The organism is Haladaptatus sp. HS23 (assembly GCF_056892285.1).
The window spans coordinates 1-112,599 of sequence record NZ_JBXGLH010000001.1 but is presented as its reverse complement, the minus strand read 5'-3'; the positions used below and the strand labels follow the sequence as shown (position 1 = coordinate 112,599).

General features: G+C 60.8%; 109 protein-coding genes, 3 tRNA genes and 2 pseudogenes (1 of these 114 only partly in view). 54 read left to right on the top strand and 60 right to left on the bottom strand.

Features of this window, described 5'->3' with window-relative positions:
* The 8 genes from AC1XDK_RS00570 to AC1XDK_RS00535 all read right to left on the bottom strand — a co-directional run.
* On the bottom strand, window positions 1-46 hold the start of the coding sequence (locus AC1XDK_RS00570; RefSeq protein ID WP_483347835.1) for a sugar phosphate isomerase/epimerase family protein. 926 nt of this gene lie to the left of the window's left edge; the window shows 46 of its 972 coding nt (coding positions 1-46); its start codon is at window positions 44-46; its stop codon lies beyond the left edge, outside the window.
* A 111-nt stretch (window positions 47-157) separates the two neighbouring features.
* Window positions 158-1,231: a Gfo/Idh/MocA family protein gene (locus AC1XDK_RS00565; protein WP_483347834.1), complete on the bottom strand. Its 1,074-nt coding sequence runs from the start codon at window positions 1,229-1,231 to the stop codon at window positions 158-160.
* Between the two features lie 128 nt (window positions 1,232-1,359).
* On the bottom strand, window positions 1,360-1,563 hold the full coding sequence (locus AC1XDK_RS00560) for a DUF8005 family protein (protein WP_483347833.1): 204 nt from the start codon (window positions 1,561-1,563) through the stop codon (window positions 1,360-1,362).
* A gap of 1 nt (window position 1,564) precedes the next feature.
* Window positions 1,565-2,752: an ABC transporter ATP-binding protein gene (locus AC1XDK_RS00555; protein ID WP_483347832.1), complete on the bottom strand. Its 1,188-nt coding sequence runs from the start codon at window positions 2,750-2,752 to the stop codon at window positions 1,565-1,567.
* 6 nt (window positions 2,753-2,758) lie between these two features.
* Entirely contained in the window at window positions 2,759-3,700 is a 942-nt protein-coding gene (locus tag AC1XDK_RS00550) for a carbohydrate ABC transporter permease (protein WP_483347831.1), read from the bottom strand.
* Window positions 3,701-4,693, bottom strand: a complete 993-nt coding sequence (locus AC1XDK_RS00545) for a carbohydrate ABC transporter permease (protein ID WP_483347830.1) — start codon at window positions 4,691-4,693, stop codon at window positions 3,701-3,703.
* A 2-nt stretch (window positions 4,694-4,695) separates the two neighbouring features.
* Window positions 4,696-6,153, bottom strand: coding sequence for a substrate-binding domain-containing protein (locus AC1XDK_RS00540; RefSeq protein ID WP_483347829.1), 1,458 nt, complete (start codon window positions 6,151-6,153; stop codon window positions 4,696-4,698).
* A gap of 330 nt (window positions 6,154-6,483) precedes the next feature.
* Window positions 6,484-7,470 carry an aldo/keto reductase gene (locus AC1XDK_RS00535; RefSeq protein WP_483348898.1) on the bottom strand — a complete coding sequence of 329 codons (987 nt, stop codon included), beginning with the start codon at window positions 7,468-7,470 and terminating at the stop codon, window positions 6,484-6,486.
* 130 nt (window positions 7,471-7,600) lie between these two features.
* Here AC1XDK_RS00535 and AC1XDK_RS00530 point away from each other — a divergent pair, with 130 nt between their 5' ends.
* Complete coding sequence (locus tag AC1XDK_RS00530; protein WP_483347828.1) at window positions 7,601-8,392, top strand: DUF8054 domain-containing protein; 792 nt, start codon at window positions 7,601-7,603, stop codon at window positions 8,390-8,392.
* 15 nt (window positions 8,393-8,407) lie between these two features.
* On the opposite strand, the gene trmB is transcribed toward AC1XDK_RS00530, so the two are convergent.
* Together trmB and AC1XDK_RS00520 are read right to left on the bottom strand one after the other, a co-directional pair.
* On the bottom strand, window positions 8,408-9,469 hold the full coding sequence (trmB, locus tag AC1XDK_RS00525; protein WP_483347827.1) for an HTH-type sugar sensing transcriptional regulator TrmB: 1,062 nt from the start codon (window positions 9,467-9,469) through the stop codon (window positions 8,408-8,410).
* 713 nt (window positions 9,470-10,182) lie between these two features.
* Window positions 10,183-10,929: a proteasome assembly chaperone family protein gene (locus AC1XDK_RS00520; RefSeq protein WP_483347826.1), complete on the bottom strand. Its 747-nt coding sequence runs from the start codon at window positions 10,927-10,929 to the stop codon at window positions 10,183-10,185.
* A 111-nt stretch (window positions 10,930-11,040) separates the two neighbouring features.
* On the opposite strand from AC1XDK_RS00520, the gene AC1XDK_RS00515 reads away from it, so the two are divergent.
* Window positions 11,041-12,042 (top strand): mechanosensitive ion channel family protein, encoded by a 1,002-nt coding sequence (locus tag AC1XDK_RS00515; RefSeq protein WP_483347825.1) that lies wholly within the window; start codon window positions 11,041-11,043, stop codon window positions 12,040-12,042.
* A gap of 1 nt (window position 12,043) precedes the next feature.
* Here AC1XDK_RS00515 and AC1XDK_RS00510 read toward each other — a convergent pair whose 3' ends face one another.
* Together AC1XDK_RS00510 and AC1XDK_RS00505 are read right to left on the bottom strand one after the other, a co-directional pair.
* Entirely contained in the window at window positions 12,044-12,442 is a 399-nt protein-coding gene (locus AC1XDK_RS00510; protein ID WP_483347824.1) for a universal stress protein, read from the bottom strand.
* Between the two features lie 39 nt (window positions 12,443-12,481).
* Complete coding sequence (locus AC1XDK_RS00505) at window positions 12,482-13,849, bottom strand: bifunctional metallophosphatase/5'-nucleotidase (RefSeq protein WP_483347823.1); 1,368 nt, start codon at window positions 13,847-13,849, stop codon at window positions 12,482-12,484.
* An 82-nt stretch (window positions 13,850-13,931) separates the two neighbouring features.
* Here AC1XDK_RS00505 and AC1XDK_RS00500 point away from each other — a divergent pair, with 82 nt between their 5' ends.
* From AC1XDK_RS00500 to AC1XDK_RS00485, 4 genes are all read left to right on the top strand, one after another.
* A complete protein-coding gene (locus tag AC1XDK_RS00500) occupies window positions 13,932-14,171 on the top strand; it encodes a DUF5816 domain-containing protein (RefSeq protein WP_483347822.1) in 240 nt (79 codons plus the stop codon).
* A 42-nt stretch (window positions 14,172-14,213) separates the two neighbouring features.
* Window positions 14,214-14,750 (top strand): hypothetical protein, encoded by a 537-nt coding sequence (locus AC1XDK_RS00495; protein WP_483347821.1) that lies wholly within the window; start codon window positions 14,214-14,216, stop codon window positions 14,748-14,750.
* A gap of 91 nt (window positions 14,751-14,841) precedes the next feature.
* Window positions 14,842-15,165 carry a DUF7116 family protein gene (locus AC1XDK_RS00490; protein WP_483347820.1) on the top strand — a complete coding sequence of 108 codons (324 nt, stop codon included), beginning with the start codon at window positions 14,842-14,844 and terminating at the stop codon, window positions 15,163-15,165.
* A gap of 106 nt (window positions 15,166-15,271) precedes the next feature.
* Window positions 15,272-15,760, top strand: coding sequence for a DUF309 domain-containing protein (locus tag AC1XDK_RS00485; protein WP_483347819.1), 489 nt, complete (start codon window positions 15,272-15,274; stop codon window positions 15,758-15,760).
* A 27-nt stretch (window positions 15,761-15,787) separates the two neighbouring features.
* Here the strand turns inward: AC1XDK_RS00485 and AC1XDK_RS00480 are convergent, their stop codons facing one another.
* Both AC1XDK_RS00480 and AC1XDK_RS00475 read right to left on the bottom strand, forming a co-directional pair.
* Window positions 15,788-16,120: a HalOD1 output domain-containing protein gene (locus AC1XDK_RS00480; protein WP_483347818.1), complete on the bottom strand. Its 333-nt coding sequence runs from the start codon at window positions 16,118-16,120 to the stop codon at window positions 15,788-15,790.
* Window positions 16,107-16,553 carry a DUF7344 domain-containing protein gene (locus AC1XDK_RS00475; RefSeq protein WP_483347817.1) on the bottom strand — a complete coding sequence of 149 codons (447 nt, stop codon included), beginning with the start codon at window positions 16,551-16,553 and terminating at the stop codon, window positions 16,107-16,109. The genes AC1XDK_RS00480 and AC1XDK_RS00475 overlap by 14 nt, the downstream gene beginning before the upstream one ends.
* A gap of 347 nt (window positions 16,554-16,900) precedes the next feature.
* Between AC1XDK_RS00475 and AC1XDK_RS00470 the strand changes: the two genes are divergently transcribed.
* On the top strand, window positions 16,901-17,707 hold the full coding sequence (locus tag AC1XDK_RS00470) for a M99 family carboxypeptidase catalytic domain-containing protein (protein ID WP_483347816.1): 807 nt from the start codon (window positions 16,901-16,903) through the stop codon (window positions 17,705-17,707).
* Here the strand turns inward: AC1XDK_RS00470 and AC1XDK_RS00465 are convergent, their stop codons facing one another.
* Together AC1XDK_RS00465 and AC1XDK_RS00460 are read right to left on the bottom strand one after the other, a co-directional pair.
* Complete coding sequence (locus AC1XDK_RS00465; RefSeq protein WP_483347815.1) at window positions 17,708-18,157, bottom strand: UPF0179 family protein; 450 nt, start codon at window positions 18,155-18,157, stop codon at window positions 17,708-17,710.
* 51 nt (window positions 18,158-18,208) lie between these two features.
* Window positions 18,209-18,595, bottom strand: a complete 387-nt coding sequence (locus tag AC1XDK_RS00460; RefSeq protein WP_483347814.1) for a DUF5820 family protein — start codon at window positions 18,593-18,595, stop codon at window positions 18,209-18,211.
* A gap of 529 nt (window positions 18,596-19,124) precedes the next feature.
* Between AC1XDK_RS00460 and AC1XDK_RS00455 the strand changes: the two genes are divergently transcribed.
* The 4 genes from AC1XDK_RS00455 to AC1XDK_RS00440 are packed head-to-tail and all read left to right on the top strand — an operon-like array spanning window position 19,125 to window position 26,763.
* A complete protein-coding gene (locus AC1XDK_RS00455) occupies window positions 19,125-21,197 on the top strand; it encodes a PrkA family serine protein kinase (protein WP_483347813.1) in 2,073 nt (690 codons plus the stop codon).
* 3 nt (window positions 21,198-21,200) lie between these two features.
* Complete coding sequence (locus AC1XDK_RS00450; RefSeq protein WP_483347812.1) at window positions 21,201-23,486, top strand: PrkA family serine protein kinase; 2,286 nt, start codon at window positions 21,201-21,203, stop codon at window positions 23,484-23,486.
* Complete coding sequence (locus AC1XDK_RS00445; RefSeq protein WP_483347811.1) at window positions 23,477-24,784, top strand: YeaH/YhbH family protein; 1,308 nt, start codon at window positions 23,477-23,479, stop codon at window positions 24,782-24,784. Before AC1XDK_RS00450 ends, AC1XDK_RS00445 begins: the two co-directional genes overlap by 10 nt.
* Complete coding sequence (locus AC1XDK_RS00440; RefSeq protein WP_483347810.1) at window positions 24,781-26,763, top strand: SpoVR family protein; 1,983 nt, start codon at window positions 24,781-24,783, stop codon at window positions 26,761-26,763. The genes AC1XDK_RS00445 and AC1XDK_RS00440 overlap by 4 nt, the downstream gene beginning before the upstream one ends.
* On the opposite strand, the gene AC1XDK_RS00435 is transcribed toward AC1XDK_RS00440, so the two are convergent.
* The 3 genes from AC1XDK_RS00435 to AC1XDK_RS00425 all read right to left on the bottom strand — a co-directional run bounded on the left by AC1XDK_RS00435 (window position 26,755) and on the right by AC1XDK_RS00425 (window position 30,587).
* The gene (locus AC1XDK_RS00435) at window positions 26,755-27,963 is read right to left on the bottom strand and encodes a DUF7504 family protein (protein ID WP_483347809.1); all 1,209 of its coding nucleotides are present in this window, start codon (window positions 27,961-27,963) and stop codon (window positions 26,755-26,757) included. The genes AC1XDK_RS00440 and AC1XDK_RS00435 overlap by 9 nt on opposite strands.
* Window positions 27,964-28,423: 460 nt before the next feature.
* Window positions 28,424-28,498, bottom strand: a tRNA-Glu gene (locus AC1XDK_RS00430).
* A gap of 121 nt (window positions 28,499-28,619) precedes the next feature.
* Window positions 28,620-30,587: a 3-hydroxyacyl-CoA dehydrogenase/enoyl-CoA hydratase family protein gene (locus AC1XDK_RS00425; protein WP_483347808.1), complete on the bottom strand. Its 1,968-nt coding sequence runs from the start codon at window positions 30,585-30,587 to the stop codon at window positions 28,620-28,622.
* A gap of 115 nt (window positions 30,588-30,702) precedes the next feature.
* On the opposite strand from AC1XDK_RS00425, the gene AC1XDK_RS00420 reads away from it, so the two are divergent.
* From AC1XDK_RS00420 to AC1XDK_RS00405, 4 genes are all read left to right on the top strand, one after another.
* Window positions 30,703-31,857, top strand: coding sequence for an acyl-CoA dehydrogenase family protein (locus AC1XDK_RS00420; protein ID WP_483347807.1), 1,155 nt, complete (start codon window positions 30,703-30,705; stop codon window positions 31,855-31,857).
* Window positions 31,858-31,940: 83 nt separating this feature from the next.
* Window positions 31,941-32,312: a DUF7344 domain-containing protein gene (locus AC1XDK_RS00415; RefSeq protein WP_483347806.1), complete on the top strand. Its 372-nt coding sequence runs from the start codon at window positions 31,941-31,943 to the stop codon at window positions 32,310-32,312.
* Window positions 32,313-32,723: 411 nt separating this feature from the next.
* Complete coding sequence (locus AC1XDK_RS00410; protein ID WP_483347805.1) at window positions 32,724-33,095, top strand: S8 family serine peptidase; 372 nt, start codon at window positions 32,724-32,726, stop codon at window positions 33,093-33,095.
* 108 nt (window positions 33,096-33,203) lie between these two features.
* On the top strand, window positions 33,204-34,646 hold the full coding sequence (locus AC1XDK_RS00405) for a S8 family peptidase (RefSeq protein WP_483347804.1): 1,443 nt from the start codon (window positions 33,204-33,206) through the stop codon (window positions 34,644-34,646).
* Between the two features lie 98 nt (window positions 34,647-34,744).
* Here the strand turns inward: AC1XDK_RS00405 and AC1XDK_RS00400 are convergent, their stop codons facing one another.
* Together AC1XDK_RS00400 and AC1XDK_RS00395 are read right to left on the bottom strand one after the other, a co-directional pair.
* Complete coding sequence (locus AC1XDK_RS00400) at window positions 34,745-35,362, bottom strand: DNA-3-methyladenine glycosylase family protein (RefSeq protein WP_483347803.1); 618 nt, start codon at window positions 35,360-35,362, stop codon at window positions 34,745-34,747.
* A 93-nt stretch (window positions 35,363-35,455) separates the two neighbouring features.
* Window positions 35,456-36,814: an ATP-grasp domain-containing protein gene (locus AC1XDK_RS00395; protein ID WP_483347802.1), complete on the bottom strand. Its 1,359-nt coding sequence runs from the start codon at window positions 36,812-36,814 to the stop codon at window positions 35,456-35,458.
* Window positions 36,815-36,948: 134 nt separating this feature from the next.
* Here AC1XDK_RS00395 and AC1XDK_RS00390 point away from each other — a divergent pair, with 134 nt between their 5' ends.
* The 5 genes from AC1XDK_RS00390 (at window position 36,949) to AC1XDK_RS00370 (ending at window position 41,743) form a co-directional block, all read left to right on the top strand.
* The gene (locus AC1XDK_RS00390) at window positions 36,949-38,025 is read left to right on the top strand and encodes a succinylglutamate desuccinylase/aspartoacylase family protein (RefSeq protein WP_483347801.1); all 1,077 of its coding nucleotides are present in this window, start codon (window positions 36,949-36,951) and stop codon (window positions 38,023-38,025) included.
* Between the two features lie 246 nt (window positions 38,026-38,271).
* Window positions 38,272-38,664 carry a succinate dehydrogenase, cytochrome b556 subunit gene (gene sdhC, locus AC1XDK_RS00385; protein ID WP_483347800.1) on the top strand — a complete coding sequence of 131 codons (393 nt, stop codon included), beginning with the start codon at window positions 38,272-38,274 and terminating at the stop codon, window positions 38,662-38,664.
* Entirely contained in the window at window positions 38,665-39,030 is a 366-nt protein-coding gene (locus AC1XDK_RS00380; RefSeq protein ID WP_483347799.1) for a succinate dehydrogenase hydrophobic membrane anchor subunit, read from the top strand.
* Window positions 39,031-39,891, top strand: coding sequence for a succinate dehydrogenase/fumarate reductase iron-sulfur subunit (locus tag AC1XDK_RS00375; protein ID WP_483347798.1), 861 nt, complete (start codon window positions 39,031-39,033; stop codon window positions 39,889-39,891). It abuts the gene before it with no gap.
* Between the two features lie 16 nt (window positions 39,892-39,907).
* Entirely contained in the window at window positions 39,908-41,743 is a 1,836-nt protein-coding gene (locus AC1XDK_RS00370; protein ID WP_483347797.1) for an FAD-binding protein, read from the top strand.
* A 555-nt stretch (window positions 41,744-42,298) separates the two neighbouring features.
* On the opposite strand, the gene AC1XDK_RS00365 is transcribed toward AC1XDK_RS00370, so the two are convergent.
* Entirely contained in the window at window positions 42,299-42,502 is a 204-nt protein-coding gene (locus AC1XDK_RS00365) for a XapX domain-containing protein (protein ID WP_483347796.1), read from the bottom strand.
* Window positions 42,503-42,544: 42 nt separating this feature from the next.
* Window positions 42,545-42,697, bottom strand: a complete 153-nt coding sequence (locus AC1XDK_RS00360; protein WP_483347795.1) for a DUF7556 family protein — start codon at window positions 42,695-42,697, stop codon at window positions 42,545-42,547.
* Window positions 42,698-43,020: 323 nt separating this feature from the next.
* Here AC1XDK_RS00360 and AC1XDK_RS00355 point away from each other — a divergent pair, with 323 nt between their 5' ends.
* Window positions 43,021-44,043: a DUF1616 domain-containing protein gene (locus AC1XDK_RS00355; RefSeq protein WP_483347794.1), complete on the top strand. Its 1,023-nt coding sequence runs from the start codon at window positions 43,021-43,023 to the stop codon at window positions 44,041-44,043.
* Window positions 44,043-44,624 carry a metal-dependent hydrolase gene (locus AC1XDK_RS00350; RefSeq protein ID WP_483347793.1) on the top strand — a complete coding sequence of 194 codons (582 nt, stop codon included), beginning with the start codon at window positions 44,043-44,045 and terminating at the stop codon, window positions 44,622-44,624. Before AC1XDK_RS00355 ends, AC1XDK_RS00350 begins: the two co-directional genes overlap by 1 nt.
* A 20-nt stretch (window positions 44,625-44,644) precedes the next feature.
* Here the strand turns inward: AC1XDK_RS00350 and AC1XDK_RS00345 are convergent, their stop codons facing one another.
* From AC1XDK_RS00345 to AC1XDK_RS00335, 3 genes are read right to left on the bottom strand one after another with little or no spacing between them, the layout of a single operon-like run.
* A complete protein-coding gene (locus AC1XDK_RS00345) occupies window positions 44,645-44,884 on the bottom strand; it encodes a zinc ribbon domain-containing protein (RefSeq protein WP_483347792.1) in 240 nt (79 codons plus the stop codon).
* A 47-nt stretch (window positions 44,885-44,931) separates the two neighbouring features.
* Window positions 44,932-45,948, bottom strand: coding sequence for a lipid II:glycine glycyltransferase FemX (locus tag AC1XDK_RS00340; RefSeq protein ID WP_483347791.1), 1,017 nt, complete (start codon window positions 45,946-45,948; stop codon window positions 44,932-44,934).
* Window positions 45,945-47,558, bottom strand: coding sequence for an alkaline phosphatase family protein (locus tag AC1XDK_RS00335; RefSeq protein WP_483347790.1), 1,614 nt, complete (start codon window positions 47,556-47,558; stop codon window positions 45,945-45,947). The genes AC1XDK_RS00340 and AC1XDK_RS00335 overlap by 4 nt, the downstream gene beginning before the upstream one ends.
* A gap of 312 nt (window positions 47,559-47,870) precedes the next feature.
* Between AC1XDK_RS00335 and AC1XDK_RS00330 the strand changes: the two genes are divergently transcribed.
* From AC1XDK_RS00330 to AC1XDK_RS00320, 3 genes are all read left to right on the top strand, one after another.
* Window positions 47,871-48,815 (top strand): hypothetical protein, encoded by a 945-nt coding sequence (locus tag AC1XDK_RS00330; protein WP_483347789.1) that lies wholly within the window; start codon window positions 47,871-47,873, stop codon window positions 48,813-48,815.
* A gap of 190 nt (window positions 48,816-49,005) precedes the next feature.
* Complete coding sequence (locus AC1XDK_RS00325; RefSeq protein ID WP_483347788.1) at window positions 49,006-50,433, top strand: hypothetical protein; 1,428 nt, start codon at window positions 49,006-49,008, stop codon at window positions 50,431-50,433.
* Window positions 50,434-50,436: 3 nt separating this feature from the next.
* The gene (locus AC1XDK_RS00320; protein WP_483347787.1) at window positions 50,437-50,646 is read left to right on the top strand and encodes a hypothetical protein; all 210 of its coding nucleotides are present in this window, start codon (window positions 50,437-50,439) and stop codon (window positions 50,644-50,646) included.
* 10 nt (window positions 50,647-50,656) lie between these two features.
* Here the strand turns inward: AC1XDK_RS00320 and AC1XDK_RS00315 are convergent, their stop codons facing one another.
* Complete coding sequence (locus tag AC1XDK_RS00315; protein WP_483347786.1) at window positions 50,657-51,208, bottom strand: DUF7344 domain-containing protein; 552 nt, start codon at window positions 51,206-51,208, stop codon at window positions 50,657-50,659.
* Window positions 51,209-51,621: 413 nt separating this feature from the next.
* On the opposite strand from AC1XDK_RS00315, the gene AC1XDK_RS00310 reads away from it, so the two are divergent.
* The 13 genes from AC1XDK_RS00310 (at window position 51,622) to AC1XDK_RS00250 (ending at window position 66,220) form a co-directional block, all read left to right on the top strand.
* Window positions 51,622-52,200: an acyltransferase gene (locus AC1XDK_RS00310; RefSeq protein ID WP_483347785.1), complete on the top strand. Its 579-nt coding sequence runs from the start codon at window positions 51,622-51,624 to the stop codon at window positions 52,198-52,200.
* Window positions 52,197-53,273 (top strand): DegT/DnrJ/EryC1/StrS family aminotransferase, encoded by a 1,077-nt coding sequence (locus AC1XDK_RS00305; protein ID WP_483347784.1) that lies wholly within the window; start codon window positions 52,197-52,199, stop codon window positions 53,271-53,273. Before AC1XDK_RS00310 ends, AC1XDK_RS00305 begins: the two co-directional genes overlap by 4 nt.
* Window positions 53,266-54,243, top strand: a complete 978-nt coding sequence (locus AC1XDK_RS00300; RefSeq protein ID WP_483347783.1) for a Gfo/Idh/MocA family oxidoreductase — start codon at window positions 53,266-53,268, stop codon at window positions 54,241-54,243. Before AC1XDK_RS00305 ends, AC1XDK_RS00300 begins: the two co-directional genes overlap by 8 nt.
* Window positions 54,240-55,595 (top strand): nucleotide sugar dehydrogenase, encoded by a 1,356-nt coding sequence (locus AC1XDK_RS00295; protein ID WP_483347782.1) that lies wholly within the window; start codon window positions 54,240-54,242, stop codon window positions 55,593-55,595. The genes AC1XDK_RS00300 and AC1XDK_RS00295 overlap by 4 nt, the downstream gene beginning before the upstream one ends.
* Window positions 55,596-56,570 carry a glycosyltransferase family 2 protein gene (locus tag AC1XDK_RS00290; RefSeq protein ID WP_483347781.1) on the top strand — a complete coding sequence of 325 codons (975 nt, stop codon included), beginning with the start codon at window positions 55,596-55,598 and terminating at the stop codon, window positions 56,568-56,570.
* On the top strand, window positions 56,567-57,628 hold the full coding sequence (gene wecB, locus AC1XDK_RS00285; protein WP_483347780.1) for a non-hydrolyzing UDP-N-acetylglucosamine 2-epimerase: 1,062 nt from the start codon (window positions 56,567-56,569) through the stop codon (window positions 57,626-57,628). The genes AC1XDK_RS00290 and wecB overlap by 4 nt, the downstream gene beginning before the upstream one ends.
* Entirely contained in the window at window positions 57,612-58,505 is an 894-nt protein-coding gene (locus AC1XDK_RS00280; protein WP_483347779.1) for a polysaccharide deacetylase family protein, read from the top strand. The genes wecB and AC1XDK_RS00280 overlap by 17 nt, the downstream gene beginning before the upstream one ends.
* A gap of 136 nt (window positions 58,506-58,641) precedes the next feature.
* Complete coding sequence (locus tag AC1XDK_RS00275) at window positions 58,642-59,715, top strand: GNAT family N-acetyltransferase (protein ID WP_483347778.1); 1,074 nt, start codon at window positions 58,642-58,644, stop codon at window positions 59,713-59,715.
* Window positions 59,712-60,785 carry a hypothetical protein gene (locus tag AC1XDK_RS00270; RefSeq protein WP_483347777.1) on the top strand — a complete coding sequence of 358 codons (1,074 nt, stop codon included), beginning with the start codon at window positions 59,712-59,714 and terminating at the stop codon, window positions 60,783-60,785. Before AC1XDK_RS00275 ends, AC1XDK_RS00270 begins: the two co-directional genes overlap by 4 nt.
* A 139-nt stretch (window positions 60,786-60,924) precedes the next feature.
* Window positions 60,925-61,845, top strand: a complete 921-nt coding sequence (locus AC1XDK_RS00265) for a glycosyltransferase (protein WP_483348897.1) — start codon at window positions 60,925-60,927, stop codon at window positions 61,843-61,845.
* Window positions 61,845-62,897, top strand: coding sequence for a DUF354 domain-containing protein (locus AC1XDK_RS00260; RefSeq protein ID WP_483347776.1), 1,053 nt, complete (start codon window positions 61,845-61,847; stop codon window positions 62,895-62,897). The genes AC1XDK_RS00265 and AC1XDK_RS00260 overlap by 1 nt, the downstream gene beginning before the upstream one ends.
* Before the next feature lie 25 nt (window positions 62,898-62,922).
* The gene (locus AC1XDK_RS00255; RefSeq protein ID WP_483347775.1) at window positions 62,923-64,722 is read left to right on the top strand and encodes a hypothetical protein; all 1,800 of its coding nucleotides are present in this window, start codon (window positions 62,923-62,925) and stop codon (window positions 64,720-64,722) included.
* Window positions 64,723-64,750: 28 nt separating this feature from the next.
* Window positions 64,751-66,220, top strand: a complete 1,470-nt coding sequence (locus AC1XDK_RS00250) for an oligosaccharide flippase family protein (protein WP_483347774.1) — start codon at window positions 64,751-64,753, stop codon at window positions 66,218-66,220.
* 806 nt (window positions 66,221-67,026) lie between these two features.
* Here the strand turns inward: AC1XDK_RS00250 and AC1XDK_RS00245 are convergent.
* The 6 genes from AC1XDK_RS00245 to AC1XDK_RS00220 all read right to left on the bottom strand — a co-directional run bounded on the left by AC1XDK_RS00245 (window position 67,027) and on the right by AC1XDK_RS00220 (window position 73,745).
* A tRNA-OTHER gene (locus AC1XDK_RS00245) sits at window positions 67,027-67,111 on the bottom strand.
* A gap of 61 nt (window positions 67,112-67,172) precedes the next feature.
* The gene (locus AC1XDK_RS00240) at window positions 67,173-68,120 is read right to left on the bottom strand and encodes an NAD-dependent epimerase/dehydratase family protein (protein WP_483347773.1); all 948 of its coding nucleotides are present in this window, start codon (window positions 68,118-68,120) and stop codon (window positions 67,173-67,175) included.
* A complete protein-coding gene (locus tag AC1XDK_RS00235) occupies window positions 68,117-69,703 on the bottom strand; it encodes an alkaline phosphatase family protein (RefSeq protein WP_483347772.1) in 1,587 nt (528 codons plus the stop codon). Before AC1XDK_RS00235 ends, AC1XDK_RS00240 begins: the two co-directional genes overlap by 4 nt.
* A gap of 252 nt (window positions 69,704-69,955) precedes the next feature.
* Window positions 69,956-70,915, bottom strand: a complete 960-nt coding sequence (locus AC1XDK_RS00230; RefSeq protein ID WP_483347771.1) for a polysaccharide deacetylase family protein — start codon at window positions 70,913-70,915, stop codon at window positions 69,956-69,958.
* Window positions 70,916-71,003: 88 nt separating this feature from the next.
* Window positions 71,004-72,824, bottom strand: coding sequence for a glutamine--fructose-6-phosphate transaminase (isomerizing) (gene glmS, locus AC1XDK_RS00225; RefSeq protein ID WP_483347770.1), 1,821 nt, complete (start codon window positions 72,822-72,824; stop codon window positions 71,004-71,006).
* 510 nt (window positions 72,825-73,334) lie between these two features.
* A complete protein-coding gene (locus tag AC1XDK_RS00220; protein WP_483347769.1) occupies window positions 73,335-73,745 on the bottom strand; it encodes a chemotaxis protein CheW in 411 nt (136 codons plus the stop codon).
* A 168-nt stretch (window positions 73,746-73,913) separates the two neighbouring features.
* Here AC1XDK_RS00220 and AC1XDK_RS00215 point away from each other — a divergent pair, with 168 nt between their 5' ends.
* From AC1XDK_RS00215 to AC1XDK_RS00185, 7 genes are all read left to right on the top strand, one after another.
* A complete protein-coding gene (locus tag AC1XDK_RS00215) occupies window positions 73,914-74,252 on the top strand; it encodes an ArsR/SmtB family transcription factor (RefSeq protein ID WP_483347768.1) in 339 nt (112 codons plus the stop codon).
* 1 nt (window position 74,253) lies between these two features.
* Entirely contained in the window at window positions 74,254-74,532 is a 279-nt protein-coding gene (locus AC1XDK_RS00210) for a DUF7521 family protein (protein WP_483347767.1), read from the top strand.
* A 182-nt stretch (window positions 74,533-74,714) separates the two neighbouring features.
* Entirely contained in the window at window positions 74,715-75,338 is a 624-nt protein-coding gene (locus tag AC1XDK_RS00205) for an archaellin/type IV pilin N-terminal domain-containing protein (RefSeq protein WP_483347766.1), read from the top strand.
* Window positions 75,339-75,347: 9 nt separating this feature from the next.
* The gene (locus tag AC1XDK_RS00200) at window positions 75,348-75,974 is read left to right on the top strand and encodes an archaellin/type IV pilin N-terminal domain-containing protein (RefSeq protein WP_483347765.1); all 627 of its coding nucleotides are present in this window, start codon (window positions 75,348-75,350) and stop codon (window positions 75,972-75,974) included.
* Window positions 75,975-76,073: 99 nt separating this feature from the next.
* Window positions 76,074-77,294 carry a HEAT repeat domain-containing protein gene (locus tag AC1XDK_RS00195; protein ID WP_483347764.1) on the top strand — a complete coding sequence of 407 codons (1,221 nt, stop codon included), beginning with the start codon at window positions 76,074-76,076 and terminating at the stop codon, window positions 77,292-77,294.
* A gap of 252 nt (window positions 77,295-77,546) precedes the next feature.
* Window positions 77,547-79,340, top strand: coding sequence for a methyl-accepting chemotaxis protein (locus AC1XDK_RS00190; RefSeq protein WP_483347763.1), 1,794 nt, complete (start codon window positions 77,547-77,549; stop codon window positions 79,338-79,340).
* 27 nt (window positions 79,341-79,367) lie between these two features.
* The gene (locus AC1XDK_RS00185; RefSeq protein WP_483347762.1) at window positions 79,368-80,234 is read left to right on the top strand and encodes a CheF family chemotaxis protein; all 867 of its coding nucleotides are present in this window, start codon (window positions 79,368-79,370) and stop codon (window positions 80,232-80,234) included.
* Between the two features lie 150 nt (window positions 80,235-80,384).
* Here the strand turns inward: AC1XDK_RS00185 and AC1XDK_RS00180 are convergent, their stop codons facing one another.
* The 16 genes and pseudogenes from AC1XDK_RS00180 to AC1XDK_RS00105 all read right to left on the bottom strand — a co-directional run bounded on the left by AC1XDK_RS00180 (window position 80,385) and on the right by AC1XDK_RS00105 (window position 95,775).
* A complete protein-coding gene (locus AC1XDK_RS00180) occupies window positions 80,385-81,254 on the bottom strand; it encodes a CheF family chemotaxis protein (RefSeq protein WP_483347761.1) in 870 nt (289 codons plus the stop codon).
* A gap of 60 nt (window positions 81,255-81,314) precedes the next feature.
* Window positions 81,315-83,045 carry an archaellar assembly protein FlaJ gene (gene flaJ, locus AC1XDK_RS00175; RefSeq protein WP_483347760.1) on the bottom strand — a complete coding sequence of 577 codons (1,731 nt, stop codon included), beginning with the start codon at window positions 83,043-83,045 and terminating at the stop codon, window positions 81,315-81,317.
* Between the two features lies 1 nt (window position 83,046).
* The gene (locus AC1XDK_RS00170; RefSeq protein ID WP_483347759.1) at window positions 83,047-84,861 is read right to left on the bottom strand and encodes a type II/IV secretion system ATPase subunit; all 1,815 of its coding nucleotides are present in this window, start codon (window positions 84,859-84,861) and stop codon (window positions 83,047-83,049) included.
* 2 nt (window positions 84,862-84,863) lie between these two features.
* Entirely contained in the window at window positions 84,864-85,634 is a 771-nt protein-coding gene (arlH, locus tag AC1XDK_RS00165; RefSeq protein WP_483347758.1) for an archaellum protein ArlH, read from the bottom strand.
* Window positions 85,631-86,089 carry an archaellum stator protein ArlG gene (gene arlG, locus AC1XDK_RS00160; RefSeq protein ID WP_483347757.1) on the bottom strand — a complete coding sequence of 153 codons (459 nt, stop codon included), beginning with the start codon at window positions 86,087-86,089 and terminating at the stop codon, window positions 85,631-85,633. The genes arlH and arlG overlap by 4 nt, the downstream gene beginning before the upstream one ends.
* Window positions 86,090-86,521 (bottom strand): archaellum stator protein ArlF, encoded by a 432-nt coding sequence (gene arlF / locus AC1XDK_RS00155; protein WP_483347755.1) that lies wholly within the window; start codon window positions 86,519-86,521, stop codon window positions 86,090-86,092.
* Window positions 86,505-87,821 (bottom strand): FlaD/FlaE family flagellar protein, encoded by a 1,317-nt coding sequence (locus AC1XDK_RS00150; protein ID WP_483347754.1) that lies wholly within the window; start codon window positions 87,819-87,821, stop codon window positions 86,505-86,507. The genes arlF and AC1XDK_RS00150 overlap by 17 nt, the downstream gene beginning before the upstream one ends.
* Before the next feature lie 165 nt (window positions 87,822-87,986).
* A pseudogene (locus AC1XDK_RS00145) lies at window positions 87,987-88,778 on the bottom strand (CheR family methyltransferase); the annotation flags it as partial.
* Entirely contained in the window at window positions 88,775-89,287 is a 513-nt protein-coding gene (locus AC1XDK_RS00140) for a chemotaxis protein CheD (protein WP_483347753.1), read from the bottom strand. The pseudogene AC1XDK_RS00145 and the gene AC1XDK_RS00140, both read right to left, overlap by 4 nt.
* A complete protein-coding gene (locus AC1XDK_RS00135) occupies window positions 89,284-90,453 on the bottom strand; it encodes a chemotaxis protein CheC (RefSeq protein WP_483347752.1) in 1,170 nt (389 codons plus the stop codon). The genes AC1XDK_RS00140 and AC1XDK_RS00135 overlap by 4 nt, the downstream gene beginning before the upstream one ends.
* A 1-nt stretch (window position 90,454) precedes the next feature.
* Window positions 90,455-91,051 (bottom strand): chemotaxis protein CheC, encoded by a 597-nt coding sequence (locus tag AC1XDK_RS00130; protein WP_483347751.1) that lies wholly within the window; start codon window positions 91,049-91,051, stop codon window positions 90,455-90,457.
* Window positions 91,051-93,062: pseudogene (cheA, locus tag AC1XDK_RS00125) on the bottom strand (chemotaxis protein CheA). The gene AC1XDK_RS00130 and the pseudogene cheA overlap by 1 nt, the downstream one beginning before the upstream one ends.
* 6 nt (window positions 93,063-93,068) lie before the next feature.
* Window positions 93,069-94,106, bottom strand: coding sequence for a chemotaxis-specific protein-glutamate methyltransferase CheB (gene cheB / locus AC1XDK_RS00120; RefSeq protein ID WP_483347750.1), 1,038 nt, complete (start codon window positions 94,104-94,106; stop codon window positions 93,069-93,071).
* Window positions 94,103-94,465 carry a chemotaxis protein CheY gene (gene cheY / locus AC1XDK_RS00115; RefSeq protein WP_483347749.1) on the bottom strand — a complete coding sequence of 121 codons (363 nt, stop codon included), beginning with the start codon at window positions 94,463-94,465 and terminating at the stop codon, window positions 94,103-94,105. Before cheY ends, cheB begins: the two co-directional genes overlap by 4 nt.
* 85 nt (window positions 94,466-94,550) lie before the next feature.
* Complete coding sequence (locus AC1XDK_RS00110; protein ID WP_483347748.1) at window positions 94,551-95,030, bottom strand: chemotaxis protein CheW; 480 nt, start codon at window positions 95,028-95,030, stop codon at window positions 94,551-94,553.
* A gap of 67 nt (window positions 95,031-95,097) precedes the next feature.
* A complete protein-coding gene (locus tag AC1XDK_RS00105; protein ID WP_483347746.1) occupies window positions 95,098-95,775 on the bottom strand; it encodes a DUF7500 family protein in 678 nt (225 codons plus the stop codon).
* 159 nt (window positions 95,776-95,934) lie between these two features.
* Here AC1XDK_RS00105 and AC1XDK_RS00100 point away from each other — a divergent pair, with 159 nt between their 5' ends.
* The 3 genes from AC1XDK_RS00100 to bcp all read left to right on the top strand — a co-directional run bounded on the left by AC1XDK_RS00100 (window position 95,935) and on the right by bcp (window position 96,903).
* Window positions 95,935-96,156, top strand: coding sequence for a helix-turn-helix domain-containing protein (locus tag AC1XDK_RS00100; RefSeq protein WP_483347744.1), 222 nt, complete (start codon window positions 95,935-95,937; stop codon window positions 96,154-96,156).
* 85 nt (window positions 96,157-96,241) lie between these two features.
* Window positions 96,242-96,418 (top strand): hypothetical protein, encoded by a 177-nt coding sequence (locus AC1XDK_RS00095; RefSeq protein WP_483347743.1) that lies wholly within the window; start codon window positions 96,242-96,244, stop codon window positions 96,416-96,418.
* 32 nt (window positions 96,419-96,450) lie between these two features.
* Entirely contained in the window at window positions 96,451-96,903 is a 453-nt protein-coding gene (bcp, locus tag AC1XDK_RS00090; protein ID WP_483348896.1) for a thioredoxin-dependent thiol peroxidase, read from the top strand.
* A 165-nt stretch (window positions 96,904-97,068) separates the two neighbouring features.
* On the opposite strand, the gene AC1XDK_RS00085 is transcribed toward bcp, so the two are convergent.
* The 5 genes from AC1XDK_RS00085 to AC1XDK_RS00065 all read right to left on the bottom strand — a co-directional run bounded on the left by AC1XDK_RS00085 (window position 97,069) and on the right by AC1XDK_RS00065 (window position 101,702).
* Window positions 97,069-97,743 (bottom strand): winged helix-turn-helix domain-containing protein, encoded by a 675-nt coding sequence (locus AC1XDK_RS00085; protein ID WP_483347741.1) that lies wholly within the window; start codon window positions 97,741-97,743, stop codon window positions 97,069-97,071.
* Between the two features lie 65 nt (window positions 97,744-97,808).
* Window positions 97,809-99,959, bottom strand: a complete 2,151-nt coding sequence (locus tag AC1XDK_RS00080) for a bacterio-opsin activator domain-containing protein (protein ID WP_483347740.1) — start codon at window positions 99,957-99,959, stop codon at window positions 97,809-97,811.
* A 417-nt stretch (window positions 99,960-100,376) separates the two neighbouring features.
* The gene (locus AC1XDK_RS00075) at window positions 100,377-100,727 is read right to left on the bottom strand and encodes a YbjQ family protein (RefSeq protein WP_483347738.1); all 351 of its coding nucleotides are present in this window, start codon (window positions 100,725-100,727) and stop codon (window positions 100,377-100,379) included.
* A gap of 39 nt (window positions 100,728-100,766) precedes the next feature.
* The gene (locus AC1XDK_RS00070) at window positions 100,767-101,276 is read right to left on the bottom strand and encodes a macro domain-containing protein (RefSeq protein WP_483347737.1); all 510 of its coding nucleotides are present in this window, start codon (window positions 101,274-101,276) and stop codon (window positions 100,767-100,769) included.
* A 45-nt stretch (window positions 101,277-101,321) separates the two neighbouring features.
* Window positions 101,322-101,702, bottom strand: a complete 381-nt coding sequence (locus AC1XDK_RS00065) for a hypothetical protein (protein WP_483347735.1) — start codon at window positions 101,700-101,702, stop codon at window positions 101,322-101,324.
* 109 nt (window positions 101,703-101,811) lie between these two features.
* Between AC1XDK_RS00065 and AC1XDK_RS00060 the strand changes: the two genes are divergently transcribed.
* The gene (locus AC1XDK_RS00060) at window positions 101,812-102,015 is read left to right on the top strand and encodes a hypothetical protein (protein ID WP_483347733.1); all 204 of its coding nucleotides are present in this window, start codon (window positions 101,812-101,814) and stop codon (window positions 102,013-102,015) included.
* A gap of 81 nt (window positions 102,016-102,096) precedes the next feature.
* On the opposite strand, the gene AC1XDK_RS00055 is transcribed toward AC1XDK_RS00060, so the two are convergent.
* The 3 genes from AC1XDK_RS00055 to AC1XDK_RS00045 form a co-directional block, all read right to left on the bottom strand.
* A tRNA-Thr gene (locus tag AC1XDK_RS00055) sits at window positions 102,097-102,170 on the bottom strand.
* 17 nt (window positions 102,171-102,187) lie between these two features.
* Complete coding sequence (locus AC1XDK_RS00050) at window positions 102,188-102,718, bottom strand: GNAT family N-acetyltransferase (protein WP_483347732.1); 531 nt, start codon at window positions 102,716-102,718, stop codon at window positions 102,188-102,190.
* Window positions 102,661-103,860, bottom strand: a complete 1,200-nt coding sequence (locus AC1XDK_RS00045) for a phosphoglycerate kinase (RefSeq protein ID WP_483347731.1) — start codon at window positions 103,858-103,860, stop codon at window positions 102,661-102,663. The genes AC1XDK_RS00050 and AC1XDK_RS00045 overlap by 58 nt, the downstream gene beginning before the upstream one ends.
* Before the next feature lie 210 nt (window positions 103,861-104,070).
* Between AC1XDK_RS00045 and AC1XDK_RS00040 the strand changes: the two genes are divergently transcribed.
* The 5 genes from AC1XDK_RS00040 to AC1XDK_RS00020 all read left to right on the top strand — a co-directional run bounded on the left by AC1XDK_RS00040 (window position 104,071) and on the right by AC1XDK_RS00020 (window position 109,000).
* Window positions 104,071-105,186: a branched-chain amino acid ABC transporter permease gene (locus AC1XDK_RS00040; RefSeq protein WP_483347730.1), complete on the top strand. Its 1,116-nt coding sequence runs from the start codon at window positions 104,071-104,073 to the stop codon at window positions 105,184-105,186.
* On the top strand, window positions 105,183-106,535 hold the full coding sequence (locus AC1XDK_RS00035) for a branched-chain amino acid ABC transporter permease (protein ID WP_483347729.1): 1,353 nt from the start codon (window positions 105,183-105,185) through the stop codon (window positions 106,533-106,535). The genes AC1XDK_RS00040 and AC1XDK_RS00035 overlap by 4 nt, the downstream gene beginning before the upstream one ends.
* Entirely contained in the window at window positions 106,532-107,365 is an 834-nt protein-coding gene (locus tag AC1XDK_RS00030) for an ABC transporter ATP-binding protein (RefSeq protein ID WP_483347728.1), read from the top strand. The genes AC1XDK_RS00035 and AC1XDK_RS00030 overlap by 4 nt, the downstream gene beginning before the upstream one ends.
* Window positions 107,365-108,072, top strand: a complete 708-nt coding sequence (locus AC1XDK_RS00025; protein ID WP_483347727.1) for an ABC transporter ATP-binding protein — start codon at window positions 107,365-107,367, stop codon at window positions 108,070-108,072. The genes AC1XDK_RS00030 and AC1XDK_RS00025 overlap by 1 nt, the downstream gene beginning before the upstream one ends.
* Before the next feature lie 61 nt (window positions 108,073-108,133).
* Window positions 108,134-109,000: a NosD domain-containing protein gene (locus AC1XDK_RS00020; protein ID WP_483347726.1), complete on the top strand. Its 867-nt coding sequence runs from the start codon at window positions 108,134-108,136 to the stop codon at window positions 108,998-109,000.
* On the opposite strand, the gene AC1XDK_RS00015 is transcribed toward AC1XDK_RS00020, so the two are convergent.
* The 3 genes from AC1XDK_RS00015 to AC1XDK_RS00005 all read right to left on the bottom strand — a co-directional run bounded on the left by AC1XDK_RS00015 (window position 108,990) and on the right by AC1XDK_RS00005 (window position 112,451).
* Complete coding sequence (locus AC1XDK_RS00015; protein WP_483347725.1) at window positions 108,990-110,264, bottom strand: ABC transporter substrate-binding protein; 1,275 nt, start codon at window positions 110,262-110,264, stop codon at window positions 108,990-108,992. The genes AC1XDK_RS00020 and AC1XDK_RS00015 overlap by 11 nt on opposite strands.
* Before the next feature lie 150 nt (window positions 110,265-110,414).
* On the bottom strand, window positions 110,415-111,782 hold the full coding sequence (locus AC1XDK_RS00010; protein WP_483347724.1) for an ABC transporter substrate-binding protein: 1,368 nt from the start codon (window positions 111,780-111,782) through the stop codon (window positions 110,415-110,417).
* A gap of 102 nt (window positions 111,783-111,884) precedes the next feature.
* Window positions 111,885-112,451: a CBS domain-containing protein gene (locus AC1XDK_RS00005; protein WP_483347723.1), complete on the bottom strand. Its 567-nt coding sequence runs from the start codon at window positions 112,449-112,451 to the stop codon at window positions 111,885-111,887.
* Window positions 112,452-112,599: the final 148 nt, after the last annotated feature.

Genomic DNA, 112,599 nt, shown 5'->3' with positions numbered 1-112,599 from the left:
CGAGCGATTCGCCGTACAGTGGTGGTGTGTGAACGCCGATGTCCATGCTTCGAACGAGTACTCCGTTCGGGAATAAAATTTTGGTGCGATGGGTTACAGCATCCGCCGACCGACAAATGTCACCCACGAACTACCGAAAACAGCCGAAATAGAACCGTTATTCTTGGGAGAGTTGAATCGCCCGCTCGTCCTTCGAGGAGCGATACACGGCGTCGATGACGCGCTGGACCGTCAACGCCTGTTCGATGGTGTTCATCTTCGGCGCGACGCCGTCGCGTACCGCCTCGAAGAAGACGCGCTGTTCCGCCTTGTGGGCGTCTTCCTGTCGCGTCTTGACGCTGGAGTCCGAGAAGTGGTCAGCACCGACCATGCTCGTCTCGTAGATGGTGAGCGAATCGTCGTGCTTGTCGAAACTCGCGCCGGCGTCCGTCCCGCGAACGAAGTACTCTTCGCTCGACGAGCGGTTCGCGGCCCACGCGACTTCCAGCGAGATGGTCCTGCCACCCTCACAGCGGATGAACGCGGTCACGGAGTCGTCGACCGTGAACGCTCCCGAGTCGGTGTCGTCGCCCCACATTTCGAGGTAGGTGTAGTCGTCCCGGTCGCCGAACTGCGAGCGGACCTCGCCGCTGACTTCCTTCACTTCGGGGAAGTCGTGGAGGTGCAACGCGAGGTCGATGGCGTGGACGCCGATGTCGATGAGAGCACCGCCGCCCGCGACGTCCTGGTTCGTGAACCACGACCCGCGGCCGGGGATGCCGCGGCGTCGGATGTAGTTCGCTTCGACGTGGCGCGTCCTTCCGAAGCGGCCTTCGTCCTGATAGCCTTTGATGACTTCGACGGGGTTGCGAAAGCGGTTGTGGAAGCCGACCATACAGAAGCCCTCGGCGTTCCGGGCCGCCTCCGCGATGCGCTCTGCGCTTTCGAGCGTGTGTGCGAGCGGCTTTTCGAGAAGCACGTCGAGACCCGCGTCGAGCGCGGAAATGGCGTACTCCTCGTGGAACTTGTTCGGCGTCGTAACGATTACGGCGTCGATGTCCGACTCGTACAGTTCCTCGTAGCTCTCGAACGAACGGGTGTCGTACTTCTCGGCGAATCGGGCGCGCGCGTCGGGGTTGATATCGACACCGCCGACGATTTCGTGTCGCAGGTCAGTGATTCTGTCGGCGTGATAATGTCCAATATTTCCGAGACCGACGAACCCGACTCGAACCGGCTCACTGGCACTCATAGTTACCGCTCACCGGTGAGACGGTGTTATTCTTTTCCTTTCGTCGTCCGATATCCCCCGTACTCACACGATTGTTACCACTAGTCACCCCCCGTCGAACCGAACTCGGGTGGGGGAAGTGTAGCACGTCAGTACAACTGCTGTTTCTTTTCTTCGCGCTCGCGCTCACGCTCTTCCTCCGCTTTCCGGGCCTTCCGGTCCGCGAGTTGCCCTCGAATGCCGGGGATTATCTTGTTCTTCACGTCTAAGCCGAACGAGACGACCCCGTACGCCCAGAAGAAGAACAGGAGAGTTCCCGCTCCCAGATAGTACCAACCGAGTTCGGTGACCATCTCAGTCGTCCCCCTCCGCTTCGGTTCCCGTCGGTCCGGTTCCGACCGAGGCGAACTCTAACCCGTGAGCGATGGCGTCGCCGGTTTCCGTATCGAACAGGTGGAGGTGTTCCCTGTCGAGGACGACTTCTACGTCCTGGTCGGAGTCGATGTCCTTGTCGGGGTCGACGCTCATCATCAGTTGATGGGAGTCGCCCGCTTCCGCGTCCATTCCCTCCGAAGTCGCGCCGCCAGTGAGGATGTAGACGAAGATTTGGTCCCCCATCGGTTCGAGCACGTCCGTCTTCGCTGGGATCGAATCGGTCGGGGCCACTACGTCGTCGGCGTCCTCGGTGAGGTACACGTCCTCAGGTCGCACACCGAGCGTCACCCTGTCGTCCGTCGCGATTCCATCCAGTTGGCCGGTGTCGAACTGAACGTGGAAATCCTCCGTCTGCAAACCGTCCGAATCGACCGTTCCCTCCACGAAGTTCATGCTCGGCGACCCGATGAATCCCGCCACGAACAGGTTCGTCGGTTCGTTGTAGCAGGTGAGCGGCGGCGCGAACTGCTGGAGTTCGCCCCCATTGATGACCGCGACTCGGTCCGACATCGTCATCGCCTCCGCCTGGTCGTGCGTGACGTAGACGATGGTCGCGTCGAGTTCCTTGTGGAGTCGCTGGAGTTCGGTGCGCATGTGGACGCGCAGTTTCGCGTCGAGGTTCGCCAGCGGTTCGTCCATCAGGAACACTTCGGGTTCCCGGACGATAGCTCGGGCGATGGCAACGCGCTGGCGCTGGCCACCGGACATCTCGTCGGGCATCCGTTCCATCATGCCTTCGAGTTGGACGATCTCCGCCGCTCGGTCGACGCGGCGGTCGACTTCCTCCTTCTCGAAGCTTCTGAGCCGAAGGCCGAAGCTGATGTTGTCGTACACGTCCATGTGCGGGAACAACGCGATGTTCTGGAACACCATCGCGATGCCGCGGTCCTTCGGTGGAAGGGTCGTCACGTCCCGCCCGGCGATGGAAATCGTCCCATCCGTCGGAATCGTGAGGCCCGCGATGGTTTCGAGTGTCGTGGACTTCCCACAACCCGAGGGACCGACGAGCGTGACGAACTCGCCGTCCTCGATGTTCAGATTCATGTCGTCGACTGCCGTTACATCGTCGTACCGTTTCGAAACGTGTTCGAGATTAACTTCACCCATTGTGTATCACTCCTTCAGTGCGCCAGAGGTGAGCCCGCTGACGATTTTCTCCTGCGCGATGACGACGAGGATGGCGATGGGCAGGATGCCCACGATGCTCGCCGCCGCCATGAGGTTGTAGAACGATGCGTACTGGCCTTGATAGCCAAGGATGCCCCACAGGATGGGAGCCCAGTGTTGTGCCTCCCCGTCCGTCATCAGGTACGAGAAGAAGAACTCGTTGTACACGTTGATAAATGTTAGCACGCCAGCGGTGGCGACGCCGGGTGCCGACAGCGGGATGATGACGCGGAACAGCGCGCCCAGTCGCGTGGTGCCCTCGATTCGCGCGGCGTCCTCCAGTCCGTCCGGAATCTGGCTGTAGAACGTCGTCAGGATGAATATCGAGAGCGGCATGAACAGGGCGCTGAACGGGAGCAACAGCGCTCCCGGCGTGTTGTACAGCATCGGCGAGCTCAGTCCGAGTATCTCGATGTTCCCGGTGAACAGCCGGAACAGCGGAATGAGGAACGCCGCCGGTGGGAAGTACGAGATGGCGAGGATGAGCAACATCAGCGGTCCACGGCCCGGGAAGTCAAGTCGTCCGAACACGTAGCCCGCGAGGCTCGCGAGTACCAGCACGATGGCGGTGGTCAGCAGCGCGAGCACGAAGCTGTTGAACATGTACACGTGGAACGGTAACCGCTGGAATATCTCCACGAACGCGCCGGGATTGAACCCTTTCGGGAGGAGTCCCATATTGGAGATCCTGTTGCTCGGCGTGAGCGCGAGGACGAGCAACCAGTACAGCGGGAACAGCGTGGTGAACAGGAAGAACACCATGACGAGGTAGAACAACCCTCTGTAGGTGCTCTCGGGGTCCTGCATCGACCCTTTCGCCCAGCGTCGGAACGGACCGAGGTTTTCCTCGGAGTCCGACACGGTTTGGTCGGCTTCAGCTTGCGCCATTTAGATCCCCTCCGCGCTCTCGCGGAACTTCACGATGTACACAGTCACCACGATACCGATGATGGCCGCCGTCACGAACGCGATGGCGGACGCCGTCCCGTATCGCCGAACGCTGAACGTCGTGACGACGAGACAGGACAGCGACGGAACGGTCGAACAGCCGGACATGGTTTGGATGAGGCCGTAAATCCGCATCGCCGCGATGGTGCGGAACAACATCGCGACCATGACCGTCGGGAAGACGAGCGGCAGCGTTATCATCTTGAACTGCTGCCACTTCGATGCGCCGGCGACCTTCGCCACGTCGTAGAGGCTCCGGTCGACGCTCTGCAATCCGGCGAGGATGAGCAGAGCCATGAACGCCGTCGTCTTCCACACGTCGGCCACGATGATGATGGACAACGCTTCCGGGCTGTTGACCAACGGCGTCGTCGAAAACCCGATCACGTTGTGAAGGATGTCGGCTCCGAAGCCGATACCCGGTTGGAAGAGCAGGTAGAAGATCATCCCCTGAATGACGATGGGAACCGCCCACGGGAGGATGATTGCGACCCGCACCCAGCGCCGACCGCGGAAGTCCTGGTCCAACACGAGCGCCTGTCCGAAGCCGATGAGGGTTTCGAACAGGACGCTGACGATGGTAAACATGAACGTGACGAAGAGGGCGCTTTTGAACGGAGAACTGAAGTCGATGAACGGTTGCGGTAAGGCGACCGTATCGAGTTTCCCCGTCAGCAGGTTCACGTAGTTTTCGAACCCGACGAACCCGCCGATCTGAGCGGGCCCTGTGATGCTGTCTGCGTGCAATGACATCTCGAACGTCCGCAAGAGCGGCCAGAAGGCGATGATGCCGAGGAGCAGTAGGGCGGGAATCAAGAGGAGATACGCGAACTGCGTCTCGCTCAGGCTCTCGATCCAGCGAACTGCGCCGGCGTAGGCACCCGACTTCGGTTGCTCTCGCAAGCCGTGTTCCGTTGGTTCTTCAGCTGCCATGATTATTTGTTATAATTTTCTATTTCGGTCAACTGGCTTTTCAAGGTGGACATCGCCGACTCCGGCGATGCCTCGTTGGCGTACGCCGCGTGAACTTGCTGGGCGATTTTACCCGACTCCTGTGGCCAGACTGCAGTGACCGGACGCGGTACCGCGTTCTGTCCGGCCACTCGGAGTTCGTCCACGTATCGTCCGATGATCGGAACCTCCTTCGCTTGCTTCGATTTGAGTAGCTTCGGTTCCGGTGGAAGCCAGCCGATGACTTCGAACAGTTTCAGCTTGAACGACGATTTCATCATCGCCCGGATCACCTCGAAGGCGGTTTCCTGTTTCGGCGAGTTCGGGTTGACGGTCAGGTGCCACCCACCGAGGGCCGCCGCGGGCCCGCCCGTTCCCTTGTACTTCGCTTGACTGGGCTTGACGCCGTACGGAATCGGCATGACGCCGAGGTCCTTTCCGAACACGTCGTCGGCACCGTTGATGACGATGGAGTACGGCCAGTTTCGGTGCATGGCCGCGTTCCCGTTGGTGAACGGTGCACGTGAGGTCTCCTCGGACCACGAGAGGACAGCGGTCGGCGAGATGCCGCCTTCGTACCCCTGTAACGCTCCGGGGGCGGACGACCCGTGAATGAACGTCCGAATCATCTTGATGGACTTGATAACGGGGTCCTCGGCGACGGTCACTGGACGCTTCCCGATGGGCCCGAACAGGTTGTCGTGGGAGCCGAAATACGCGCCGCCCCACGAGGTCATGAACTCGTTGAAATCACAGCACGAGAGTCCTTCGTAGATGTCCGCTTGGAACGTAAACCCGTAGTCCAAATCGTTCTGTTTTTGGACCTCCTTGGTCACCTTGGAGAACTTCTTCCACGAGATGGAGTTCATTCCCCACTTTTCCTTGTCCGGCTTGAACCCGGCCTTCTTCACGAGGTCCTTCCGATACTGCATCGTCGGGAAATCGGGGAAGAGGGGGACCCCATACAGGTCCCCGTTCGTGGATTTCGCGGTCTGGACGCTGGCTTCGAAGTAGTCGTTGTTTATCTGTTTCAGCAAGTCCTCCGGGAGGTTATTGCTCAGGTTCAACACCTGCTCACGGGCGATGAACGGTAACGCCCATCCGCTGTCCATGAGCAGCATATCCGGCTCCTCCAAGTTCGCCGAGAGCCAGCGTTGGTATTGGGACTGTCGTACGTCAGTATTGCTCGACCCGGCGAGGATTTCGACGTGGATGTCCTTCGACAGCCCGGCGTTGTGAAGTGCCTTGTTTATCTCTCCTTGTGCGTCCGCCGCGTCCGAATCGGCGGCCCACTTGATGGTATTCGGGTTCGCGGGTTTTCCTTGACTCGTACAGCCGGCGAGACCGGCGGCGGTTCCGGATACTCCGACGGCCTTCACGAAGGTCCGCCGGGAGACGCCGTCTCGCCGACGGCCCCTATCACGTTCGCTAACACCCACCATGGTTTTGTAAGACGGAACTGCCGCATTTATACCTTTGGTGCGATTGACTACTGCCGTTGTTACCATTTCTACCCACGATTTATCACGTTCGTCTAACGGGTATCTGTGATAGGTAAAACTATTTGTGGCCGACAATCATCATCTTTCGGTCGCATCGCGTGAAAAGTGACCGGCTTGACCGGGTTTCGACGTGTTGTGATGGGTCAACAGGGACGACCGTATTCCACACTTTTTAACCGCTAAACCGCCGCATCTCCTCCGTTTGAGGCAATATTCGCCACGACAGACGTTCATCCGAACGGGACGTTACTCCTCCATGACGTACCCGCCTCAGATGTTGGCGATGTTACGCGACCAGACCGGTGTCTTCGGCGATTCGAGGCGTTCCAGTTCCTCGTCCGATAGCGAAACGTCGATGGATGCGACGTTCTCGACCAAGTGGTCTTCCGTCCGCGGACCGATGATGGGCGAATCGACGACCGGTTTGTGGAGCAACCACGCGAGGCTGACCTGTGCAGGGGAAACTCCCTTCTCCTCGGCGATGGCTCGCACCTCACCCAACACCGCCCAGTTTTCGTCGGTAAACCGCTCCTCCGTGTACTCGTCGCTGGTCGCCCGTCCGCTCGATACCTCTTCGTCCCGCTGGTATTTTCCGGTCAGGAACCCGCCGCCGAGCGGCGACCACGGAATGACGCCGACGCCTTCGGCGTCACAGACCGGCAGGAGGTTCTCCTCCTCGTGGCGGTCCACGAGGTTGTATTCCGGTTGCATGCAGGCAAAGCGTTCGTAGTCCTCGACGTCGCTTTCGTACAGCGCCTTCGTGAACTGCCACGCCGCCATCGTGCTCGCGCCGATGTAGCGAACCCGTCCCGTCTCGACGAGGTGATCGAGCGCGGAGAGCGTCTCCGTTATCGGCGTCGTTTCGTCCCAGCGGTGAATCTGATACAGGTCGATGTAGTCCGTCCCGAGCCGGTCCAAACTGGCTTCGGCTTGGTCCAAGATGTGTTTTCGGGACAACCCCTGTCCGTTCGGGTGGTCGCCCATTCCCCCGAACACTTTCGTCGCTATCACGAGTTCGTCGCGGTTGCGTCCCTCGATGGCCTTTCCGACTATCTCCTCGCTCTCGCCGTGTGAGTAGACGTTCGCCGTGTCGAGGAAGTTGATTCCCATGTCCATCGCTCGGTCGAGGAGGTCGAGGCTGGCCGCCTCGTCGTTCATCATCCACGGCTGTTCGCTCCCGAAGTTCATACAGCCGAGACAGAGGCGAGACACTTCCAGACCGGTACTCCCGAGTTTCGTGTACTCCATTTCGGTCATGCTCGTTGGACCGTTCTTCGAGGGGAGGTAAAGGACTGTGGGCGAACTATCGAGGGAAATCACTGGTTCGCCGGTCATGCTCGACGGCACTTCCGAACCTTCAAACTCTTCCCGTTCGAACACCCTGACAATGATTGACGGACTTCGAAAGACGGAGTACACGGGCGACAATCGCTGTTGGCCGTGTACCGTGTTGAACACTAGCGTTCTCTTCCTCGCGTGCGCGTGCGTTGCCCGACTGTTCCCCGGAACTCGTTCGCGTCGTCTCGGCGTGGCCTCGACGGTCGGCGTCGTCGGCGGGGCGGCAATCGCGCTTCGTGGCTATCTCGTCCCCGGTACCCCGGAGTTCGCGCCGAAACTCGTCGCGGCGCTCTCCGACTCCCCGAATCCCCCGACCGAAACCGGGTCGCTGGCCGTCGACTCCGAGGCGGAAACCGGCGAACGCGCGCTGTCGGAACTCCTCGATGCGAGCGTCGTCCGTGCCGACGGTGAGGGCCTCCTTCTCGACGACGGGTTTCGGGCCGACTGGCGCGAGGAGATGGTAACCGTCCGGAACGAGGACCTCACGGCGGCCGTTTGTGATGCGGCGTCGTCCCCCGTCTCCGCGAAGACGGTCGAAAAGGGGCAGTTCGTGGTCGTTTCCGCCGGCGGGGTGGAAACCGAACGCTGGCTTTCGCGCCCGGTCGCCGTCGCGGAGGTCGCGGCGGTGCGGACGCTGGCCGAGTTCGACGTCGACCCCGACGTTCGCGTGCAGTCGGCGTCGGCGCTCCGCTCGTTCCTCTACGACTGTCCCGTCTGTGACACGCCGCTCGAAGAAACCAGCGCGGACCGATGTTGCGGAAGCGGGAATTCGAACCCCCTCGAAGCACCCGACGACGTGCTGGCCTGTCCGGAATGCGGCCAGCGCGTTTTCACGTTTTAGTTCTACTCTACCTGCTCACCGCTCGTACGCCGGCGGCTCGTCCGTCCCGATTCGGATTTCGTGTGCTTCGATGTCTTCGAGCGCGGCGACCTGCCCGCCCACCGTGACCGTTCCGTCTTCCGTCTCGACCGACATCCCGGCGACGCGTTCGCCGCCTTCGAACGAGAAGCCGACGACCTTTCCGCGAACGATTCGGTCGCTCCCCGATTCGATGTCGCGGCCCTTGATGGTCGCGTAAAACTCGCCCTCCATGCCCTGAATCTCCTTGACACAGCGGCGGATGGAAGCGTATCGGCGCGGGAACGTTCGCGTTTCCGCGTCCGCCGAGAGGGTCCGTTCGGCCGTCGTCCAGAGGACCGTGCCGAAGAACCCGGAGACGAGGAATCCTAACGCGGAGCGATTGAAGATGACGCCGTAGCGGTCCCGGTCGTCGCGGAGGGCGTCCTGTGTGGCGTACATCGAATACTCGCCGTCTGCCACCGCGATGACGGGCGTCGTGATGCCGCGGCGTGCGCGGGCCGTCGTCGACACCGCCTCGTAGTCGAATTCCGCCGGGTCGGGGGCTTCCGAGGCGGGTGTGACGAGGAGTTCCGTACTCACGCCGGAGTCGATGGCCGCCACGAGGTCGTCCTCGAAGCGTTCGAGGAGGTCGGGCGTCAGCGACAGCGCGAGTTCGTACTCCGCGGCCTCGATGACGTCTTCGAGGTAGCGAAGGATGGTCGAGCGCGATTTGACCAGCGAGACGGCTTCGGTGTCCCGCGCCGGGGCGGTGTAGCGCTCTTCGAGTTCGGTTATCATGTCGCCGAGCGACGATTGCACGTCGGAGAAGGCTTCTTCGGGGTCGATAGCGATGACCTTCATCGGTCGGGATTCGCGGAGTTCGACCAGTCCGCGGTCGCTCAAACTTCGGACGGTGTCGTACACCCGCGGTTGCGGGATGTCCGTGTGCTCCGCGATTTCGCTCGCGGTCAGTCGTCCGTGTTCGAGTACCGTGAGATAGGCGTCGATTTCGTATTCCCCTAAGCTGAACCGTTCTCCGACTCGTTCGAGTGTCAGATAGAGGTCGTCGGAGCTCATTATGGAACGAAAATCCACGGAGGATTATAGAACCCCAGCTTTCGCTTCCACCTTTTACGACGGTCACAGGCCAGAGCGATGGCACTCGCCATCGCTCTGGTCGGTTCCCTGTAAAAGGTGGAAGCGAAAGCAGCGGAAGACGTTCCTGCTCGCGTACGCTGCGCGGGCATGCGACTTCCTGACCTTCCTTCACTGCGTTCAAGAAGACACTCCTCCCTCATTCTGACGAACGACTCGCAGCGCGAGTCGTTCGTCTCCATTCCGTCGTCGGCTCGAAAGACCGCAGGTCTTTCGGAGAGACGCTAGCGACTAGCGGTTGTGTCACCGGTGGAAGTTCGGTGGTCGCCTCAATTGGCGATTTTCGATGGTTGGTCGGTTGCTGACACTCTGGCGGCTGCGTCACTGGCCGATTTTCGTAGTTGTAGCGGCTTCCAATTTCTGGCGGTTGTGTACCCGTCCTACCGCTCCCTTTTGTCGCTCGCTGAAATCCGGCAACCAGTGAAGCGATAGGCTACCCCGTCCGTTCCGGGCGCTAACGCCCTCTCCGCGAACGGCGAAGCCGTGAGCGGGCCGAGGAACCCCGACGGAGCGACTGAAAGGAGCGACAGAAGTTGGGTGACGTGGTGCTTTTGGTCCACCTTTTGCCAGGGAGGAAGGCCGAATCCGGCGCGAATCGCGCCGGATTCGGCTCCCGACCGCAGCAAAAGGTGGGTCTACATGTACATCCTATCGTCCGGCCGCTCACCGTCCCCGGCCGATTCGACGCGCTGGGCGAGTTCGGCGTAGTATTCGCCGACTTCCTCGGCGAAGTCCTGAAGCGGTTCGGTGTCGATTTCGAGGCCGTACACCTCACAAGCGGCGTCGATGAGGCGGATGGCGGCCTCCACGTCCGGCGTCTGGGCGTGGACGGGAGTGACGAACACGCCGGTCGCCAGCGTGGAGTCGAGGCCACGGGCCACGAGCGTCGCGTTCACGCCGTCGAGGAATCCGCGACCCATGCCGGGAATGTCGGCGTCATCGAGGCGCGTTTCGTGGAAGTCCTCCGTGGCGATGGAGAAGACGCGGTGTTCGTCGGGACCGTGCGGGATCGGAATCCCGGAGAGGACCGAGATTTCCTCGACGCCGTGTTCTTCCGTCCAGTCGAGAATGGCGGAGGCGAACGGGTCGGCGGCCCACGTGGGGACGAACAGTTCGCCCACGAGGACCGTCAAATCGTGGTCGGGATGGGAAAACAGTCGCGTGTGGTGGCGCGGCACCCCGTTCTCGAACGGCGTAATCGCGGGCAACTGTTCGGCGGTCACGTGTCCCGTCTCCTCCAAGTCGAGTCGCTCGACGAGGTAGTTCACGGCGGTCAGTCCGGCGAGGCCGAACTCCGAGAATCCAGCGAGGAGGGTGCCGCTGGGCTCCTCGGAGTGGCTGATCTCGAACGAGGCACGCGGGCGATGTGATTCGGAGGCCATACGTCAGAATCGTCGGCACGTGACTTAGTTTTCGCCACCACGTCTCTCTCCATCGACACGTCAGACACGAAAATGTGGGGGTTTTACTTGGTCGGGTGAGACGGGAGACTCATGCCGACGACCGGTACAGTGATAGATGGTATTCTCGGTTGGTTTGATACCATCGGAGCGTTCAAAGTTGCCACGAACGTTACCGTCACGGACGTCGTCCTCGCTATCGTATTCGTTCTCCTCGGCTGGTACGTCTCGCAGTTGGTCGTCAGCCTCGTCGGGCGGCAAGTCGCCCGCCGGTTCCGCAGGCCGAGCATCACGAAGACCGTTCTTCGCGGGATTCGCGGCGTCATCCTGTTCATCGCGGTCGCCACCGCCGCCGCACAGGTCGGCCTAGGAGCGTCGAACCTCCTCCTGTCGGTGACGGTGTTCTCCGCCACGGTGGGTCTCGTCCTCGCGCCCATCATCGGGAGCGTCATCAACGGGTTGTTCCTGCTGGCCGACCAACCATACGAAATCGGCGACCTCATCGAGTTGGTGGACAGTAGTTCGCCGAACGGTGGGACCCGCGGCTACGTCGAGGACATCACGCTCCGGTACACGAAGATTTTCACGCTCCAGAACACCTTCCTCGTCATCCCGAACGCGACGATGCGCGAACGGGACGTGGTGAACTACTCCGCCGAGGACACGCGGTCGCGGCTTTCGCTCCAGATGCAAGTCACCTACGAGGGGGACCTCGACGAGGCGCGGGCCATCATGGAACGCGCGGCCCGCGACACGCCGGAAGTCGTCGCGTCCGGCCCCGACATCCGCATCGGGAGTGCCCGGTACCCGAGCGACCCCGTCGCGCAGATACGGGATTACGCGGACCACGGCGTCCTGCTCGAACTCCGCTACTGGGTCAAAGACCCCTACTACATGCGCCGGGTCCACTCGCGCATCATGGAACGGATTTGGGACGGAATCGAGGACGCCGACGTGGAAATCGCCTACCCCCACTCGCACCTCGTCTTCGACGACACGAGCGGCGTCGCGCGGGTCGCGGTCGAATCCGGACCGGACCAAACCCCGCCCCCTCGAAACCCACCCTCCCGTCCGGTCGAGTTCGACGAGCGCTGACTCAACCGACCGTAATCAGTTCGCAGTCCACCTTCTCGCGAAGGAAGTTCTCGATGTTCGGGTCGTCCACTAAGCGGCGAATCGCCCGCCGCCAGCGGCCCATCTGCTTGCGACCGATGACGACCACGTCCGCGCGCGTCGCCGCCACCTCCTCGAGAATCGTCTCCTCGACCAAAAACCCGTCCCGGATGACGTATCTGGCGTTCGTGATACGTCCGAACGCCTTCTCCACGGTTCGTTTCAGGTCGGTGCGTCGCACGTCGTCTCCCCGGTGATAGAGATTGACGTGTAACACGGTGAGGTCCGCGTCTCGCTCCTCGGCGACACGGAGTGCCTCGGAGAGCGTCCGACGCGAGTGTTCCGAGAGTGGATAGCGAACCGGAACGAGAACACGAGTCATATCGAGTCGGAAGTGACCCACTTGGGAGAACCTTACTATCTACCGCCGCGCGATGCGCCCTTCCACCTGTGGGTCGATGCCGAACCGGCGGGCGTAGTCGGCCAACACCTCGTACTGCAGGTCGCCGGTTTCGACGCGGTGTGACGCGTCGAGCGTGGGAAACTCCCGGTCGCTGTGCAGGAGGTACTCGGTGGTCGCGAGGCTGTAGGTCTCGCCGTTCCGAATCTCGGTCCCGTCGATGGTCGCCGATTCGAGCGTGCTCTCGGCCCGGTTCCAGACGAGTTCGACCCCGCTCATGTGGCCGTGCCACCAGTCGTGTTCGGCGAACCCGATGGTCGGGTCGTGTGCCTGTCGAAACACGTCGAGGAGTTCTCCGCCCGTGAGTTCCGCGACGACGACGCGCTCTTGGAAGGGCAGGACGCTCACGAGGTCGCCGACGGTCACGTCACCTGAAAGGGGGTCGCCCTCGCGAATGCCGCCGCTGTTTTGCAGGCCGACGGTCGCACCGGTCGCCCAGCGATAGGCGTCGGCGACGAAGTTTCCGATTCGGCTCTCGCCGCGGAAGGTCGTGGACTGGGTTCGTTCGATGGGGTCGGCGACGGTTGCGACGACCGAATCGAGTCCCGCCATCGCCTTTCGTTCCTGCATCAGTTCGGCAACCTCCTCGTCCCGAGGGGCGTCCGCGACACGGTGTCGAGCCACGTCCGGTTCCGGACCGCCGTCGAACGTGACTTCGAGGAGTACGTGGCCGTTGACGCCGGGACGGGTGACGAGCGTTCCGTTCCGCTGTTCGATCCGTTCGGAGTGGACGTGCCCGCCGAGAATGACGTCCACGTCCACCGCGTTGGCGAGCGCTTCGTCGCCACGGCCGAGATGGGACAGTGCGACGATGATGTCCACGCCCTCCTCGCGGAGTCGGGACACGGTTCGTTCGGCCGCGGTTATCGGGTCGGTGAACGTCAGGTCGCTCGCGTTCGGGTTTATCGACGCCGTTTCGGGCGTGGTGACGCCGAACATCCCGACGCGGGTGCCGCCGACGTCTCGAATCACGGACGAAACCGTTCCGGCATCGGCCGCGAACCGCTCGTTCCCCGCTTTCTCACGGACGTTGGCGGTGAGCCACGTCTGGGGGGAACGGCGGACGAGTTCGCGGGTTCGGTCGGTTCCGTAGTCGAAATCGTGGTTGCCGAAGGTGCCGAAATCGGGCGAGATGACGTCGAAGAAGTCGAGTGCCTGCTGTCCTTCGGTGACGAGCGAGAGGACGCCGGGCGCGGTGTTGTCACCGGTTCCGACGACGAGCGTTCGCCGGTCCCGCCGGGCCTCGATGCACCCCGCTAGTCGGCTGATTCGGTCGGGGTCATCGTAGGCGTTCTCGATGTCCGAGTAGTGGAGGAGCCGGAGCGTCATTGACGTGCGTGTCTCAGGCGCGAGACAAGAGACCTTCGATACGTGCAACATCCCTAAATCGATGGACCGACAAGAGTGGATAATGACAACAGCGACGACCACGGACGACGAAACGGTGTACATCGACGAGTCGGAGGGAACTCGAGGCTCGAAGGGTCCGTTTTTCGTCGTCTATCGTTCGCCCGACTACGAGCGGCGCTATGGCTTCTTCTGTGCGAACTGTGAGACGGTGGACAACGCGATGGACTCGATGGGACGAATCGAGTGTAACCGATGTGGCAACCTCCGAAAAGCGACCGAGTGGGACGCGGCCCACGAATAAGTTGGCCGATTTCTTTACCCGTGCGGCGACGCGATTTCGAGTATGGTCTCCACCGACGAAGCGGTCGTTTCGGAGTTGGAAAGCCAACGACAAACCCTCATGCTGGACGAGGCGGTCCGGTTGGTCGAACAGGAACATCCGGCCGTCGGTGCCGGCGTCGAACGAGAGCGATTCGAGGCGTACCTCGACGCGATGACGTACGGACGGGACGCCTTTCCCTCCTCGTTCGAGGAGATACTCGTGGACGCCGAGTCGTGGCAGGGCGGGGGACACGTCTATCGACTCGCGGACGACAGGGTGAGTTACTATCCGCCGCGGTGGCACGCGGAACTTCGGGAGACGCCGGACCTGCGTGAGTACCTCCGGGTGATGGGAACGGACGCGATGGAAACCGAAGGCGGTGACCGTGAAGCGGTCACTGACGACGGCGTCCTGAAGGAGATGCTGTTGGACGCGGCGGTCGCTATCGGCGGGATGACACGCGAGGACGCCCGCGACCAACTCAAGGAACTCAAAGCGGAAGACGAGGTGCGGGAGTATCCCGCCCAACACGCGAACCCGTGGGTTCAACTTCGCTGATCGTCATTCGTTTCGATATTTTGAACCGAGGAGGACGATTGTTCGAATCTGCAAGAACATTTATTATGGATTGTGTATTACGTTCATATGGATGGCCCCTGTTAGCACACCACCGACCAAGGAGGCCAGGTCGATTTTCAACCGCCTCGGATACGAGGTATTGGACGACGGAGACGAATTTCGCGCCAGACGAAAGTGGCGGGAAGTACGTGTCTCCGCCATCGCAGACAGCGGAGACGCCCCGAAATATGGGACGCTTCGATGCTTCGTCACCTGGACGGAGAACGCGACGCGACTAAGCCAACAGATACGGGACTCCAACCCCGATTATGAGTGGGCAGTCATCGCGGTAGACGACGAGGGTGACTACGAAGTCGCACGAGCGCCGCCGAGCAAGTCGGTGGTTGCACAGTAGGGACCGAACGAAACGAGCGAAAACGAGTATCGATTTTTCTCGCCGCGTCGAGGACGACCAGTACCAACACACAAACCCGTGGGGTGCGAACGATACCGCGACTGCAATGGACGACCATACACGCGACCCGACCGCCGACCCGCCAGCGGCCGGGCAGCGGCCGTCGGGATGGCTTCCGAAACGGGACTGCTGGGAACACGGAACCCTTCGAACGGCGGTGGTTCACGGCGTCCGTCTGTTCAACGCCGGGGAGTTCCACGAGAGCCACGATTGCTTCGAAGACGAGTGGTACAACTACGGCAACGGGTCGGTGGAGAGCGCGTTCCTCCACGGAATGGTGCAGGTGGCGGCGGGGGCGTACAAACACTTCGACTTCGAGGACGACGGCGGCATGCGCTCGCTGTTCGAAACCGCACTGCAGTACCTCCACGGCGTCCCCAGCGATTTTTACGGCGTGAACGTCACGGACGTGCGCACGAAGATGACGAACGCGCTGGACGACCCGACGGTACTCCACGGATGGAACATAGAACTGGATGGAGGTCGACCCATCGCGACTGATACCGATTACGATTACGTGGAAGACCTCGAATGACCGTGCTGGCGTCGGTGGCGAGCGGGATTACTTGCACACCGATATCCAGCCGTTGCTGTTGACCGTGATTCGGTAGTCCCCGAATTGGAACTCCACGGTGCCGATGCCGTCCCGATTCTGCCCCGAAACGTCGGACCCGAAGAACGCGTCTTCCAACGAGGCGACGTCCACACAATCGTACAGAACGGGGTCTTTCACTTCGACCGGAGAGACGCCCTCGGCGTCGGCGATTGCCGCGATTATCGTCGTCGTGAGGTCGTGTATTCCGTCTTCCTCGTACTTCGTTTGGCGGACGAGTGTCCACCGTTCGTCGTCATGGCCCTCGTCACCTCCATTCGCGTCATCACTAGCTTGAGTCATTCACGTCCTCCCGTGCGTGGTCCTCCTGTCGGGAATCGAGACTCGCGCCTGCTCCGGCCAGTGCGGTCAATACCTGCGGTGCGTTGGGTCCCGGCCGAATCGTTTCGTCTTTGCTGTCGAACGTGAGGACTCCCTCATCGACCAATTTCGGCACGTGTGTGTGATAGAGCGAGGCGTAGATCAGTTCGATTTCTTCGTCCGGGATTTCGTGTTCCGGGATGTTCATCTCCCACGACGCGACCTTTGCTGCGATTTCGGGCAGTTCCCATTCGGTTTTCGACTTCAGCGTGTACACGAGATATCGTCGTCGTGATTCCGCGAGCGCTTGGAAGACGTGGTCCAACTCCAGTACATCTTCGGAGAGGTCCGGCATTGGAAGGCCGTTCACGAGGTTTTCCGATGCCGAACCGGAATCGTGTGGATAGTTGTCCATGCTCGGTATCGCCTGTGTACACCCTTGATTGTTCGCACTATGATTCGATGATTCCGAGCAAGATATATCCAAATCGCACGCAACCCTTTATTATAACTGTGTTGATGATTGGGTTCGAAGCGTATACTCCTCCTCGACCCGTCGATATGTGGTGAAACGAGCTGTGAATCGTCCGAACGATTCGTTCCGTTCGTGGAGGCGACCGTTCGAACGGGACGAAACGTGAACGCAGTACGGACGACGACGGGGCCTGATTTGCGACGGTTGCTGTCATCGATATTTCAACTTGTTTGCCGGAAAAACGCGATTGTAAAGCGCTTTCAGGCTTCGACACTTGCCTTCGTTAAATGCGAATCGAGCAGTTAGGTGACGGTACGCCGGAAGTTGCAGTCGTGGCCGGAATTCACGGCGACGAACCGTGCGGTCCGAGAGCGGTCGAGCGACTCCTTTTGGAGGAACCGGAGGTGGAACGAGCGGTGAAAGTCGTCGTCGTCAACGAGCGCGCGCTCGAACGCGGTGTCCGCTACATCAACGAGGATTTGAACCGCGTGTTCCCAGGGGACCCGGACGCGGAGACGTACGAGCGGCGGTTGGCACACGAGTTGGTGACGGAACTTCGGGACTGTACCGTCCTCTCGCTCCACTCGACGCAGTCGTACGCCAAACCGTTCGCGCTCGTGGACCGCGTGAACGCGGTTGCGCGGTCCATCTGTCCGTACCTGCCGGTGTCACGATTAGTCGAGACGGACAAGTTCACGAAGGGGAAACTCATCTCACACCCCCACACGCTGGAGGTAGAGTGTGGACTTCAAGGGTCTCCCGAAGCGGTCGACCACGCTTACGACCTCGTTCGCGGGTTCCTCGCCGGGACGGGTGCCCTGCCGTTGCCCGACGCGGAGAGTCCCATCGACGCGGGAAGTCGGGACGAAGTGGAGGTCTTCCGGATGGACCAACCGGTTCGGAAGAACGGCGGGTCCGAGTTCGAGGTGTTGGTGGAGAACTTCCAGCGGGTCGGACGGGGAGAACCGTTCGCAACCGCGGACGGGGAGGAGTTGGTCGCGGAGAACCCGTTCGTGCCGGTGTTGATGTCCGCGTACGGCTACGAGGACATCTTCGGGTACACGGCGGAGTACATCGGCGTCCTCGGGAACTGACTACTCGTCTTTTTCGGCGAACTCGACCAACGTCAGGTCGCGGTCCAACTGGCAGTAGTCGTGGGGGGGGTCCCCGACGATGTTCGAAATTTGGTACTCCTCGTCGAAGTCGGCACCAGCGGGTTCACAGAACTCGTGGCTCGGACACTCGACGTGCGGGCACGGGCCTTCGAGCGTCGCCTTGCTCCCGGCGTAGGCGTTCCGCGCGGAGACGTTGGCGCGGACGGTGGTCGGTTCGACTTCGACGGCGCTCACTCCGTCGTCGTGGACGCCGCAGGGAAGCGTCTGCGCATCGTTTCTAACGTCCGTGACGCGGTATTTCACCCCCTCCGTGAGATTGAGACACTGGTTTCTGTAGGGACACCCCTCACAGGCGCTGGCCTCACCCTGATAGACGAACTCCTGACCGACGTCCGCGAGGCGGGTTCCGACGAGCGTGATGGTGGACATAGGCGGGCGTAAGCGTGGGCCTCGGTTAAGCCTCTCGCCACGGGGAGACACCTACTCGGTCCGCCCGGTCAACTCGTCCAACTTGTCGAGGTACTCCTCGCGCGGGACTTGGTAGCACGAGCGATACTCCACCTCGCCGCGGTCGAACTCGTCCGCGAGTTCCACGGCGGCGGCAAGTGCTTCATCGCGCGTGGGGAACCGCGGCGTCCGCGGCAGGGTGACCTCCGGTTCGAGGAAGAACTCGAAGTACCACGAGTCCGTCGCCCGTCGCTCCTGTGCCGGGCGGTTGGGGGTTCCTTGGGTGAGATACAGCGTCGGCATACACTCCGGCGGGAACTGCCGCGTGTCGAACACGTCCGGGCGGTAGGCGAGGATACACCGTCCGTTCGGTTCCTCGTTCCAGACGACCCACGACTCTGGAAGGTTCTCGATGGACACGTACGGCGGTTTGCGACGGAGCGGGGTAAGGCTTGTCAGTCCCCTCCCCGACCTTGCATATAAAGGGTGTATAAGTTGTGATTTTTCATAACGAGGTATTTGGGCAGTACAGGCCTATTAGTTTGTAATTTCGGGGGTTTTGGGTGCTTAATCTATATCAAAAGAATCTTGTGCATGGACAACAGTTATATATGGCCTCGTCCTATCCATTAAACAGTATCGGGTGGTAGCAGTCCGCACGGTACACGGTCTCGAACCATACGCTTCCGGGTGGATGGGATTCGCTGGAATACGCCGACTGGTTTCCGAAGCGGTGGATGGCACGCACAATGATCCCGCGATTGACGCAGGAGTTACTGCGGGCGCGCACGCCGTCGCCCGACACGCCCCGCCGGAGAGCAATCGCGGTGTTCCGACCGACACAACTTTGTGAATGCGTGCCGATTACGTATGCCCCGCCGGTATCGGACCGCCCGGTCGGTCTCTCTCTCCCTTGGTCCATCCGAAGTTCCAAACAATGCGTGATACAATGAAAGGTGACATCGAAACGCTGGACGACCTCAGCCGCAGTTACCAGGAATCGATGCCGGAAGACCTCCGTGAAACGAAGTCCTTCAACTGGTACCTACGGGAGGTATACGAAGACCCGAAGGTAGCCCGAAACGCCCACCAGCGAGTCGCGGACATGTTCGACTACTACGGTACGGAGTACGACGAAGACTCCGGCGTCGTCGAGTACACACTCGCGTCCGAAGACCCCATATTCGACGGGGAGAACACGTTCTACGGCCGTGAAATCCACCGTGCGATTCACGAGTTCGTGAACAAGGTAAAGAGCGGTGCGCGCGGGCTCGGCCCCGAAAAACGCATCAAGCTACTCCTCGGACCGGTCGGGTCGGGTAAATCCGACTTCGACCGACAGGTCCGGAAGTATTTCGAGGACTACACACTCCACGACGAGGGGCGACTGTACACCTTCCGGTGGACGAACCTCTGTGACGTCATTCCGGACCAGGACCCGTCCGACGACGTGATCCGGTCCCCGATGAATCAGGACCCGCTCGTCCTCCTCCCGCTCGAACAGCGCCAGCGCGTCATCGACGACATCAACGAGGAGCTAGACGCTCCCTACACCATCAAGAACGAGCAGGCGTTGGACCCGGCGAGCGAGTTCTACATGGACGCGCTGTTGGCGTACTACGACGACGACATCAAGCAGGTGCTCGAAAACCACATCGAGATATTCCGCCTCGTCGCCGACGAGAACAAGCGTCAGTCCGTCGAGACGTTCGAGCCGAAGGACAAGAAGAATCAGGACGAGACGGAGTTGACGGGCGACGTCAACTACTCGAAAATCGCCATCTACGGCGAGTCCGACCCGCGCGCGTTCGATTACTCCGGCGCGTTCTGTAACGCGAACCGGGGTATCTTCAGCGGCGAGGAGTTGCTCAAACTCCAGCGGGAGTTCCTGTACGACTTCCTGCACGCGACGCAGGAACAGACCATCAAGCCGAAGAACAACCCGCGTATCGACATCGACCAGGTCATCGTCGGCCGGACGAACATGCCCGAATACCGGGACAAGAAGGGCGACGAGAAGATGGAAGCGTTCAACGACCGGACGAAGCGCATCGACTTCCCGTACGTCCTCGAATACGAATCCGAGGCCGACATCTACCGGAAGATGCTCCGCAACGCGGACGTTCCGGACGTCCACATCGAGCCACACACCTTGGAGATGGCCGGCCTGTTCGGCGTCCTGACCCGCATCGAGGAACCGGACACCGAGATGGTGGACCTCCTCCAGAAGGCCAAATCCTACAACGGCGAAATCGAGGACACGGACGACGTGGACGTGAAGAAACTCCGCGAGGAAGCCGAGGGCAAAGCCGACATCGGAGAGGGAATGGAAGGCGTCTCCGCGCGGTTCATCGGCGACGAAATCGCGGAGGCCATCATGAACTCCACGCACCGAAGCCGTGGCTTCCTGAGTCCGCTGTCGGTGTTCAACCATTTCGAGGTGAACTTGGAGAACCACGGCTCCATTCCGGAGGAGAACTTCGAGACCTACTACCGCTACTTGGAAACCGTTCGCGGCGAGTACCGCGAACGCGCCATCGAGGACGTGCGCCACGCGCTGGCCTACGACATCGACGAAATCCAGCGGCAGGGCGAGAAGTACATGGACCACGTGATGGCCTACATCGACAACGCCACCGTCGAGGACGAACTCACGGGGCGCGAGCAGGAACCGGACGAGAGCTTCCTGCGCGCCGTCGAGGAGAAGTTGGAGGTCCCCCGCGACCGCAAGGACGACTTCCGGCAGGAAGTGTCGAACTGGGTGTCGCGGCGCGCCCGCGAGGGGCAGGCGTTCGACCCGCAGGACAACGACCGCCTGCGCCGCGCCTTGGAGCGCAAACTCTGGGAGGACAAGAAACACAACATCAACTTCTCGGCGTTGGTGTCGGCGAACGAGATGGACAACGACGAACAGAACGCGTGGGTGGACGCGCTCATGGAGCAGGGCTACTCACGGGAGGGCGCGAAGGAGGTGCTCGAATTCGCCGGGGCGGAAGTCGCCCGCGCCGAAATGGAGGAGTGACCAGTGACCGAAGGGAGCGACTACATCGACGACGCGAACCGTGAACTCCGCGAGACGTACGAGGAGCCGATGAGCCTCGCGGAGTACGTAGACGCGGCGTTCGAAAACCCGACTACCGCCTCGCACGCGAGCAAGTACCTCCTCGAAGCCATCGAGTCGATGGGTACCCGGAGCGTCGTGGAGGAGGGCGAGGAGAAGGAGCGTTACAACTTCTTCGACGACCCGCACAACGACGGCGAACACGCCATCCTCGGCAACACCGAGGTGCTGAACGCGTTCGTGGACGACTTGCGGTCCATCGCGGCACGTCGCGGCAAGGAGGAGAAGATAATCTGGTTCGCCGGGCCGACGGCGACCGGAAAGTCCGAACTCAAACGCTGTCTCGTTAACGGCCTTCGGGAGTACTCGAAGACGCCCGAAGGGCGGCGCTACACCGTCGAGTGGAACATCGCCACGGCGTCGGAAGCCCCGGGACTGACCTACGGCGACGACGCGGTGGCGACGAGCGAGGAGAACTGGTTCGCCAGTCCCGTCCAGTCCCACCCGCTCCTCGTCTTCCCACAGCAGGTGCGAGAGCAACTGCTCGAAAGGTTGAACGACGGCATCGACGACCACCTCGACATCCTCGTCGAGGGGAAACTCGACCCGTTCAGCCGGGAGGCGTACGACTATCTCGAAGAGCAGTACCGCCGTGAGGGCGAGGAGGAACTGTTCACTGCCATCACCGACCCGGCACATCTCCGGGTGAAGAACTACGTCGTGGATATCGGCGACGGCATCGGCGTCCTGCACTCGGAGGACAGCGGCCGTCCGAAACAGCGACTGGTCGGCAGTTGGATGCAGGGGATGTTGCAGGAACTCGACTCGCGCGGACGCAAGAACCCACAGGCGTTCAGCTACGACGGCGTCCTCTCGCAGGGCAACGGCCTGCTGACCATCGTGGAGGACGCGGCCCAACACGCGGACCTGCTCCAGAAGCTGCTCAACGTTCCCGACGAGAAGGCGGTGAAACTGGACAAGGGCATCCAGATGGACATCGACACGCAGCTCGTCATCATCTCGAATCCCGACCTCGAAGCGCAGTTGAACCAGCACTCCGACGCTGGGGGCGCGGACCCGCTCCGCGCGCTGAAACGTCGACTCGACCGTCGGGAGTTCCGCTACCTGACGAATCTCAGTTTAGAGGCCGAACTCATCAGACGCGAACTCACGAACGAGACGACGGTGTGGCAAGCGGATATGTACGACGAACTCGACGCCCGGATTCGGGAACCGGTCGGCGTTCAGGTTCGGGACGGCGACGACATCAACGAGCGCGAAATCGCGCCACACGCCATCGAATCTGCCGCGCTGTACAGCGTGGTGTCCAGACTCGACGCGAGCGATGTGCCCGCCGGACTCGACCTCGTCGACAAGGCCATCCTCTTCGACCGCGGCTACCTGCTGGATGGCGACGAGCGCATCGAGAAGGACGATTTCGACTTCGACGACGACGCGGCGGACGGGTCGGGCGGTATTCCGGTCACGTACACCCGTGACATCATTGCCGGACTGCTAAACGAAATCCGTGACCGGCACCACTCCGACTACGACGTCGAGCAGGTCATCATGCCTCGCGACGTTCTCAACGCGATGGCCGAGAGCATCGGCGACGCCCCCGTGTTCTCCGCGGCGGAGCGCACCGAGTACGAAAACCGCCTCGTCCCCGTGAAGAACTACATCTTCCAACAGCAGGAAAGCGACGTGCTGGACGCCATCATGCGCGACCGGCGGGTGGACGAGGAGACTGTCGGCGAATACATCGAACACGTCTACGCGTGGGCGACCAGCGAGGACGTCGAAAACGAACGCGGCGAGCGTATCGAACCGGACGCGTTGAAGATGAAGGTGTTCGAGACGGAACACCTCGGTCGGTTCACCACCGACGCCTACGAGGTGAATCACGAACCGAGTCCGGCGGTGGCCGAGTTCCGTCGGAACAAGGTCATCACCGCGTTGAACCGCCACGCGTGGGAGAACCGGAACGAGGAGTTCGAAGTCGGCGACATCGACCCGAAGGAGGTTCCGATCATCAAAACAGTACTAGCAAACAACGACTGGGACGACGTGCATCGCGTCTACGAGGACTTCGACCCGAACCAGTGGGAGAGTCCGCCGAAGAACACCGAGACGGCCGAGGTGAAAGAACAGACCATCCAGAACCTACAGGACCTGTTCGGCTACTCGCCCGCCTCGGCCGAACTGACCAGCCAGCACGTCATGAATCAGGTGAGCTACAAATGGGATTGAGAGACGACCTCGAACGGTACCGTGAAGTCGGCGAGGACCGCCGCGAGGACCTCGCGGAGTTCATCCAGTACGGCGACCTCGGTCAGAGTCTCCCGGACGAGATTCACATCCCCATCAAAATCGTGGACCTCCCGGAGTTCCAGTACGACCGCCGCGACAAGGGCGGCGTCGGCCAAGGGAAACCGGACGTGGGCGACCCGGTCGGTCAGCCACAGCCACAACCCGGCGACGACGGGGACGAAGGCGACCCCGGCGACGAGTCGGACGAACACGGTTACTACGAGATGGACCCCGAGGAGTTCGCCGAGGAGTTGGACGACGAACTCGGCCTCGACCTCCAACCGAAAGGAAAGGAGGTCATCGAGGAGATAGAGGGCGACTTCACCGACATGACGAAAACCGGTCCCGACAGTACGCTCGACTTCGAGCGGATGTTCAAAGAGGGGCTGAAACGCAAGTTAGCGATGGACTTCGACCCCGACTACATCCGCGAAGCGATGGGGGTCGAAGGCTGGGGACCGGACGAAGTGTTCCGTTGGGCGAGGGAGAACAACCTCACCGTCTCGAAGCGGTGGGTCGAGGAGAACTACGACGACCTGCCCGCGGACGAGCGTTCGAAGTGGAAGAGCATCGAGGAGATGGAGTCGAAGGTCGAACCGACGACTACCGCACAGAAGATCCGGGAACACGGCGTCAAAAACATCCCGTTCCGACGGGAGGACGAGCGCTACCGCTACCCCGAAATCATCGAGGAGCGCGAGAAGAACGTCGTCGTCGTCAACATCCGCGACGTGTCCGGGTCGATGCGCGAGAAGAAGCGCGAACTGGTCGAACGGACGTTCACCCCGCTGGACTGGTACCTGACCGGGAAGTACGACACGGCGGAGTTCGTCTACATCGCCCACGACGCGGAGGCGTGGCGGGTCGAACGCGACGAGTTCTTCGGCATCCGGTCGGGCGGCGGGACGAAAATCTCGTCCGCCTACGAACTCGCGGGTCGCATCCTCGAAGAGGAGTACCCGTGGGCCGACTGGAACCGCTACGTGTTCGCGGCGGGTGACAGCGAAAACAGCCGGAACGACACCGAGGAGAACGTCATTCCCCGGATGGAGGAGATTCCGGCGAACCTCCACGCCTACGTCGAAACGCAACCGGAGGGCAAAGCCATCAACGCGACTCACGCGGAGGAGGTCGAACGGCACTTCGCCGAATCGGACACCGTCGCCGTCAGCTACGTCAACGGTCCGGGGGACGTGACGGACGCGATTTACGAAATCCTGAGCACGGAGGCATCATGAACGAGCGAATCGAAACGCAGCGCGAGGCGGAACAGGTGCGCGAACCGGTCGTGGAAGCGCGGAAACTCGCGCGGAAACTCGGACTCGACCCCTATCCCGTCAAGTACTGGATCGTCGATTACGACGAGATGAACGAACTCATCGCCTACGACGGGTTTCAGGAACGATATCCGCACTGGCGCTGGGGGATGAAGTACGACCGCCAGCAGAAGCAGGGCCAGTTCGGCGGGGGAAAGGCGTTCGAAATCGTCATCAACGACGACCCCGCTCACGCCTTCCTCCAGCAGTCGAACAGTCTCGCGGACCAGAAGGCGGTCATCACCCACGTCGAGGCCCACTCCGACTTCTTCGCCAACAACCGCTGGTATCGGATGTTCGCGGACGAACTGGACGCGGCGGCACTGCTCTCGCGTCACGCGGACCGCGTGCGTCGTATCATGAGCGACCCCGAAGTCGACCGCGAGGAGGTCGAAAAGTGGATCGATAGCGTCCTCTGTTTACAGGACAACATCGACCAGCATCAGGCGTTCAAACACCAGCACCGGGTCGAAGACGAGGAACACGAGACGGACGAACTGGCGGACCAACTCTCGGAGATGAACCTCAGCGACGAGGTCCGCGACGAGGTGTTCGACGAGGAATGGCTGGAAGCACAGGAGGAAAAGCAGGCCGGAACGTTAGAGGAGCCCGAAAAGGACCTCCTCGCGTACCTCCGCGACCACGGGCACGCCTACGACCCCGAGGAGGGCAAGGCCGCCGAGATGGAGGAGTGGCAGACGGAGATTTTGGAGATGCTCCGCACCGAGTCTTACTACTTCGCGGCCCAGAAGACGACGAAGGTGATGAACGAGGGGTGGGCCGCCTACTGGGAGTCGATGATGATGGGCGAGGAGTGCTTTGCGGGCACGGACGAGTTCATCGAATACGCCGACCACCAAGCCCGCGTTCTCGGGTCTCCGGGGCTGAATCCCTACAAACTCGGCAAACAGCTCTGGGAGTACATCGAGAACACGGAAAACCGGCGCGAAGTCGTCCGTCAACTCCTCCGAGTGCGTGGAATCACGTGGCGTAACTTCCACGACGTCGTCGACTTCGAGCAGGTTGCGGACCTCCTCGAATCTGACCCGGCGCTGGAAACGATAACAACGGAGACGCTTTCGGACCTCGAATCGCTTTCCGCGGAGAAAATCGACGCCGAGGCGATGGAGCGTGCGAAGGAAGGCGACATCGACGTCGACAGTCATCCGTGGAAAGTGCTCACCTACGAGGGACTGGCGGAGCGTCACTTCTCGCTCTGTAAACTCCAGAACCGAGGGTTCCTCGAAGCCATCCCGCAGGCGGATTTGGAGCAGTACGCCCGTTACATGATGGACGACGAGCGGTATGGAAGCATCGAGGAAGCGATGGCCGACGTCGAGTACACCGCCGGATGGGACCGGATGTACGAGGTTCGGTCCAGCCACAACGACGTGACGTTCCTCGACGGTTTCCTGACCAAGGAGTTCGTGGTCGACAACGAGTACTTCACCTACGAGTTCAGCCGGACGACCGGCGACTACCGGGTGTCGAGTACGGAGTACGAGGACGTGAAGAAGAAGCTGATGCTCCAGTTCACCAACTTCGGAAAGCCGACCATGGCCGTCTACGACGGCAACTACGACAACAAGGGCGAGTTGCTCCTCGGTCACCACTACAACGGCGTCATGCTGGACTTGGAGCAGGCCACACGGACGCTCGAACGCATCTACGAACTGTGGGGCCACCCGGTGAACCTGAAGACCATCGTGAAGGAAATCGACGAACGCGACGCCGAAATCGCCCGGCGGCGTGACCGCGAACCGGAACCCGAAGAGCAAGGAAAACTCCTCCGCTACGACGGAACCGAGTTCGAGATGCGCGACCTACCGTGGAACGAAGTCGAGGACATCGCCGCGACGGACGTGGACTACAACACGAAACCGGACGAGTGGCTAGCGTGATTCGTAGAGTTTGATCTCGCCGCTATCGACCACCACTTCGTATCCCTCGTACTCGAACGCCGCGTAGACGGAGATATCGCCGTGGTCCGACAGTCGCTGAAGCGCGTCGATGTCGATGGCCTCGGCGAGGACGGGTCGCAGTTCGGTCGCGTGCGTGTTTTGAACGTCAGCCAACGCCCGTGCGAGCGTCACGGCTATCGAATCCGGTGCCGTTCCGTACACCGTCCAGTACGTCTCGTCCGACTCGTCCACCGAAGAGTTACCCTGTCGAATGGATTCCCGATTCGGGAGCGCGGGCGTCACCTCCGGAGAGGAGTCGTTCTCAGTCAATCGAACGTACCGGTCCAAGGTTTCGCTTTCGACGGTCGAGGAAACCATCTCGCCGTCCCGTTCGAGAACGCCTGCGTCGGCCAACTCCGGCAGATGGACGTGATGGAGGGTGATGTGAACCCTCTCTTGCTCGTTCTCGCTCACCGTTCCCGACCCTTCCCACTCGGTGATTCGCTTTGCGATTGCCGAGACGGGTGCGCGGTCGGCGACTTCGCCGAGATAACGACAGACGAGCCGTCGCCGCGGTGCCCCGAGGAGTGCCAAGAAGACGTCGGCGGAAACATCCTCCGCGTCCCCGGAACGCCCGTGAACCACATCGAACAACGAACACATCATCGCTATCGTCGCGTCGTCGTGGAGGTCCGGGTCGATATGAAAGTGTGCGATGACGTTTCGCTGGCGGAGATACTCGGTCAACGAGTGTAGAAATCGAAACGCTATCGTCCGGTCCACGTGGCGAAGCAACGACGAGATCGAGTCGAAACAGAGTACCGTCTCCTCGTCGTTCGAGGACCATTGGTCGAGATACAGGTGAATCGTGGTTTCGAGTCGGCCGAGACTGGCGGGGCTAGCGAGCGAGATGGCGTTGCTATCGCCACGGGGTTCCAAGCGATGAGTTCCGGTCCGTGCGCCGCCGCCGCCGCCGACGGCGATGATTCCGAGTTCCGCCGGCTCCTCGCCGATGCGCGATTCCCAGTGACCGTAGACGACCTCCGGTGCCCGGTTGTAGGTCACGAGGAGAACGTTTCTACTCGCTCCCTCTTTGCACGATAACCAGCGTACGCAATCGCCGTCGCCCTCGCGACCCAACCCGGCAGTGCAGAGGAGGATGGGACCGGTGCTGAATGCGGAATCGCTTGCTATGGTCATGTCGTTTATAACTCAGGACTTATTTGCTTCTCACTGTTGGAGAACGTATCGTCTGACGTTTCATCTAGAGAGAGCCGAGAATAATAAAGATATACGCTAGTTCTTTGAATTGTCGAACGTTCACACCTTGTTTTCGAAGTTTACAAGCCCACTTTATACCACTATTGATGTATTATAATCGTGATGGAATTATTGTATCCTTCGTTAAAATTCGATACTGGCTCCGTACGAACACTCCGACCGGAATCACCAACACCGTCACTGCTCTCGTTTTCCATCCCGATTGTGTGCCGCGACAGCACTGACCCGTTTTACGCATCGCTTCCCGTCACTTCGTTCCTCGAAAAGTGCTCGGTCAGGGATTTGAACTACCTGAAGACGCTTCCTCGCCTCCGGCGAGACTGCCTCTTCCGTACTTAAAACCCCTGCGCCTCCGCTTTTCCTCATTCCATTCGGAAAATGCTCGGTCAGGGATTTGAACCCTGGTCCTCGGCTCGAAAGGCCAAGATGATTGGCCGGACTACACCAACCGAGCGTATCGCGCTTGGTGCGCACTCATTGCTTTCTGGTGAACTAGTTTAAACCTTCCGTTATCGACCGACAGCGGGCGGATTCCGCGTCAATCGGTGCCACCCCTTTTGGGAAGGGGTGTCAGTCTACTTTCCTTCGAATTCGGGGTCCTGTTTGCCCATGAAGGCGGTGATACCTTCCATCAGGTCGTCGGTGGCCATCAGGTGGCCGAAGGCTTGGGCCTCGATTTCGAGGCCCGCTTCCGTGCTCTCCCAGCCCTTGAGCATCGCGCGCTTCGTGAACTTCTGTGCGATTGGCGGGCCGCCCGCGAGTTTCGCCGCGAGTTCGAACGCGCTGTCCTCGAACTCCTCGGTCGATACGACCTCGTTCACGAAGCCGTAATCGGCCATCGTCTCGGGGTCGAAGCGGTCCGCGGTGAAGATTATCTCCTTCGCTCGTCCCTCGCCGACGATGTGCTGGAGGCGTTGGGTGCCGCCCCATCCCGGCAGGAGACCGAGGTCGTGTTCCGGTTGCCCGAGTTCGGAGCGCTCGCTGGCGATTCGGAGGTCAGCACACATGGACAACTCCATACCGCCGCCGAGACAGTAGCCGTCGATTCCGGCGACGACGGGCATCGGGGATGATTCGAGTTTCCCGAACGTCTCCTGGCCCTTGCGCGAGAGGTCGATGGCACCGATGGGGTCGGCACCGCCCGCTGCCATGCTCTGAACGTCGGCACCGGCGGAAAACGCCTTGTCGCCCTCGCCCGTGATGAGGATTGCGCGAACATCGTCGTCCTCCTCCAACTGGTCGATGGCCTCGGCGAGTTCGTCGAGGAGTTGCCCGCTGATGGTGTTCATGCGGTGCGGACGGTCGAGGACGATTTGGCCGACCATCTCGCCCGGTTTTTCGATGCGGATGGCCTCGAACTCGATACCTTCGTCTTCCGTCTGGTCCGCGAAGCCGCCGACTTCGGCGCGCTCTTCGAGGTAGTCCGCGGGTTCGTAGCGCGCCGCGCCCGTCTCCTCGTGGAGGGATTCGAGCGTTTCGAGCAGGGTGTCCAGTCCGGCGTCGTCGGCCATCCGGGCCGGCCCTTCGGGGAAGCCAGCACCGAGCATGACCGCCTCGTCGATTTCGCTCGCGGGCGCGACGTCGTTGCCGACGAGATTCGCGACTTCGTTCGCCATTACGGCCTGCAGGCGGAGGACGATGTCCTCGCTTCCGGCGTCGGTCGGGATATCCACGCCGCCGTTCTCGTAGTCGTAGAATCCCTTTCCGGTCTTCTTACCGAGGTTCCCCTCCTCCACCTTCTCGGCGAGGAGCGGGCACGGTTCGTACGCGTCACCGAGCACTTCGTGCATGTATTCGAGGACGTGGTAGCCGACGTCGACGCCGACCTGATCTGCGAGTTCGAAACTGCCCATCGGTAGACCCATGTCGAACTTCGTCGCGCTGTCCACTTCCTCGACGGTGGCGTCGTCGGACTCGACTATCCACGCGGCCTCGTTCATCAGGGGAACGAGCACGCGGTTGACGATGAAACCGGGGCTGTCCTTGCGCACGCGAACGGGAGTTTTGCCCATCTCCTCGGCCAACTCCTCGGTCACGTCGAGAACGTCTTCGTTCGTGTGTGCGCCCGTGATGACCTCGACGAGTTGCATCCGGACCGGTGGGTTGAAAAAGTGCATTCCACAGAACCGTTCGGGACGGTTCGTCACCTCGGAGAGTTCCGTAATCGAGAGGCTGGACGTGTTGGTGGCGAAGATGGCGTGGTCGGGGGCGTACTCCTCTAATTCGCCGTACACGTCCTTCTTGATGGCCATCTTCTCGGGAACCGCTTCGATAACGAAGTCCGCGTCGGCCACGGCTTCCTCGAAGTCCACGAGGGGTGTCACGCGGTCCAGCGCGGCGTCCGCTTCCGCCTCGCTGATCTGTTCTTTCTCCGCGAGTTTACTCAGACTCCACTCGATTCCCTCGTAGCCGTTCTGGACGAACTCCTCTTCGATGTCGCGCAGGTTCACGTCGAATCCCGCGAGTGCGGCGACTTCCGCGATTCCGTGACCCATGTTGCCGGCACCGAGAACCGCTATGGTGTTGATATCTTCGAGCGCCATGGGAGAACCCTCGTTGCGGGGGTGTTTCAACGTTTCTCTCTACTAGCTAATAAACTATCTTCGAGTTTATATCCGGTTACAAAACGATTTATTCGTTGCCCCGTAAGTCGTTGGCATGGACTTCGAACTGACCGACGAGCAGCAAGCGATCCGTGACGAAGTGCGACGATTCGCCGAGAACGAGGTCGAACCCATCGCGAAGGAGTACGACCAGAAGGAGGAGTACCCGTGGGAAATCATCGACAAAGCGGCCGAAATGGGCCTGACCGGCGCGAACATTCCCATCGAATACGGCGGCGCGGGCTACTCGCCTCTCGAAGTCGCCATTATCGTCGAGGAACTGTTCGCCGTGGATCCCGGCATCGGCCTCTGTATCACGAGTACGGCGTTCGGCGGCGACGCCATCCGCGAGTTCGGTACCGAAGAGCAGAAAGAGGAGTACCTCGCTCCCGTCGCCGCCGGCGACGCCGTCATGGGAACCGCCATCAGCGAACCGGACACTGGCTCCGACGTTTCGTCGGTTTCTACCACGGCCGAGAAGGACGGCGACGAGTGGGTCATCGACGGCAACAAGATGTGGATTACGAACGGTTCCATCGGCGACTTCTTCGTCGTGATGTGCAAGACGGACCCGGAAGCCGAGGACCGCTACGCTGGCTTCTCGCAGATAATAGTCGAATCCGACCGCGACGGGTTCGAGGCCGACAAGATAACCGGCAAACTCGGCATCCGCGCCTCCGACACCGCCGAACTCATTTTCGACGACGTGCGCGTCCCCGAAGAGAACCTCGTCGGCACGCGCGGAATGGGCTTTCTCCAACTCATGCAGTTCTTCGACGAAACTCGGACGGCCGTCGCCGCACAGGGCGTCGGTATCGCCAAGGGTGCCTGTGAACGCGCGCTCGATTACGCCCAAGAGCGTGAACAGTTCGGGCGTTCCATCAGCGAATTCCAGGCAATCCAGCACAAACTCGCCGAGATGCACACGAAGACGGAAGCCGCGCGGAACCTCACCTACAAATCCGCGTGGAGCGTCGCCAACGGTGACGGACAACTGACCCAACTCGCGTCTATGGCGAAGGAGTTCTCCTCGCGCATCGCGGTCGAATGTGCGGACGAAGCGGTCCAGATTCACGGCGGGTCCGGGTACGTCAACGACTTCGACGTGGAGCGACTCTATCGCGACGCGAAGATCACCCAAATCTACGAGGGAACGACGGAAATCCAGAAGAACATCATCGCCCGTGAACTGCTCGGGAAGGGGTTCTAAGGTCGTTCTCTGGGGCCGTTCTACCCGTGCCTACGTGTGTAGGCACAGTTCTTTTACGGAATCATATCACTGTATTAATCACGATGAGTTCTGACTTTACTGGCGCCCCGGAGACGAATTCAGAGAACGACGATGTCCACTCGGACGACCTCAATGCAGTGATGGCAGTGTTAGCGGACTATCGCCGTCGCTACGTCCTCTATCATCTTCGAAACTGCGACATCCCCGTCGAACGCGAGGAACTCGCCGAACGGATCATCGACTGGGACGACCGGACTACTGAACACGACAAGCCGAACGTTCTCACCGAACTCCGTCACAAACACCTCCCGAAGATGGAAGAGGCAGGCATCATCGAACAGGAAGGGGAACGCGTTCTGCTCGACGAGTCGGACGTGCCGATAACGTCGTATCTCGACCTCGCCAGCGAGTTGGAATCCTCCACGAGTTTCTAGCCGATATCAGCGGCACGGTATGTATCGTCGTTCTTCGAATCCGAATCGGGAAACGCCTGCCATTTTCATCCGTCGTCTTCGTGACACCGTCACCGCGTCATCACCTCACCGTCTCCGTTTCTTCATCACCTGAATTCACCACCGGGATATTCGGTACCAATTTCCTTAATCTATAACATTAAAAATTATAAAATTTGATATCTACGAGAATGTCTCAGAAATCAACTCGACGTTCCTTCCTAAAAGGCGACGGGGTGGCTCTTGCTGGATTGACGATGATGCCGACGGTGTCCGCGAGTTCGTCGGACGAACGGTACATTCTCGACCTTCAGTCCACGAGCGAAAGCGAACTGGACGGACTCGACATCGTGCACCGACTCGAAGTGGTACTACGACCTCGTTTTGAACACGGTGTTCACCGATGTGGACGCCGAGCGGGTTCCCGACTACGGGTGGAAGGCTGGGACGAGCATGGCGTCGCCACAGGTGGCGGCCGTCGCCGCGCTGGTAAAGAGCGTCAACCCGGACGCGACGCCCGGCGAGGTACGCCAACACTTGGAAGGGCCGGCGCGTGACCTCGACGACCCGACGCACCACGGGGAAGGCCAACTCGACACCGCCCGAGCGGTGTGGGACGAAATCGACGATGACCGCCACGGCCGCGGTCACGACCATGGCGGGAGACACGACGACCGTGATGGCCACCACGGACACTACGGCGGCCGTGACCACGACGACCGGGAGGGACGACGCGGCCATCACGGCCGCCGCTCTGACGACTGAAGTCTGTTCAATCTGACTTTCTTCTGGTAAAATAATTCTTCATTTGCAGATTTTACAATACGTTACGAGTATTAAGATTAATATGTGTCTGATGTCATGTGTAAACGAATGCCACGAAAATCGACGCGCCGTTCTTTCCTGAAGGGAGTAGGGGCCGCACTGGGTGGAGTAGCACTGACGACGCCGACCGTTTCGGCACAGTCGCGGGAAGACCGATACATCGTCGACCTGCGGGACGCCCCGTCCGACGTTCTCGACGGACTCGAAGTCGTCCATCTGTTGGACCAAATCGACATCGCCGTGGTCATGGGCGAACGGAGCGACGTCAGCGGAACGCGCTACTCGAAGGACGTCGAGATGGAACTCAACCGAGCCGAAACAGAACATCACGAGCATCCCGACCATCACCCACACGACACGCGCTACGACCTGCAATGGGACAAACAGTCACAGGACGTGTTGAAGGTCCACCGCAAGACGCGCGGCGAGGGGACGCGCGTTTCGGTCATCGACTCGGGCGCGCTCGAAACGCACCCGGACCTCCAGGGTACGCTCAACACGGACCTCTCGATGAACTTCACCGGCGACGGCGGGGACTTCAACCCGATATTGAGCGACCACGGCACGCACTGTGCGGGTATCATCGCCGCGGACGGTTCGAACGAGGACGGCGTCATCGGCACCGCACCCGGCACCGACCTCGTCGCCCTTCGCGTGTTCACCGGGCCGTTCGCCATCTTCGGCGACATCATCGCCGCGATGAAACACAGCGCGGACATCGAATCCGACGTGGCGAACATGAGCCTCGGCGCGTATCCGCTCCCGAAGGATGCCGACACGGAACTGTTACAGGAATCCATCGAACGCGCGTCGGACTACGCGAACGAACAGGGAACGCTCCTCGTGGCGGCGGCGGGGAACGACGCCGTGAATCTCGACGGGGATGGCGACGTCATCAGCCTCCCGAACGAGGCGGACAACGTGATGAGCATCAGCGCGACCGGTCCCATCGGATTCCTTTGGGACGACGAAAAGCGAAAGAAGAAACACGAGGAGAAACGCGGCCACGGCGGGTGGCATCACGACCGTCGTCACTACCGACGGGCGCTTCACCACCTCCGCGAACCGACGACCGAACCGGCGTACTACACCAACTACGGCGCGGAGGCCATCGATATCAGTGCCCCCGGCGGAAACTTCGACCGAGAAGCTCCCGAGGACGCGAACGCACAGTACGACATGGTACTCAGCACGGTCTTCGAGTGGGGCGACGAGGACGACGACGCGGACATGGTTCCCGCGTACGGCTGGAAGGCAGGGACGAGCATGGCAGCACCACAGGTGACCGCCGTCGCCGCGCTAGTAAAGAGCGTCAACCCGGACGCGACGCCCGCTGAAGTGCGAGCACATCTCGAAGCCACCGCCCGCGACCTGCACGACCCGACGTACCACGGCGAGGGCCACCTCGACACGAAACACGCCGTGTGGCGGAAAATTCGGGACCATCGTCAGGGACACGACGACGATGACGGTCACGGACACGACGACTGACGATTCCGTCCCGCGGTAACGCGAATCCCCCGACGGCCCTCCTCGTACTTTCCCGATTGGATTCGACACGTACCGCCGCGACGGTGGCCGTATTCGAATCAGTCCGACTCGTACTCGGCCCAGATGTACCGGGTCGCGACAGAACGATACGGCCGCCACCGTTCGCCGATTTCACGCATCTCCTCTCGTGTCAACTCCTCGCCGTCGCCGTACAACTGCTGGATACCGCGCCGAACGGCAAGGTCGCCCAGCGGAAGGATGTCCTCGCGCTCCAACACGAACAGCAGGTACATTCTGGCGGTCCAATCCCCGACACCTTTGATTTCCGTCAGCGCGCTCACCACCTCCTCGTTCGAGTGGTCGGCCAACCCCTCCACGGTGAAATCGTTGCGCTGGAATGCACGCGCCGCGTTCTTCAGATATTCGACCTTCGTGCGCGAAAGCCCGGCGTCCCGAAGGGCCTCCTTCTCGGCGGTGAGTACCGCTTCCGGCGTCACGTCGCCGAGCAGGGCGAAGACGCGCTCTTTCACCGCCGCCGCGCTCGCCGTCGACAGCTGCTGGTTGATGATGGAGATACAGAGCCGCTCGTACTCCGTCCAGTTCGCTTCCGTGTACGGGTCGTGCTTGTCGAGCAGTTCGGCCATCACGGGGTCCGTTCGGAGGACGGACTCCACGCCATCGAAATCCGTCCCAGTCCCATCGCGGGAAGTCTCCATTCTGTCCTTCGGTAGGTAGTCGAACGTAAAAAACGGCGTGTTTGTGGTTGCTTCAGGGAGTCCCGTGTTCACGTCACCTTCGAACGCGGTCGATCACCCTTCCTGTTCTTCCTCTTCTTCCATCTCGGCTTCCTCCTCGCCGTCGACGCGGCGACGCACGTCCACCTGATAGTGTTCGAGGATGTCTCGGCCGAGGAGGACCGGGTAGTCCATGTGGCCTCGGTCCTCGATGCTCGCGGTGACGGTGTGGCGGTTGCCGCCGACGCCGATGACCACGTCCACGACGGGACGCGACTTGCTCGACTTTCGGCTACCGGACTTGACGCGCGTCATGCTTTTGATGGGTCCGGCACCGATCTGCGCCGCGAGTTTGGTGTCGATGCTGGACCGAGTGGCACCGGTGTCCGATTTAGCGACGACGGTCTCGGAACCGCTCGTCCCGCTCACCAAGACCTCCTCGGTATAGCCGATGACGACCGGTTCCGTCGGTTCCGACGTGGCGCTGACGGGTTTACACGACGGGACGGAGTCGTCCAGCGTGGCGGTGAGTTCCTCGACGCGGGTGTCGTCCACTTCGCCGCCGCCCGCTTCGATCGCGGCCTTCGCGATGTACGGGGCCGCGCTCCGTCCGGTCGCCTTGTACAGTCCCTTGAACCCGGCCGTCGGGTTCACTTCGAGGACGTACCAGCCGTCGTGGCCCTCGATGAGGTCCACACCGGCGTAGTCGAGGCCGATGACGTCGGCCGCCCGACGGGCGATGTCCACCACGTCGTCGGGAAGCGCGTCGGTCATGTCCTCCACGTCGCCGCCGAGGGCGACGTTCGTCCGCCAGTCGTTTTCCGGCGCGTAGCGGTTCATCGCGCCGACGATCCGGTCGCCGACGACGTAGACGCGGAGGTCCCGGTGTCGCCCCTCGTCGCGCTCGATGAGTTCCTGCAGGAACGCCTGTCGCTCGCCGACGCGCGGGTTGACCAACTCGTCCGCGCCGACTTTCCACGTCCCGCCGCCGTGGGTTCCGATGGCGGTCTTGTAGACGGCCTCCTCGCCGTAGTTCGTCCGTCCGTCGTTCAGGCGGTCGGTGTTGAGCGCGAGGAGCGCGTCCGGGACTTGGACGCCCGCATTCGTGAGACTCGCCGCGGTGGAGAACTTGTGAATCGCGGTCATGACGGCCTTGGGACGGTTGAGGGTCGGTACGAGCGAGTCGTAGATGTTTGCGAGACCGAGGGCCTCCGAGGGCTGTTCGGTATTGGACAGCAACAGTCGGTTCGCAACGACGTCGATGTCGGGTTCGAGCGTGATCGACCCGTCTTCGATTTCGACCGCCGTGTTCTCGTGGCGAAGCCACTCCGGTTGGTGGCCGAGGTCTTCGATGGCGTTGCAGATGGCTTTCGTTTCCTTGCTGTTGTGCAGGCTGAGTACCCCTACGCGAACGGGTGAACCGTCAGAATCCATGTAGGGTACATTTCGTCCGTTCGGCCTTAAATCGTTCTCACTTGATTTGAAGCGTCAACGGCTCTCATGGAATGGTTTCGGAATCGGACAGGTGTAGTAGTATGTTTTTATGCGGTCGCCCCTGAGTGCTGTACATGACCGGGGACGATGCGGAGCCGTTTACCTACAATGGCGGTATCGTGAAGCCGGGCGAGACGCAGAACATCCGGTACGGAATCAGTGAGACGTATCTCGGTGACCCCGTACGGATTCCCGTCACTATCATCAACGGGGAGCATCCGGGGCCGACCGTCTTTCTCTCTGCGGCAGCACACGGGGACGAACTCAACGGTATCGAGGTCGTCCGCGAGGTCGCCTACGACTGGAATCACGAGGAGTTACACGGCACCATCGTCTGTATGCCCGTGCTCAACGTCCCCGGCTTCCTCGCCCAACAGCGATACCTCCCCATCTACGACCGCGACTTGAACCGCTCGTTCCCCGGCCGGGAGGACTCGACGAGCGCGAAACGGATGGCCGACCAGATATATCGGAACTTCCTCGAACCGTGTGACCTCGGCATCGACTTCCACACGTCCACGCGCGGTCGAACCAACATGCTTCACGTCAGGGCCGACATGCAGGACCCCGACGTCGCCCGGTTGGCGCGCGCGTTCGGTTCGAACGTCATCATCTCCTCGTCCGGCCCGTCCGGGACGCTCCGACGGGAGGTAACCGACGGCGGCGCGCCGACGATAACCATCGAGATGGGCGAGGCCCACCGGTTCCAGCGACACTTCATCGACCGTGCGCTCGAAGGCGTGATGAGCGTCTTCGCGGAGTACAACCTCCATCCGGACGACCCGGTGAAGTGGCCCGGTTGGCGGACCGTCATCGACGACGAGAAGGAAAAGACGTGGCTTCGCGCGGACGCCGGTGGCCTCGTGGAGATGCACTACGACCGCGGGTCGTTGGTCTACGAGGGGACGCCCATCTGTTCCATCACGAACCCGTTCAAGACGGAACGCGAAACCGTCGAAGCGCCCTTCACCGGCCTCCTCGTCGGGGTTCTCGAAAATCCCGTCGTGTATCCGGGCAACCCGCTCTGTCACATCGTCGAACTGAACGCGGACACCCGCCGGGCGCTGAAACGCGACCGGGCACACGCCGAAACCGAGGGTGACGTGCAACCGCCGGGATACGTCGGCACGCCCGAGATTGGGGACCAGTGAGTCGGGTCGTCCCGACTAAAGAACCGGCAATCCGCGAGTCACCGAATCGTTGACAGCTGTTTTTGCCGCGAAACGGCAGCCGAACGGACCGATGGTTCGAATATCGCGTTTTTTAGCCACTCGTGTGGGGAAATTCGACGCCACCCGCTCACTTTAGAAAAGCTATCGACAGGGACGCAACTTCCCGGAAAGAACGCGGACAGGTAGTAACTTCTATTTGCTCCCAGTACCGACCATCCGATTGGAATGAGTCAATCGTACAACCGGGGCCTCATCGAGGACTTCGGCCGTTGGCGCGAGTTTTCGGCCGGGATGTGGGCCTGGATTTTCCACAAATTTACTGGGTGGGTACTCATCGGCTACCTGTTCACGCACATCGCCGTGCTGAGTACCGCCACGGCAAATCCAGACACCTACAGAGCCACCATCCAAGGACTCGAAGGGCTGACCATCGTCCGAATCGGTGAAGTCGGTCTGCTCGCCGTGGCCGTTTTCCACATTCTCAACGGCGTCAGGCTACTCTTCGTCGACTTGGGTGTCGGACTCGAATCGCAGGACAAGAGCTTTTACGCCTCGCTCATCGTGACGGCCGTCATCGTCTTGGCGAGCGTTCCGACGTTCTTGGAGGGGGCGTTCTGAATGGCGGAGCGCTATTCTTCCTTCCAGAGCGGAAGCATGACGTGGTTCCTCCAGCGCGTCACGGCGGCGTTCCTCGTCGTCGTGCTGGCGTTCCACTTCTTCATGCTCCACTTCGTCCACCACGCGCCCGAGATAACGTTCGCGGGGACCCACGCTCGGATGAGCCAGTGGGGCTACTTCCTCACAATGACGCTGTTCCTCATCACGGCGGCGTTCCACGGCGTCAACGGCGTTTACGCCGCCCTGCTCAATCAGGGCCTCACGGGCGGTCGAAAGACCGCGGTCAAATGGGTTCTCATCGTGGCCGGCGTTCTGCTTTCGGCACAGGGAATCTACGTCGCACTCACCATGAACGGGTTGATGTAAATGAGCACGCAACTTTCCGAAGAGACGGAAGCCGAAACCGAACGCACCGAAACCCCCGGCGACCGCCGCCGGGCGGAGAAGAAAACCCGCCAAGGGCAGTCGACCGAGGCGCAGGAGTCGCCCGAGACGGACGAGGAGACGGTTCACCTCAAGGTGTTCCGCTACGACCCCGAAGTCGAGGGGAAGATGAAACCCCGCTTCGACGACTTCCACGTTCCCTTCGAGAAGGGGATGACCGTCCTCGACGCGCTGATGTATGCACGTGACCGCTTCGACACGACGCTCACGTTCCGCCACTCCTGCCGACAGGCCATCTGTGGCAGCGACGCGCTGTTCATCAACGGGTCACAGCGACTCGGGTGCAAGACGCAGATATCGGAGTTGGACGGACCGGTTCGCGTCGAACCGCTCCCGCACGCCGAGGTCGTCAAGGACCTCGTGGTCGATATGGAGCACTTCTACGACCAGATGCACTCGGTCGAACCCTACTTCCAGACGGACGACAAGCCGAGCGACGAACTGGAAGAACAGCGCCAGACCCGCGAAAACCGCGAGAAGATCAAGATGTCCACGCGCTGTATCTGGTGCGGTGCGTGTATGTCCTCGTGTAACATCGCGGCGCAGGACAACCAGTACCTCGGCCCGGCGGCGCTGAACAAGGCGTTCCGGTTCGCCATGGACGAACGCGAAGGCGAGGACATGCGGGAACACCGCTTCGAAATCCTCGACCAGGAACACGGCGTCTGGCGCTGTCAGACCCAGTTCTCCTGTACGAACGTCTGTCCGAAAGACATCCCGCTGACCCAGCACATTCAGGAACTCAAACGGGAAGCGGTGAAGAACAACCTCAAGTTCTGGTAAGGCTAATTCAGACACAATGTACGAACACGACGTAATCGTCGTCGGTGCTGGCGGTGCGGGGCTTCGTGCGGCCATCGCGGCCCACGAGGAGGGTGCGGACGTCGCCCTCGTCACGAAGCTTCATCCCGTGCGAAGCCACACCGGCGCGGCGGAAGGCGGTATCAACGCGGCACTGAGAGAGGGCGACGACTGGGAACTCCACGCCTACGACACGATGAAGGGGTCGGACTATCTCGGCGACGCCCCGGCAATCGAGACGCTCTGTCAGGACAGCCCGAAAGAGACGATTCAGCTCGAACACTGGGGGATGGCGTTCTCCCGCGAGGAGAACGGTACGGTCTCCCAGCGCCCGTTCGGCGGACTCTCGTTCGCCCGAACGACCTACGCGGGTGCGGAGACGGGCCACCACCTGCTCCACACGATGTACGAGCAGGTCGTCAAACGAGGCATTCAGGTGTACGACGAGTGGTACGTCACCAACCTCGCCGTCACGAATCAGGACGACCCCGCGGAGCGCGACTGTCACGGCGTCGTCGGCTACGACATCAAATCGGGCAACGTCGAGGGCTTCGTCGCCCGGAACGGCGTCATCCTGACGACGGGCGGCCTCGGACAGGTTTTCGACCACACGACGAACGCGGTGGCCAACACCGGCGACGGTGCCGCGATGGCGTACCGCGCGGGCGTCCCGTTGGAGGACATGGAGTTCATCCAGTTCCACCCGACGACGCTTCCCTCGACCGGGGTTCTCATCTCCGAAGGTGTGCGCGGCGAGGGTGGTATCCTCTACAACAAGGACGGCGAGCGGTTCATGTTCGAACACGGCTACGCGAACAACGAGGGCGAACTCGCGTCCCGTGACGTGGTCGCCCGTGCCGAACTGACCGAAGTGAACAACGGACGGGGAATCAACGACGAGTACGTCCACCTCGACATGCGCCACCTCGGCGAGGAGCGCATCATGGACCGCCTCGAAAACATCCTCCACCTCGCGGAGGACTTCGAGGGCGTCAACGCGCTCGAAGAACCGATGCCCGTCAAACCCGGCCAACACTACGCGATGGGCGGCATCGAAACCGACGAGAACGGTCACACCTGCATCGACGGTCTGTACGCGGCCGGCGAATGTGCCTGCGTGTCCGTTCACGGATCGAACCGCCTCGGCGGCAACGCGCTGCCCGAACTCATCGTCTTCGGTGCCCGCGCGGGCCGCCACGCCGCCGGGAAGGACCTCGGCGAACCCGAAATTACGACCGGCAAGACCGACGACACCGAGATGGGAGAAGTCGATACGCCCGTCGAACCCGGTGCGGTCGCATCGGACGACGACAGCGCGGTGGCGGACGGCGGCGCGACGCTCGCCGACCCGACCCAGACGGTCGAAGCCGCGTTGGAGGCCGAGCGCAATCGCGTCGAAACCCTCCTCGAGAAGGACGACGGCATCCAACAGGCCGAACTCCGCGCCAAACTCCAGAAGGCGATGACGGCGAACGTCAACGTCTTCCGGAACGAGGACGGCCTCAAGCAGGCGCTTCGCGACATCCGCGAGGTCCGTGAGGAGTATCAGGACGTGTACGTCAACGACCCGTCCCGCACGTTCAACACAGACCTCATCCACACCATCGAGATGCGGAACCTCATCGACCTCGCCGAGGCCATCACGCTCGGCGCGTTGGCCCGCGACGAGTTCCGCGGCGCTCACTGGCGGCAGGAGAATCAGAACCGCCGTGACGACGTGTGGCTGAAACACACGCTCCTCTCGTGGGAGGACGGCACGCCGCAACTCTGGTACAAGCCGACCATCCTCGAAGGCGAGAACAAGACGTACGAGCCGAAAGAACGCAGTTACTAGAACTCACCTTTTACGACGGTCGAAAGCCAGCGGTCGGGTCGAAACGACCCGACCGCTGGCAGTCTTCTTCACGGCAAAGCCGTGAAGGAACGAGGGAGCTTCGCTCCCTCGCATTCCCTGTAAAATGTTCATCAAAAGCAGCGGAAGACGTTCCTGCTCGCTTACGCTGCGCGGGCATGCGACTTCTTGGCCTTTCTTCACTGCGTTCAGGAAGACACTCCTCGCACCCTTCGACTCGCGGCTCACTGACGTTCGCCGCTCGTTTTCCGAGGCGCTTCACGCCTCTCCGGTCGCTCGTCGGCCCGGAAAATCTCCGATTTTCCGGTGTCTCACAATCACGGCGCGACTGTGACTGCTCGAAAGACCGCCGGTCTTTCGGTGAGTGACAGGACTTCGCAGTTGTGTCCTCTGCTGGTTTTAGTTGGTGTGTCTCCTGCTGACTTCGGATGGTTGTGTCACCTGCTGATTCCTGTGGTCGCGTCGCTCTTCGTTTTCAGTAGTCCCGCAGAGGGTGTCAGCGCGGTATGCTCCGTCCCGTCCGTTAGTTCGTCCGTGTCATCCGGCGAAGCCGAGCGTCGTGAGAAGCGCGTTGACGCTCCATCCAGTGGCATCGACGATTTTGAAGCCGAGATAGATTCCGACGATTCCCATGATACCGGGCAGTTCGGGCGGCGCGGGAATCGGTGCGCCGACGAACTTGAACAGTGCCCCGGTCAGCAGTCCGGTCAGTAGCGCGAGCGTGGTGAGTGTGTAATCCATCGGATATGCACTCCGAAGACTGCGGTGAAAAGTGGTTCGGAGTCAACGGCACTGCGAGAGCGTTTGTGATGCCGCCAACGGCATCGATATCCACGCCTCGTCTCGTGTAATGTCGGCGATGATGGCCAACTCGTCGCCGTCCTCGTCCTCGTCGACGGCGAACATCACGTCGCCGTCGGGAGTCTGTTCGTCCAAGTCATCGGTTGCGCGTGTCCAATTCAGATTCGATCACCGTCATTCACTCGCCGTTGCTTGGCAAGCACGGAGGTGTATCTCGCCTTCTTCCCCTTTGTTATGGACTTCCTTCCGCGTCACAATAACCCCTTACCGGGCCGAAAATCGCGGTTTCGAGGGGCGGACGGGACGGTAGGGTTGCCGAACAGTATCGGGACGAAAGTACGCGCTGGATAACAAAGTACCAGCCGAGAATACGACCCTCACGGACTGATTTCGATGCCTTCCCGAGAACAACGGACGGACCAGCACCGCACGAAGACAGAACGTAGAATATCACCGACATGAGCCACGAAACGAACGACTCCTGGTGGACCAAAATCACACGGCCGGTGTTGGAGTTCCCCGTCGATTTGGCCCTCCTCGGTATTGCCGTCATACTCCTTTCACTTACGCTCGTGCAACCGGCGGTGTACGGAACACCGCTCGCCGTCGCACTGGGGCTTCCCCTCGTGTTCTTCGCGCCGGGGTACGCCCTCGTCGCGTTCCTGTTCCCGCAGGAGGGGTCGTCGCAGTCACGGAAATGGGCGAGTCCGGCACAGGTCCGACAGCACGGCGTCACGGGTGGTGAACGCTGTGCCCTCTCCTTCGGTATCAGCGTCGCCCTTTTAACCCCGCTCGGGGTGCTATTTTCGCTCGCCCGTCTGCCGTTCGTCCCGGTTTACGTCATCGCCGCCGTCGCCGCTTTCACGTTACTCGTCTCCATTTTCGCGGTTGTTCGCCGGTTTAACGTCCCGAAAAAGAGCCGACTATCGGTGTCGGTACGTGGCGGCGTAACCCATCTGTATCGCGCCATCTTTCACGAGGAGTCGGCGGCAGACGTGGTACTCAATTTGGCGCTCGTCCTCTCGGTCGTCGTCGCGCTGACGACCGTGGGGTTCGCCGTCGCCGCCCCGCAGGACGGCGAACACTTCTCGAACCTGTCGCTGCTCACGCGGGACGATAACGGGAACTACGTCTCGGAGGGCTATCCCACGAACATCACGGAAGGCGATTCGAAACCCGTGTTCATCTCCGTGCAGAACCACGAGGACAAGGCGACGGAGTACACCGTCGTCGCCCAAATTCAACGCGTGAAACAGCGTCCGAACGGCGGTGCGCGCGTCACGGAACGCGAGGAGATCGGTCGGTTCGACCATCGGGTTTCGGCGGGCGAAAGGTGGCGAACGCGCCACGACATCGACCCGACCATGACCGGAGAGGACCTTCGCATCGTCTATCTCCTCTACAAGGGCGACCCGCCGAGCGACCCGACCACGAGTAACGCCGCCCAACACACTCAAATTTGGGTCAACGTGACAGCATAATGTGGCCGTGGGAACATCTCGCGTTCGGGTATCTCACTTACTCCGTCTTCAGACGCCTTTGGACGGGCCGCGCGCCACGAAGCGATGCGGTCGTCGTCCTCTGCGTTGCGACACAGCTCCCGGACCTCGTGGACAAACCGCTCGCGTGGTCCCTGTCGGTGCTTCCGAGCGGACACTCGCTGGCCCACTCGCTCGTCACCGCGGTGCCGCTGTCGGTGGTCGCGCTCGTCTTGGCCCATCGAGCGAAGCGAACCGATATCGGCGTCGCGTTCACTGTGGGCTACCTCTCGCACCTCGCGGGGGACATCATCTACCCCATCGCCGTCGGGAAGACGCCCTCGTTCGACTTCCTGTTGTGGCCCCTCGTTCCCGTCCCGACCGACCAGTCGAGTCTCGGATTTCTGTCACGGTTCCACGAGTACTTCGGCGAGTACGTCACACACCTCGGCGACCCGGCAATCAGGGGTTACATCGCGCTCGAACTCGGCCTGCTGCTTGGAGTGTTTTGCCTCTGGCTGTTCGACGGGATGCCGGGCGTGCCGCGACGAATCGTCCGTTACGCGCCGGTAATCGGGCGATAACACCGTCTCCCTGACGTCTCTTATTCCTCGGAGAGTACCGTTCCACAGTGATGACAGGTGGCGCTATCGGGGTCGTTTCTCGCGCCACACGACGGACAGTTCGCTTTGTCCGCCGGGTCCGTGGGATCTCCTCCCGATTGCGACGACGAGCCGATAGCGATCAGCACGAGCCCCGCGATGACGATGCCGATTTGGCCGAAAAAGGAGCCGATGCCGAAGAAGACGAGCGCGATTCCGGCCGCGACGAGCGGATTTTCCATACTTCCGCCAGCGACGGTCGGATAATAAGTCTTGTTTGGCGTGTGTCCTATCTGAACCGCTTGTACATGTCCGTCAGCAGGTTCATCATCCGCGTGCCGCGCTCTAAACTGTGATACCGGACGAGTTCCGGGTTGAACTTCGCCTTGTAACCGCAGAGTCGGCGCTCGTTCGCGCCGACGAGGTCGTAGCGCGGGATTCCTTCCTCCATCGCGTCGCGCATGATGGCCCAGTCCACGAGGTCGTTGATGGGCACGTCGAGGTCGTGTTTCGCGCCCCCCTGCCAGCGGTAGACGCGTTCGTCGTCCGCCAGCGCGACCATCCCGCCCGCGAACTCGCCGTCCACGTCACAGACGTAGGGTCGGACCGCGCCGTCGGGCAGAAATCGGTAGAGGTCCACGACGAACTGCGGCGAGAGGCGGTACGGTTCGTCCTGTTCGTCGTGGCGGGCTTTCACCTGCCCGATGATTTTACGAATCGCTTCGGGCCCGCCGACGTGGATTTCGTACCGGCCGTCGTCGGTCCTGATGTTGCTCCGGGCGTCGCCGCTGAAACTGGACAGCACGTCGTCCTCGCCGGGGGTGAGGTCCACCTCGTACGTGTGTCGCGGCTGAATTTCGAACTCGTTCCACTCGAACGGGCGAACGTCGTCGTAGTTTCCGCCCGTCCGAACGTGGACGTACTTCGGCGCGAACTCGCGGTCGAGCCAGTCGAGACAGCCGTCGATAAATCGTCGGTGTCGTCGCTCCGCTTTTCGTCGCTTCAGCTTGCCCATGTTCAACAGGACGGGGCCGAGGTGGGGGAGCCAGAGGTTCGGCGGCGGCGAAAACGCCGTCGTCATCCCGCCCTTCGAGATGGTGAAGACGGGAAACAGGCCGACCGGTTCCTGTCCCTTGTACCCCACGAGCGGATGGAACGTCGCGCCCGTGTGGTCCGCCTGCACTTCGAGAGCCTCCAATCGGTGGAACACGGCTCCCTGTGGTGACCGCTCTACGAGACCGTTCCAGCGGTCCACGTCGTTCGTCCGTTCTACCCTGATGCCGTTCTTTTCGATGGTAACACTCATTCGAGGTATCCGAGGTCTGCAAGTCGCGTTTCGACGCGCTCGTCGTCCGTCTCGACCGTCTCACCCGCGTCGAACGCGGGGTAACTCTGCTCGCCTGCCGACTCGACGACGGGCAGGACGCGCCCGTCCATCCGGTCGCTCGTCGGGAGTCCGAAGGTGGACAGAATCGTCGGTGCCACGTCGAAGAGGTGGGCACCGGCGAGGTCCGCGTCGGGGTCGATTCCCCCGCCCGACGCGGCGAAAATCCCGTTCCGCTTGTGGTTCCACGGTTCGCGCGGTTTCCCGAACTGCTGGCCGCGCAGTTGGGCCGAGAGGAACTGGTTGTACTCGGCGGGAACGCACGCGATGTCCACGGCGTCCTCGCTGTACGGACCGGTGAAGAACTCCTCGCGCGGGGCGACCGTCTCGAACACGAGGTCGCCGTCGGGCGTCCTGACGCCGCGGAGCTTCTCGATTATCTCCGCGCGAACCGACTCGTACTCGTCGGGCGAAACGACGCCGTTCGGGTCGCGTCCCTCGACGTTGAGTCGGACACCGCACTCGATTCGGTCGCGCATGTACGCGACGGAGTTGGGGAAATCGACCTGCTCGGTCGCCGCGCGGATGAAGTCCTCCGGGACGCGTTCGGCGACGAACGTATCCAGTCCCGCGCGTTCGAGGACGGCACCGATTCGCTGACTCGTGATGCCGACTTTTGCGGCGAGGGCGAGTCCTCGCTCGGCCGTCCCCTGTTCGCGCGGTGAACTCTCCTCCCCTTGCTGGAGTTGGTTGCCCGCGATGGTGGACCACGACGGCATTCCTTCGCCGCCGCGGGCGGTTTCGACGTAGCCCTCCTCGTGCAGGAAGTCGTTGACCCGGAACTCGTATCCGGTGTACTCGCCGATGCCGTGGTCGCTGGCGACGACGACCGTTTCGGGGTCACAGGCGTCGAGGATTTTCCCGACCTGCTGGTCGACCGCCTCGTAGACGGCGCGGACGACGTCCTCGTCGCCGGGGTGTTCGTGAAACAGCGTGTCGGTGCTTTGGAACTGGACGAAACCGAAGTCGGGGTCGAACCGATCCGCGAGGTATCGGAATGCGTCACCGCGCATGCGCGTGAGACGGCGATACCATTCGACCGATTTCTCCTCGGGGAGGTTTCGCGGCGGATACACGCGGTAGCCGCCGATTTCGTTCCGAACGTCGTCCAGAAGCCCGTCGGGATGACACGTCGGGTTCTCCGGCGCGGTGTATCCCGGCAGTACCGCGCCGTCGATTTCGCGCGGCGGGTGCGTGACGGGCGCGTTGACGACGACGCTCGAAAGCCCGTGTTGGTCGAGTAGTTCCCACAGCGTGTACTCACGGATGCGGCTCGCGTTGACGACGTCCCAGTCGTAGCCGTCGAAGTGAAGAAAGCCGAACACGCCGTGTTTTCCGGGATTGACTCCGGTGTACAGCGACGGCCACGCGCTCGGCGTCCACGGCGGGAGCTGTGATTCCAGTGGCCCGGATGACCCCTTGTCGAATATCGATGCGAGGTGTGGCAGCGCGTCCTCCTCGAACAGTGGCTCGAGGACGGACCGGCACCCCGCGTCGATGCCGATGAGAAGGGTCTGCATCTGACTGTCCATGCTGTCTCGTGAAACCCCACCTTCGTCCTTTGTTATGCGTGGGTTTCCGGCCGTATAGTCGGGTCGTACTCCCTGAATTCTGTATCGAACGGGCTCGTAGGGAAAGTATGCGTCTCAATAGTACGTTTCCCCGGTTTCGACGGGATTACCCCGATGCCGGTATATAACGTGGGTTCACCGACGGCGGAGATGTCGTCCCTCGGCGGTCCGCTCGCCCTAACGCGCGAACTGGCCACTACATTTAAATTCGCAATACGGCATTGAGGGTGAATCGGAACGTACTTAAATCAGTAAGATAGCATTGAACCTGCAATGGCACGCGACGAAACGACACACGAGCGGATCGAAACCAACGAGAAATTCGAACGTAACCGGCGGTCTTTCCTGAAAGCGGCAGGTGCGACGGTAACGACCGCAGTCGGTCTCGGCGTGGCAGGCGACAGCGCCAGTGCGAGCGAGTATGAGACGATTACTGTCCCCGCTGGCGGCACGAAGGACATCACGGTTGGCGACGGCAAGAACTTGGAAAACACCCTAATCGACCAGAGCGCTCCGGGCGCGGCGGCGACGATTCGCGCGACCGGGAGCGACTGGAAGATTCGTAACGTCGGGTTCAAAGGCGGTTGTGGCGCGACCAACTTCGGCTTCTTCAGTATCATGCCGAGCGTCACCTCGGGCGGCAAGGGTATCATCGAGAACGTCTACATGGGCGATGGCGCGGAGACGAACGGCGCCAACGAGGCCCAACCCGGTGGTCTCTGGGTTGACGCGAACGCGCCCCACGAGGGCGAGTTGACCCTCCGCAACGTCAACATCCAGAAGTACGCGAACAACGGTCTGTACGGGAGCGGTCCCGGTGCGGCGAACGGGGCCGGGTCAGGCGGTCCCGTCAAAGTCGAGGAGTGTTACTGTGCGAACAACGACATCGCCAACGTCCGCCTCGGAACGCCGGGGTCGTACGTGAAAGACAGCGTCATCGAGGACACCGGCGTCCCGGTCCACCATCCGAACGGGCCGAACAAGCGCGGGATTTGGGGCTGGTATGTTCCCATTACCGTAAAGAACTGTGACGTTAGCGTCACGGAATACGACGCGGTGAACGGTGGATTCCACGGCGGCGAAGTCATGGTGAAGAACTCGCAGGTGAAGGGACCGACGAGCGGTTCGGTCGAGACGAAGAACGTCGGCAGCGATCCGAAGACGAAGGTTCCGAAGAAGGTCCCGCAGAGTGCGGAACAGGCGGCAAAGGGTAACTGAACGGCCGAATATTCGCGGTTCAGTCACCGCTTTTTCCGTCGATATCGCGTTTTTCCCCGGTAAGCTAGCGTTTCCGCGCGGAAACGTCAGCTTTTTATCAAAGGAACCTGATGCTAATAACTTTTAAATTTCTATAAATTCTTCGGTCTGAATCGCAATCTACTTAAATTGGCAATGTGGCATTGAATCCATGGCACGCGACGATGCGGTACGCGACGTACCGAACAACGGTCTGTTGAATCGACGGTCGTATTTGAAATTCGCCGGAGCGACAGCGGCGGCGTTCGCAGCCGCCGGCTCGGCGACCGGAAAGAAGTATCGAACCATTACCGTCCCTGCTGGGACCAAAAAGACCATCGAGGTCACCGACGGTGAGACGTTCGAAAACGTTCTCATCGACATGACGGCGAACGGTGCGTCCGCACAGATCCTCACCACGGGGTCTGGATGGACGGTTCGAAACGTCGGGTTCAAAGGCACGCACCCGGGCGGACACTACCTCATGACCCCCGGCGTCTCGGACGCGAACGGTACCGGACTGATCGAGAACGTTTACATGGGCGACGGACAGGTCGCTCGAACCAAGAGCGGTGGAATCTGGCTCAACTCGAACCTCCCTCACCGCGGTACCATCACCTTCCGCAACATCCACATCGCGGAGATGATAGACAACGGCCTGTACGGCTCGGGTCCCGGAGCACGAGGCTACGGCGGAAACCTCCACGTCGAGTCCTCGTATTTCAAGGGTAACACCATCGCCAACGTTCGACTCAACGCGAAGGCGCGGCCCTGCAACGTGACGAACACGGTGGTCGACGTTCGCGGGAACCAGGCCTGTGGCGTCGGTTGCTCCGCCCCCGGTTCGAAGAACACGCGCGCAGTCTGGTCGTGGTACGGCGAAACCCACCTTCGGAACTGTGACATCGTCGGTTCCATCTCGACCGCCCACGGCGGGACGATCACGAAGACGAACACGCGGACCGACAGCGACGCGGACCTGACGCCGCCGAAAGGCGTTCCGATGACCGCGGAGCAGGCCGCGAGCGGCGCGGGCGGTAGTTCCGGTAACCGCAAGCAGTCCACCGCGAAAAAACAGGCCAAAGCACAGGGCCTCCCGAACGTCATCAGCATCTCCAGTTCGAACTCCGGAGCGCCCGCCTCCTACGAGTTCGAGGTCGCCGGGAAAGTGCGAAAATCCACCGACCGCGGTGCGTCGAAGGACGGCGACGACAGCCTCGAGCACGGCATGGCGAAGGGTTCGGTCGCGGGTGGTACCGACAGTTATCGGTTCTCCGGAACGCTCGCGAGCTTCAGTCTCGACGGCAACGCGACCGTCTTCTTCAACGGTACGAAGGTAACGCCGGGTAAACTCGGCCTGCCGAAGACCATCGTCATCGACGGAACCGTGAACGAAGGCTCCAACGCCTACTCGTTCGACGTGGGCGGTTCCGTCGCGAAATCCCGGGCCCTCGGGTCGGTCAACAAGCACGACTCCGTCCACGGCACTCGCGTCGAAGGCAAAGTCTTCGGCGGCAAGGACGGCTACCGCTTCTCCGGCGACCTGAAACGCCTTCAAATCGACGGCAACGCGCGCATCTCACTCGGAACGGAGGAGTGACCGATGGGCCAACCTCGTTGGGAGCGGCTCCCCGCGGACCCCGACCTCGAAGGGGACCTCGGCTACGAAATCGACGAATGGGACGTCATCCGCGCCCGTCGGGACGGCCGTGGGCGTCTCATGTTCCTCCCCAAGGACAGCGAGATGCTCCGCGACGATGCGTTCATCCTCGCCGAGCCGAACGCCGTTTGCAACGTCGAAAACAGACAGTAAGCGGCGCTCTTCATTGCCCTTCTGCACGCCGCAGTTCCGGCGGTAAGCCCTGTACGGTTCGGCGTCGGTAGTAGAGATACTGACCGATGGCCGAAACGCCGTACACGATGAGGATGATTATGGCAGTGGCGATGCCGGAAATCAGCGCGAACGGATACACGTTGAACCAAACGCCGAGGACGAGGAGAATGCTCCCGACCGAGAGCGCGAGGTAGTACCTATCCCACGGAATCGCGGGTCTGGAGACGTCCCCGAGGTACGTATCGAGTTCGCGGGCACGTCGCGAGAGCGAAATCGTCCCCTCGTCGCGGTCGTACTCGACGATACCCGCGTCGTCGAGTTTCGGGAGATGGGTCTGATAGAGCGAGATGTAGACGCGTTTTCGCTGCTCGCTCGTCAACCCCGTCAGCGTGGTCTCGTTTTCCCACACTGCCACTTGGTCCGTCAGGTCGGAGAGTTCGACGATACCTCCTTCCCGTCGAAGGAAGTACAGCGCGTAGCGCCGTCGCGGACTCTTGAGAACCTCGAACACTTGGTCCTGTGAGAGTCCGGAACTAGCCATTGTGTGAAGACAGCAGTCGCTCGCTCATCGAAACCAATACACCTCCATTCGATTTCGTGACCACCCTGTAGTCACGGATGCCACCACCGCATACACCGGCAATCACCGCTTCCCCACTTTGTTACCACGGTGCTGTTTCGGGGTAGTGTCGCCATACAGTCCGTCTATTCGTTGATACCGGCCGTTCCCGGCAGGATAACGTCGATTTCGGCACTGTAAGGGCTCGTGGAAGGGCTAGTCCCGAACTACCCACCGCCAAGGAGCGTATAACAAAGAGGACAGGTAGAGCATGCAGGATAACGCCCGTCCGTCGCCTGCGCGGCGGAATCGGGTGAATTCACGAACTAACCTATGAACTCACTACCATCCACTGACACGCCCTGTGATTCGTGTCTCCGCTGGGGTGGTCGCCCGTGACCGAGCAACGGAGTCACGACCGAACTGGCCACTCCGAAACGACGGTTGGCTACGCCTATTCGGACGATTCCGCACCTCCGGTCATCGGCGACGACGCGACCATCCGGTCGGGAACGGTCATCTACGACGACGTGACCATCGGCGACGACTTCACGACCGGTCACGGTGCGCTCGTCCGCGAGGAAACGACCATCGGCGACGGCGTTATCGTCGGCACGAACACGGTTATCGACGGCCAAACGACCATCGGTTCGCACGTAAGCATGCAGACGAACGTGTACGTGCCGACGAACACTACAATCGGCGACCGAGTGTTCGTCGGCCCGGCAGCAACGTTCACGAACGACCCGTATCCGATTCGGCAGTCGAGCGACCTCGAGGGCCCGACCCTCGAAGACGACGTCTCCATCGGAGCGAACGCGACCCTCCTCCCCGGAATCACGGTCGGTGCCGGGGCGTTCGTCGCCGCCGGCGCGGTCGTGACCGACGACGTGCCGCCGGAGACGCTCGCGGTCGGCGCACCCGCGGAGATCCGACCGCTCCCCGAGTCGCTCACCGGGGGGAACGAACTGTGATACCCATCGCCGACCCGGAACTGGCTGAAGAAGAAATCGAAGCGACCGTCGCGTGCATCGAGGAAGGGCAGCTCGCGGACGGCCCCGAAGTCCGGCAGTTCGAAGACGAGTTCGCGGCCTTCTGTGGCACCGAGTTCGGCGTCGCCACGAGCAACGGGACGACGGCCCTCCACGCCGCCTTCGAGGCGCTCGACATCGGTCAGGGCGACCGGGTGGTAACGTCGCCCTTCTCGTTCGTCGCCAGCGCCAACGCGATTCGGTTGGCCGGTGCGGAACCGGTGTTCGCCGACATCGACCCGGAGACGTACACGCTCGACCCCTACGCGACCGAGCAAGCGGTCCGCGAACACGAGGCCGACGCGATTCTCGCGGTCCATCTGTACGGATTGCCCTCGGAGATGAACCACTTGCAGGACATCGCCGAGACGCACGACGTCGCGCTCGTCGAGGACGCCGCGCAAGCGCACGGTGCCGAATACGACGGCCGGACCGTCGGGTCGTTCGGCGACGCGGCGTGTTTCTCCTTCTATCCGACGAAGAACATGACGACGGGTGAGGGGGGAATGGTGACGACCGACCGCCGGGACGTCGCCGAACGCGCGGCGAGTTTCGTCAACCACGGCCGCACGGCGAGCGGCGGGTACGACCACGTTCGCCTCGGCCACAACTTCCGGATGACGAGCATGGCCGCGGCCATCGGTCGCGTGCAACTGTCGCGCCTGCCGAAGTACAACGAGGCGCGCCGCGCCAACGCGGCGTATCTCACCGACCGACTCCGGGACGCGGCGGTCAAGCCGCCCATCGAACCGGACGCTTGTCGGCACGTCTACCACCAGTACACGATTCGCGCGGACGACCGGGACGGCCTCCGGGAGCACCTCGAATCGGAGGGCGTCGGGACGGGCGTCTACTACCCGACCCCGATTCACGAACAACCAGCATACGACCACGTCGACCACGACGCTCCGGTTTCGGAGCAGGTAGCGGGGGATGTCCTCTCGCTTCCCGTCCATCCCGGACTGTCGGGAGACGACGTGCGAACCATCGCGAAAGCCATCACAAGTTATGAGTGAACCAACGAACGCAGTCGTCATCGGCGTCGGAAGCATGGGCCGCCACCACGCCCGCGTCTACAGCGAACTCCCCGAGGTGAACCTCGTCGGGATTCACGACGTGGACGAGGAGAACGCGGCTGACGTCGCGCGAAACCACGGAACGCAAGCGATAGACATGGAGACGGCCATCGAAAACGCGGACGTCGCCTCCATCGCCGTTCCGACACCGTACCACCACGAGACCGCGAAACAGTGCATCGAGGGCGGCGTTCACGTCCTCGTCGAGAAACCGTTCGTCGCCGACCCCGACGAGGGGTTGGACCTGATTTCGCGTGCGAAGAAGGCGGGCGTGACGATTCAAGTCGGGCACATAGAACGGTTCAACCCGGCGATTCGAACGCTCTCGGAGATAGTCTCCGAACTCGATATCATCGCCATCGACGCACAGCGACTCGGTCCGCCGCCGGAGGGACGCGCGGTGGACGTGAGCGCCGTGATGGACCTGATGATTCACGACATCGACGTCCTCCTGTCGCTCGTGGACGACGACATCACCTCGGTCGCCGCGGTCGGCACGCGGGACAACCGCTACGCCAGCGCGAGCATCGAGTTCGACGGCGGCGTCGTCGCCGGACTCACGGCGAGCCGGGTGACACAGGAGAAGGTCAGAAAGCTCTCGATTACGGCGGCGGAGTGCCGGGTGAACGTCGATTACACCAACCAGTCCGTCGAGATTCACCGCCACTCCATGCCGGAGTACATCGAGGACAACGGTGACCTTCGCTACCGCCACGAGAGCATCATCGAACGTCCGACCGTCGAGAACGGCGAACCGCTCAAGAACGAACTCAGGTCGTTCGTTCGGAGCGCGAAAAACGGCTCGAAGCCCGTCGTCACGGGTGAGGACGGCCTTCGCGTCCTCGAAGTCGCGCGGAAGATAGACGGGTTGGCGTCCGGGCCGAAAGAGCGGGAGGTGCATCTCGGGTGAGCCTGCGAGAGCAGACCACTCTCTACGCGAACGACGCGACGAACGCGGAACAGCGCGAGGCGTTCCTATCCGGCGACGTTCCGGTCGCGGTGTACGGCCTCGGAAAGATGGGCCTGCCGCTGGCGGCGGTGTACGCCGACACCTGTGGCAACGTCGTCGGCGCGGACGTCGACCCGGACGTGGTCGCGGGAATCAACCGCGGCGACTGTCACGTGCAGCGCGAACCGGGGCTGGACGAACTCGTCGCCGAAACGGCCGACGAGGGCGCACTTCGCGCGGTCGAATCGCCGACCGAGGCGGCGCGGGACGCGGCGATTCACGTCGCCATCGTTCCGACGCCGATAACGGACAGCGACGAACCCGACCTCGCCATCCTCCAATCCGTGATGGAGAGCATCGCGGCGGAACTCTCGCCCGGCGACCTCGTGGTCGTCGAGTGTACGGTTCCCCCGCGGACGACTCGGGACGTACTGCTCCCGATGTTGGAACGCGAAAGCGACCTCTCGCGCGAGGAGTTCGGCGTCGCGGTCTGTCCGGAACGCACGTCCAGCGGGCGCGCGTTGCAGGACATCCGCGGGGCCTACCCGAAGGTTGTCGGCGGTGTGGACGACGAGAGTACGCGCGTCGCGGAACTCGTCTACGGCGAACTCACCGACAACGACGTCATCGCAGTGCGGGACGCGACCACCGCGGAGACCGTGAAGGTGTTCGAGGGCGTCTACCGCGACGTCAACATCGCGCTTGCGAACGAACTCGCCAAAATCGCCGACGCGGCCGAAATCAGCGTCAACGAGGCCATCGAGACGGCGAACACCCAACCGTTCTGTGACATCCACAGGCCGGGACCGGGCGTCGGCGGTCACTGTATTCCGTACTATCCGTACTTCCTCATCCGCCAGTTCGACGAGGAGTTCCCGCTGTTGACCAACGCACGCGAGGTGAACGATTCGATGCCGGCGTTCACGGTGGAGAAGGTCGAATCCATGCTTTCCGAGGAGGGAAAATCGCTCGCCGATTCACGGATGCTCGTCCTCGGGTTGACGTACCGTCCCGGCGTCGAGGAGACGCGGGCGGCCCCGGCCCGACCCATCTGTGCCGACCTGACCGAGCGCGGCGCGAACGTGTTCGCGGTGGACCCGATGCTCCCCGACGCCGACGGTTTCGAGGCGACGAAACTGTCGCTCGAATCGGTCCCCGACTACGACTTCGACGCGGCGGTGCTGGTGACGAACCACGACGAGTTCGAGGGCATCGACTGGGCCGGGTTCGACCCGATGGTCGTCGTGGACGGCCGGAACTGCCTCGACCTCTCGTGGTCCGCCCACCGAGTCTACACCATCGGAGGTGACTGAATGTACGAGGGAAACACCGTCGCTGTGGTCGTTCCGGCGTACAACGAGGAGGGGCTGGTCGGACGGGTCATCGACACCGTTCCCGACTTCGTCGATAGGGTGTACGCCGTCGACGACTGCTCGACGGATGGAACGTGGGAGGAGATTCGCTCCCACGCCCAGCACGCCGACCCGGTCGCGGACGGCGGGGCGATGGGCGACGGACGGCTGTCGTTCGACCGCCGCGTCGTGCCGATTCGCCACACGAAAAACCGCGGCGTCGGCGCGGCCATCAAGACCGGTTACTGCCGCGCCCACGAGGAGAACATCGACGTGACGGCGGTGATGGCCGGAGACGGCCAGATGCGCCCGGAGATGTTGGAACGGATAATCCAACCCATCGTCGATGGTCGGGCCGACTACACGAAGGGGAACCGCCTCTCGACGCCGGGATTCCGCGAAGGGATGTCGGCGTGGCGGAGCTTCGGCAACTGGCTGCTGACCTTCCTCACCAAGGTCGCGAGCGGCTACTGGGGAATGGTGGACCCGCAGAACGGCTACACGGCGATTTCGGGGCGGGCGCTTTCGAACCTCGACATCGAGGACGTGTACGACGATTACGGTTTCGCCAACGCCCTGTTGGTTCGCCTGAACGTCCACGACATGCGGGTGGCCGACGTGACGATGCCCGCCGTCTACGGCGACGAACAGAGCACGATTCGCTACTCGACGTTCATCCCGAAGCTCTCCGCGCTGTTGCTGTGGAGCTTCCTGTGGCGGTTGAAGGCGAAGTATTTAGTCCGCGACTTCCACCCGCTCGCGTTCCTCTACGGTCTCGGTGCGCTCGGAACCGCCGCGGGGGTGCTCTCGCTCGCCCGCCGCAAGCGGGAGTCGAGTGACGGCCTCACCGCGATGCTGCTCGGCGGCATCTGTTTCGTGCTGGCGATGGCCTTCGACAGGGAGGAGAACGCGGACCTGGAGGTGGACTGCGAATGAAAGTGCTGACCGTCGTCGGCGCGCGTCCGCAGTTCGTCAAGGCCGCCGCCGTCTCCCGCGTCCTCCGCGAGGACCACGAGGAGGTCCTCGTCCACACCGGCCAACACTACGACGAGGACATGTCGGACGTGTTCTTCGAGGAACTGTCCATCCCGTTCCCGGACACCAACCTCGGCGTCGGGTCCGACACGCACGGCAGACAGACCGGCGCGATGCTCTCCGGGTTGGAGGCCGAAATCGAGGCCGAAGAACCGGACGCGGTGCTCGTCTACGGCGACACCAACTCCACGCTCGCGGCGGCCATCGCCACCTCGAAGATGGACCCGCCGCTGGCCCACGTCGAGGCCGGCATGCGAAGCGGGAGCGAGATTCCCGAGGAGACGAACCGCGTCCTCACCGACCACGCCGCGGACCTGCTGTTCGTCCCCTCCACCGACGCCGCCGCCAACCTCGCACGCGAGGGAATCACCGAGGGCGTCCACAACAGCGGCGACGTGGGATACGACGCGCTCCTTTGGGCCCGCGAACGGGCCGACAGGAGCATTCTTTCCGAGTTCGACGTGGACGGCACGGAGTTCGTCCTCGCAACCGTTCACCGGGACACGAACGCGGACGACCCCGACAAATTAGAGGCCATCGTGGACGCGTTAGTTTCCGACCCTCGTCCCGTCGTCCTCCCCGCCCATCCCCGAACGGTCGCCCGACTGGAGGAGTTCGGCCTCTACGGCCGGGCGGAGCGCGAACTGACGCTGACGGAACCCGTCGGCTACCGGCAGTTCGTCGCCCTCTTGGACGCCGCGACGGCCGTCGCCACCGATTCGGGCGGCGTCCAGAAGGAGGCGTTCTTCCTCGACACGCCGTGTGTCACGCTCCGTGACGAAACCGAGTGGGTCGAGACGGTGGAGAGCGGATGGAACACGCTCGTCGGCGCGGACGAGGGGGCAATTCGAACCGCCCTCTCGGACGCGACGACGCCGACGGAGAAGCCAACGCCGTACGGCGATGGAACCGCGGCAGAACGAATCGTGGAGGTGCTTTCCGATGTTACCCGGCTATGAATTCGAACTGTGTTTGACCCACGACGTGGATAGACCGTACAAGCGACTGCAGGCCCCGTACTACGCCATCAAGGACCGAAACCTGGGGCATCTTTCGGCACTCGTGCCGGGCGCCAATCCGTGGTGGCAGTTCGAGGAGATAATGGAATTGGAGGAGTCGTTAGGCGTTCGGTCGGCGTTCTACTTCCTGCAGGAAGAGTCCATCTTCCAGAAGTCCCTGAACGAGTTGCTCACGCCGCGCTACTGGATAGAGCATCTCGGCCGGTACGACCTGTTCGACACGAACATCCTCGACGTGCTTCACGAACTGGACGACGGCGGGTGGGAAGTCGGACTTCACGGCTCGTACGATTCCTACGACGACCCCGACGCCCTTCGGGACCAGAAGACGGCGTTGGAGGCCGCCCTCGGCCATCGCGTTCGCGGGGGTCGGCAACACCACCTGAATCGCGGCGATTCGACGTGGAAACACCACCGCGACATCGGATTGGAGTACGACGCGAGCCTCGGGTCGAGTTCCGAGTACGGGTTCGACAACGGGTACGGCGTGCAGCGCCCGTTCGACGACGAGTTCCTCGTCTTCCCGCTCACGATGATGGACATCGCGGTGCCGGACCCCGGCGACGACTTCGAGACGGCGTGGGACGCCTGCGAGGACGTGCTGGACGAGGCGGCCGCAAACGACGCCGTGATGACCATCCTCTGGCATCCGCGGATGTTCGCCGACGAGTTCCCCGGCCACCGTCGACTCTACCGTCGTGTCATCGAGTCCGCACTCGAACGCGGCGCGTGGGTCGGCCCGCCGGGCGAACTCGCGTCCCGTATCGGCACCGCTCCCCGAAACCGAACCGGAACGGCGAGCGTCCACCGTCGGTAGGCCGTTCGATTGTGCGAACGGTTGGTACCTTTTCTCACCCGTAGCGACGCCCTACCTGTTCGTTTCCCGTACCTTCTCGGCGACAGGTGGGGGATAACAAAGTGAAAACCACCGCTATCGACTGGCGAGACGACGAATGAGAGTCGAACGTCTAGATATTACAGAATGGGACGATGCACTCCCCAGCGACGGGTTCGAGGTGTTTCACAGACCGGCCGCGCTGGCCGCGATCGACCGTCACGCGCCGGGTGAACTCCACCTGTACGGGGGATTCAAGGGACAGCAGGCTATCGCCTTGCTCCCGGTCGTCGTTCGGAACGGGCCGCTCGGAACCATCGCGATGTCGCCGCCGCCGGGGATGGCGATTCCGCGACTGGGACCGATAGTGATGCCCACGAGTCCGAAACGACGGAAACAGGAGAAGGTCAATCGGGAGTTCACCGAGACGGTGCTCGACCGGATTCGAACCGACTACACGGGGCGACTCGCGCAGGTCGGCTTCGATTCACCCATGGCACAGCGCGTGGGTGAACAGATGGAATCCGGCCTGACCCTGTTTCGGATGCTCTGTGGGACCGCCTACGGCGACCCGCGTCCGTACTTGTGGGGCGACCTGAGCGTCGAACCGTTCTTCACTTACGAATTGGACTTGGCATCGACCACGGCCGACGCCGTGAAGAAATCGTTCAGCAAGAGTCTCCGGCGGGAGATTCGGGACGCGGAGGACCTCGACGTCACCGTCACGCGCGAGGGAATCGAGGGCGCACGCGACGTGTTCGAACACACCGTGGACCGCTACGACGAGCAGGACGAAACCCTCGGCCTGTCGTGGAACTACGTCCGCGACCTCTGGGAGGGGCTGGATGACGCCGCCCAGACCTACGTCGCCCGCGACGACGACGGGAACTACCTGACCGGCATCACCGCGCTCTACTCGAACGACGCGGCGTACTTCTGGCAGGGAGGTGCCCGTTCGGTGTACGAAGGAACGAGCGTGAACAGCCTCGTCCACTGGCGAATCATCCAGGACATCGTGGACGACCCGCCGGTCGAGTCGGTGACGACCTACGACCTGATGGGCGCGAACACGGAACGGCTGTGTCGGTACAAGGCGAAGTTCGGTGCCGACCTCGTTCCCTACTACCTCGTCGAATCGAACGGGACGACGATGAACGCCGCCAAACGAGCCTACCAGTTCGTCAGAGGATGAGATACCTGTTCTTCACCAACACGCCCGCACACGTCCACCTCTATCGACACGCGATAGAGGCCCTACAGGAACAGGGTCACGACGTGTTCGTCCTCGGGCGTGATTACGGCTGTACCCGTGCCCTGTTGGAGTATCACGACCTCCCGTACGAAATCTACGGGAAGTGCGAGACGACGAAGTACTCCCTGTTCCGCGAACTGCCACAGCACTACTTCCAGATCTTCCGGAAGACCCGACGATACGACCCGGACCTCATCTTCGGTGTCGGTTCCTACGCCGCCCACGCCGGGGCGATATCGCGCACGCCGGTCGTCGTCGTCGCCGACTCGGAGCCGACGGGCGTCGACCACCTCGTGTCACGGCCGTTCGTGGACACGTTCCTCACGCCCCACTCGTTCGGCAAGGACCTCGGTGTGAACCACTACGAGTTCCGCGGGTTCAAGGAACTCGCCTACCTCCACCCCGACGTGTACGAACCCGACCCGGCGATTCGGGACCGACTCGGAGTCGGGCCAAACGAGGAGTACGCCATCGTGCGGTTCAACGCCTTCGGGTCCCACCACGACGTGGGGCACTCGGGGTTCTCCCCCGAAAAACGGCGGGAACTCGTCTCGGCGCTCTCCGAACACGTCACCGTCTTCGTCTCCGACGAGGGCGGCAATCCCGCCCCCGGCGAGTCGCACGAGTTCGACCTCCACCCGGCCCTGCTCCACGACGCGCTGGCGGAGGCTTCCCTGTTAGTCGCCGACACGCAGACGATGGTGACGGAAGCGGCCCTGCTGGGCACGCCCGCGATTCGCTCGAACTCCTTCGTTGGCGAGTCGGACATGGGAAACTTCGTCGAACTCGAACGCGAGGGCCTCATTCACAACTACCGCGACTTCGAGGACGTGTTGTCGAAGTCGCTCTCCGTCCTCGCGGACGATTCGGCGAAAGCGCGTCTCCGCGAACGGCGGGACGCCTACCTGTCGAACATGGTGAACCTCACCGACGTCATCGTGGACGTCGCGACGACGGCAGTGGTCCCGACGGAGCGAATCGAGCGAACGGTCGCGGTGACACACCGGTAGCGAAACCGACTTTTTTGGTACGGCACACCTGTCCGCCGGAAAGAGGTGGATAACAAAGGCCGACTCGGCCATCGAGTTCGGCAACGTGTCGAGAGGAACTTCCCAGTCGAGGACAGGCATCCAGCGGGACTCGCTGCAGGTGCTGAACCTCGTAACGAATACAGACGCCCGCTTTTACAACGAACAACTGCGGGTTCTCGCGAAGCGCGGCGTCCGCGGAGAGACACTCGCGCCGCCGGGAACCCACCGTGCCCGAGAGTCGGTCACGAAACGGACGCCGACGGATTACTTGCGATTCCTCCCGACGGTCCTCCGAAACTCGCTCGGCGATTACGACCTGATTCACGCGAACTACGGGTTGACCGCGCCGATGGCGCTGGCACAACTCCGACTGCCGGTCGTCCTCTCGCTGTGGGGTTCGGACCTCCTCGGCGAGTACGGGTGGTTGAGCAAACGCTGTGCCCGCCACTGTGACGCGGTCATCGTCATGTCGGACGACATGGCGGCGGAACTCGACGCCCCGTGTCACGTCATCCCACACGGAATCAACCTTTCGCGGTTCTCCCCGCAACCGAAAGCGGAGGCCCGCGAAGCCGTCGGTTGGAACCCACAGGCGAAACACGTCCTCTTTCCCTACCCGCCGACGCGGGAGGTAAAGGACTTCCCGAGAGCGGAGCGCGTGGTCACGGCGGCCGCGCAGCGGGTCGACGGTTCCGTCGAGCTCCAGAGCGTGTACGGGGTACCCCACGACGAGATGTCCACCTACTACAACGCGGCGGACGTTCTCCTCCTTCCCTCGAAGAGCGAGGGGTCGCCGAACTCCGTCAAGGAGGCGATGGCCTGCAACGTTCCGGTCGTCACGACCGACGTCGGTGACGTGGCCGAACGCATCGCCGACGTGTCGCCGTCGCACGTCTGTGTGTCCGACGACGAACTCGTCGCCGGACTGGTCGACGTCCTCTCCTCACCGCGCCGCTCGAACGGCCGGGAGAACGTCCGGGACATCAGCCTCGAACGTATGGGTGAACGAATCCACGCCGTTTACGAATCCGTCGTCTGATGCGCATCATCATCACCATCCAGCATCCCGCTCACGTCCACTTCTTCCGAGGAATAATCGCTATGCTTCGGCAGCGCGGGCACGAGGTGTTCGTCTTCGCCCGCGACAAGGACATCGCGTTGTCCCTCCTCGAAGAGTACGGCATCGACCACACCGTCCTCGCCGGGTCCGCCGACTCGATAACCGAACTCGCGCGAGTACAGGCGACCTACGAGGCCAAATTATTCCGCGAAGCGCTTCGTATCCGTCCCGACGTGATGACCGCCATCGGAGGCGTCGCCGTGTCGCACGTCGCGCCGTTAGTGGGGGCACGAAGCGTCGTCTGGATAGACAACGAGGGGGTCCAGTCACATCGTATCACGACGCCGCTCGCGCACATCGTCTGCACGCCGAAGCGGTTCCGGGACGATTACGGGGACGGTCACGTCCGCTACGACGGGTTCCACGAACTCGCCTACCTCCATCCCGACCGGTTTTCGCCCGACCCGGACCGCCTCCGGGAACACGGCGTCGAACCGACGGACCCGTATTACTTCGTCCGGTTCCGAGAGTGGTCGGCGCTCCACGACGTCGGCGAGGCGGGGTTCTGTCACGAGGCCAAATGTGACCTCGTTTCCTTCCTCGACGAGCGGGGCGACGTGTACGTTTCGAGCGAATCCGACCTCCCCGAGGAGTTCGCGCCGCATCGGCTTCCCGTGCCGCCCCACCTCGTCCACGACCTCCTCGCGTACGCGAACCTGTACGTCGGCGATTCGGCGACGATGGCGACAGAGGCGGCCGTTCTCGGCACGCCGTCGGTGCGCTCACAGTCGTTCGCCGGTCGGGACGACATGACGAACTTCCTCGAACTGGCGGAGTACGGACTGCTTTATTCGACGGCCGACGACCGACAGGCCGTCGAGAAGGCGAAGTCGCTCGTTCGGACGGCGGACCGCGAAACGTTCGAACGGCGTCGGGACCGCCTGCTCGCGGACAAAATCGACGTCGCAGGGTTCGCCACCGACCTCCTCGTTCGCGCCGGGACGAATCAGGCGGTCTATAACAAAGGGTGACTCCGGCGACGCTGGTGACGATTGAATGGCACGCACGTACGCACACCGACCGGAAAAAGTGGCACTCGTTATCGGGTTCTGTGCGCTCGCCGTCGGCGTGTTCCTCGCACACGACGCGCCGGCGCGGGGCTACGAACTCTCGATTTACCGAGCGACGCCGCTCCTCTTCTGGGTCGGCGCGGGACTCGCGCTCCTCCTCGGAGTCGGGGTCGCGCTGTCCGCACCCGACTGGTATCGTTCGCTCGCGCTCGTTCTCGGCGGGACGACGGTCCTCTCGATCGCGTCGCTCCCGCTCATCAGGGGCTATCATTTCTACGGCCCGGGCGATTCGCTGACACACCTCGGCTGGACGAAGGACATCGTTTCGGGCGCGATGCCCGCCTACGACCTCCTCTATCCCGGCACGCACACGATAGCCATCGTCGTCCACGAGGCGACGGGGGTTCCGCTCCCGCGAGCCATGCTCGTGATGGTCTCCGCGTTCGTTCTCGTCTATCTCCTGTTCGTCCCCTTCGCCGTGCGCGTCGTCGTGGACGACGACCGGGCGGTGACGTACGCAGCGCTCTCGGGGTTCCTCTTGCTCCCGATAAACGCCATCAGTGTCTTCGTCATGCCGCATCCGACCTCGCAGGCGATACTGTTCCTCCCGCTGGTCATCTACCTCGTGGCGAAGTACGTCACCGCGACGAACCCCCGCGGGGTTCCGTTGCTCGGAACGGGTGCGGGTGCCCTCCTCGCGCTGTCGTCGATGGCCATCATGCTCGTTCATCCACAGCAGGCCGCAAACGTCATCCTGTTGTTCGGCGGCGTCGTCGTCGTGCAGTTCCTCTACCGCCTGTTTCGCGACGAACACGCCATCGCCCGCCACCGACCGATGTACGCACAGACGTTCTTCCTTTTGGCGGCTTTCCTCGCGTGGTCCCCCTTCCACCAGCGTTCGAGCGGAGCGGTCAAGGCGCTCGTCACCAGCCTCCTCTCGGACCCGACCGCGGGTGCGGACTCCGCCCACGCGGCCGCGAGCCTCTCGCAACTCGGCGGCAGCATCAAACTGCTGTTCCTGAAGCTCTTCCTCGTCAGCTTCGTCTTCCTCGTCATCGCGGGCTTTTTCATGCTCGCCGGGTTGCTCAACCGCGTCCGTGGAACCGACACGAGCGCGTTCAGCAAGTACATTGCCTTAGGTACCTTCCCGTTGGGAGTCCTCTTCGTGGCTTTCCTCGTCGCCAGTTACGGCCAGTTCCACTTCCGCGTCCTCGGGTTCATGATGGTCCCTGTCACGATACTCGGCGGCATCGCGTTCGCCCGCATAGTGGATTGGTCCGGGACCAAACTCTCCGTCCGGCCCGACGGGGCGCTCGCCGGAGTCGCGGCGGTGCTGTTCGCGGTCATGCTCGTCCTCTCCCTGCTGACGGTATTCCACTCGCCGTACATGTACCAGCCGTCCGGGCAGGTCTCCGGAGCCGAAGTGTCCGGCTTCTCGACGGCGCTCTCCCAACGCGGCGAGGCGACGTTCACCGGACTTCGAGCGCCGGGCGAACGGTACTCGGACGCGATTCTCGGGTTCGAGCGCAGTAGGAGCGCCGACTTCCGGGGGCAGGGTATTTACGGCAACTACAACGCCACGGGAGAGAACTTCACCGCGGGCCGGTTGAAGCGGGCCTTCGACGGGCCGCGCTACCTGCCGATAACCGAAGCGGCGAGGGAGCGCGAATTAGCGGTGTATCGCGGGCTTCGGTTCCCGAAACGAGGGTTCAGAACGCTGGAGAGTCGCCCCGGCGTGAACCGGGTGCAGTCCGGCGGCGGGTTCGACCTCTACTACATTAGATGACACATAGACGACACCACCTCATCCGATAATGGACGCAAAATCATTCGCACGTGGATTCAAGGCATCGTTGGGCGCTCGCGCGGTTCACATGGGCGCGACCGGGTTGTTGGTCCTCCTCCTCACCCGGTTCCTGCTCACACCGACCCAGTACGGTATCCTCGGGAGTGCGCTCGCCGTGTTCGGCGTCGCAGGGCTGTTCGCCGACCTCGGTACCTCGAAATCCGCGGCTCGATACGTCACCGAATACCGGGAACGCGACCCAGGACAGGTTCCGTACGTACTTCGTGCCGCACTGGCCTATCGGGTCATCGCCGTCGTCCTCGTGGCCGGGGTGTTCGCCATCTTTTCGGGGTCCATTGCCCGCCTCATCAACCAACCCGAACTCGCCCCGTTGATGACCTTCGGCGCGGTGTACATCGCGTGCTACTCGCTTTCGACGTTCGCCGTCGTCGTGTTTCAGGGCTTCAACCGGGTGACGTGGAGCGCGGTGACGCGGGCGACGGGGAGCGTGAGTCTCCTCGTCTTCGTCGTCATCGGCGTCCTCGTCTTCGGTGGCGCTGGCGGGGCGCTCTTCGGGTACGTCGTGAGCTACGCGGTGGCGACGGTCGTCGGGTTGGGCGTCCTGTATTGGAAGTTCTACGCGCCCATCGACGCCGACGAAGAGTCCGAGGACGGACTCGCCACCCGCGTTCTCAAGTACAGCATTCCGCTCACGGCGACACAAGGGGCGAACGTCCTCGACAAGCGCATCGACACCATCCTCGTCGGGGCCATCGTCGGCCCGCTTGCGGTGAGCCACTACTACCTCGCCAAGAACATCGCCACGTTCATTCAGGCCCCCGCGGCCTCCCTCGGATTCACCATCTCGCCGACGTACGGCGAGCAGAAGGCGGAGGACGCACGGAACGCCGCCGCCAGCCTCTACGAGACGACGTTTCGGCACACGCTCCTCCTCTACGTCCCCGCCGCCGCCGGGTTGGTGCTCGTCGCCGGTCCGGCCGTGACGCTGATCTTCGGTAGCGAGTACGCCGGGGCGGTCCCCGTCGTGCAGGTGTTCTCCGGCTACGTCGTCCTCGAAGCGGTGACGCTCATCACCAGCGACGCGCTCGACTACCTCGGACGGGCACAGGAGCGGGCGTGGGCCAAGGGCGCGACGTCGGCGGCAAACTTCGCCCTCAATCTCGTCCTCATCCCCCCGATGGGTGCGGTCGGCGCGGCGTGGGCCACCGTCGCCACTCACTCGGTGTACGTGCTGGTCAACCTCTACGTCGTCCACCACGAACTCGAACTGTCCGTCGCCCGTCTGTTCCGCCACGTTGCCTTCGTCTTCGGTATCACGCTCGCCATGTCCGCCGTCGTCTTCGTCGCCCTCCAGTTCGCATCGGGACCGATATCGCTCGTCGGTGTGGTGCTACTCGGCGGTGCGGTCTGGGCCGGACTCGCCACGGTGAGCGGTCTCCTCGACGTCCGCCGCGTCGTCTCCGTGTTAGGTTCCTGAACCGGACCGTCCGCGTCCGATGAACTTCGTTTTCTCACCGTTTTCGGTCCGCTCACCGTCCTCTGTCCGTCTTCATCCGAGTTACGATGCGTCACCAGCGCTCGCCGACGACGGATGTGAGAGGCTCACGGGTTCCGAACATCGATTCCTCGCCGTCGGTCACGTCTGTCCGTTCGAACTTCCGTTTGCCATTGAGACGCGAACGACGGAACAGCGAGGACGGTAGTCAGCATTCGTTGTCCGACAGCTCCGATAGCTACCAACGGTGCGGACTGGGTGCCGAACGGTCTCGATAATTCCGTGACGTGTGTTCCCCTCGGGGTGGATTGTTCACTCGGGATTCCAGTTCGAATCGGAAACCGACGAACTGCCACGGGATTGAACGGGAGTTGCGTACCGTTTTCTCTCCTCACGTCCACTCGTCACAAAAATGGGAGGGGCGGGATTCGAACCGGACCCAGCGGTTCCTGATCGTCTCACTCGCGTTCGACTGCGCGGGCGTGCCGCTGCAGGATTCGAATTTGAGTTCCTTTTCTCTCCTCACGTCCACTCGTCACAAAAACGGAAGGGGCGGGATTCGAACCACGTGAAGACGGTCGCTCACGTTCGTTCGCGCTGCGTCTTCCCTACTTCGAATCCCCGTTTCGTTTTCACTCTTCACGTCCACTCATCGCAAAAAGGGAAGGGCGGGATTCGAACCAAACCAAGACATTCCGGGCGTGCGGCGTTCCGCCGTTCCGAGCCGTGACTTGTCCGATTCGAATCTCCGTTTCGTTTTCACTCCTCACGTCCGTTCGTCGCAAAAACGGAAGGGGCGGGATTCGAACCACGCGAAGCCTATCAAGCTCCCACCGACGAGTCGGTGGTGCTCTACCACTGAGCCACCCTTCCTCGTTCACACCAAAGAGCGGGACTACCTTTGTTATGGTGGCCCTGACTCCGGGAAACCGGGTCAGATCGCCGTCTCGTCCGTCAGTTCCGCGAGGCCATCGGTAAGCGAAACGCTCGGTTCGTAGCCGAGCGCCGTTTTCGCCTTCCGTATGTCCGCCCTACTGTGGTCGATGTCGCCCGGCCTCGGGTCGGTGTGGACGATGTCCGAAGACGAGTCGGTGACTGACCGGACCGTCTCGGCGAGGTCCCGGATCGTGACGCTCTCGCCCGTTCCGACGTTGAATGCCTCGCCGGTTCGGTCGGTCGTGGCGGCGCGGCAGTTCGCCTGCACCACGTCGTCCACGTGGACGAAGTCGCGCGTTTGGGTGCCGTCACCCTCGATGGTGATGTCCGCGCCTTGCTTCGCTTGGTCGAGGAAGGTTCGAACGACGGCGCTGTACTCGGGGTTCTGGCGCGGCCCGTAGACGTTGAAGTACCGAAGCGTGACCGTCTCCAGTCCGTAGAGGTCCGAAAAACGGCGGGCGTACTGGTCGGCGGTCAGTTTGTCGATGCCGTACGGTGAGGCGGGTCGCTTGTGTTCGGCTTCGACGACCGGCACGGAGTCGGGATGGCCGTACACCGCGGCGCTGGAAGCGAGGACGACCCGTGCGTTCTCGCGCCGCGCGTGGTCGAGAACGACCAAAGTACCGTTTCCGGTGATAGCGTGGCTTCGAAGCGGGTGTTCGACCGACTCGGACACGCTGACCAGCGCGGCCTCGTGAAAGACGGTATCGACGCCCGTCATGGCTTCCTCGACTGCATTCGGGTCGCGGACGTCGCCCTCGATGAGCGTCGCGTCCGCCGGGACGTTGCCGCGCTCACCGCTGGAGAAATCGTCGAGGATTCGAACGTCGTTGTCCCGAACGAGGGTTTCGGCGAGGTGACTGCCGACGAATCCCGCGCCGCCCGTGATGAGAACCGTTCTGTCGCGGAGCGCCGGTTGCGGTGTCGAAGTCGGCGTCTCCGTCATTCCATATACCCCAATCCGCGTAGCCGGTCTTCGACGTCGTCGAAGTCCGCTTCGACGGTATCCGACGACCCCGATTCGCCGTAATCGCGCTGTGAGACGGCGCGGCGACCCGGCTTCGAGCGCGGATGGAATATCTCCTTCAGGACGCGTCCGTCGGCGTCCGACGGGACCGCTTCGTCCAGCGCGTGGAGGAGCGTCGGGGCCACGTCCGCCACGGTGGCGTCGGTGGGTGTCGATTCGGCTTCGACGCTCGCCCCCCACGCGAAGAAGATGCCTTCGGGACGGTGGCTGGCGACTTTGCTCCCGCTGTCGGCGAACACGGAGCGCGTCAGTGACACCGCCGTCTCGTACTCGTCGTCGCCTTTCACCACGAGGTCCGGCGAGTAGGGGTCGGTCGGGAACAGTTCGTCGCCGTCGTAGACGTTCAAGGCCTCGTCCTCGGTTTCGGGGTCGGTCAGTCCCTCGAACAGGGCTCGGAGGTCCTCTTTGATGGCGGGGACGTCCTCCGGCTCGACGACACCGGGTTCGAAGCGCATGGTGTCGTTGACGTAGACGTTGCCCGATCCGTGGGCAAACGCGACCGTCTCGTCGAAATCGACGTCGTAGAGGTTGTGGTCGCCGGGTACCTGACCCGCGACCGAATCGACCAATCGTCGCGGCAGGTGTTCGATGAGCGACTTCTCGTTGACGCCTAATCGGGCGATGAGGCCCTCGATTCGGTCCTTCGTCAACCCCATTTTGGCGAGCGTTCCCCGCGTGCCGTTGCCGCCCTTTCGCGTCAACAGGTTCTCGCGTTCGAGGAGAGTGTTGAGGAAGACGAAGCGCGAAATCGGGCCGAACCCGTGGTCCGAGGTGACGAACAGCACCGCGTCGCGGGATTCGATGTACTCCATCACTTCGCCGAGGATGTCGTCCAGTTCGCGGTAGTGTTCGAGGAGGACGTCGTCCTCCCAGATGAGGTGCTGGAGGCGGTCCGGGGCGGTGTAGACGAAAAAGAACAGTCGCCAGTCTTCCTCCATCAGCCGCCGCATCAGGGTCCGCCGCGTGTCGAGCAGTTTGGACAGTTCCTCCCGGAACTCCTCGGGGCGGTCGCGGTACTCGTCCCACGACAAGCCGATTCGATAGTCGGGGATGTCCCGAGCGATCTCGTCCGCGAGTTCGGGCGGTTGCGTGAATCCCTCGCCCATCTCCGGCGTCATCATCCCCGTGACCACCGACCCGTCGATGTCGCTCGCGGGATAGGTCATCGGAACGTTGCCGACGACGGCGGGCGAGATGATGTCCCATAGTTCCGGCCGCCGAACGTCCGCGCTGGTGTTCATCCGGTGCGTGTAGCCCTTTTCGAGGTGCTGAAATCCGTACAGACCGTGCTTGTCGGGCCAAACACCCGTCGCAATGGTCGGCCACGCTAGCGGTGTCGCGTCCGGTGTGGTACTCGTGAGCGGCCCGGCGGCCCCCTCTTCGAGCAACCGAGCGAAATTCGGTAGCTGTCCCTCTCCCGTCCATCGCCGAATCAAATCCCATGGGACGCCGTCCAGTCCGAGGACGAACGCCCGCTCCGGGCTCGAAGTTTCCATCGACATAGTATCGTTGCCGGGGCAGAACGTCTGCCCGTGGCTCTATCCGTTCCAATACCGGGATTCGCTTTGTTATGGGCCGATTTCGGTGATTCCGGCACGGTCTACTCGAAATTTTCTCCGTCGATTCAACGGGATGGCCGTGCGTGACCGGTTACAGGATGCGAAACGGAGTGCCGTAGGCGTTGCTTCGAGTGGCGAGTGAAAGCGCAGCGAAATCACACCCGGGGAACGGGTGTCTCGAAAACTGACCGGCCGTTATCGCGGACCGATGGGCGTCCGTTTCGTCGCCGGGTCCGTACCGCGGATTTCACCCGCGACTTCACCCATCGTCCGGACCTGAATCCGCGCCTCGTCGCGGCGCTCGGCGAGGTGTTCGAGGATGGTTCGTAACCGCTCGAAGTCGCGTTCCTCGGTAAAATTGTTCGGGTGCATCCAGAGGTGGAACACACCTTCATCGGCGGCGGCGGCGCGGTCGATTCCTCGTTTTGCGGACCGAATGAGCGGGTCGTCCCACAGCCGCTCGGTGATGGTTCGGGCACGACCCTCGTAGCCGAACAGGAACATCGAAGCGGGGATGTTGACCAGTCCGTACTCGTCAAGTTCGGGTTCCACGAGCGGCGGATTCGTCTTGCTCACGGTCAGATCGATGAGCTTTCCGAGCGAATCGAACCGCGATCCGTCGTACCAAAGTTCGGGCCGCTCACCGCGGTAACACGTGAAACCGTAGGCGGCGAGCACGTCCCGATGCCCGATGTTGTTCCGCGGAAAGACGAACGACTGGAGGGTGTATCCCGAATCGTCCGCCACTTCCAACCCCGTTCGCGCTTCGGCGACGGCGACCTCACGGTCCGTCTCCTCGTCGCCGAACTCCACGTGGGAGAACGTATGACAGCCGAGTTCGTGGTTCGCGTCGGCATCGACGATGGCGTCGATGAGTCCGTCGCCGAACCATAGCGGGTGTTGTCCCCCGACGCCGCCCGGGTCTCGGTCGAACCAGTCGCCGGTCGGAACCGGATGGTCGGCGTGGGTACCGTCGCACGAGTCGAGAAAGAGGTGCCCGACCACGGCCCACGTCGCGGGAACGTTGAATTCGTCGAACAGTGCGAGGAGCCGCGACCAGGACGTTCGCGCGCTCTCGACGTGTTCCGGTATCTCCTCGAAGTCGTGATATCCCCACGCGAGTTCGGCGTCGAGAGAGAGGACGACGGCATTCATGTCTGGCAAAAATGCGGTCGGAAAGCGATTAAACCGGGCCGACCGTTCAGGTTCGTTCTGGTGGGTAAGCGAGGATTACCCGCACGTTTCATTCGACAGTCACGCTCTTCGCCAGATTGCGTGGCTTGTCGATGGGTCTGTCGAGGAGCGCGGCGGCGTGATACGACAGGAGTTGCAGTTGCACGTTGGCGAGGATTCCCGCCACGTCGGGATGGGTATCGGGAATCGTCAGCACGTCGTCTGCGTGTTGAGCGACCGCCTCGTTCGCATCGCTCGCGACCGCGATGACCGGTGCGCCCCGAGCTTCCACTTCCTTGACGTTGTTCAACGTCTTTTCGTCGTAACGCCCGTCGAACACCGCGATGACCGGCGTCGTCGGCGTCACCAGCGCCAAGGGACCGTGTTTCAGCTCCCCGGACGCGAAGCCTTCCGCGTGTTCGTAGGATATCTCCTTGAACTTGAGCGCCCCTTCCAGTGCGACGGGGAAGGCCGTCCCCCGTCCGATGAAGAAGTAGGCGTCGCTGTCGTGGTACCGCTTCGCGATACGGTGGGCCTTCGTGAAGTCCAATATCTGTTGGACGTGGTCCGGCAAGTCGGCGAACGCGGACAACACCGTTTCGATGTCCTCGCTTCGATGGCCGGTCGTGTCTCGGACGATCCGCTCGCCGAGGAGGGACAGCGACGCGAGTTGCGAGGAGAACGTTTTCGTGGCGGCGACGCCGATTTCGGGACCGGCACGGATGAACAGGGCGTCGTCGCACTCACGTGCAGCGGTCGAACCGATGACGTTCGTCACCGCGAGGGTCCGTGCTCCGCCCGCGCTCGCTCGCCGAAGGGCGGACAGTGTATCCGCTGTTTCACCGCTCTGAGTGACGCCGATGACGAGGGTGTTCTCGTCGACCGGGGGCGGTGAGACGGCGTACTCGCTGGCGAGGAACGTCTGTGTCGGCACGCCACGACGTTCCATGAAGTGGCTCCCGGCGAGCCCGGCGTGATACGAGGTCCCGCAGGCGACGAACTGGACGCGCTGAACCCCTTCGAACGTTCCCGGCGGGAAATCTTCGAGGGAGATGTCACCGGTGATGTGTTGGACACGTCCGCGGAGCGTCTGGCGGAGCGCCGTCGGTTGCTCGTGAATCTCCTTGAGCATGTAGTGTTCGTAGCCGCCTTTCCCGGCGTCTTGCGGGTCCCAATCGACCGTCTGTGTCGCTCGTTCGACCGGCGTTCCGTCGAGTTTCGTTATCTCGTGATGTCCGGCTTCGATGACGACGACGTCCCCGTCATCGAGGAATATCACCTCGTCGGTGAAATCCAAGAACGCGGGAACGTCGCTCGCGAGGAAGTACGTGCCGTCCTCGATGCCGAGGACTAACGGCGACCCCGAGCGGGTCGCGTACACCGCGTCGCTTCCCTCGACTAACATGGCGACGGCGTAACTCCCGGAGAGCCGACGGACCGTCCGTCGGAACGCTTCTTCGGGTGTCGCTCCCCGGTCGAGGTGTTCCTCGACGAGGTGCGGAATGACCTCGGTGTCGGTGTCGCTTTCGAAGCGATGGCCCCGCTCCGAAAGTTCCGTTCGGAGCGCTTCGTAGTTCTCGATGATGCCGTTGTGAACGACGGCGACCTGCTCCGAACAGTCGGTGTGTGGATGGGCGTTCTCGTCGGTCGGTGGGCCGTGCGTGCTCCAGCGGGTGTGACCGATACCGAGTCCGCCCGCCGGCACTTCGTCGATCAACATGTCCTTCAGGTGTGAAATCTGCCCTTCACGCTTGAAGACCGACGGGCCGCTGCCGTTTTTGACGGCTAATCCGGCCGAGTCGTAGCCCCGATACTCGAGGTTTTCGAGACCGACGAGCAACTCGTCCACGGCCTCTTCCGTTTCGCCAACTCGGGCGATGATGCCACACATCAGTCCACCACCTCCAAAAATCTCTTGTCACTCATTGACGGCTAAGCGTTAGCTGGTGTTTGTTCGAGTGGACGATACGACTTCGATAGACTGTCCGTCTAGCGTTCGGGAATCTCATAGGTAACTCGCCTCCGCTGTGTTCAGCGCCCTCGACATCTCAGGTCGCGGGGATTGAACGGTAACTACGAATACCCGCTTTGCCTCTTTGTTATACGCCTGCTGACAACGTCGAAGGACTGTCTTAGAATCAGCCAAGACGGTCGTACCTCCTCCCTCCGTTCAAACAGGGAAAGGCCAACACTCCGTCGATACGTTTCGAAGGACGGTAGATATCCACCGTTACGATTTCACTACTTCCGACCGGTGAACCACGGAACTAACGTCGCTATCACCCCTGTCGTTTTCACCGAACATCTGTCATCTACAAACGACACGTCTAGCGGGAGAAGCGACGACAGAATAACGGTGTGAACTGCTCATCGAGACCGGTGCAGTTGTCGAATCGTCGTTTTAGACGTTGATGGCCGACGGTTTCACCCAGATGACGAGGTCGTCGTCCTGTCGAACGACGCCGTGGACGGATTGACTCTCGACCGACTCATCGATCTCGACGTCGCCTAAACTGACGACCTGATTCACTTCGTCGATGACCCAACCGATGCTCCGTTCGTTGTCCGTCTCGAAGACGATAACGCGGTCCCCGGTTCCCGAGTCGGTCAGTCCGAGGACCGTCTTCGGATTGACGATGGTCGTCGTGGTTCCGCGGAGGTCCATGACGCCCTCGACGTGTGGCTTCGAATCGGGGAGCTTCGTCAACTCGTGTCGATCGACGATTTCGTCGATGTGCGCGATATCGACACAGTACCGTTTGTCCTCGAGTCGGAAGACCAACACCTGCAATGTTGAAATGTTTTTTGACATGTGTGGTTCTCCTTCGGCAGTTCACTTTACTGTTCCGCCAATCGCTCTACCGGTGATATTCTATTTCCACCGAAACTACTTCTCTACAATTCGAATTTTTTCGTACTAAGTTTCTGATACGGATATGACGATATCTTTTTATGGTCTGATTATCAAAGTCGATAACCGATGGCGTCTGTGGAACTGCTACGAGTACTCGGCAACAAATACAACGCCGAAATCCTCGATGCAACACACGAGCCGAAATCCGCACAGGAACTGAGCGACGAACTCGGTATCCCGATAGCGACGAGTTACCGACGGATCGAAGAATTAACCGACGCGAGCCTCCTCGAACTGAGCGGCCGTGAATTTTCGAACGAAGGGCGTCGGACGAAGGTGTACCGACGGGATATCGACGCCGTTTCGATTTCGTTCCAGAGCGACGGTATCGACGTATCCATCGAGGACCGACCTGGCGTGGAAAACGCGCTGGTCGACGTCTGGCGGGACTTGAAGGAGCGCTAAGATGCAAACGATAGAACTCCTCTACGGTGTTTTCAGCGTCTCTCTTGCCGTGGCTGGACTATTGATGGTCGCCTTTGCGGTTCGCGCATACCGTCAGACAGGGCGGCAAACCCTCTTTCATCTCTCTATCGGATTCGTTCTCGTCGTCGCGGCGGCCATTGCGACGACCGTCAGTGCGTTCGTTTACGATTTCGAAGGGATTCGGCTGTTACTATCCGTCAACTATCTGTTTTCGAGCATCGGGTTTCTTTCCATTATATTTTCAATCATACGAAAATGATATATCTCGAAAATCAACTCAGGAGCGCGAGAGTCTATTGTTCCGTAGATAACCGAATAAAGCTCTTCTAATTAGATATCAGCCCTGATAATTGGATACGTAGTTTTAATACAGTTCTTTGATTCGTTTCGAATATAGTCCGTTCCATGATACATATGGGTTCGGACGCGAAGTGAGAAATAATGAAAGACGCAATTCAACAGCGCCTCGACAATCGAGGTCAGGTCGGTATCGGGACGCTCATCGTGTTCATCGCAATGGTACTGGTCGCTGCCATCGCGGCCGGTGTGCTCATCAACACGGCGGGCTTCCTCCAATCGAAATCCGAACAGACAGGACAGGACAGTACCGCACAGGTCTCCAACCGCGTGCAGGTCGTTTCCGGTTTCGGAAACGTCACTGGTAGCGAAGAAGTAGACTACATCAACCTGACGGTCATGCGTGGTTCCGGGTCAGACGACATCAACCTCTCGACGGCCACCATCGAATGGATTGGTCCGAACAAAGCGACAACTTTGACCGAGAACACCACTGCGGAGGCAATCAAGGAGACCGGTGATCCTGATGCTGGTAACAGCGACTACTTCAACGTCTCTTCCATCAAGGACGAAGACAGCTCCGCACCGGTTCTCAACAGTCAGGACGACCGCTTCACGATCGTACTCAACACGACTGCGATCACCGGTACAAAGCTTCAGGAAGGGCAGACGGTCGAACTCAAACTTACGACGCAGTACGGTGCAGTTACCCTCTACCGCGCGAACGTTCCACAGTCGCTCTCCCAGGAGAGCGCGGTGACGGTCTAAGGTGAACACATGAAAGACGCAATCCAACAACGACTCGACGACCGCGGTCAGGTCGGTATCGGGACGCTCATCGTGTTCATCGCGATGGTACTGGTCGCTGCTATCGCGGCCGGTGTGCTCATCAACACGGCGGGCTTCCTCCAATCGAAATCCGAACAGACGGGCCAAGACAGTACTGCACAGGTCTCCAACCGCGTGGTAGTCGTTTCCGGCTTCGGGAACGTCACGACGCTGGACCCGTCTACCGGTAACTTCGACCCGAACGGAAATGAGTACGTGGACGAGGTCAATCTGACGGTGATGCGTGGCTCCGGTTCGGACGACATCAACCTCTCGACGGCCACCATCGAGTGGATCGGCCCGAACAAGGCAGTGACGCTCGTGAACGGAACCAACGCTAACGCAACTCAATTCAACGTTTCGTCTATCAAGGACGAAGACAGTTCCGCACCGGTTCTCAACAGTCAGGACGACCGCTTCACGATTACGATGGAGCCTGACGACATTGGCGGCGTCGACGGTCTCGGCGAAGGTCAGACGGTCGAACTTCGACTCACGACGCAGTACGGTGCAGTTACCCTCTACCGCGTAAACGTCCCGCAGTCGCTCTCGCAAGAGAGTGCGGTGACGGTCTAAACGACTTCTCTTCGCTTTTTTATAGTGCAACCTACCCCTCTTTGAGTCTACGCTTTGTCGGAAAGGTAGATTTTTCATCTAGCAGCGTAAGTCAAACTCGTGACATCGCTGTTCACCCTTGAAAAAGAGGCAGACGCAGAACGCCTCGTCAGGTTGCTCACCGAGAGCAACAACGACACCGTCCGACAGCGAGCCGCAGAAATCCTTGGCGACCTCGACGTTCCGGACGATGAAGTTGTTGATTCACTGACTACGGCCGCACAGGACGATTCGAACGGTGCAGTTCGAGCGGCGGCTATCGACGCACTCGACCAGCGTGAGGCAGTCGAACAACTCATCGCCGCAATCGTCGGCGAGGAGGTACAGGGTAGCAGGGCGGAATGGGCGCGGGCGGAAGAACTCACCGACGCGCTCACCTCTCCACAGCCCGAGCTTCGAATGGCGGCGGCGAACGTACTCGGGCGAATCGGTAGTCGCTCGGCGACGGAGGACTTGATCCGCCAGCTGTCCGACGAGGACCCGCGAGTCCGTGCCCGCGTAGCGCGTGCATTAGGGCGGCTCGAAGACAAGCGGGCCGTGTCGCATCTCGCGGAACGGCGAACTGACGAGGAGGTCGACGTTCGTAGGGAGACCGCCGAAGCACTGGGTCGAATGCAGGGTGAGGAGGCACTTTCCGCACTCCTCGGGATGCTCGACGACCCGGCGGAGGCCGTCCGACGGATTACCGCCGGGTCGCTCGGGAACTTCAGCAGTGCAAAACCCCTCGATGCGCTCGTCGGCTTGCTAGGCGACAAATCCGAGGCAGTTCGAAAGGCCGCCGTGTTCTCGCTTATCGAACTCCTCTCCAACGTCCCGCCGGAGAAGAGTCACGAACTTCGAGAGACGATGGTTCAGAAGCTGAGTACGAGCGACCACCGTGTCGTCGTCAGCTCCCTCGTCGACATCATACAAGAGGGTTCACAAGCCCATCAGCAGCGGAACGCGACGTGGTTACTCGGGCGAGTGACGGGGGCGAAACATCGATGGGAGGCCATCGAAACGCTCGTCGGTGTTTTGGACGCCGACGATGGAATGACCACCCAGTTCGCGGTGACGAGCCTTGCGGCTATCGGCGGTGAATCGGTCGAAACTGCGCTGTTGGAAGTCCTCTCTGACCCCGAGGCGACGACTGATGCACAGGCAATGGCCGCCTTCGGGCTCGGGAAAGTGGGGGGTGAACGCTCACGTGAGCGGCTCGATACGCTGGTGGACACGACCGACGACGACGAGGTCAGAAAGCGCGCATTTTCGGCACTCTCGAAGCTCGGCGGACGCGCATAATTCAAACATTTGTCATACGTTACGACACCCACGTTATCTCTTTTGAGATTTTACTAAAGTTTTATATCCGTTTGGTGTCTTGATTCGGCAACAATGGTTACGGACTCTCTCATCCGGGTTTTAAAGGGTTTAATTCGGGAATCCAACACGTCCGGTGAGTCTCAGAAACGTATCAAATTCGATGGAGGTACACAAACTAATCAAGTAACTGTTTCGAATCAAAACAGTATATCGACAGATGGGCTCTCGGATGTGTATGGTGGGACCAACGCCACCAGTGATCTGCGCTCGTCGCAAATCGAGCATCTCAATGGACTTTTCTCGAACACCGAGGCGGCGATCGCGGATGCTCCCCAACTCGGACGGAAGCATGCGAACGAAAACGTCTCGAGTTCGGCGTTTGCCGCCACGTACGGTGTGGCGTTCGAAGCGATGGTGGAGGCAACATTCGACCGACTCGACCACAGACTCGGGGATGGGAACGATGCAGTTTCCGACGAACTCGAACGCACGGAGTCGGACCTCATCGAGGCGATGTGGTCCGGTATGTCGGGATTACAAGGTGGCCTGAAAGCACACGAAGCTACCCTATCCGGTGAGGTGGACGAGGACGAAGACGAACTCAACGTCGACGACGAGGCACTCCTCGACGGCATCGGCGTTCCCGTGTTCATGCTCGATACGAATCACGAAATCGTGGCATGGAACAGTTCTATCGAGGAACTCACCGGCACACCGCGTTCGGAAGCCATCGGTTCGACGGAGGCCAGCGCTGCGTTCTATCCCGACGGCCGTCGTGGCAAGACGCTCGCGGATAAAGTACTCGAAGCACCCCAGAACACGCATCTCACGTTCGATGTCGAACAGGATGCAGACGACCACCACCTCTACCGCGACAGCAGCCACATGGTTGGCGACGTTGGGGAAGAGCGAGAAATCGACTTCTCCGCCAAACCGCTCTATCAAGACGGTGAACTCATCGCGGTGGTCGAAACGGTAAACGACCGTACCGAGGACGTTCGTCGCCACGAGAGCGTCGCGGGGTTGGTCGAGGAACTCGGGGCCACGCTTACCGCGATGCGAAGCGGCGACCTATCGGCACGGGCCGACTTCGCGGACGAACACGACGTCGTCGACGACCGACTCATCTCCGTTGTCGATCAGGTGAATGACATGGGGAAACGTTTCGAACTCCTCGCTCAACGGGTGGAAGAACAGGCGTCAGAACTCGCCGAATCCGTCGACCAGGCTTCCGGGTCCGCACATACTATCGAACAGCGGGTCGACAAGCAGACGGAACTCCTCTCCGTCGTCGCCAACGAGATGGAGAACTTCAGTGCGAGCATGCAGGAGGTCGCCGCGAGCTCCGACCAAGTCGCATCCGCGGCGGAGCAAGCGAAAGCCGCCGCAGACACGGGTCTCGACTCCAGCGAGGGCGCACGTGAGGCGACGGACGACGTCATCGAGATGAGCGACGACCTCGTGGAAACAGTGACGGAGCTCGAATCACAGATGACCGAAATCGAGGGGGTCATCGAAGTCATCGCGGAAGTCGCAGACCAGACGAACCTCCTCGCGTTGAACGCGAACATAGAGGCTGCCCGGGCGGGCGATGCCGGAAGCGGCTTCGAAGTCGTCGCGGACGAAGTAAAGGAACTGGCGAACCAGACCAGGGAACACACCGAGGAGATCGCCGGTCGGATCGAAGACATCCAGTCGCAGGCCAACGAAACGGTCGTCGCGGTCGAGGAATCGAACCAGCAGGTACGGTATGCGGGTGAGGAAATCGAGGACGCCCTCATCGCCCTCGAAGAGATCGCGGATGCCGTGGACGAGGCCGCGACCGGCGTCACCGAAGTCGCAGAGGCGAATGACGAACAGGCAGCCAACGTGGAACAGGTCATGGCGACCGTCGAGGACGTGCGCGACACGACCGAAGAGGTCGAATCCGCCACGGAGGATATCGTCGGCGCGACGATGGAACAGACCACCGCGATAAGCGAGCTCGCCGACCGCGTCGGCGACCTCACATCGGGCTCGAACTGACGGACACGATTTCCATCTCTCTCACTCATGAGTGAAGGCGAATACAAAATAACAGACACGCGGGGGAAGTTCCTCCAAGCGATGAAAGGCGGCCACAAGCTGAAGGACGCCGCTTGGACGAGCGGCCGCGTTCTGCTATCGAACCGACGGCTTATTATCGCCGGAAACGGCGGTAAACGAACGATTCCACTGTCGAAGATCGACAGCATGAGCGGCCGGTACGACGTGAACCAATCGGTTGCAAGCGTTTCCGACTACATCAGTTTGGAGTTCGACGGCGACGTCTTTCTCGTCTCGTCGCAGTTGGAGATAGACGAGTTCGAGGCGAAACTGTACGGGGCAATGCTGAACCAGTCGATGATTCTGGTGAAGCATCCCGCCGTCAAGGGCGGAGTGGTACAGAACACTGACTGGGAACGTGCTCGGGTCAAAGTGGAAGTCGGCGAGGTCGGTATCGCCGTCGCCAGTGGTATCTTCATTCAACTCGAACTCGACGACATCGGACAGGTCGACACCGCCAAGCGGACCGTCGAGGGGGAGACTCGAACCGTCCTCGAAGTCGAGCATTCGGAAGGGAGTACCAGCATCCAAACGTATATCTCCGGGAAATCCCGCCGCTGTTCGCTCCTCGGGTCGCTCTTTTCGAAGGGCGAACAACAGAGCAAGTCCGGGGCGGAGTTGTCGGAGACCGAAAAGGAGGTGTTGATGGCGTTGTATACCGGCGTCTCCGCGTTCGAAATTCCCGACTTCCTCGGTATGGACGTGGACAAAGTAGAAGAGATATTCGAACGACTCATCGAACTCGACGTATTAGAGGAGGTCAGGAAGCGTCGCGAGGTGAGCTTGAAGACACGCGGACGGAACATCGCCAGCGAGTCCATCAGCGAAAAGTAGCCGTATCGAATCCCGTCCGTTCTTTTATGGCTCGTGTAGGTAACGTCGAGTTCACCATCGGCGACTTCGACGGTCATCAGGGTAGAACATGGTGACAACGCTCGTCGGAGACGTGTTGGAACTGCAGAGCGGAGCCGCCAGCGGTCCGGCTCAGGTGTTGACTCTCTCGATACGGTCACTGACGAGCATCTTCCCGGGGGCGGTCAGTGATAGGCCGTCGTTTCCGGGGTCTACCAGTTCTTTCTTCTCGATTTCGGTGAGGACCATCGCGGCACTGCCGGCGTTGATTCCGAGCGCCCCGGCGAGGTTACCACTGTTCGCGCCGGAGTAAATCGCGACGAGCGCCTCCATCTCCTGTTCGGTGACATCGATGCGTTCTGCACGCTGAGAGATTTCGGCGTATTCTAATCGAAGGTAGCGACCGAGGAGGTTCAGTTTGCGCTCGGTAGCAACGACGAATTCGGAGGTGACGGTCTGCCCGTCGTCGGTGTGTCGAATCGCGACGACGGTTCGTGACTGTCCACCGACGTCCCGGTTCTGTTTTTGGAAGTAGCTAACACCGGAGAGGTCGACGGCGAACGGGTCGGGAATTCCGAGGAACTCGACTTTTCCGGGTTGGATGCGGAGCTTTCCGGTTTCGAACCGTTCGCTCGTCACGCGCCCACCGACCCGTGCCGGGTGTTTCACGGTGACAGGGGTCCCGCTCAGAATGGCCTTGAAGAGGAACACTTTGAACTTACCCACGTTGTCGTTTTTCGCCTCGATGACTGCCGCATGGTGACCATCGTCCCTCTCGAAGGCGACCGTGATGGTGTCCTGAAAGAACCCTTCGAGTTCGGACGGGACGTGCCCGACCGAGATATCGAATATCTTGTGGAGCGGAATCGTCGTCTTCGACCCACTCTCCACCAAAACGAGCCGTTTTTGGCTCAGGATGATTCGACCGCGAACCGGTTCTGGCGACGGTTGTGTATCGAGGCTGTAGCGTGCGACGAAGTCGGCGATGGCTTTCTCAGACATGGCGTTGCTCCACGATTCGCTTCCGTTTCGGTGTTCTGTCTAAACTCATAAGTAACTATCTCATACGTTCAAGAACGTTCCCACGACGATACGAGTGACCCATGCGATGACGCCGCTGACCCACGTTAGCAGGACGAAATGCATGTATGCGTTCACCTTGTGTCCGCCGTCCACGATTCGAATCATGAGCGAGGAGAGCACCGAATTTAACAGAATTATGATAACGAGGAGGTACTCTATCATGATGTTGTTGTACACGCCGGTGTGAATCAGCGTCCCGAAGTTGAACTGTGGGGTGTTCAGGCCGACGGACATCCCCGAGAGAATGTTGACGATTTCGAGGCCGATGAAGAACGCGAACGTGGATGCGGCGGTAATCCCATAGAGGACACCGATGAGCGTCATCGTGGACTGCTCGCGCTGCTCACGCAGCTGCATGACCTCGTTCATGTTTCCGCTGATGAGTTCGCCGAGATGTTTCGGTTCACCACCCATCTGTCTGCCGATGAGATACATCTCGCTGAACTTCTGGATGAGGTACGAGCGAGCGTCGGCGGTAAAATGCCGCCACGCGAGTTCCGACTCGATTCGCATGCTCAATCGCTTGTACAAGTCGTCGATATCCGGTGAAAGCGCGCCGAAATCCTTCCTTCGGAGCGTTTCGAGTACGCGCGAGGTCGTACTCTGCTTCGCCGTCTCGCTCGCGCCGAGCGCGCGGATGAAACTCGTGAACTCATCGTCGCGCTCTTTCACCTTTCGCTCCTCCCGTCGGACGACCAACCCGGGTAACACGAGCGGTGTCGTCGGCAACGCCGCAAAGATGGGGAGCGGTATCGAACTGGGGTCGACCGAGGTACGTCCGAGGAGGACGAGGAGACATATCACGATGGCGGCGACGGTTAGCACGATACCGACGATGACGCTGATTCGAACTTTGCGCTCGGAGTCCGTCCGCCCTTTCTCGTCGGGATGATACCAAACCGGGTCGTAGGGGGCCGTCGTCTGTATCATGAACAGAAAACCCATCTGCACGAAAGCGAACATGACGACGACCGCGCTGACCGTCATCGTCGGGTTGGTCCCCGTGAGGATTGGAAGCACCGTTGCGAACACGAGTGCGAATGTGACGGAGAGAATCATCGACAGATAGAGGTCCTTCATCACTTCGAGGTTGCGTAGCGACCCTTCGTAGATAGTGACATAGTTCTGAATCACCACGTCCTGTTCCGAGAGCAGGAAGTCCTGAATCTCTCCGCCTGCGCCGATGGTGTACGCGAGGCGGTCGAAGAAGTCCGAAAGCGGCTTGCTCGGGACCTTCTTCGCTCGAATCTGGAGTGCGTCGTCCAAACTCTGATTCCACGTGTCTACGAGTTGAACGACCCGTTGCATTTCTAGCGCGAGTTCCTTGTACTCCGGTTCCTTCGAGAGGATGCGGAACACCTGCACGCGGTCCATGTTCGCCGTCGAGAGGACGGTCATATGCGTGATGAACAGGTGGAGTCTGTCCTCAATCTGTTTGCGGCGGCGGTCCCGGAGCAGTTTCGGGTACAATATCGCGGACACTAGACAAAGCGTGCCGAGGAGTGGAACCGGTAGTGCGATGATAAACGGCAGGTCGACCGAAAAGACGAGGGCGAGACTGCCGACGAAAAACAGTATCGACGGAACGATGACGAAGCCGATGTACCGAAACATCGGCATCTCCATCTGTTGGTAGGCTTCGATGGTCGAGGAGGCAGCAGCGCTCAGGAGCTGTTTTGCGTCCGTTTGCTGTGCTTCTGCCTCCGCCATATCAGATCGACCGATGGACGTTGAACGGAAGCCCATCGACGCCGTCGCGGTGGAAGGCTTCGATGACTTCGTTCACCTCGTGGTAGCCGAGGATGTTCTCTTCTATCATCCGTTCCATAATCCGAGCCCGGAAATCGAGGTCTTGGTATATGTCGCGGGTGTTCTTGTAGCCGAGGAGCGTCGCTATCTGTTCTTCCAGCACGTAGGAGTTGTTCATCCCTTGGAAGACGATTTCGTCCTCGACCGGGTCCCAGTAGAACGCCTGGCGTGTGACCACACCGCCCATGTCCTTGGAGTATCCCTCGATTTCCTGCACGCTCGTCACGCGGCGCAGGACTTTATCGCCCTGTTTAACTCGATTTTGGAACAGGGCCACGTCGGCGTTGTCCATGAACGTCTCGGGGACGTTGATGGGGTCTCCGGTAAACCGCTGAATCATCGAAACGATGTCGCTCGCGTGGAAGGTGAGCATCACCGGGTGACCGGTCTGTGCGGCCTGAAACGCCATTCGACCTTCCGCACCACGAACCTCCCCGACGATGATGTAGTCGGGGCGGGAACGCAGCGCGGCGGCGACGAGGTCGAACATGTCCACGTCGGCACTGGCTTCGCTTTTTCCCTCACGCGTGAGGAGCTGCTGCCACGTGTTGTGCGGTGGGAGTACCTCTGCGGTGTCCTCGGCCGTGTAAATCTTGTTGTCCCGAGGGATGAACGACAGGATACAGTTGAGCGTCGTCGTTTTTCCCGACGCCGTTTCGCCGACGACGAACACCGTCTGTTCGTTTTCCAGGCAGAGCCAGAGATACGCGGCGAGTTGCGGCGACAATGTCCCCCACTTCGTGATTTGTGCGACCGAGAGTGGTGTCCCCTCACTCTGGCGGATGGTGAGGCTCGGCCCCTTGATACTCACGTCGTCGCTGTAGATGATGTTGATACGTGACCCGTCGGGAAGCGTCGAGTCGACGATAGGGTCGGAGTCGGAAACGGGGTCTCCGATCCGCTCGCCCATGTTGCGAAGCCAGTTGTCGAACCGGTCGTTCGTCTCGAAGTCCACGGTGGTCCCGAGCATTCCATACGTCCCGTGGTCCACGTACGTCTCGTGGGGGCCGATGACGTGAATGTCCTCGTTCGCCGGGTCGCGCATGATCGGTTCTAACGGACCGAACCCGACGATGTCCCGGTTCAAACGATACCGGATGTTTTCGTAGGTCTGGTCCGAAACCTCGTACTTCCCCACGCCAGTAACGCCCATGAGTTCCTCTACGACATCGTTCTCCCGGAGGAGTTGTATTCCAGCCTTCACGTCGCCGTAAGAAATGCTGCTGACCCGTCGTGCAAGATTTTGTGGGGAGACGTTTTGAATACGTTTTTGAAGAGTTTTCGGCGAGAAGTTGCCGATTCGAGCCGAGATACTACCGCTTCCTTCGCCGATTCGAACCGTATCCTGCAATAGCTCCTCGATTCTGTCGTCGTACTCCGACTCGCTTTCGGGCGCGGGCTTGGTGACGCTCTTTTCGAGAATCTTGCTTCGGACGTTCCAGAATAACTCTTGTTCCGTGTCACTCAGGTCCGGTTCGATGGCGTAGTACTTCGTATCTCGACCGATGTCGCCGTAAATGTGGCAGTAGATGGGACCCCCTGCCGGGTAGATGACGTTCGGCTTTGCCGCTTCCCACTCTCCGGACGGTTCGTCGATGAGTTTCGGGAACTCACCCGTAAACTGCTTGAACCGCTTCAAGTAGTCCCGAAGGTGAGGGCGGCGCATCGCAACCTCTCGAAGTTCGCCTTCGATTTGGGTGGTCCCGTGCTCGGTCATTTTTAGGCGACGCTACGGCTCTCGATGACGATACCAGCGTCGGCACGAACCGAGTATCCGATGCTGTCTCCCACTTGTTCGCCCATTCCGGCGAACCGCTTAACCGAGATGTTCCGACGAACGTCGTTTCCGACCTCCACCATCTGCAGTTCCATGAACACGTCCGCGATGGCGCGAAACGGGCCGATGGCGTCCTCATCGACCGTCGATGGGTCGACGGTCAGCACGACGACCTTCCCTTGGGTCACGAGGTCGCGGAAGAACGAGATGATTTCGAGCGCCGCCTGTCGCTCCTCGTTCTGTCGGACCAGCGCCTCGAAGGTCGGATCGTTGCGGAGAATCGCGTCGAAGGTGTCGATAATGACGACGTCGGCTTCCCACATCGCCTCCGCCTTCATTAGTCGGTTGAGTAGCTCCTTTCGCTGGCCGTCTTCCTCGTCACTGTCCATCGGCGCGGTGAGTTGATGCGTACCGGTGTCCACGTCGGCGTGCAGGAACAGCAGCCGCTCGTTCAGGAGATGCTCTTCGACGCCGTAGGAAAGCGAGTGCATCTGGTCGATAAACCCACGAATCGTCAGCTCCGTGGAGAGGAGCGTCACGCTGTGGTCCGTTTCACATAACCCGTAGCTGAATCGCTGGCTCATGGCACTCTTTCCGGCACCGTAGTCGCCCTCGATGAGGACGATAGAGCCCCGCGGGATTCCACCTCCGAGTTCGTTATTTAGTCGGTCGTGGTCTTGCAGGCCGAGCGAGTAGAGATTATTCGAACTCATGTTCTAAACTCCAACGTTTCGGAATCCCCGTTGACGACCATCTTCACGCGATGGTCCTCTCCGGGTGGCATCGGGGTGTCATTTCTGATTGTAACTCTCAGTACGTTTCCGACGTCCCAGTAGTTTCCGTCTACGACTTCTACTGTCACGTTCGACTGATATCTTCCGTCTAGTAGTATATCAATTTGGTCGCTTGACCCCTTTAAATTCTCCGCCCCAGTGTTCTTCACGAGAACGGTAATATTTTTGTCACCGCTGGCGTTATAAACGGCGCCGCTTCCGGGGTCGCTGATTATTTCGACATCCGTCCGCACGTCGTGACTCACGTCGTAGCTTCTGTCACCCAAGGCACCAGACAACCGCTGAATACCCGTGGTAAACGTCCCGGCGACGCTCGCCGCGATGATGAGGCTTGCGATGAACAGGATGAGATGGGACGTTGAGACACTCGCCACTCAGACCGCCTCCGTATCGGCGAGTCCGGGTCCAGTGACGACTTTCACTCTCGTCGGACCCGCCGAAACGTTGATTCGGTAGTGGAGGGACTCACCGGGGAACCACAATTCCGTATCGTTAACACCGTTTACGTCACGTGCGACGATGGCTGTCGAGTCGGTGTAGACACCATCGACCAACACGTATGTGTCGTCGATATCCAGCGTGGTCGAACCGGTATTATTTACAGTCATATTTAGATATCCTGCTGAATAGTTCACTGTTGTGATGTTTAGTGCGGTGTTTTGTTGGTCGAGTACGCTCTCCGAGTGGTCTACTCTGGCGTCGTTGACGCGTTCGAACCCGTTGTACGCCGCCGAGTATATCATTCCGAAACTGATGAACATCGCCAGGAAGATGATGGCCGTGGCACCACTAACGCTGAAGCCCATGGCCCTCTCCCCGTATCCCTGCACAGTAATCGACGACTTTCTGCTCGATTGCGTCACCCGTGAGTTGACTCATGAACGAGAGACTCCGAATGTGGTCGTCCACACCGAGGGTCGAAGGGGTCGCATCAGCCTCGACGTCCGTCACGTCAGCGATCCCGCGGGTGAACGCGAGTAACTGCTCTTTGACGGGTTCGCTTATCCAGTCGATGTCCTCGTAGTAGGCGATGGTTCGCACGGCATCTTCGGAGCCGAATTCCTCGACGAGGAACTCCAACCATTCCATCACGACGAGGTCGACGATGTACCCGGGGGGAAGGTCGTCGAGATACGGTTTTTGCATTCCGCTTCGCATCCCCATGGTCGTCTCCGCCGCTTGGGATTCGTCGGTCTGTGTCGGTTCCTCGAACTCGAAATCCCCGGTCTCGGGAGGTTGTTCCGGAGTCGTCTCCAACGCCGCTTCCTCCTCCGGTGCCGGTTCCGGTTCGACATCGAACTCGATTTCCGACTCCGATTCGTCCGGTTCAGCATCCTCTTCCCCGGCCCAATCTGCCTCTCCAGACTCGTACTCCTCTTTGAGTTCTTGGAAGGTCGACCCGCCCGCTTGCCCGTCGTCCGTGTCTTCATCCGTCTCCATATCGTCCATCCCCATATCGTCCATCCCCATATCACCCGTCTCCATATCGTCTAGTTCTTCGTCCTCTTCCAGGTCATCGAAGGAGTCATCGAAGAAACTATCCGCATCGGCGTCAGCGACATCGTCGTCTAGGTCGTCGTCCGACTCCTCCTCTTCCTCGTCGAAGAGACCGAATCCGCCGGCCTCCTCTCCACCGAAGGCATCACCGCCGAGTCCACCGCTCGGCACGTCGTCGACGAACGGATTGACGCCGCGCGTAACCATCTCGTAGATTTCGAGGAGTTTACGGACGTTCTCTTCTACATCGTCTACTTTTTCGCTGATCTGCTCGTTTTCGCTGCGAACGGTGCTGACGGTCGAAGCGATGTCACCGACTTCGTTTTCGAGGTCTTGCAGACGGTTTTCGAGTTCTTGTGTCGACCCGCCACCGCCCATATCGCCGAAGCCGTCGTCATCACCTCCCCAGTCGTCCATATCTCCGTCCATGCCGTCGTCCAAGTCGTCGAAGTCGTCACCACCGATTTCATCGTCGAACAGGTCATCACCGCCCGAATCCGACTCAACACTCTCGTCGTCCTCCATGAAGTCCATGATTCCCATGGCACCCATGGCAACCGACCCGCTCAGGAGTGGAGCGAGGTTGGGAGCAAGAGTTATAAGTTTCATTATGGACACCACCGAACGTCAGCACATTAATCTTCTGCCTGAGTTATCACAATTGATACTATGGCAATTGAGAGACATCAAACAGCACGAGAAATAACAGGATGACACAAGAGGGGAGATTTCAGGGCTTAAATAGTGTTTTGACTGTGTATTCATATATATATATATTTTCATATATATTCGAAGTCTTTTATCTATGGGTTCATATTCTTTTTTCAGTACTTCCGGGAGTGTCTCCGTTTTCCCGATGACGAGGTAGCCTCCGTCTCGAAGCGAGTTTGTGATGGTTCTGAGCATCGGTAGTTTATGCCCGGCGTTGATGTAGATGAACAGGTTTCGGCAGGAAACGAAGTCGAAATCCGACTTCGAGCGGCCATGAATGAGGTCGTGGCGCTCGAAATTTACGAGTCGTTTCCCCCGTTCCGAGACACGAAACGTGTCTCCGTCCCGGTGAACGAACTCCTCGTATCCGTCGAGGGGGGCGAGTTGGTCCGCGATACTCGTCGTTCGCGTACTCCGATACACTCCCCGTCGCGCCCTTGCCAAGACTTCACGGTCGATATCGGTCGCCGTTATCCGTACGTTCGACGCATCGATTTCCGGGTCCGAAAGCGCGAGCAGCGCCAGTGAGTACGGTTCTCGTCCGTCGGAGCAAGCCGCGCTCCAGAGTTTCACGTGACGCCGGGTATCGGATAGTGAACGCAAGACGTCGCGCAGCTCGTCCCAAACGTCCGGGTTCCGGAAAAAGCTCGTCACGTTAACCGAGAGGGCATCGAGGAGCGCATCTCGCTCGTCCGGGTCTTTTTCGAGCCGTTTTTGATAGCGACCATACTCTTCGATGTCCGTTCGACGCATCCGCGAGGATATTCGTCTGTCGAGATACGAGGTGTCATAGTGGCTCGTCGCAAACGCGAGTTCTGATTCGACGAACGAGAGTAGCCGTTCGAAGGAACTCAAATCCTGTTCACCCCATGGTGGGCACTCTTCACGACGAGTACGGCGCTCTCTGTGTCGAGTTCGAGCGAACGCCCGTAGTCCCCTCCGGTGTCCTCGCTAACTATCGGGATTCCCTTCTCGGCCAGTGACTTCTTGCTCGCTTCGACGTTTCGGCGCCCGACGTCGCTTCCGATTCCGGATAGTTCGAGCATGTTGCTTCCACCTGCTATCTTCGCTTCGACCCCTTCCTCGTTCGCTCCTGCCTGTACCATCTCCGAAAGCATTTCGTCGATAGCCGTATCGACGAACTTTGCTTCGTCGCCGCCATCGGATTCGGAGGCTGACGGCAGCATCGCGTGTGCAAGTCCGCTGATTCCACTTTTCTTTTCCGACAGCGCGATTCCGAGACAGGAGCCGAGTCCCGTCGTCGTCAGTTTCGTCTCGGTTTTCGCGACGGCATAGTCCGCTACGCCGACTTTTATCGGTCCGTTCCTCCCCACCGGTTTCGATTCGCTGCGATAGACCTTCATAAGCGTCCTGCATTCGTTTTCCGTTCCGACGCCGCATCCACGTCGAGAGACGCGAGTACCTCTTGAAGCTCGAACGAGTCCGGGAGTACGTAGAGCGAACACTCGAACGACTCGTCTGCTGCACTGATGGTCGTATCCGAGACGAACGCGAACTCCTGTCGTTGACCGAGCTGAGCGACCAACGGATCGGCGATCGCACCTCCCATATCGTGTGCGAACGTCGGCGGCGAGATATCGATGGTAGTTTGAAGCGCGTTCGCCCATCCGTCGATGAAACTGCTCGCCATGACGTTTCCGAGTTCCTGAATGGCGTTCTGTTCCGATTCGCTCAACTCGCCGTCCGTAGCGTTCCCGTCGCTGGGAAGCAAGGCCCCCGAAACGTCACGTGCCGACGGTTCATCGAACAGAATCAGGACGAACCCACCCGGTGCGGTTTCGAGTCCGATAACGACACCGGCATACATCGTTTTACCCAACGCTTCCGGTAACTCTACCACGGGGACGAAGCTGACGTGCGTGATGTCCACTGCCGTCTCGATTCCAGTCATCGCGGTGATGCTTTCAGCGACGGTGGCTGCACCACCCCGCGTCATCTCGTCGAAACGCGAGAGGTTTTCGACGGGAACAGCTTCCCCGTCGTCCGAGAGGAGACCATCGTACTCATCGACAGCGGGCGAGAGATGGACTCTGAACGAAATGGACTCGTCCACGGCGCTGATGGAACTCGCAAAGACGAACGTCTCGTCCGCGTCGTCGAGGAGCGGCGTCGGGTCGCCGTCGACGTACGTCGGCGGCGAGATGTCTATCGTCGTTCCGAGGTAGTCCGCCCAGCCATCGATGAACCCGCCGGCCATTACGTTCCCGAGTTCTTTAACGATGCTCTCGTCCATGTCTTCCATCCCCGGCGCGAGGATGTCTCGTACCCGTTCGACGGCTTCCGCGGGGAACGTGAACGCCGTTCGCCCACGCAAGCCACCGTCCAGTTCGATGACGACGCCGACACACTGTCGATATCCGATTGCCGTCGTATCGGAGCGAACGTCCGTTCTCGTCACGTCGACGAACGTTTCGATGTCGGTCATCGCGGACAGATGTGACGCCGCACGCTCCGCCCCCTCGTGTGCCATTCTGTTTGCTGCTTCGAGCTTTCGAATATCTACGTCCATCTCAGACCTCGATCTTTCGCATCATCCGAACCAAATCCTCCAGTTCGGGGAATGTGTAGACCTTCACTTCGACGTTGGAGTCGGGTACACAGACGTGGGAATCGAGTACCATCGCCACGTCGTCATCACGATGTCCGACGAGCGATTCGACCGTTCGACTGGCCGGGCCGTAGGTGAACTTCGGCGTGGAAAAGTCGATGGTCGTTTGGAGTACGTTCGCCCAGCCATCGATGAATCCGCTGGTCATGATGTTGCCGATCTCCTGAACGGCGGATTTCTCCATGTCGCTGAACCCCTTCTTCGCGGGCTCTCCCATTCCACCCATCATGCCGTGAGCAAGCTGTTTTGCGCTTCCGACCGAGAAGAGAAATAGGATGTATCCGTAGGGCTCTTCGACCAGTTCGATGTGGATGCCGACCTGTTTCTCGTGGCCCATGTGGGCGCGAACGTCGCGGATGTCGATGAAGTTCGTCTTCGTTATCTCCATCTCCGTCTGCATCCCAGTCATCTGGCTGAGATGATTCGCTACCGTGTTCGCACCCTGTTTCGCCATCCTGTTGAACAGGCTCAACTTCCGAATATCGATCTGTAAACTCATTAGAGACTCTCCACGTCGAGAATGGTCACAACGTCACCTTCACCGAGTACTGCCGCCCCCGAGAGTCCGGGGATACCTGACAGGATTCCTTCGAACGGTTTGATGACTACCTCCTCCTGTCTGCTCACTGCGTCGCAATGAATCGCGACCGGTCGCTCCGACTCGTTGACTCGGACGAGCATTCCGTCCCTGTTTTTCGTTTCGCCGGGGACGTCGAGCGCCCGCCCGAGACGAATGAGCGGATACACCGTGTCGTCGTGAGTGATAACCTCCTCACCTTCGATGTGCTTTACTGCGCCCATCCGCCGAATCTCGTCGACGTTCTTGATGGGGATTCCGTACTCCTCATGGCCCGACTCCACGAACAGCACCTTGACGATAGCGACCGTGACGGGGAGCGAGAGACTGATGGTCGTGCCACCGCCGACTCGCTCTCGACGCTGATGTCGCCATCGAGTCGCTTGATGGTGTTTCTCACCACGTCCATGCCGACACCGCGACCGCTCACGTCGGTTATCTCCTCCGTCGTGGAAAAGCCCGCGTGGAAGATGAGTTCGTAGGCCTCCTCGTCCGAGAGCGAATCGGCTTCGTTCCGGGTCAAGATGCCTTTACTCACGGCTTTCGTCGTGATCGCGTCGGCGTCGATACCGCCACCGTCGTCCGCCACCTCGATGGTCACTCGATCTCGTTCGCGCTTGCCGCGCAAGTGAATCGTCCCGGTAGGCTCCTTCCCGTTCGCTTCACGCTCCTCCGGCGTTTCGATGCCGTGGTCGACAGCGTTGCGGAGCAGGTGCATGAGCGGGTCGCTGATCTCGTTTAGGATGGTTCGGTCGAGTTCGATGCTCTTTCCCTCCATCCGGAAGTCGATCTCCTTCTCCTGTGCGCGTGCGAGGTCCCGAACCAGCCGCGGGAACTTGTCAACGATCTTCTTGAGCGGCACGAGCCGCATGTCCATGACCGTATCCTGCAGGCTGGTCGTGATCTTGTCGAGTTCGTCCAAATTGTCCGCGGCGCTTCCGAGTTCGCCCTGCTCGACCGAGCGTCGAAGCTTGATACGGCTGGTGACGAGCTGTTCGACCATACCATGCAAGTCGTCCAACTGATCCACGCCGACGCGAATCGACTGGATTTCGTCCACCTCCGCCTTCGTCGCCGACGTGTCCGTTTTCGTCGACTCGGCAACGTCCTCCGAACCGTCAGTCGATTCGACTTCCGGGTTCGAGTCCGACTCCGATTCCGACGCTTCGCTCGTCTCGGCGATCGCGTTCGGAATTTCGTCCGTCACGTCCGACACGGTCGCCGATTCGACCTTTCCGACGCCATCGACGATTTCGGCGACGGTCTCCCGGTCGCCGCCCGTGATGAACAGGTCGAACCCGTCGTCGTACTCTCCGTCGTTGATGGCTTCGACCGACGGAACCGCATCGAGCAGTTCGAGGTGTTCGGTCACTTCGCCGAGGACGAACATCGCATCGACGCCCTTCATCTGCGAGTCGCGCATCTCCACGCGGGCGTGGAATACACCGTCCACTTCGGCGAGCACGGACGGGTCTTCGAGGAGTGAGAGTGCGACTTCGGGAGCCGATGTCTCGCTTTCGGGTTCGTCGTCGGTTTCCGCTTCGACCGGCGCACCGTCTGCTGCCTCCAACGTCGCACGAATGTCTTGAATCGTGGCGCTCGGGTCGGTTTTCGACTCCCCGTGTTCCTCGATTTCGGCGAGGATCATCTCGATTTTGTCCACGCCCGCGAACACGTGGTCCATGATTTCCGACGTGACGTCCATCCGCCCTTGCCGAATCTCGTCCAACAGGTCTTCGATGGCGTGTGCGAGGTTGCTTCCGTTCTGGAACCCCATCGCCGCGAAGTTCCCTTTCAGCGTGTGTGCCGTCCGGAAGATGGAATCCATCGCTTCCGCGTCGTTCGGGTCGTTTTCTAATTCCAGTAACGAGTTATTCAGTTCGGTTATGTTCTCTTCGCTTTCACGAATGAAATCCTGTATGTACTCATCCATATCGAATCACGTCGGTTTGCGTACGGTCGAAAGTATTCCACGGGCAACGTCGTCGGCCGGTAGCACCTCGTCGACACAACCGGTTTCGATGGCTCGTGCCGGAATGCCGAACACCGAGCAGGTCGCTTCGTTCTGCGCGATGGTTTTCCCTCCGGCGTTCTTGATGGCCTCCACGCCGACCGCTCCATCCGCACCCATTCCGGTGAGGACGACCGCGGTAAGCGGGTCGGAAATCGTCGTCGCCGCGGACTCCATGGTCACGTCGATGGCCGGACGCACGCCGTGGCGTGCCTCGTCCTGTGTCAACCTGACTCGAAGCCTCCCTTTCGCGTAGTTCGAGACTTCCATGTGGTAGTCGCCTCGCGCGACGAGTGCCTGTCCGGAACCGATTCTGTCGCCGTCCGCCGCCTCCCGAACGTCGTAGTCAGTCCTGTCGTCGAGCCGCTTTGCGAACCGGGCAGTGAAACTGTCAGGCATGTGCTGGACGATGAGGATTCGAAGTTCCGCGGACCGAGGAAGTCCGGCGAGAACGCTCTCCACGACCCGCGGCCCGCCGGTCGAGGCACCGATAATGACGGTTGCGTTCTCGACGTACGACTCCTCGGGGGCGTCCGGGGCGGCCGTCGTGATATCGGGCGCACTGACGGAGACGTCCGCGCCCGCGACCGACCGAACCTTTTCGATGAGGTCGTCTTTGTGCGCCGAGATTCGGGTCGAAACTTCGCCCCCGGGTTTTGCCAGCACGTCGATAGCCCCCTTTTCGAGGGCCTCGAACGTCGCTTCCGCGCCATCTTCGGTGTGTGCGGAAAGCATGAGCACCGGGGTCGGCGTCGTTTCCATTATCTCCTCGACCGCCTCGATGCCGTTCATCGTCGGCATCTCGACGTCCATCGTCACCACGTCGGGTTCCGTTTCGGCGACGACTTCGACCGCCTCTTTCCCATTCGTTGCCCGTGCAACCACGTCGATACCGCCCGATTCGAGAACGTCGGAAATGACGGTGCGCATGAAATGGGAGTCGTCGACGACGACCGCCCGCGTCATGCTGAGATTACGTCGTTGATGGCTTCCATCACGCTGGGCTTCTGAAACGGCTTCGTGATGTAGCCATCGGCACCAGCTTTGATCGCCTTCTTCATCTTCTCTTCCTGCCCGATACTCGTACACATGATGATGTTCGCGCTCGAATCGAACTGCTTTATCTCCGTCGTCGCGTCGATGCCGTCTCGAATCGGCATCACGATGTCCATCATCACGAAGTCCGGTTGCTTTTCCTTGTACAGCTCTATCGCTTCGACACCGTTTTCGGCCTCGTCAGCGATTTCGAAATTCTCCTCGAGAATCTCGCGCAGCAGATTCCGCATGAATTCCGAATCATCGACAATTAGTACGTCATTAACCATTCAACTTTCACTATCGGAATCTTTTGAAAGGGGGCAAAATAAATGCTCCCCTGTGATTATCAGAGTTGATGATTTATACAAAATACTATCTCAAGATGTCAATAACCTTGTCAATATCGACCCATATGATTAGGTCGAGTTCATCCTCGACCGGTTTTTTGATGATTCCCCGCGAGATCTGGTCACGGATTCCCCGGGTATCGAGGTTCTCCAAGTCATCGTTAGTGTCGATATGTTCCGAGGAATGTGTCGTCACGTCCAGCACTTCGTCGACACGAATCCCGATCTTCTGCTTGTCGTCGGGGCGATCCAAGACGAGCACGTCGTCCCCCCGCTCGTCGGATGCGACGTTCAGGAACTCCTTGGGGTCGATGATGGCCGTCGTCTCCCCGCGTAGGTCCATGACGCCCTCGATGGACTCTTTCGTTCGCGGGATTCTCGTGACTTTTTTCACTTCGACGATACTATCTACCTGTTCGATGTCGATGGCACACAGGTCATCACCGAGTCGGAACTCGACGACTTGGGTCTCCTCCGTTCCCGATTCATGTTTCCGAACGCTCATAGTCAGTTACTGAATACATCGAACGATATCATATAAAACCCATTCCCTGCTATCACGGTGGATAATCCTATTCCGAGCCCGGCGGAAAGACGATACCGTCCGCGTCCCGAATCGCCCGGAAAAAGTCGGCGATGCTGTCGTCAGGGGATAGGTCGTTTGCTTCGAGAACGCCGCGAAAACAGCGCGGCGAGTAGCGCACACGGACGTTCGATTCCATCATGAGGATGCCGAGTACGTCCTCTACGGGCATCTCGGTCTCCACTTGCTGGGCGTACCACACGAGGAGGTTGTCGAAGACGGTGCCCACATCGTCCGAGAACATCCGTTGATGGGCGATGTCGTCCTCCGACTTCGCCGCGATGTGAAAGCCGTATCGGGCGGCCACATCGTCCAAGTCGTCTTCGAGCCATTCCCGAACGTCGTCGGACTCGATTTGCGGTTTCTCGTCCTTCGGCGTTCGTTCGTTCGGACGCTCTTGTGTCGATGTCGAGTCGATAGCGGGTTGCGTCTGCGAGGGAGACTGTTCCGAAGACGGTTGCGCCGACGATGCCGGTTCGACGGCGGGATTGGCATCGTCCGTCGTCACCTGCCCAGCGTTTTCAGGTACCGAGGGTTTCCCCGACGCACCGATGACGAACCGTCCCTCGTCCAGCGCGACGACGTTCTCACGCTCCTCGATGTCGAGTTCCTCGGGGGAGACAACCGTTCGACCCTCCGGATCTGATTCGTCCCGCGCTGGACTCATTGTCCACGTCTACTACGGCTCGTAACATAAAATCACCGCCAATTTACGTCGGTGATAACACGCCTCGAAAAAACGACTGTTTCGAGACGAATCGAATGGTTTCGACGATTGTCGTGAGGTAATTTTATTATCGTCGAATGTCTGGACCAGCGTAACCACATGAGTATCGAAGCTACACCGCCTGCGCCGCTACCCGACGAACTGGACTCACCGCGCGCCAAATTAGTGTACCTCTCGCTTGCGACCACCGGCGGCGCGACGCTGGACGAACTACAGGCGAGTCTCGACCTGCCGAAAATCACGCTGTACACCATCATCCGAACCCTCCGGGAACGCGACCTCGTGAACCAAGAGGGTGAGGCGTTGACACTCGCCGCCTAAGCCGTCGGCTCGAAGTTCGTTCTCTTCACGTTCACTTTCACCCCGCTAGGCTCGCCTTTAGTACACAACCGGACAATCGTCGTACATGAACGTCGAAATGAAAACCGAAGAGCAGGCCGAACGACCGTGGAAATCGGCGGACGTCTCCGGGTTATCCGCCAGCGAAGTCGCTGCATACGTCCGAACCTCGACCGAGGAGAGTGCCGTCCACCTCGAACGCAAGGGCGGACGGACTTTCGTCGTTATCGGGGAGAGTCCGTAACGCAGTTGGTCGCCGGATTCGAAGCGGTTTCCATGCTCGAACCCGGCCAACCGGCACCACAGTTCGAACTGCCGAATCAGGACGGCGAACTCGTCCCGCTCGCCGACTTCGACAGCACCGTCGTCGTGTACTTTTACCCCCGTGCGGACACGCCGGGATGTACCACCGAAGCCTGCGGCTTCCGCGATTCGTGGGACGAATTCGCGGCCCGCGATATTCCCGTCCTTGGCATCAGCGACGACCCGGTGGCCGACCTGACGAAGTTCCGCGACGAGTACGACCTGCCGTTCGACCTCCTCAGCGACGAGTCCGGCGAGGTTGCGAGTGCGTACGACTCCTACGGCGAGAAGAACATGTTCGGAAATACCTTCGACGGCGTGTTCAGAAACACCGTCGTCGTCGGTCCCGACGGCACCGTCGAAGCAGTCTTCGAAGACGTTTCGCCCGAAGGCCACGCGGACGAACTGCTCTCGACATTCGAATGACGTACCTCTCACACCCCGTCCGCGCCATACGCGACGACTGAATGTGTTTGAATTCCCGGCCGCCGTAACCAGGGCACTCATCCGCGACAGGCTGAATGGCTCCATCCTCCTCGATTGCAACCACGAACTCACCACACGGCCTGAACATCACCACGAGTACGCCTCTCACGCCTCCTCGTGCGCCCGAACGTCGGAGAACCACTCCTCAAGAACGACGTTACCGGTATAGCGAATACTATCCCCAGTTGAATCCACCTCCACGACTCCAGCATCCGCCAGTTTCGGGACGTGGCGGTGCACGAGTTCCGCTGTCACGTTCGGGAGTTCCTGGTCCGTAAGCGGCGTCTCTGTGAGTTCTTCTGCTACCTCTCTCACGGTGAGTTCTTGCTGATCCTTCAGGAGAGTGAGGATCGCTCGACGTCGCTCATCAGCGAGAAGTTCGAAGGTTATCGTTGTTATGTCGGGAGCGACCTGGTCCTGCGTCAGGAGCGTGCGAACGTCGGAGTAGGTCCAGAATGGATGCTCGGTACAGACGATCTGGCCGTTATCGGCCCGTTCGATCAAACCTGCTGCTTCGAGATGCGGCAGATGAACATGGTGAAGCAATAGCTGAATTCGCTCGTGGTCGGCGGTAGTGACTGCGTTCGGTGAGTCGCCAATTTCACGCGCGGCCACAAGTCGGACGAGTTGTGACTCCGAGACAAGCGTGTCGTACTGGCGAAGAACGGAAAGAAGAACCCGTCGTCGCTCGTCAGCGAGGACCCGGTAGAGTTTGCTTGCCTCGTCCTTCTCTATCGCTGTAAATCGTTGGTACCAGGCGGCCAAGTCTACAGTTCCCATTACCATGTCCCGAGTACCGGACGCAGGATAAGGTACGTTTCAAAATAGTTTGAATGGGTCTGAAGCTACGCTGTCGATTCGAAGAACGCGGCCATCAATTTGCGTTCCCCGTGCCGGAGGTGGTGAGAGACAGTTCCCGGTGTGACGTCCAACCGCTCGGCCAACTCTTCGCCCGTAATTGCGCGTGGCCAGTCGAAAAACCCCGAGTGGTACCCAACTTCGAGCGTCGTTCGCTGTCGTTCGGTCAATTGGTCGTCCAGGTCAGAAAAGACATCACTCAGACGCGGATTCTCCCGTTCGACTTCGGTTTGTGCGACGACCTCGACGTCCGAATACGCTTCCTTAATTACGTCTTTGATCTCTCGAACGTGGGAGTGCTTTGGCACGTGGACTCTAAGTCGAAACTGCCCGTTTTGGATAGTCCCGTCTACAATCCAGCTGTTGTACTTGGCGAGTTCGGAGGCAAGCGTCAAGTTACTCCGCTGGACTTCAACGCGAGCCCCGGACCCTTCCTCGTCGGTCACGTGGTACTCGGCGTCGGGGTTGAACGTTTTGATGATGTCAACGAAAACCGTCGGGTCAAGCCCATCGAGAGAGTAGTATGCTATGCTCCGGTCGTCGGGCAGCGGAACGAGCTTCTCGATAGAGATGGTGAACGACTCGTCACCGGCAGCTTCTGTGAAGATCTCTGCAAACCTGTGAGATTGGAACGTGAGCTCTTGGACGCGGTTTTCCACGAGGGCCCGTTTCCGTTCGATTGCATTGACTGCTTGCCCGACGACCTCGCCGATTCGTCCAACGATGCGGCGTTCGTTTTCATCGAACGCGTTCTCTCGCGCCGTGTAGACGTTCAGAACGCCGTAGACGCGATCTTCATAGGCGATCGGAACTGAAATCCCCGCCTGGTGGCGGATGTCTTGTGGCTGCTTCCACTGGTCGAGCACGGGGTCGGTGGTGCTATCGTATATGACCTGCACTTCTCCGGTCCGTATCACTTCCGCCGCCGGTGGGTAGCTTGTCGGATCATCGGTCGCGGAGGAGAGAGGTATCTCGGAGATATCGGCCTCGTTCGTACCGGCGATTTGTGGGACGATGTTCTCGCCGTGCCGGTCGAGGTGCCCGATCCAGGCGTACTCATAGGAGTCGGAGTTCGTGAGTTGCTCCGTGATCATCTGCTCGGTCTCCCTCCGTGAGGACGACTCAATAATAGCGTGAGTGACTTTCTGAAACACTTGGTTGAGGCGGTTCAGCGCGGCGAGTTCCTCTTCTTGTCGCTTCTGCTCGGTGATGTCCTGCGACATCGCCATGCCAGCGAACACAGTTCCCGTATCATCTCGAATCGGTACTATCCTCAACTGTACAGTCCGGCCAGCGTACTCGGTTTCGAAGGACGTAGAGTCCCCGTCCATCGCGGCCTCGTACGCCGGTTCGAGGAGTGCGGTGTCCTCTGGCGCGCTGTGCTCGTAAGCCATTCGACCAACCACGTCTCCGGGCGAGATTTCGAACTCGTCGAAGAGTTCTCCCCCCACGATCTGATAGCGAAAGTCCTCGTCGAACAGCGTGACGATGCCGTTTGGGAAGTTATCGACAAGGGCTTTATAGCGGTTTTTCGATTCTTCGAGTTCACGTTCTCTCCTTTTCCGCTCGGTGATGTCCTGTGTCATTGCCAACCCGGCGAACACGTCACCGTTCTCGTCCCTCACAGGATGAGTCCTCGTTTGCTTGATTCTCTCCTCAAATTCGAATTCGAAGCTCCGGGATTCTCCGTTCAGTGCGGCCTGACAATGCTCCCGGAGAAGGTCGCGTTGGTCTGGGGCCAATTGGCCGATTTGGCGACCTTCCATATCCTCCGCCGTGGGGTCGGTATCTTCGAAGTCCGTTCCGCCAACGATCGTATACCGGAGATCGTGGTCAAAGAGGGCGATGGCAGCAGTCGGGAAGTTCCTCACAATCGCCCGATGGCTTCTGTCTGCCTCTTCGTAGGCACGTTCCTGATCCGTTACTCGCCACCATACCCGAGCGCCAGACCCGACTTTTTTCGTCTCTACCTCGCCACAGTCAACCAGTTTATCCAATCGCTTGTATGCGGCCCGCCGTCCACAACCAAGCGCGTCTGCGATTTCTGGTGTTGTCAACGGCTCAAATGGAGTCGCCCGTTCATCGAAGACAGCCAACGTTTCTTCGTAAATATCCCCTGACGATGTTGACGGCGGCATACCGCTGTATGGAGGACGGAAGAGAAAATGGTTCCGCCGGTGGAACTCGACGAGTGATGAATCCTCTCAGCAAGGACTCGGAGTAATATAATTGACGGGATGGGATTGTGCCTCCGCGCTAACAAAGCCTATTGTAGTGAGTAACCAGATCTAATCGAAGTGGTCTGCAAGATACGCGCTATGTATCCAGCACGACTCCTGAAACCCATCATCGGTTGAGGATTTCAACAAAGCCATTAGAATGGATTCTGCGCTCCTATATTCGTGCCACACGTTCAGTATCGAGGGGTACGCTCCTGCCTCCCAGCCGTCCTCGTTTTCGTCCGTCACTCCCCAGTGACCCAATATTTCGACGCCCAATCGACGCTGACGTACGTTGCCACACCCTCACAATAGATATGACAGCGAAACGAGTTATCAACGAAGCGAAACTGCGGTGCCGAACGCCTTGATGTTCATCATGCCACCCTGTCCGCCGAGGGATTCGTCGGTGATGTCCACCGCGATGACCGCGTCCGCACCGACCGATTTCGCCTCCTCCACCAACTCGTCGAGCGCGGTTTCCTGATTCTCTTCGAGCGTCTTCTCCCACGATTTGGAGCGCCCGCCGACGATGTCGCGGAGGCCGCCCGCGATGTCCTTTCCGATGTTTCGCCCCGGCGTCACGTCGGCGACGACCACTCCGTGATGGTGCGCGATTTCCCGTCCCGGAACCGTGTGACTCGTCGTGACTAGTACGTCCTCGTCATCGTAGCTGAAAGCCGTCATCGAACGAATCGTTTCATCGAGGAGACATAACTCTGCTGATTAACCCGCCCGGACGGTTTCGGCCACCTCGCAGAGCGTCTCGTGCTCTTCGCCGCTGTAGGCGATGAGCCGAACGTCTTCGAGCGACGTGGGGTCGAATCGCCGTATCTCCTCACAGATGATTCGTCCGCCGTCCCGAAGGTCGAATCCGGCGATGCCACAACCGAGCGCGGGGAGAACCACCGACATCGCACCACGCTCGTCGGCTTCCCGGAGTGCGTTCCGTGTCGCCTCGCGGACGCTCTCCGGTGTCGCTTTTCCGTCCCCGTAGTGCGGCATGGCCGCCGCGTGGACGACGAACTCGGCGTCGAGTTCGTAGGCGTCGGTGACGGCCACTGCGCCGAGTTCGACCGGCCCTTCTTGGACGGCGTCGTCGTTTATCGGTCCGTTCGCGCCACGGCGGAGCGCGCCAGCGACGCCACTTCCCATTCGAAGGCTGGTCCCGGCGGCGTTGACGATTGCGTCCGCACTCTGTGCCGCGATATCGCCGCGAATCACGGTGAACTCCATACCCCCGCTACACGGCTCTCGAAGGAAATTCTTGGGTCGCTCGATTCACTCTTCGAGGTACGTTACTTCGATCATCAGGTCGGGATGGTCGGCGTTCGGATAGCGAAACGTCCACGCTCGGTCGAAGTCGATGCCCCGCCGATGGCCTTTCAACAGCAGGTCACCGAGTACGTCGCGGAAATCCTTGAGTACGGCTTTTCCCGGCGGCTTCGTCGGCTGTGGAGGGTTCGCTATCTCTTCGGTTCCACCTTTCTCGAGATGGGTTATCTCTGCCATCAGGTCCGGTGTGTCGTCGGGATAGCGAAACGTCCACGCTCGGTCGAACCGGCGGTCGTTCTTGTACGCCGTACTGAGCACCATCTTGAGCGTACTCCGGAACTCGTCGGGCGCTGCCATCCAGAGGGGGACACTCTGGGTGCGGCTCATGAAAGTGTAGCAAGCGTGGAGACAGTATAAAACCGTCCGATAATTGGTCTGGTAGGAACGACGAGCAACAGTTCACAACCCGGAATTCGACGTTAAGAGCCGGTTAATCTTGTCCGAGACGATTCGTGTCGCGGGCGAGACAGTCGGAACCCGACTTCCGAAATACTGGCATAATTGCCGCCGAATCCGGCGGCGACAGCAGTTACGCGTCGATAAGCGCCCGAACCAAGTCGTCCTGATAGTCGCGGGCGTCGCCGAGTCCCACGGTCACGTTCGACATGAGAATCGAGAACAGTACGTCCGATTTCCGTGAGCGCTCGATTGTGCGGACTGTAACCCACGGGATTCAAACCTCGTCTCACCGCTCGACTGCACCGAATTGGCGCAGATAGAAAGCCAAGGGTGGGATTTGAACCCACGTATTCTCGATTACAAATCGAGTGCTTGAACCACCCAAGCTCCCTTGGCGCAACAGCCAGTTATCGCTACTCCTTTGAGTGGTTATCGCTTTCGTCCGATTTTTCCATCTCGATTCGATGTGGTTCGTAACCCCTGTTTTCGTACAGTCTGCGGGCGTTCTGGTTTCGCGCGAGTACCTCCAGTGAGAGTATCTTCGCGCCCCGGTCCCGAAGCGCCTCCTCCGCGGCGTCGAGGAGCGCCGACCCGATTCGTTGCGGAATTCGGGTTCGACGTAGATGTTCTGGATGACTCCGTGAGTGGTCGAGTGTTGGTAGATTCCCGTCTGCAATTCGAACATCACGAACCCGACGATACCCTCGTCTCGGGCGACGAAGAGGTCGTTTTCGATGACGTGACGCGCGACCGAATCCCGGACGACGCTCCGGTTCTCCGCCGCGAGGAGGTGGGAACCGTGAGCGCGCTGGTCGCGGGCGAGTTCGACCCAGCGGTCCGCGATGTGGTCGATGTCGGCGCTCGTCGCCGCCTCGATGGCGACCATCTATCGGGAGAGCGCCTGCAACGCCGGGAGTTCCTCCCCGGTGAGCATTCGGAGGCACGCGCCTCCGCCGGTGCTGACGTGGTCGAAACCGCCGAGGTCGAACTTCCGAATCGCGGCGGCGGTGTCCCCCCCGCCGACGATGCTGAACTCGGCGCTCGCGGCCGCCGTGTACAACTCGCGGGTACCGTCGGCGAACGTTTCGTCCTCGAATACGCCCGCCGGGCCGTTGAGAATGACCGTGCCGGAATCACGGAGGATGTCGGAATACGTCGCGATGGTGTCGCCGCCGACGTCCATGGCGACTTCGTCCTCCCTCGGAGGGAACTCGTCGCGGGTGAGTTCGACGCGGTCGCCGTTTCGCTCGACAGCGGCGTCCTTCGGCAGGTAAATCCTGTCGCCGTACGTTTCGAGGAGGTCAGCGGCGTCGTCGATGTAATCCCAGTAGCCTTGGTCGTGGATGAAGTCCGCGCTCCCGTCGCCGATGTCCGCGCCGTCGGCGAACAGAAAGACGTTACCGACGACACCGGCCGTCAGGACGTGGTCCGCGAGGTCGCGCTCCAAGACGTTCTTCGCGACTGCGATGGAATCGGAGACCTTCGCACCGCCGACCACGTACGTGCGTGGGCGCGGTGTCGCCTCGATATCCCCCAATACGTCCACCTCGCGTTCCATAACGCGGCCCGCATAGCCGGGCAATCGCGTCGGGAAGCCGACGAGGGAGGGTTGTGAGCGGTGCGCCGCCGCGAACGCGTCGTTGACGTAGGCGTCGAGTTCGGGGACGAGATTGTCCACGAGGTGGGTTTCGGCGGCCTGCTCCGCCGGGAACTCCATGTACTCCTCGCTGTAGAAGCGGGTGTTTTCCAGGAGTACCGCCTCGCCTTCGTCGAGATTCGTCACGGCCCGACGCGCTTCGGCCGAGAACGTCGCATCGCAGTGAGAGATGGGGGAGGAGAGGAGTTCGTCCAACCGCGCCGCGTGCGGCGAGAGACTCGCGAAATCGTCGCTTCCGGGTCTGCCTTGGTGGGCGAGAATCGCGACCTTCCCACCCCGCTCCAACAGCTCCGAGAGCGTATCGACGTGGGCCAACAGCCGCGCATCGTCGGCGAGGTCGCCGGATTCGGTCAACGGGCTGTTGATATCGATGCGCACGCCGAGGGTAGTCCCTTGGACGGTGAGGTCGTCAAGGGTCTGTATGGGCATACGTGTGCCTGCAACACCGCCCGGCATATGTGTGTCGGTAAACGGAGGTGGAAATAAACACGTTCCCGAGTAAATGGACGATTCATTTATTTTCCCGACAGTTCCGTCTGGGGGTTATCAGTATGCCGCCGTTACTGAAATACGGTGGAGCGCTTCGTCGGAAAGGTTTAATACTCTGACCGGAACCGGTTATCGTGTGGAGAGTTATCAATGGACGACGTAACTGAGACCTATTCACGTGGGCGCCGCCTCATCGTCGAACGGCCACTATTAGTGGTCGTCGGCTTGTTCGCGGCACTCCTCGTCTTCGATTTCATCAATCGCCTGCTAACCGGCGACTTGCTGGTGTCCGACGTTGGGTCACTCGTGTGGAACGGCCTCATGCGTGGACTCATCATCGGTCTTGCTGGAATCGGGCTTTCGATGACGTACAGTATTCTAAACTTCGCCAACTTCTCACATGGGGACTACATCACGAGCGGTGCGTTCTCGGGATGGGCAGTCACCTACCTCATCGCGGGGTTAGGTACCAACAACATCGCCGGACTGTTGTTGGTCGGCGCGGGTGGGACGGCGTACGCGAGCAGCCTCGGTATCACGATTACGACGACGCCGATAGCGGTCATCCTCGGACTGGTGTTCGCTGGCGTCAGTACGGTCGTACTGGCCCTGCTCATCGACCGCATCGTGTACCGACCGATGCGGGACTCCGAGGGGATTTCGCTTCTCATCACGAGCATTGGCGTGGCGTTCGTACTTCGATACCTCGTCGTGTTCGTCTTCTCGGCGGAGAGTCGCGGGACGACGGCGCTGCAGAACATTCCCAAGTGGGATCTGCTGTTGTGGGACGGAACGGTTCGCGTAACGGCACACGACTTGACGCTCCTCGTCTGTACCGTCGGCTTGATGCTCGGCGTTCACTTCCTGCTTCAGCGGACGAAACTCGGCAAGGCGATGCGCGCCATGGCGGACAACGAGGACCTCGCGCGAGTCACCGGCATCCCGACCGAACGCGTCATCCGTTGGACGTGGATAATCGGCGGCGGCCTGACCGGGATCGCTGGCTACCTGCTCGTGCTGTGGAAGGGGACCATCGTCTTCCAGTTCGGATGGCTCCTCTTGCTTCCCATCTTCGCCGCGGTCATCCTCGGCGGCATCGGGTCGATTTACGGTGCCATCGTCGGCGGGTTGATCATCGGACTGACGTGGAACCTCGCCATCATCTGGATTCCCAGTGACTTCGGCCGGGCCGCCGCGTTCGGCATGATGATCCTCATCCTGCTGTTCAAGCCACAGGGACTCTTCGCCGGGAGGACGACCGCATGAGTTCGCGCATCCGAGATTTCGATTTCAACGACACGCTGCTCATCCTCGGGGTGCTCTTCGCCATTTACATAGTGTACCTCGGGGCGGGGTCGCTCCTCGGCTACTCGCTTCGCGGCCAGTTGAACTCGCTCGCTCGTCTCACGTTCCTCATCGGCGTGTACGGGATGTTGACGCTCGCGTTGAACCTCCATTGGGGATACACGGGGCTGTTCAACATCGGCATCGCGGGATTCATGGCCGTCGGTCTGTACACGATGGCCATCCTCTCGAAACCCGCGGCGAGCGCGACTGCGGGTGCCGCGACCGTCTCGGGCCTCGGTCTTCCGCTGTGGGTCGGAATCCTCGGCGGAATGGCCGCAGCGGCGATTCTCGGGTTGCTCGTTGCGCTTCCCGCGCTTCGATTACGGGCCGACTATCTCGCAATCGTGACCATCGCGACCTCCGAAATCGTCCGGTTCACCGTGACTTCGGACCAGTTCCAGCAGTTCACGCTGTTCGGCAAGACGCTCGGAACCGGCGGCGGTCGGGGTCTCCTGTTGAACTTCACCGACCCCCTTCAACCGCTCTTCGAAAGCGGGCCATATACCGCACTCGAAGGCGCACTCGACCCGATGCTCGGCGGATCCATCGGTCCGGTTCTCGACTCGCTGACCTACGCCATCATCCTGATGGGGTTCGTGGCGGCGTTCTACTGGCTGTTGAAGCGGACCGGCGAATCGCCGTTCGGTCGCGTACTCAAAGCCATCCGTGAGGACGAGGAGGTCGCGAACGCGCTCGGGAAGAACACCGACGTGTTCAAAATCAAGTCGTTCATGCTCGGCTGTGCCCTGATGGGATTAGCCGGCATCCTCTGGCAGATGCGTCAGGGTGCCATCACGCCCACGTCGTTCAAACCACAGGTGACGTTCTTCGTGTGGTTGGCGCTCATCATCGGCGGCGCCGGGTCGAACACCGGCAGCGTCCTCGGTGCGGCGGTGTTCGCCGGGGCGCTGTATCAGGGGCCGCTTTACCTGAAAAACATCATCAGGGGGGGAATCGACATTCCGATACCGGTGTTCGGCCACCTCGTCTTCCAACCCCCGAGCGGTGCGCCGAACACGTTCGCGGGCGCACTCGGACCGATATTCAGCGGCAAATTTGCACCGATGGTGGCCTACACCATCGGGAACATCAACGCGCTCCAGTTGGTCATCATGGGCGCGGTTCTCATCTGGATAATGCACCACCGTCCCGAGGGCGTCCTCGGCCACCGCAAGGAGGAAGCGGCGAGCATCCCGCTCACGCGTCCCGGCGGAGGGTCCAACGAGCCACAACCGACGCCCGCTGCGGACGGAGGTGAGGAGCAATGACGGCGAGCGAGTCTGCGGAGTCCGAAAGCCTCGATATCGGAAACGAAGTGGCGGACCTGAGCGACACACCGCTTCGTGTCGAAAACCTCCGGAAGACCTTCGGCGGCATCACGGCCGTCGACGGCGCGACGTTCTCCGTCGAACAGGGGTCGTTCACCGGCCTCATCGGCCCGAACGGGGCAGGGAAATCCACGACGTTCAACCTCATCACGGGCGTCTATCAACCGGACAGCGGTTCGGTGTACTTCAACGATCAGAACGTCACGGGGCTGCAACCGTTCGAAATCGCCGACCGTGGCATGGTCAGGACGTTCCAGATCGCCCGCGAACTCTCCGAGATGACCGTCTTGGAGAACATGATGCTCGCCCCGAAGGCACAACAGGGCGAACACCTCTGGCGGTCCGTGATGCCCGGAACGCGGACGGACGTGTGTGACCAGGAGGAAGAAGTCCTCGAACGCTCGTGGGAGATGCTCGAGTTCTTCGAAATCGACCACCTCGCGGGCGAGTACGCGGGCAACCTCTCCGGCGGCCAGCGGAAACTGCTGGAGATGGCCCGGGCGCTCATGACCGACCCGCAGATGGTGTTGTTGGACGAACCGCTCGCGGGTGTGAATCCGTCGCTCGAAAAGAAACTGCTCAAACACGTCCACGAGCTCCGTGAGCGTGGCTACACGTTCCTTCTCGTCGAACACGACATGGACGTCATCATGAACAACTGCGAACACGTCATCGTCATGCATCAAGGTACAGTGCTGGCCGAAGGGGAACCCGCGGCCATTCGGTCGAACGAACAGGTCATCGACGCCTACCTCGGGGAGGATATCTGATGGCGCTTCTCGACATCGACGGACTCGACGCGGGGTACGGCGAAGACCTGCAGATCCTGAGCAACGTCGATATGCGCGTCGAGGACGGCGAATACGTCACGATCGTCGGCCCGAACGGGGCCGGCAAATCGACCGTGATGAAGTCCGTCTTCGGGTTGACGACCTACATGGGCGGGACGGTCATGTTCGACGGCACGGAGATTCAGGGGGACGCCCCCGAGGACATCATCCACCTCGGTCTCGGATACGTCCCGCAGAACGACAACGTGTTCCCGACGCTCTCGGTGCAGGAGAACTTGGAGATGGGCGCGTACATTCTGGACGAAGTGCCGGAAGACGCCCTCAACGAGGTGTTCGAGCGGTTCCCGATTCTCGACGAACGCCGCGACCAGAAGGCAGGGACGATGTCCGGCGGACAACAGCAGATGCTCGCGATGGGTCGTGCGCTCATGTTGGACCCCGACCTGTTGATGCTGGACGAACCCAGCGCCGGACTCGCTCCCGACCTCGTGGCGGAGATGTTCGACAAGGTGGACGAAATCAACGACAACGGGACGGCGATTCTGATGGTCGAACAGAACGCGAAGGAGGCGCTCCGGCGCTGTGACCGGGGCTACGTCCTCGTACAGGGCGGCAACCGCTTCATGGACACCGGGGACGCGCTGCTCGCGGACGACGAGGTCCGACAGGAGTTCCTCGGCGGATAACCCCGTTCGGTTTCCCTTTCGATGCCACAATTCACAAGGACCAGCGGTGCGTGTTCATCCCATGACACGCTCACGGTGGATCACACCGGTCTTCGCGCTCGTGGCCGTGTCTACCCTCCTCCTCGTTTTCGGGGTTCCTACACCGGCGACGCCTGCCTTCGACGGACACCCGACCCACCTCGATTCTTGTTCGGAGATAACCGAATCGGGTCGGTACGTCCTCACGGGCGATATCGATTCGCGCTCCGAGTCGTGCATCCGAATCGAGGCCGATAACGTCATTCTCGACGGCGGAAACCACGTCGTGGACGGCCACGAGTTCCGGGAGAACACGACCGGCGTTTCGGTGACGGGACGGAACGTCACGGTTCGGGACCTGACGGCCCTCAACTGGACGTTCGGAGTGAAGTACGAAGGTGCCCGTGCGGGAACCGTACGGAACGTGACGACGTGGCAGACCGGGGACGGCGTGACGATTTCCGATTCACCGAAGACGCGGGTCGAACGCGTGACCGCAACGAACGGCTTCACCGGCATCTTCGTGCGTAATTCGGACGGCAGCCGAGTTTCGAACAGCGTCGCACGTGATACCAGTTCGGTCGGTCTGTTCGTCGCGGATTCGGCGAGCGTGACGGTGACGAACGCCTCGGTCGTGCGGAGCAAGACGGGCGTCGCGTTGCTCGGAGAAGAGGGCAGTGAGATGTCCGATGCCGCCGTTCGTTCGACGAGCGAGGCGATTCTTCTCGTCGATTCTCACGACAACGTGATACGGAACGCGACGCTTTCGAACCCCGGTGGAGAAGCGGTCGTGACGCGCTCGAACGCGAGCGACAACCGATTCGTCGATATGCACGGCAACTGGACGTACGAGGACGTGTCGGGGACGACCACGAAAGAGGAATCCGACGGACGCGTCGCTACCCGTTGAGCGCCTGTTGGATGACGGACGAGTACGACGATTCGCCCTTGTTGAACGCCACCTGTTTGGTGACGGTCCCGCTTTCGTCCTGCTTGAACTTCTTCGCGAACTGGTTCGACAACTGCTGCCCGTAGTCGTTGTTCACGTACAACGTCGCTGCGGTTTTCGCACCGATACGTTCGCCGGCGACTTGTGCCATCACGCCGCCCTGCAGCAAGTCGCTCGGTGCGGTGCGGAAGATGTAGTCGTCATCCTTCAAGTACGAGACCGTGATGGCCGTACTCGACGGCGAACAACCGACGATCTGGTTCGGGATGAACACTTCGCTCGCGACCGGGATGTTGTTCCCGGAGGACGCCGGACCCGAGATGGCGGGATACCCGGCGTTGACGAGCGCGTTCGCCCCGCTGAGCGACGCCTGCCGGTCGGTCTGTGTGTCCTCGACCTGCGTTTCGACTTGCAGGTCCACGTTCCCCTCGTTCACCTGCTGAATCGGAATCCTCGACGCTTGAATCATCGGCGTCCCGACCGATGCGAGGTCGCCCGTCTGCGGAAGCAGGATGCCGACCCTGATGGTTCGGCCCAGTCCACCGGGCGCGCTGTTCGCCTCGGGGCCGCCCGCGTTACTCTGGAACTGTCGCGTGTTGACGACTCTGATTCCGTCCTCCGTTTGCGGTGCGAACTTCCAGACGTCGTAGGCCGCGGACGCCGGGCCGCCACGCTTGTCGAAGTTCGTCGAACTCGATGCCCCCTGATAGTTGATGTCGTCGCCGTTCGCGGCGGCTTTCACGGCGTCCACGAAGTTCTGTGGCCCGAACTCCTTGCCGGGGGGATTTGCGACGCGGCGCATCTGGTCACGGATCTTCTGTCCGTCGTTCGCCCCCGCCGCCGCGTTGGCGAGGATGAGGATGGCGACCGAATCGTACGATTGAGACGTGAACACGCCCGGCGGCGCGTTGTAGCGGTCGCGGAACAGTTTCGTGAACGCTTGTTTGTTCGGTCCGGCGGCGGCGGGAACGGTCCCCGTGACGTTCTGCATGTCGCTTCCGACCTGTTTCGGCAGGTCGGGTGACTGCAACCCGTCCGGGACGAGAACTGGAATGTCTCCCCCGCTCGCATAGAGGTCACGGAACAGTTGAATCCCGCTCTCCGGATAGCCGATAATGGTGAGCATGTCCGGCCCACCCCCCTGCTGGAGGGTCCCCATCAACCCCACGGTACTCGCTGCACCTGCCGCTCGGAGGTAGGTGCGACGGTCGATTTTCTGACTCATACCCGGTGGAACCCTCACCGTTCCGAAACAAAAATGTATCTTAATTTGTCATTATATATCGGGGTCAGTTCATGGGATAGTGAGAGATACACTAGCACGCACTGGAACTGACGTTTTCCTCGATAAAAAGCCGAACGGAGTGACGGGTGGTCAGTTCGAACTCATCGCCTTGTTGATGACGGACGTGTACGACGATTCGCCTTTGTTGAACGACACCTTCTGTAGAATCTCACCGCTGTAGTCGTCGGTGAAGGTAGTCGAGAACTTATCGGACAGCTGCTGTCCGTAGCTGTTGTTGACGTACAGCGTCGAGGCCGTCTTGCCGCTGAGTCGCTTGGAGGCGACTTGCGCCATGACTTGGCCCTGTAGCAAGTCGCTCGGAGCGGTGCGGAACACGAAGTCGTCGTCTTTCAAATTCGTCACGGTAAGTGCCGTACTGGACGGCGAGCAGCCGACGATTCCCTGCTTGATGTACACCTGTTGACTGACCGGGATGTTGTTCCCGGAGGAGGCCGGTCCGCAGATGGCCGGGTATCCGGCACTGACGAGCGCGTTCGCCCCGCTGAGCGACGCCGATTTCTTCGTCTGTGAGTCCTCCACTTGGGAGTCCACCGTGATGCCGATATCGGCGTCGTTGACCTGTTTGACCGGAATCTTCGCCGCGTTTATCATCAGGCTCCCGGTCGAACCGAGGTCGCCGGTTTCGGGGAGGAGAACGCCGACTTTCGCCGTCCGGTTCTTGCCGCCGGGAGAGCTATCTGCCATCTTTCCGCCGGGTTCACCTTCGAATTCGATAGTATCCTCCGTCTTGATGCCACCGTCGGCGCTGGAGTCGAACTTCCAGACGTCGTAGGCCGCGGACGCCGGGTCGCCTTTCTCGTCGAAGTCCACGACGCTCGATGCGCCTTGGTAGTTGATGTCCTCGCCGCGCGAGGCGGCCTTGACGGCTTCGACGAAGTCACCCGGGCCGTATTTCTGCCCGCCGGGGTTGGCGACGCGCCGCATTTGGTCGCGAATCTTCGTTCCGTCGTTGGCCCCCGCCGCCACGTTGGCGAGGATGAGGATGGCGACCGAATCGTAGGTGTGGGAGTTGAACACGCCCGGTTCACGGTCGTACTCGTCTTTGTACAGCTCCGTGAACGCCTTCTGGTTCGGCCCGGAGGCCGCCGGTGCGGTTCCGGTGACGTTCGCCATATCGTTGCTGACCTCTTTGGGTAGCGTCGAGTCGCGCAGACCGTCGGGAACGATTATCTTCTGTTTCCCGTCCGTACTCTTGTAGTAATCACGGAACAACTGAATCCCGCTTTCGGGGTAGCCGATGACGTTGATGACGTCAGGTCCGCCGCTCGTGTTACCACCGCCACCGCCGCCGCCGTCACTGGTACCGCTACCGTCTCCCGTATCACTCGTATTGGTGTCGTCTCCAGCGCCGCCACCGCCGATACAGCCCGCAAGCCCGGCGATTCCGGTTGCACCCAGGCCCTTCAACACGTCCCGTCGTTCGATATCATATCGCATGGACAGCGATGGATATCGACCCAACCGATATAAATCTACCTTTCGAGCTTTTTATGATTCCTCAAAAACGACAACTTTTTCGGGGGCAAAGTGGCGATTCGTTTAGAAATCGCGGCAATCGGCACAGACCAACTGTCCGTTGATGTTCGTTAAATCGTGCGTGAGCGCGCCGCAGACTTCACAGATGCTTTGATTCACGTACTCCGAGTCGCCGCCGTTCGTCTCCATTCGGTCACCGAGTTCGGCCTCGTCGATATCCCGTTCGTTCGTACGCGTGATGCTCGATGGCGACGCGGATGCGGAGATGACGTCCCGTTCCGTGAGTACGCCGAGGAGTTCGTCGTCGGCACCCGTGACGATGATTCGTCTGATTCCCTGCTGTGCCATCATCCCCGCCGCGTCGGCGAGACTACGGTCGGGCGGGATGGAGACGACCGGTTTCGTCATCGCTTCCGAAACGGTGGTCTCCTTGGGGTCCTTCTCGTTCGCGACGAGGGAAAGGACGTCCGCCTCCGTCATGATGCCGACCGGTTCACGTCCGCGTAGGACGACGACGCTTCCAACTCCTTCATCGGACATGAGGCGAACCGCACCCAACACCGTGTCGGATTCGCTGACCCCGACGTATTCCCGGGTCATCACGTCCCTCACTATGACTTCCGCGTCCATATGTGAACGTTTGACACGATCGTCCTAAAAAGTATCCCCGGCACCTTTATTCCCGCATCGGGCGAAGGGTACTATAGTAGACATTAGAAGTAGTTGCTCACTGTTGGAAGAGATAGCTGGTCGAGAGCGGTATCAATCGCCGTGGTTA

What these genes read in the sequence shown, in the direction of transcription:
- AC1XDK_RS00495 (WP_483347821.1), top strand. Translation starts at nt 14,214, where the DNA reads ATGGTCTCCACCGACGAAGCGGTCGTTTCGGAGTTGGAAAGCCAACGA.
- sdhC (WP_483347800.1), top strand. Translation starts at nt 38,272, where the DNA reads ATGAGTCAATCGTACAACCGGGGCCTCATCGAGGACTTCGGCCGTTGG.
- AC1XDK_RS00045 (WP_483347731.1), bottom strand. Translation starts at nt 103,860, where the DNA reads ATGCCCATACAGACCCTTGACGACCTCACCGTCCAAGGGACTACCCTC.
- AC1XDK_RS00530 (WP_483347828.1), top strand. Translation starts at nt 7,601, where the DNA reads ATGATTGACGGACTTCGAAAGACGGAGTACACGGGCGACAATCGCTGT.
- AC1XDK_RS00035 (WP_483347729.1), top strand. Translation starts at nt 105,183, where the DNA reads ATGAGTTCGCGCATCCGAGATTTCGATTTCAACGACACGCTGCTCATC.
- AC1XDK_RS00255 (WP_483347775.1), top strand. Translation starts at nt 62,923, where the DNA reads ATGGCACGCACGTACGCACACCGACCGGAAAAAGTGGCACTCGTTATC.
- AC1XDK_RS00080 (WP_483347740.1), bottom strand. Translation starts at nt 99,959, where the DNA reads ATGCCGCCGTCAACATCGTCAGGGGATATTTACGAAGAAACGTTGGCT.
- AC1XDK_RS00065 (WP_483347735.1), bottom strand. Translation starts at nt 101,702, where the DNA reads ATGAGCCGCACCCAGAGTGTCCCCCTCTGGATGGCAGCGCCCGACGAG.
- AC1XDK_RS00405 (WP_483347804.1), top strand. Translation starts at nt 33,204, where the DNA reads ATGCCACGAAAATCGACGCGCCGTTCTTTCCTGAAGGGAGTAGGGGCC.
- AC1XDK_RS00560 (WP_483347833.1), bottom strand. Translation starts at nt 1,563, where the DNA reads ATGGTCACCGAACTCGGTTGGTACTATCTGGGAGCGGGAACTCTCCTG.
- AC1XDK_RS00270 (WP_483347777.1), top strand. Translation starts at nt 59,712, where the DNA reads ATGAGATACCTGTTCTTCACCAACACGCCCGCACACGTCCACCTCTAT.
- AC1XDK_RS00330 (WP_483347789.1), top strand. Translation starts at nt 47,871, where the DNA reads ATGGCACGCGACGAAACGACACACGAGCGGATCGAAACCAACGAGAAA.
- AC1XDK_RS00025 (WP_483347727.1), top strand. Translation starts at nt 107,365, where the DNA reads ATGGCGCTTCTCGACATCGACGGACTCGACGCGGGGTACGGCGAAGAC.
- AC1XDK_RS00455 (WP_483347813.1), top strand. Translation starts at nt 19,125, where the DNA reads ATGAAAGGTGACATCGAAACGCTGGACGACCTCAGCCGCAGTTACCAG.
- AC1XDK_RS00350 (WP_483347793.1), top strand. Translation starts at nt 44,043, where the DNA reads ATGTGGCCGTGGGAACATCTCGCGTTCGGGTATCTCACTTACTCCGTC.
- AC1XDK_RS00205 (WP_483347766.1), top strand. Translation starts at nt 74,715, where the DNA reads ATGAAAGACGCAATTCAACAGCGCCTCGACAATCGAGGTCAGGTCGGT.
- AC1XDK_RS00485 (WP_483347819.1), top strand. Translation starts at nt 15,272, where the DNA reads ATGGACGACCATACACGCGACCCGACCGCCGACCCGCCAGCGGCCGGG.
- AC1XDK_RS00215 (WP_483347768.1), top strand. Translation starts at nt 73,914, where the DNA reads ATGGCGTCTGTGGAACTGCTACGAGTACTCGGCAACAAATACAACGCC.
- AC1XDK_RS00110 (WP_483347748.1), bottom strand. Translation starts at nt 95,030, where the DNA reads ATGAGCGTTCGGAAACATGAATCGGGAACGGAGGAGACCCAAGTCGTC.
- AC1XDK_RS00335 (WP_483347790.1), bottom strand. Translation starts at nt 47,558, where the DNA reads ATGGACAGTCAGATGCAGACCCTTCTCATCGGCATCGACGCGGGGTGC.
- AC1XDK_RS00030 (WP_483347728.1), top strand. Translation starts at nt 106,532, where the DNA reads ATGACGGCGAGCGAGTCTGCGGAGTCCGAAAGCCTCGATATCGGAAAC.
- AC1XDK_RS00185 (WP_483347762.1), top strand. Translation starts at nt 79,368, where the DNA reads ATGAGTGAAGGCGAATACAAAATAACAGACACGCGGGGGAAGTTCCTC.
- AC1XDK_RS00200 (WP_483347765.1), top strand. Translation starts at nt 75,348, where the DNA reads ATGAAAGACGCAATCCAACAACGACTCGACGACCGCGGTCAGGTCGGT.
- AC1XDK_RS00220 (WP_483347769.1), bottom strand. Translation starts at nt 73,745, where the DNA reads ATGTCAAAAAACATTTCAACATTGCAGGTGTTGGTCTTCCGACTCGAG.
- AC1XDK_RS00420 (WP_483347807.1), top strand. Translation starts at nt 30,703, where the DNA reads ATGGACTTCGAACTGACCGACGAGCAGCAAGCGATCCGTGACGAAGTG.
- AC1XDK_RS00490 (WP_483347820.1), top strand. Translation starts at nt 14,842, where the DNA reads ATGGCCCCTGTTAGCACACCACCGACCAAGGAGGCCAGGTCGATTTTC.
- AC1XDK_RS00230 (WP_483347771.1), bottom strand. Translation starts at nt 70,915, where the DNA reads ATGAATGCCGTCGTCCTCTCTCTCGACGCCGAACTCGCGTGGGGATAT.
- AC1XDK_RS00040 (WP_483347730.1), top strand. Translation starts at nt 104,071, where the DNA reads ATGGACGACGTAACTGAGACCTATTCACGTGGGCGCCGCCTCATCGTC.
- AC1XDK_RS00520 (WP_483347826.1), bottom strand. Translation starts at nt 10,929, where the DNA reads ATGGCCTCCGAATCACATCGCCCGCGTGCCTCGTTCGAGATCAGCCAC.
- AC1XDK_RS00340 (WP_483347791.1), bottom strand. Translation starts at nt 45,948, where the DNA reads ATGAGTGTTACCATCGAAAAGAACGGCATCAGGGTAGAACGGACGAAC.
- flaJ (WP_483347760.1), bottom strand. Translation starts at nt 83,045, where the DNA reads ATGGCGGAGGCAGAAGCACAGCAAACGGACGCAAAACAGCTCCTGAGC.
- AC1XDK_RS00095 (WP_483347743.1), top strand. Translation starts at nt 96,242, where the DNA reads ATGAACGTCGAAATGAAAACCGAAGAGCAGGCCGAACGACCGTGGAAA.
- AC1XDK_RS00500 (WP_483347822.1), top strand. Translation starts at nt 13,932, where the DNA reads ATGACAACAGCGACGACCACGGACGACGAAACGGTGTACATCGACGAG.
- AC1XDK_RS00075 (WP_483347738.1), bottom strand. Translation starts at nt 100,727, where the DNA reads ATGACGGCTTTCAGCTACGATGACGAGGACGTACTAGTCACGACGAGT.
- AC1XDK_RS00210 (WP_483347767.1), top strand. Translation starts at nt 74,254, where the DNA reads ATGCAAACGATAGAACTCCTCTACGGTGTTTTCAGCGTCTCTCTTGCC.
- trmB (WP_483347827.1), bottom strand. Translation starts at nt 9,469, where the DNA reads ATGAGCTCCGACGACCTCTATCTGACACTCGAACGAGTCGGAGAACGG.
- AC1XDK_RS00465 (WP_483347815.1), bottom strand. Translation starts at nt 18,157, where the DNA reads ATGTCCACCATCACGCTCGTCGGAACCCGCCTCGCGGACGTCGGTCAG.
- wecB (WP_483347780.1), top strand. Translation starts at nt 56,567, where the DNA reads ATGAAAGTGCTGACCGTCGTCGGCGCGCGTCCGCAGTTCGTCAAGGCC.
- AC1XDK_RS00375 (WP_483347798.1), top strand. Translation starts at nt 39,031, where the DNA reads ATGAGCACGCAACTTTCCGAAGAGACGGAAGCCGAAACCGAACGCACC.
- AC1XDK_RS00505 (WP_483347823.1), bottom strand. Translation starts at nt 13,849, where the DNA reads ATGACGCTCCGGCTCCTCCACTACTCGGACATCGAGAACGCCTACGAT.
- AC1XDK_RS00565 (WP_483347834.1), bottom strand. Translation starts at nt 1,231, where the DNA reads ATGAGTGCCAGTGAGCCGGTTCGAGTCGGGTTCGTCGGTCTCGGAAAT.
- AC1XDK_RS00380 (WP_483347799.1), top strand. Translation starts at nt 38,665, where the DNA reads ATGGCGGAGCGCTATTCTTCCTTCCAGAGCGGAAGCATGACGTGGTTC.
- AC1XDK_RS00395 (WP_483347802.1), bottom strand. Translation starts at nt 36,814, where the DNA reads ATGGATTCTGACGGTTCACCCGTTCGCGTAGGGGTACTCAGCCTGCAC.
- AC1XDK_RS00280 (WP_483347779.1), top strand. Translation starts at nt 57,612, where the DNA reads ATGTTACCCGGCTATGAATTCGAACTGTGTTTGACCCACGACGTGGAT.
- AC1XDK_RS00290 (WP_483347781.1), top strand. Translation starts at nt 55,596, where the DNA reads ATGTACGAGGGAAACACCGTCGCTGTGGTCGTTCCGGCGTACAACGAG.
- AC1XDK_RS00010 (WP_483347724.1), bottom strand. Translation starts at nt 111,782, where the DNA reads ATGCGATATGATATCGAACGACGGGACGTGTTGAAGGGCCTGGGTGCA.
- AC1XDK_RS00130 (WP_483347751.1), bottom strand. Translation starts at nt 91,051, where the DNA reads ATGAGTTTACAGATCGATATTCGGAAGTTGAGCCTGTTCAACAGGATG.
- AC1XDK_RS00275 (WP_483347778.1), top strand. Translation starts at nt 58,642, where the DNA reads ATGAGAGTCGAACGTCTAGATATTACAGAATGGGACGATGCACTCCCC.
- AC1XDK_RS00475 (WP_483347817.1), bottom strand. Translation starts at nt 16,553, where the DNA reads ATGGACAACTATCCACACGATTCCGGTTCGGCATCGGAAAACCTCGTG.
- AC1XDK_RS00260 (WP_483347776.1), top strand. Translation starts at nt 61,845, where the DNA reads ATGCGCATCATCATCACCATCCAGCATCCCGCTCACGTCCACTTCTTC.
- AC1XDK_RS00015 (WP_483347725.1), bottom strand. Translation starts at nt 110,264, where the DNA reads ATGAGTCAGAAAATCGACCGTCGCACCTACCTCCGAGCGGCAGGTGCA.
- AC1XDK_RS00515 (WP_483347825.1), top strand. Translation starts at nt 11,041, where the DNA reads ATGCCGACGACCGGTACAGTGATAGATGGTATTCTCGGTTGGTTTGAT.
- AC1XDK_RS00365 (WP_483347796.1), bottom strand. Translation starts at nt 42,502, where the DNA reads ATGGATTACACACTCACCACGCTCGCGCTACTGACCGGACTGCTGACC.
- AC1XDK_RS00535 (WP_483348898.1), bottom strand. Translation starts at nt 7,470, where the DNA reads ATGACCGAAATGGAGTACACGAAACTCGGGAGTACCGGTCTGGAAGTG.
- AC1XDK_RS00545 (WP_483347830.1), bottom strand. Translation starts at nt 4,693, where the DNA reads ATGGCAGCTGAAGAACCAACGGAACACGGCTTGCGAGAGCAACCGAAG.
- AC1XDK_RS00020 (WP_483347726.1), top strand. Translation starts at nt 108,134, where the DNA reads ATGACACGCTCACGGTGGATCACACCGGTCTTCGCGCTCGTGGCCGTG.
- AC1XDK_RS00390 (WP_483347801.1), top strand. Translation starts at nt 36,949, where the DNA reads ATGACCGGGGACGATGCGGAGCCGTTTACCTACAATGGCGGTATCGTG.
- AC1XDK_RS00415 (WP_483347806.1), top strand. Translation starts at nt 31,941, where the DNA reads ATGAGTTCTGACTTTACTGGCGCCCCGGAGACGAATTCAGAGAACGAC.
- glmS (WP_483347770.1), bottom strand. Translation starts at nt 72,824, where the DNA reads ATGTGTGGCATCATCGCCCGAGTTGGCGAAACGGAAGAGGCCGTGGAC.
- AC1XDK_RS00180 (WP_483347761.1), bottom strand. Translation starts at nt 81,254, where the DNA reads ATGTCTGAGAAAGCCATCGCCGACTTCGTCGCACGCTACAGCCTCGAT.
- AC1XDK_RS00005 (WP_483347723.1), bottom strand. Translation starts at nt 112,451, where the DNA reads ATGGACGCGGAAGTCATAGTGAGGGACGTGATGACCCGGGAATACGTC.
- AC1XDK_RS00105 (WP_483347746.1), bottom strand. Translation starts at nt 95,775, where the DNA reads ATGAGTCCAGCGCGGGACGAATCAGATCCGGAGGGTCGAACGGTTGTC.
- AC1XDK_RS00355 (WP_483347794.1), top strand. Translation starts at nt 43,021, where the DNA reads ATGAGCCACGAAACGAACGACTCCTGGTGGACCAAAATCACACGGCCG.
- AC1XDK_RS00540 (WP_483347829.1), bottom strand. Translation starts at nt 6,153, where the DNA reads ATGGTGGGTGTTAGCGAACGTGATAGGGGCCGTCGGCGAGACGGCGTC.
- AC1XDK_RS00150 (WP_483347754.1), bottom strand. Translation starts at nt 87,821, where the DNA reads ATGAAACTTATAACTCTTGCTCCCAACCTCGCTCCACTCCTGAGCGGG.
- AC1XDK_RS00240 (WP_483347773.1), bottom strand. Translation starts at nt 68,120, where the DNA reads ATGACGGAGACGCCGACTTCGACACCGCAACCGGCGCTCCGCGACAGA.
- AC1XDK_RS00315 (WP_483347786.1), bottom strand. Translation starts at nt 51,208, where the DNA reads ATGGCTAGTTCCGGACTCTCACAGGACCAAGTGTTCGAGGTTCTCAAG.
- AC1XDK_RS00235 (WP_483347772.1), bottom strand. Translation starts at nt 69,703, where the DNA reads ATGTCGATGGAAACTTCGAGCCCGGAGCGGGCGTTCGTCCTCGGACTG.
- AC1XDK_RS00140 (WP_483347753.1), bottom strand. Translation starts at nt 89,287, where the DNA reads ATGAAGGTCTATCGCAGCGAATCGAAACCGGTGGGGAGGAACGGACCG.
- AC1XDK_RS00325 (WP_483347788.1), top strand. Translation starts at nt 49,006, where the DNA reads ATGGCACGCGACGATGCGGTACGCGACGTACCGAACAACGGTCTGTTG.
- AC1XDK_RS00445 (WP_483347811.1), top strand. Translation starts at nt 23,477, where the DNA reads ATGGGATTGAGAGACGACCTCGAACGGTACCGTGAAGTCGGCGAGGAC.
- AC1XDK_RS00320 (WP_483347787.1), top strand. Translation starts at nt 50,437, where the DNA reads ATGGGCCAACCTCGTTGGGAGCGGCTCCCCGCGGACCCCGACCTCGAA.
- AC1XDK_RS00085 (WP_483347741.1), bottom strand. Translation starts at nt 97,743, where the DNA reads ATGGGAACTGTAGACTTGGCCGCCTGGTACCAACGATTTACAGCGATA.
- AC1XDK_RS00470 (WP_483347816.1), top strand. Translation starts at nt 16,901, where the DNA reads ATGCGAATCGAGCAGTTAGGTGACGGTACGCCGGAAGTTGCAGTCGTG.
- arlH (WP_483347758.1), bottom strand. Translation starts at nt 85,634, where the DNA reads ATGAGTTCGAATAATCTCTACTCGCTCGGCCTGCAAGACCACGACCGA.
- AC1XDK_RS00100 (WP_483347744.1), top strand. Translation starts at nt 95,935, where the DNA reads ATGAGTATCGAAGCTACACCGCCTGCGCCGCTACCCGACGAACTGGAC.
- AC1XDK_RS00425 (WP_483347808.1), bottom strand. Translation starts at nt 30,587, where the DNA reads ATGGCGCTCGAAGATATCAACACCATAGCGGTTCTCGGTGCCGGCAAC.
- arlF (WP_483347755.1), bottom strand. Translation starts at nt 86,521, where the DNA reads ATGGGCTTCAGCGTTAGTGGTGCCACGGCCATCATCTTCCTGGCGATG.
- cheB (WP_483347750.1), bottom strand. Translation starts at nt 94,106, where the DNA reads ATGACGCGGGCGGTCGTCGTCGACGACTCCCATTTCATGCGCACCGTC.
- AC1XDK_RS00370 (WP_483347797.1), top strand. Translation starts at nt 39,908, where the DNA reads ATGTACGAACACGACGTAATCGTCGTCGGTGCTGGCGGTGCGGGGCTT.
- AC1XDK_RS00345 (WP_483347792.1), bottom strand. Translation starts at nt 44,884, where the DNA reads ATGGAAAATCCGCTCGTCGCGGCCGGAATCGCGCTCGTCTTCTTCGGC.
- AC1XDK_RS00435 (WP_483347809.1), bottom strand. Translation starts at nt 27,963, where the DNA reads ATGACCATAGCAAGCGATTCCGCATTCAGCACCGGTCCCATCCTCCTC.
- AC1XDK_RS00555 (WP_483347832.1), bottom strand. Translation starts at nt 2,752, where the DNA reads ATGGGTGAAGTTAATCTCGAACACGTTTCGAAACGGTACGACGATGTA.
- AC1XDK_RS00440 (WP_483347810.1), top strand. Translation starts at nt 24,781, where the DNA reads ATGAACGAGCGAATCGAAACGCAGCGCGAGGCGGAACAGGTGCGCGAA.
- AC1XDK_RS00300 (WP_483347783.1), top strand. Translation starts at nt 53,266, where the DNA reads ATGAGTGAACCAACGAACGCAGTCGTCATCGGCGTCGGAAGCATGGGC.
- bcp (WP_483348896.1), top strand. Translation starts at nt 96,451, where the DNA reads ATGCTCGAACCCGGCCAACCGGCACCACAGTTCGAACTGCCGAATCAG.
- AC1XDK_RS00170 (WP_483347759.1), bottom strand. Translation starts at nt 84,861, where the DNA reads ATGACCGAGCACGGGACCACCCAAATCGAAGGCGAACTTCGAGAGGTT.
- AC1XDK_RS00480 (WP_483347818.1), bottom strand. Translation starts at nt 16,120, where the DNA reads ATGACTCAAGCTAGTGATGACGCGAATGGAGGTGACGAGGGCCATGAC.
- AC1XDK_RS00510 (WP_483347824.1), bottom strand. Translation starts at nt 12,442, where the DNA reads ATGACTCGTGTTCTCGTTCCGGTTCGCTATCCACTCTCGGAACACTCG.
- AC1XDK_RS00550 (WP_483347831.1), bottom strand. Translation starts at nt 3,700, where the DNA reads ATGGCGCAAGCTGAAGCCGACCAAACCGTGTCGGACTCCGAGGAAAAC.
- AC1XDK_RS00400 (WP_483347803.1), bottom strand. Translation starts at nt 35,362, where the DNA reads ATGGAGACTTCCCGCGATGGGACTGGGACGGATTTCGATGGCGTGGAG.
- cheY (WP_483347749.1), bottom strand. Translation starts at nt 94,465, where the DNA reads ATGGTTAATGACGTACTAATTGTCGATGATTCGGAATTCATGCGGAAT.
- AC1XDK_RS00070 (WP_483347737.1), bottom strand. Translation starts at nt 101,276, where the DNA reads ATGGAGTTCACCGTGATTCGCGGCGATATCGCGGCACAGAGTGCGGAC.
- AC1XDK_RS00135 (WP_483347752.1), bottom strand. Translation starts at nt 90,453, where the DNA reads ATGGACGTAGATATTCGAAAGCTCGAAGCAGCAAACAGAATGGCACAC.
- AC1XDK_RS00250 (WP_483347774.1), top strand. Translation starts at nt 64,751, where the DNA reads ATGGACGCAAAATCATTCGCACGTGGATTCAAGGCATCGTTGGGCGCT.